The sequence below is a fragment of the Patescibacteria group bacterium genome, from assembly GCA_041650995.1.
In the GTDB taxonomy this organism is placed as follows: domain Bacteria; phylum Patescibacteriota; class Patescibacteriia; order XYB2-FULL-38-15; family XYB2-FULL-38-15; genus JAHIRI01.
On record JBAZJZ010000001.1, the window covers coordinates 57672 to 173014 of the forward strand.

Sequence of the window (115343 nt, forward strand, 5' to 3'; positions counted from 1 at the left end):
GTCGATGAAAAAACCGGCGTGGTGAAAGTTAAACTTGTTGGTGCTTGTCATCATTGCCCAATGGCGGCGATGACCCTTGAGCAGGGAATCGCGAGAGTCTTGAAAGCAAAAATTAAAGAAGTGAAAGAAGTGCAAGCGGTGTAAATTTATGAAGCGAATATATTTTGATCATTCGGCTACGACGTCAGTTGACCCGCAAGTTTTGCGGGCGATGTTGCCGTATCTAAAAAATAATTTTGGCAACGCGTCGTCGCTTCATTTTTTTGGTCAAAAAGCGCGAATCGGGGTCGAAAAAGCGCGGGAGCAAGTGGCAAAATTTTTGTCTTGCAAATCTAAGGAAATTATTTTTACTTCTGGAGGGACAGAAAGTAATAATCTGGCGATAGTTGGTTTTGTCCGTCGGGCGCGCGCGCTTGATCCGAAAAGAAAAATTCACGTAATCACTTCGGCGATTGAACATCCGGCGGTTTTTGAGGTTTGTCGCGAATTAAAAAAAGAAGAAGTTGAAGTTACATATTTGCCTGTCAGTCGCAAGGGAATAGTAAAATTGGAAGATTTCAAAAAGGCAATTCAGCCAGAAACGATTTTAGTTTCCATAATGTATGTTAATAATGAAGTCGGCACAATCCAGCCGATACAAGAAATTAGCCGGATTGTCAAAGAGGTAAACGCCGGTCGCGGTAATGAAGACAAAATTTATTTTCATACCGACGCGGTTCAGGCGGTAAATTTTTGTAATTGCCGAGTTGATTTTTTGGGAGTTGATATGTTATCTTTTTCGGCACACAAAATTTACGGACCAAAGGGAACGGGTATTCTTTTTGTGCGAGAAGGCACGCCACTTTTCCCAATTATTTTTGGTGGCCATCAGGAACGGGGGATCCGCTCCGGGACGGAAAATGTCGCGGGGATAGTTGGGCTTGGCAAGGCAGTGGAACGATTGAGTGAAAAGTTAAAAGTTAAAAGTGAAAATTTAAGGATAAAAAAATTGCGTGATAAATTGGTAAAGGGAGTTTTACAAAAGATTCCCGGCGTAATTTTTAACGGTGATTTAAAACAGCGTGTACCGGGAAATATTAATTTCTGTTTCAAAAATGTAGAGGGTGAGAGTATTTTATTGATGCTTGACATGGAAGGCATCGCCATCTCTACTGGTTCAGCTTGCTCTTCCGGATCGCTTGAGCCGTCGCACGTCCTTTCCGCCATGGGAATTTCTCCAGAGATTTCTCACGGAAGCGTGCGCATCACTTTAGGAAAAAACAATACCGAAGAAGAAGTGCGCCGCTTAATTAAAGTATTGCCTGGCATTGTGGCGAAATTACGCGAGATGTCGCCCATCAAAAACTAGATTGCCTTTCAAATGATTTTTTTCATCGCCATTAAAAATTTTTTCAGACTTTTCACCGTCCTTATTTTTAAAGACGGATTTTTTAGATTACTATTTTTTTTCTCGCTGGCGGTGAATTTATTTATTTGGGGTTTTCTTTATTTAAAATTTTCTCCACTTCGGGCGCTGGGAGAAAATTTTCCCCTGCATTATAATATTTATTTTGGAGTTGATTTTATTGGCAGGTGGTACGAAATATTTATTATGCCGCTTATCGGTACTTTTTTTATCGCCATCAATTTTATTTTGGCGGATATAATTTATTTAAGAGATAAAATCACAAGTTATTTCTTGACGGGAGCCGGCGCTTTTATTCAAATTTTACTTCTTTTAGCCGCTTATTCGGTCGTTATGATTAATCAATGAAATATGGACAATTTTTCAATCATTAAAATTTTTATTCTCACGACTTTTTCGTTTATCATGGCTATGTCCTGGACACCGGCTCTGACTTATTTTTTGTTTAAATATAAATTGGGCAAGCAAATCAGGGATGAAAAATCGGCGCCGATAATGTCGGCGCTCCATAAAGCGAAATCCGGCACGCCGACCATGGGCGGAGTTTTAATTTGGGTTACAGTTTTAGTTTTAGCTTTGTTGGTTTTTTATCTTGGGGAGTGGACGGGCTCGGAGTTGCTAAAAAAATTTAATTTTTTAACGCGTTCTCAAACGCTTTTACCTTTGGGGGCGCTCGTCGCTTCGGCAATAGTTGGTTTAGTTGATGACTATTTAAACGCGCGGAGAATTGGACCGAACGGCGGGGGTTTTAGAATGCGCCACAGGCTTTTGATGTATACCTTGATCGCAGCGGTTGGCGCGTGGTGGTTTTATTTTAAACTTGATTGGGATTTTATCCACGTTCCTTTTTTAGGAAGTTTTTCTATCGGATGGTGGTATATTCCTATTTTTATTTTTATAATTGTCGCGACATCTTTTTCAGTAAACGAAAGCGACGGTCTGGATGGTCTGGCCGGGGGACTGCTTTTAGCCGCTTTTGCCGCATATGGCGCGATTGCTTTTTCTCAGGGGAAAATGGATTTAGCTGCTTTTTGCGGCGTGATTGCCGGGTCTCTCCTGGCTTTTCTTTGGTTTAACATCAACCCCGCTAGATTTTTTATGGGTGATACAGGGGCGATGTCGCTCGGCGTGACGCTTGGCATCGTGGCTATGCTTACGAATTCAGTTTTACTTTTACCAATCATCGGATTTTTGTTCGCAGTAGAATCAATTTCCGTGATTATTCAAATTATTTCCAAAAAAATTAGAAGAAAAAAGGTTTTTCTTTCAACCCCCCTCCATCATCACCTCGAGGCTATTGGTTGGCCCGAGCCCAAAATTGTTATGCGCTTCTGGGTCATTGCCGGAGTGATGGCAGTCGTGGGTTTTATTATTTCGCTCATGGATGTTGGCTTGGGATAAAAAGTGATTTATGTTTTTTAAAGTATGAAAAAACCGGATTACGTTTTTATTGGGATTATTGGTGCGCTTTTAGTTTTCGGTTTGATGATGCTTTCGTCGGCGAGTTCGCCGGCAGCTTATGAAAAGTTCGATGATAATTATTGGTATTTGAAACACCAAGTTTTTTTTGGTTTGTTGCCTGGCCTTGGCGCATTTTTTTTAATGTCGCGTTTGGATTACAGAAAATGGAAAAAGTACGCATTGCCCTTTTTGGTTATTTCTGTCGTGCTCCTGCTTTTAGTTTTTATTCCAGGCCTCGGCGCCGGCTATGGAAAAGCTAAAAGTTGGATAAATATTTTGGGCATGTCGCTCCAGCCGTCGGAAATAGTTAAATTAACTTTTTTAATTTATCTCGCGGCTTGGCTTGGTCCAAAACGCGGCGGGCGGGATATGCAAGAAGCGGGCGCGAGTTTTATTCCTTTTATAGTGGTTTTTGGCATCATAGCTATTTTAATGATTTTACAGCCGGACATCGGCACTCTTTCCGTTATCGCGATAATTTCGGTAATTGTTTATTTTTCCGCCGGAGCGCCTCTTTTACACCTTGCCTGGATTTCCGGAGCGGGGGCGTTTTTATTTTTTCTTTTGGTAAAACTTGCTCCATATCGAACTGCGCGTTTAACGACTTTTTTACATCCAGAACTTGATCCGCAGGGAGTCGGTTATCATATCAATCAGGCATTGCTCGCGATTGGCTCGGGCGGGTTTTTCGGATTGGGTTTGGGTCTTTCGCGACAAAAATTTCAATATCTTCCCGAAGTGGCCGGTGATTCCATTTTTGCCGTCATGGCCGAAGAGTTGGGTTTTATTTTTATGATTTTATTTGTCGCGGCGTTGGTGGGTTTGGCGATTCGCGGATTTAAAATTGCCAAAAACGCTCCGGATGGTTTTGGCCGGTTGCTCGCGATTGGTATTACGAGTTGGTTTGTTTTACAATCATTTATAAATATTGGGGCAATGCTTGGAATTTTGCCCTTGACCGGAATTCCTTTGCCTTTTGTAAGTTATGGCGGCACGGCGCTTACGGTTTGTCTTGCCGCAGCGGGAATTATGGCAAATATTTCAAAATATTCTAGGGAATAATTTTATGAAAATAATTTTGGCTGGTGGAGGGACAATGGGGTCGGTAACGCCGCTACTGGCTGTGGCCGAAGAATTGCAAAAACGCACACCCGACGCGGAATTTTTGTGGATTGGAACAAAGAATGGTCCGGAGAAAAAAGTTGTTGAGGTTTATAACATTAAATTCATAAGTGTGCCGGCGGGAAAATTACGCCGATATTTTTCCGGTTGGAATTTTTTAATGCCATTTTTGATTGCGGCGGGATTTTTCAAATCTCTTCGGTTGATTTTAAAATTCAAGCCGCAGATGATTTTGTCGGCCGGCGGGTTTGTTGCCGTACCTGTTATTTGGGCCGGCTGGGTTTTGCGCGTGCCGAGTTTAGTTCATCAGCAAGATGTTCGGCCAGGTTTGGCAAATAAACTGACGGCGCGATTTGCAAAAATTATTACTGTAACATTTTCGGAATCTTTAAAATATTTTCCCCGCGCCATTGTGACGGGAAACCCGGTGCGTCCGGAAATTTTTTCCGGAAATAAAGATCGCGCCGCAGAAATTTTTAATTTAGAGAAAAATATTCCGGTAATTTTAATCTTAGGAGGTGGGACAGGTGCGTTTAGTTTGAATAAAATCGTCGTGGCTGCCGCGCTTCGTCTTGCCGAATTTTGTCAGGTTGTTCACATGACCGGAGGAAGAGTTGATGTGCCGCTGCAATCGAAAATAGAAACAATAAAAAGAGAAACTGCTCGCTATCATTCAGTGGAGTTTTTGATGAAAGATTATTCTGACACCCTTGCCGTAGCGGATCTCGTGATTTCCCGCGCAGGATTAGGAACATTATCTGAGCTTGCTATGCTCGGTAAACCAACAGTGCTTATCCCAATCCCTGGCAGTCACCAAGAAGATAACGCCTATTATTTTAAAAAACAAAATGCTGTTGTTATTTGGAACGAACGGAATATTACGCCGGAAAATTTTTCTGAAGCAATCCGCGAACTGTTAAACAATAAAGTAGAATTAGAAAGCTTGGGCAGAAATATTAAAAAGATAATGCCAATTGATGCGGCAAAGAAGATGGCTGACGAAATTTTAAGATAAAAAGTATTACTTTTTGTTATCCACGCTCGTTCGGAAATGAAATTAAAATTTCATTTCTCTCACTCGCTTGATAATAAAAAAACAAGGACAGAATTTTGTGAAACCTTTCCTCCCGGAGGGTTTTTCTGTCCTTGAGGTTCTTCTAGCGCTTGACGGCGACCACGCGGTTGCGGCCCCCACGCTTCGCGCGGTACATCATCATGTCGGCTGCGTGGATCAGGGGAGCCGAGAGTTCGGGGCGATACCATTCAGCCACGCCGATGCTGATTGTGACAGGGATCTCGTGTTCAGCGCAGTCGAAGGGTTTGTCGGCTACCGCCTTGCGTAGCCGTTCTGCCGCGATCGCGGCTTGTTCCAGAGTGTTGTTGCGGAGAACTCCGAGAAATTCTTCGCCGCCGTGCCTGCCGATGACATCGTAGTCTCGCAGGGTTTCGCGGAAACGTTTCGCCAGTTCGACGAGGACGGCGTCCCCGACTTCGTGGCCGAGTTCGTCGTTGACGGCCTTGAAGTGGTCAACGTCGACAAAGAGAACCGAGAGAGGCGTGCCGTAGCGCCGGGCGTAAGCTACTTCTGCTTCGACGGTTTCGTCGATGCGGTAGCGGTTGGGCAGGCCGGTCAGAGGGTCGGTCCCGACCATCTCTTGAAGGTCGGTATTTTTGGACCGAAGTGTTTCGTTCTCATCAAAGAGTCTTCCGTTTTCTGCCCGAAGACTCCGGATCAACGCCTCGTCCTCCGCGAGTGCTTCGTATGCCGCTGCAAGAGCGATCCACAGCTGCCGCGGCTTGAGTTTCCCGAATTGGTCAAAAACCCACTCAAGATTCATGATTACCTCCCTCTGCTGTTATCTATCGCAACTTTTTATTTTAGGATAAAGTATTGGTTTTGTCAAGATAAAATAAAACCTCTCAATCTAAGGTTTTATTGAATTTAAGGAAATAAAAAATGACCCGGCTGGGGCTCGAACCCAGGACCCTCTGCTTAAAAGGCAGATGCTCTACCAGCTGAGCTACCGGGTCATAATAAAATTTTAAAAAAAGAACGAGAAAGTCGTTAATAGCCGTTTTAGTCTTAATTTGATATAATAATACCAAGACATTTTATTTTTGGCAATAGTTTTATGAAAATTGCCATGATTGGCCAAAAAGGCATCCCTTTTATCAGGGATGGGGGAATAGAGCGCCATGTGGAAGAATTGTCAGTTCGGCTTGTCGCGAACGGCCACGAAGTTTACGCTTATGTCAGGCCTCGTTTTATTATAAATGGCCAAAAAAAATATAAAGGAGTTCAACTGATCTCTCTGCCGTCAATTGCTACAAAAAATCTGGACACAATCACCCATACTTTTTTAGCAACGATTCATGTTCTTTTTAAAAAAGTTGACATTATCCACTATCACGGAGTTGGCCCGTCAACTTTGGCTTGGATTCCTAGAATTTTTAAACCACACGCAAAAATTGTTGTTACTTTTCATAGTATTGATCGCTTCCATAAAAAATGGGGACGGTTCGCCAGAACCTATCTCGGGTGGGGAGAATGGACGGCTTGTCGTTTTGCGCACATAACCATCGCCGTTTCCCAGTCAATCCAAAAATATTGCAAGGAAAAATTTAAAAAAAATTTAGTTTATATACCAAACGGGGTTAGCGTAGAAAAAGTCAGCGGGACCGAAGAAATAAAAAAATTCGGGTTTAAAAAGGGGTCATACATTTTAACGGTAGCGCGGCTCATCAAACATAAGGGGATTCATTATTTGATTCAGGCCTATCGCAAAATGGAAAAAATTTTTGGTGATGATCCAAAAAATTGGCCTGGCGGAAAAATAAAAAAATTAGTAATTGTCGGCGCGCCGAGTTTTACCGATGATTACTACGCTTATTTGAATAAACTCGCCGAGCAGAGTCCCAATATTATTTTTACCGGATTTAAAACGGGCGAACCCTTGAAACAACTTTTTGCGAACGCCTATCTCTATGTCCATCCGTCCGAAGCCGAGGGGCTTTCCATCACGATCTTGGAAGCAATGTCTTATGGAACTTGCGTCTTAATCAGCAATATTCCGGAAAACATGGAAACAATTGATCATTCAGGATTTTCTTTTGAAACGAAAAATATTGACGATCTTTACGAAAAATTAATTTATCTTTTTAATGTCCCCGAAATCGTAGTGGGGAGGGGCGAACGGGGGAGGGAATTTATTAAGAAAAATTTTAATTGGGATAAAATTGTTGAAGAAACAGAAAAAGTTTACAAAACTAAATAAAGATTTTTAAATTAAAAATATTTATGCATAATTCTTTTTCATTGGGGAGAATTAAAAATATAGAAATAAAAATTCATTTTTCTTGGTTTTTAATTTTATTTCTTATTGTCTGGTCGCTGGCGGAATTTTATTTTCCCGCAAATTATCCCGGCTGGACGCAAACAGCTTATTGGCTTTCCGGCAGCATCGCCGCGTTTTTGCTTTTTGTGTCCGTTTTGCTTCATGAGCTTTCTCATTCATTCGTGGGTAAGAGAAAAAATATTATTGTAAAAAGCATAACTCTGTTTGTTTTTGGGGGCGTGGCGGAAATGGTGAGCGAGCCGAAGAAGCCGGCTGATGAATTTGATATGGCAATCGCTGGTCCGATTGCGAGCATTGTTTTGGCCGGATTTTTTTGGGGAATTACCGGTTTTGAAATCGGCGTTGCTGGCGTGGCTATTGCTCATTATCTTTTTTTGATAAATGGTATTTTGGCGGTATTCAATTTAATTCCCGCTTTTCCTCTGGATGGCGGCAGAATTTTTCGTTCGGCGCTTTGGGCAAAATATAAAGATATTGAAAGAGCAACTCGTCGGGCGGTCGGCGCAAGCCGTTTTATCGCGTTTCTTTTTACTCTTTGGGGAATTAAATTACTGCTTGAAAATAATTTTTTGAGCGGGGTATGGATAATTTTAATCAGTTGGTTTCTTCTCCAAGCCGCTGGATCAAGTTTAAAACAGCAAAGAATGGAAGAAGTGCTTTCGCGGTTTAATATTGGACGAATTATGGAAAAGGATTTTAAAAGTGTTCCGCCCGAGATGTTGCTTAAAGATTTGGCAAAGGCTTTTTTGGATTATAAACAAGGCGGATTCCCCGTTGAAGAAAATGATCAACTTATTGGTATTGTTACAATTGAAGATTTAAGGAGAACGCCGCGGACAAAATGGTCAAAAATTAAAGTGGGAGAAATAATGACCGGAGCGGAAAAGCTTTTAACGCTTCGAACGAACGATACGGCTTACGATGCTTTCTTGAAAATGGCCAATAATGAGTTTGGTCGTTTACCGGTTGTGGAGAATAATAAGGTTGTTGGCCTTGTGACCAGAAATTCCATCATTTTGCTTTTAGCCGTGAAGTGCGACAAGTGTGTTTAGATTTAATTTATAAATAAAAATTGACAACTGACAACTTACAACTTGAAGTTTTTAAATTCAACGCCAGTTGTTTGTCGTCAGTCGTCTGTCGTTAGTCAAAAACATGATTAATCAAAAATTATTTCAGAGTTTAAAAAAAGAGTTTGAATTTTACGGAGAAGAAAGAAGAAAATTGATTGGGGTTTCCAATGAAGCGTTGATGAGGGCAAAGCAGGCGATTTTTGCTTTTCACCGGAATGATTTAAAAGGTGGCAATGCATTGCTCGCCGAGGTGGAGAAGATTTTTTTAGATTTGGAAAAAAAGTTTAAACAAGAGCCGGAGTTGCGTTACGAGGGGGCGTATAGGGCGGCGCTTGAAGAATATGTGGAAGCGAAATTTTTTGGGAGATTTTTGGAAGATGGAAAAATAGATTTTATAAAAGGGACGGAAATTGATGCCGATACTTACTTGGGTGGGATTTGTGATTTTACCGGTGAACTTGTTCGGAAAGCGGTTCTCGCGGCCACGGAGAAAAAATTTAAAAAGGTTGAAGAATTTGTGGCGGGAGTCCGCGATGTGATCGGCGAGTTGATCAAAATTAATTTGACTGGATATTTGCGGACAAAATACGATCAGGCTAAACAAAATTTGCGGCGAGCGGAAGAAGTTTTGTATGATGTGAAGATGAGGGAGTAGGGGTTCATGATATAAAATTTAATTACTTAATTACTAGTTACCAATTACTCTATGGTTAGTATAATTTGGTAATTAGTAAATAGTAACTGGTAATTAATGTTTTTGTTTTTAGTAATTTATGCCAAAAGAAATTTCCGCCGGAGCAGTAATCTTTAAACGCAACGGCGAAATAAAATATTTGCTTTTGCGCTACGAATCCGGACATTGGGATTTTCCGCGGGGAGCGATTGAGATTGGGGAAAAAGAAGAAGACACGGTCGTGCGGGAAGCAAAAGAAGAAACGGGAATTTCCGATTTGGTTTTTTTTCCTTTATTCCGGGAGAAAATTTTTTGGTTTTATAAAAAGGAAGGAAGAACAATTTACAAAGAAGCGATTTTTTATTTAGCCGAAACAAAAATGGAAGAGGTGAAGCTTTCCGATGAGCACGTTGATTTTAAATGGCTGCCTTACGCGGAGGCGATGGAACAGATTACTTTTCCAAATGGGAAAAAGGTTTTAGAGAAGGCAAATGAATTTTTAAATAAATAAAATATTTTTTTTATGAAAATTGAGAAAATATACACGGGTAGTTGGTTCCCAAGAACAAAGTTGCACCTTCAAGAGTTTTTTAATTTTTTGAAGTATCAACGATCAGAACTCGATTTGGATAAAAAAAAGATTACTACCCTGCATGATTCATTAAAAATAAAAAAGGCCAACTACGCCGGAGGTACCTTTGATCAAATTTCGGTAAATTGCGAAGGCTGTGATTTTGAATATTTTGAGGATGGTCTTTTGGTTTTAGAAAAAAAATTTAAAAAAATTGAGGAAGATTTATCCTTTTTAGAAAATTTTTATCAGAAAAAATTAGCCGAAATTCTCACTTTTATTTATAGTAAAGGCGCCCCGCTTCCGCTTTTGACAATGCTTGCCCCGGTGCATCGAGTGAGGACAACTGTGATAGTAATGAGCCAGGCAAAGGAGTCTGAGATAAATAATTTATTGGAAGGCTTGGGAAGTAGCTTGCCGCACGCGAAAGTTATTGATAAAAATTATCAAATTTATTTTTCCTCTCAATATATTTGTATTGTTTCAAAGAAAATCAAAACTAAAGAATGTCTTAATCTCATCCGTCATTATATTTTTTTCAGAGAATACGAAGCGCAAATGCATAAATTTTTGAATATTAATCGTTATCTTTGGGATAATGTGGCTGACATTTTAAAAAAGGAAGTTATTAAATACAAAGAACTGCCAAACCTGAGAGAAAGATTATTGGATTATAAGGAAAAAAATACGTTAATTAAAAATAGGATAAAGCAAATGGATAATTATATATCTGCCAGACAGATTGAGGCAAAAGATTCTGGTTATCTTGAATTTTTAAATAGGTATAGAGCGGACAGGTTTGTAAAAACCATGAGCATACATAATTACATTATAAAGCTTTGGGAAATGACTGATGAATCCCTTAGTTCCGCGGCCGATTTGATAAATTCTCTTTATCAGGAAAATACACAAAAAGAATTGACTACGCTGCAAGCAATTTTTCTAATTGGCACAACCGCGAGTTTTTTGACTTTAGGAGCTATGCCGGGCGCTATGCTTAAATTTTTCAATCCTGATGGTAATTTAATCGCCGGCGGAGAATTTATCTCTTTTGATTTTATAACCATGATTAAGTTTGGCTTCACGGCGTTGGTGGTAAGTTTTGGTATTTATCTTTTGTGGGATGTATTTTTTAAAAATGTCAGAAAATTTAAAGTTATCAGCATTATAAAGGGTTTAAAAAAATAGAAAATGATTTTAATTCAGTAATTAATATTAATCAATGATTGATTACGTCGGCTGGTTTCAAAATTTTCCTCCTGAGGCAGCAGTAATGTTTATTGCCGCAATTCCGATTGCCGAACTGCGTGCGGCCTTGCCGGTCGCGCTTTTAGTTTACAAAATGCCTTTTTGGTCAGCTTTTTTTTGGTCGGTTTTGGGGAATATGCTTCCCATTTTTTTTATTGTTTATTTTATCAAACCGGCAGCGAATTTTTTGAAGAAACACTGGCGGGTGGCAGAGAGATTTTTCGATTGGTGGTTCGCTCGCGTGCGCCGTAAATTTGAAAAGGGTATTTTAAAATATGGAATTAACTTAGCGCTCATTATTTTTGTAGCGATTCCATTGCCCATCACCGGCGCTTGGTCCGGAGCCGTTGCTTCATTTCTTTTCGGAATTCCGCCGCGGCGCGCCTTGATTTTAATCGCGTTTGGCGTTATAATAGCGGGAATTATTGTTGGACTTTTAACCGGCGGAGGAGTGTATATTTTTAGATAAAATATGGAATTTAAAGATAAAAAAATAACTGTAATGGGGCTCGGCCTTTTGGGGCGGGGAGTTGGTGTTGTAAAATATTTAGCGGGAAAGGGTGCGAGAGTGACTGTAACTGATTTAAAGAGTGCGAAAGATTTGGCGTTGTCAGTTCGGGAAATTAAAAAATTTTTGAAAAATAAAAAGGGAGCGTATCCGGTTAAATTTATCTTAGGAAAACATCGACTGCAAGATTTTAAAAATGTTGATATGGTTTTTAAGGCCGCAGGCGCGCCGCTTAATTCGCCTTTTATTGCCGAAGCCAAGAAAAATGGAGTGCCAATTTTTATGGATGATGCATTATTTGCCCGCGAGACAGAAGGTAAAATTATTGGCATTACGGGAACGCGCGGAAAAACAACGACCTCAAATTTAATTTATGAAATTGCCAAAGCAACCGGTAAAAAAACGTATTTCGGCGGCAATGTCCGTGGCATGGCCACGCTTCCGCTTTTAGAGAAAGTTAAAAAAAATGATCTCGCGGTTTTGGAACTTTCAAGCTGGCAACTGCAGGGTTGGCGGGATTTAAAAATTAGTCCGGAAATTTCAGTCGTAACAAATATTTATCCCGACCACCAGAACTATTATAAAAATAGTATGGCAAAATATGTTTATGATAAAGAAGCAATTTTTGCCAATCAGAAAAAAAATGATTTTTTGGTGTTGAATAAAAATTGCGCATGGTGCAAGAAAATGGCGAAACGGGCGCCAAGCAAAGTGGTTTGGTTTTCCTTAAACGACGTTTCACGCAAATGGAAAATAAAAATTTTAGGAGAACATAATTTAGAAAATGTTGCCGCAGCCGTGGCAGTGGGAAAAATTTTAGATTTGCCCACAGTGAAAATAAAAAAGGCCGTGGAAAACTTTCGTGGAGTTCCTGGTCGGCTAGAATTTGTGCGTGAGATTCACGGCGTGAAATATTATAATGATACGACAGCTACGATGCCCGAGGCGACGATCGCGGCGTTGCGAGCGATTGGTGGAATAAATATTGTTTTGATCGCCGGCGGAGCGGACAAGAATTTGAATTTTAAAAATCTGGCGCCGGAAATTAAAAAATATACCAAGGCAGTCGTGCTTTTATCTGGCACCGCGACCCCCAAACTCCAAAAGCAATTACTAATTACCAATTACCGATTACCAATTATTGTCGTCCGCAGTATGTCTGACGCCGTCGAAACCGCGCAAAAATTTGCCACACGCGGCGACGTGGTCTTATTGTCTCTCGCCGCCGCCAGTTTTGGAATGTTTAAAAATGAGTTTGATAGAGGAGATCAATTTTTGAGAGAAGTTAAAAAAATAAAATGAATATAAAAGAATTAATAAAAAAAATTATTCCGGGATTTTTGCTCCGGTGGTATCATAAGACGCTCGCTCTCGCGGCGAATATTTTTTATGGTTTTCCATCAAATAAACTCGTAGTGATTGGTGTGACCGGCACGAACGGAAAATCCACGACCGTGCACTTAATCGCAAAAATGTTTGAGGGTGCCGGTTTTAAAGTCGGGTCAACTTCTACGGTTGGTTTTAAAGTGGCGGACAAAGAATGTTTGAATAAAAAAAAGATGACCATGCTCGGCCGATTTGCTTTGCAAAAATTATTGCGGCGAATGGTCGCGGCCGGATGTCGGTACGCGGTTATTGAGACGTCTTCGCAAGGCGTAGAGCAATTCAGGCATCTCGGCGTAAATTATGATGTCGCGGTTTTTACTAATTTAACACCAGAACATATTGAAGCACACGGGGGCTTTCTTAATTATAAAAAAGCCAAAGGGAAATTTTTCGCGCATCTGACGGCGAAGCCAAAAAAAATGATTGACGAGAAAACGGTGTCCAAAGTTAGTGTGGTAAATCTTGATGACGAGCATGCGGAATATTTTGCGGAATTTCCGGCGGATGAAAAATATGGTTATAAAATCCAAAATCCAAAATTACAAATTCCAAATAAATTTCAAAATCCAAATTTCAAAATTGTTGAAGCCGAAAATGTGGAAATGGGGCCAGGCGGTTCCATCTTTAAGCTTCAAACTTCCAACTTCATAATTCATTTGTTGGGCGAATTTAATGTTTATAATTCTTTGGCTGCGGCGGCAGTCGGTTTGTCGCAAGGATTAAGTCTGGAAATTATTTCAAAATCACTGGCAGAAGTTCGCGGTGTGCCAGGTCGGATGGAGTTTATTGATGGAGGACAGAATTTTAAAATTTTAGTTGATTACGCGCCAGAGCCGGCTTCAATGGAAAAACTTTATGAAACCGCGTGTGGTCCGCAATTTATGGTTTCTAGAGGAAAAATTATTCATGTCCTCGGTTCGGCTGGCGGCGGGAGAGATAAATCTCGTCGGCCGATTTTGGGACGAATCGCCGGAGAGAACGCCGACTATGTTATAATTACGAACGAAGATCCCTACGATGAAAATCCAATGGAAATTATAAATCAAGTGGCGGCCGGAGCGACGAGCAAAGAAGATGGTGTGAATTTATTTAAAATTTTGGACCGCGGCGAAGCTATTACTAAGGCATTAAGTCTTGCCCGTGAAAACGATTTGGTGATTATTACCGGCAAGGGATCGGAGCAGGCGATTTGCGTAGCCAATAATAAAAAAATTCCATGGGATGACCGGGGAAAAGTCAGGGAAATTTTAAGAAAAAAATAATGAAAGATTTAATCATCAAAAAAATAAGCCTCAAAGCTGGTGAGGAAATTATTGCCGTTGTTCGGCATTACGGTCTGACACTTTGGCCAAAAATTTTGGCCGTGATTTTACTTTTAGTTTTGCCATTCTTTTTTATTTTTCCACTTTTCAAATGGGGCTATTGGGGCGTGGCACTTTTTCTTTTTCCGATTTTACTTGGCGTAATTTTTGCCCTAAAAATTTTTATCGTTTGGTATTACAACGCTTTCATTATTACAAACCGGCGAGTTATCGATCTTGACCAGAGAGGATTTTTCGAACGGATTGTTTCCGAAGCGGCGCTAGAAACAATCCAAGATGTTTCCCACCGCCGCAAAGGAATTTGGCAGACGATTTTTCGCTATGGCGATGTTAGAATCCAAATTGCTGATACGGACACGGGTCTTGAAATAAAAAATGTCCGCGCCCCAGAAGTTACCCAGCAACTTATTTCCGACCTGCTCCATCCCACGCGGCGCAAGCCGGACGGAACTCCGGATTTGTCCATTGCTCCGCCGAATGATGAGGAATTTAAAATTATTAAAGAAAATATTGCTGACCTCGACGAAAGGCAACTTGAGGAAATTGATAATTTAATTAGAGATAAAATCCGTCAGGCAAAATTAAAAAGACTTGAAGAAATAAAAAATATTGGCCAGAAAGAAGAGAGCTCGACCCGCATTCCTAAAAATGATATACTTAGAGAGTAAATCCTTTTGAATTATGAAGAAAGAATTGAATGCCAAGCGAGTTATTTCCTCAAAACTCTTTTTATTTTTAGGTGTTATTGTTTTGGGATTTTTAATTTTTTCTTTTGGAAAGAAATTTTTAGAAAGCCGGGAAATTGACAGGGAAATAAAAGAGACAGGGGATGAAATAGCGCGGCTTGAGGCGAAAGATAACGAACTTGAAAGTTTTTTAAATTTCTTGAGTACAGACGATTTTTTGGAACAGGAAGCTCGGTTGAAATTTAATTTACAAAAACCAGGGGAATCGGTCGTGATTGTTCCCGGAACAGGTGTAGAAAGCGCAAATAGCGGGGATCAAAAAGAGTCAGCGGTCGGCAACCAGACATTTAGTAATCCCCAAAAGTGGTGGAATTATTTTTTTAAAAGTTAAATATTAAAGATTAAAAACATTTATGGATTTATCTTCAAACGAAAATCAGGAAAAGGAAGTGGGAATTTTGGAAAATAATCCCGAAACTGCTAAAACGGCGGAACTTCCACAAAATTTAAAAAAGGACGGATTGAAAAAGTTTTTTTTGGGCCTCGGACTTGGCGTGTTGAGCGTTGTAATTTTAGCTGCGGTTATTTTTGGCGTTGGAATCTATCGTTTCGGCTGGAGCGGCGAGATTGTCGCAAAAATTACCAAAGTGGCGCCGTACCCGGCGGTGTTTGTTAATTGGCGGATGATCGGGTATTACGATTATGCTGATGACGTGGAAACCTTGAAGACTTTTTTTGCTAGCCAGGGAGAAGATCTTGGCGCGGCCATTCCGGATGATAAGGAAATAAAAAAGCAGGTTTTGGACAGGCTTGTTAAAAATGAACTTTCATATCAGTTGGCAAAAAAATACGGCATAAAAATTTATGATGAAGATTTAGAGAAGGAAATTCAAAACATTGTTGATCAGAGCGAATCAAGGGAAAGTGTTGAGCAAACCTTGGAGGAGCAATACGGCTGGGGAATTGAAGAATTTAAAGAAAAAGTTTTGAAGCCATTTCTTGTGCAGCAAAAATTACAGGAGGCAATCTCAAAAGATGAAACTTTAAATCAGGAAGCGAAGAAAAAAGCAGAAGATGTTTTAGCTGAAATTAAAAAAGGAGAAAAAAGTTTTGAAGATTTAGCTAAAGAATACGGTGAAGACGCGACCGCGGAAGACGGAGGTGATTTGGGCTATTTTGGCAAAGGAACAATGGTTAAGGAATTTGAAACAGCGGCGTTTTCTTTAGGAGTCGGCGAGACAAGCAGTTTAGTTTTAACAGAATATGGTTATCATGTTATTAAAGTTACGGAGCAGATAAAAGATGAAGCAGGTGAAGTGAGCGAGGTGCGGGCCAGCCATATCTTGATTAGGACAAAAAGTTTAGATGATTTCTTGACTGAAGAACTAGAAAAGGCAAGGGTTTGGCAGTGCGTTAAATTATAGAAAAAGAAAAATTGATAATCAAAAAACAGCCTTCAAAAAATGAATTGCTGTTTTCTGGAGCCGACGGTGGGATTTGCACCCACGACCTCTGCTTTACGAAAGCATTGCTCTGCTGGCTGAGCTACGTCGGCAAAGCGGGATACCGGAATCGAACCGGCGCCTCAACCTTGGGAAGGTCGCATACTGCCACTATACTAATCCCGCGCTTTTTTGTAAATATTAATCTAATTCTAGGATATTTTAGAAGAAAAATCAAGTCCGAAGTTTTAAGGTTGGCATTTTAAAAAGAATCACGTATAATGATTTAATATGATTGAGTTTCGAGGCATAGAAAAAATTTATCCTCCAAATATAACCGCTCTGGATGGTGTTAATTTGAAAATTAACGCCGGAGAGTTTGTTTCTATTGTGGGTCAGTCAGGAACAGGCAAGACAACTCTTATAAAACTTTTGACTGCGGAGGAGCGTCCAACGCGAGGAAAAATAACTATTTCCGACTGGGATATCACAAAAATCAGGCGTTCTGAAATTCCGACGCTTCGCCGGCAGATCGGAGTTATTTTTCAGGATTTTAAATTATTGCCTAAAAAAACTATTTTTGAAAATGTTGCTTTTGCCCTGGAAGTTTGCGGCGCGTCATCCCACAGAATAAAAACGATTGTTCCGCAGGTTTTGCGCATTGTGGGTTTGGAAGAAAAATCTGGCCGCTATCCAAAACAGGTTTCTGGCGGTGAACAGCAGAGAGTAGCCATTGCCCGCGCTCTTATCCACCGGCCGAAAATTTTGGTTGCCGATGAGCCGACAGGAAATTTAGATTCCATTAACACAAGAGAGATTGCCGATTTACTTTTGAAAATAAATGAGTTTGGCACGACAGTTATTTTAGTTTCTCACAATCGGGAGCTGGTGAATTCCTTGCGGCGAAGAGTTGTGACACTCGAGCAGGGGACGGTTATCAGTGATCAGGAAGTTGGGAAATACGTTCTATAATTTTTCAATGTAATTACTCAATTACTAATTACCCAATTACTTCACTACAATCTGTAATTAGGTAATTAATGGTAATTAGGTAATTTTCTAATAATGTTCTCGGCGTTATTACGTATTCTAAAATTTTCTTCTCAGGATTTCTGGAGAAATTTTTGGCTTTCCACGGCCACGATAGTAGTTTTGGTTTTGACATTGGTTTCCATAAATTTTTTAATAACTTTGAATTTTTTGACGAAAACTGCGGTAGCCGAAGTGGAAAATAAAATTGATGTCAGTATTTATTTTAAGCAGGGAGTGGCGGAAAGCGAAATCGGAAATATAAAATCATATCTTCTAAGTTTATCTACAGTGAAGGGCGTGAAATATGTTTCGCCCGAAGAAGCACTCCGAGAATTTGAAAAAAAACATAAAAACGACGCGATAATTAAAGAATCGCTTGAAGAAGTCGGAGAAAATCCCCTGGGAGCGACGCTTGTAATCCGGGCGCATAACACGGCGGATTATCCGGAGATTTTGAAAGTTTTTGACGCCGCGCAATACGTCAATATTATTCAAGAGAAAAATTTTGAAGATCACGAAGTCGTAATTAAAAAAATTGATTCCATTTCGGAAAAAGCAAAGACAACAGGTGCGGGTCTCGCCGGACTTTTCGCCGTGATCGCGGTTTTGATCGGGTTTAACACGGTCCGTATGACGATCTACACGCATCGCGAAGAAATTGGGGTGATGAAATTAGTCGGCGCGGCCAACTGGTTTGTCCGGGCGCCTTATGTCGCGAGCGGAATTTTTTACGGAATTTTTGCCGTGCTTTTCACGGTTTTAATTACCTTTCCGGCAATCGGTTTTGCCGAGCCGTATTTGGCAGGATTTTTCGGCGGTTCAGAATTCAATTTACTCGGATATTTTTCAAATAATTTTCTGCAGATTTTTGGCTGGCAGTTTGTGGGCGTAGTTCTTCTGAATATGGTGACAAGCAGTCTGGCGGTCGGCCGGTACTTGAAAGTTTAAAAGAAAAAAGATAAAATACAGACAAGCTGAAATGTCTGTTTTTTTATTTCATTCCGGGATCGTCTAATGGCAGGACAGCAGCCTTTGAAGCTGTTTATCTTGGTTCGAATCCAAGTCCCGGAGCCAAGGGAAAGTTTGGGTATCGACCCAGACTTTCCCTTGATCTCGCGGACGGGCGATTCAACCGAGCCCCCGAACCGGCCGCTTTGTCCTTCCGGCACCGAGGAGCCTTCGAATCCAAGTCCCGGAGCCATTAAATATGAATAAAAACATAATTAGAATACTGTGTTTTGTTTTTGCTATACTGCTTGGTGTTTTTATGTTTGTATATGGGGAATTTGATGATAGCCCAGGAGGACAATTGCTCGGACTTATAGTAGTTGTCATTGGCATTGTGGGTATTATAAGAAGTAAGAAAAAAATTTCAAACTAACGAGGAGCCTTCGAATCCAAGTCCCGGAGCCAAAGAAAAGTACAGATTCTTGTTCTACACTTTTCCTTGGCTCGTGGTAGTTGTTTTTTAATATGGGTAATACTTTATTTGATAATTTTAATAGAACTTACGATGGCCCAGCTAACTATACGGAATCCGAGTTTGATTACTTAAATAAATCAGCACGTGAAGGTTGTGAAAATGCACGAAAATGTCTAGATTTGTGGTTTAGAGAATATTGCATTAGATACCCGTCTGCCATAAAAGATTTTAAAGGGCGATTCTGTTCTCAGAGTGATGAGCAGCATCTTGGAGCTATTACTGAACTTTATTTGCACAATTTTTTATTAAAAAGTGGTTATAATAAAATTGAGAATCATCCAGAGACAGAATCCGCCAAGCATCCAGAATTTTTAGTATTGGACGATGGTAAGCCCTTATTTTTTGCAGAAGCCGCTATGGTTTATGGTCGTAGAGATAGGGGTCGTGTAAAAAAATTCGAAGCAACCATACTTGATTCCATAAATACTATTGAATCACAAAATTTTTTAATCTTAGTTGAAATAGAATCAGTTGATTCTAATCGGCCGCCCTCCACGAAAAAAATAAAAGAGTGTATCGAGAAACAATTAAATTGCCTGGATTACTGCGAAGTTCTAGAAAAAGATGAAGAGCAATATCCAAAATGGGAGTATAGAGAAAATAATTGGAAATTAAACTTTATTGCTTCTCCCATTGAGGCGGAGGCTCGTCATTATCAAGATAGATTTCCTTCTAGGAATATTGGGAGCATTAATTACCCTATTAAACAAATTGAATTAGACGAAGAGATTAAGGAAACCGTTTCGAAAAAAAGCAAAAAGTATGGCAATTTAAGATTACCTTTTATTATTGTGTTAAATGTAATTAGCGACAGTATATTCTATAGCGATGAAGTGGCTATAAGCGCATTATTTGGTAAGCGGACGGTTCAATCTGTCACTGATGCTAATGGCACAAGGACAATTAAGCAGGGACGTACATTTGATGGAATTATTGTACATCCAGGAACAGGCATTCAAAACACCAAGATGTCGGGCTTGTTAATAATGAAAAATCTTACTAGTTTTACATTAGAAAACGTCAAACCAGTTTTGTGGCATCATCCAAAAGCTAAATATCCATTTGATGTCAATTTTTTAAAAGATATTGATCATAAAATTTATAATCCTAGCAGCGGCAAAATGGAAGATAAAATGTCATAATCAAATATGTCCGACTATATAATCCTAAAAACTAAACCCTCGGCTGATTACGAGCTAATTGATTCCGGAGAGGGAAAAAAATTGGAACGCTATGGGCGGTTTGTTTTTTCGCGCCCGGATCCGCAGGCCCTTTGGCCAAAATTAAATTTGGCCGCGTGGAAAAAAGTGGACGGCGAATTTAAGCGCAGCGCGGAATCGGCAGAATGGAAAATAAAGCGTGAAGTTCCCGGTCGTTGGCAGATAAATTTGGCGGGTTTGGATTTTTGGATAAAACCCACGACTTTTAAACATTTGGGAATTTTTCCGGAACAAGTCGGAAATTGGGAATGGATTAAAAATTTGGTCGGTAAGGCGAAAAGAAAAGTTTCAGTCTTAAATCTTTTTGGCTATACGGGCGGCGCGACGCTTGCCGCGGCCGCGGCTGGCGCGGAAGTATGCCACTTGGATGGATCAAAAGTTGCGATTACCTGGGCGCGAGATAACGCGGCTTTGTCAAAATTAGATAAAAAACCGATTCGCTGGATTTTGGAAGACGCGGTGAAATTCGTAAAACGGGAAATTAAACGCGGCCATCGCTATGAGGGAATTATTTTGGATCCGCCGGCGTTTGGTCACGGTCCAGGCGGTGAACTTTGGAAAATTGAAGATAATTTTTTAGAATTAATGGATTTGTGTTTTAAATTACTTTCCGAAAAGCCTCTATTTTTTCTGATAAATGGTTATGCTTCAGGATATTCGGCGACTGCTTATAAAAATAATTTGTTGCCGCTCGTTAAAAAATATGGCGGAACACTCGAGGCGGGAGAATTGACAATTGAAGAAAAAAGCGGCCGGCTCTTGCCTTGCGGAATTTTTGCGAGGTGGAATTCTTAAATATGAAGTTGAATGTTTTATATGAAGATAATCATTTGATCGTGGTGGAAAAACCAGCTGGGATGCTTGTGCAAGGAGATAAAACTGGTGATCCCTGTTTAATGGATGAAGTAAAAAAATATTTGAAAGAAAAATATAAAAAATCGGGCAATGTTTTTTTGGGACTTGTGCATCGGCTGGATCGTCCGGTCGGCGGTGTCGTGCTTTTTGCGAAGACGGGCAAAGGTGCCTCAAGGCTCTCTGCGCAGTTTCGCGAGCGAAGTGTGGAAAAATATTATTTTGCGGTTGTCGTCGGAAAAATGAAAGAGAAAAGCGGCAAGATTGTAAGTTTTTTGAAAAAAGATGAAAAGAAAAACGTTGCAGAAGTTTTTACGTGCGAAGTGCCCGGAACAAAACGCGCTGAGCTTTTTTGGGAACAAGTTTCTTCCGGCAAAGAAAATTCACTTTTAAAAATAAAATTGGGAACAGGCCGGACGCACCAGATTCGCGCTCAGCTTGCTTCGATTAATCATCCGATTTTGGGCGATGTAAAATATGGCGCGCCAAAACCTCTGCCCGATAAATTTATTGCTCTTTTTGCCGCTTCACTTTCTTTTAAATTGGCCACGCAAGATGAGGCCAAAACGATTGAACTTCCTTGGCCAAAAGTTTGGGAAAAATATTTAAATTAATCCGGCTTCGCGAAAAAAGATTTTTCCGACCGGTTTTTTGATTAAATTTTTAACATTACAAAGTATGGCAAATCTTCAAGAAGTTTGGCTCCGCATGCAAAAAACAAAAAAGAAACAAAAAGAAATAAGATCCGCGTATAAAGACGCGTTGGCCAATAGCGCTGATTATGGAAAAATCGTGGAAGATTTAAAAACCCTTCGCGAAAAAAAGAAAAAAATTGAAATGGATGTGCGAGGAGATTTTTCTTCCGAGTTTAATGAACTTGAAACTTTGAAAGCGGACACGGAAACCGACGCGGAAATGCTTTCGGATTTAGCTTTAAATACCTTCGTGAAAGGGGAGACGGTCCAAGTGACTGATGAATACGAAAATAAATACGAGCCGGTTTTTGTCGTGAAATTTAAACGGGTATATTAACGTTATAATGGAAATGGACGTTGATTTTTAAAAATGGTAAAATTTAATCAGCGTCCGGCTAAGTCATAATCTTAAAATTATGAAAAAACAAGTATTTTCCATTGTAGTTTTGGCCGCCTTAGTCGTTGGTTTTTGGCCAGCGGCGGAAGTTAGGGCCGGGGAATGTTGCGGCTGTGATCCGATTTACGACCGCGATTTGCGCGGCGAAGTTATTATTAGTGCTTATGTTAGAAATGAGCCATGCACGGTGAATTCCACGATTTTGAAAACCGTGGTCAAGGGGTCAGTCATTAAAGTTATCGGTGAAACCGACGGTTGGTATAAAGTGGAATTGGCTGACGGAACAGTTGGTTGGGTTGGGCAAGTTTTGATGCAAATTACAAGCAAGGCTCTGACAAACACCTCGGGAACAACAAGCGGAACTTCTGGCAGCTCGGCCTCTACGGCAAGTTTGGCGAAATATTTGGGATATATTTTCTTGGCCGTGGAAAAACATGGCGAGGCATACTACTATTATCCGGTAAATCAAAAAGGATATTACCTGGGGAGGCCGGCCGATGCGTTTAATGTGATGCGGACGTTGGGACTCGGCGCCACACACGAATTTATCCAGAACACAACTTATTTCCCATCGCACGTTGTCGGAAGAATTTTACTTGACGTCCAATCGCACGGCGAAGCTTACTACATTTATCCAAAAGACAGAAAAAAATATTATCTTGGCCGGCCGGATGACGCGTTTAGAATTATGAGAGAGTTAGGTTTAGGGATTAGCAATACGAACTTGACGGCGCTGCCGCTCGCGCAATAAAATTATACCCCGGATTAATTTCCGGGGTTTTGGTATAAATTTATCAAGAAGGGGGTGAATTTATGAATTGGAAAAAAGCCATTGGTTTTGGCGCTCTTCTTTGGGTGCTAATGTTTGTCATAGTTTGTATTTTTATTGGTTTTAAAGTTCCTGAATCAACTTGGCTAAACATTGGATACGCTATTATTGCCGGCATTATCTCTTTCATTTTGGCTGGTTACGTTAAGCCAAAAAGTTATGGTTTAGCTTTGGGTTACGGCATTTCATGGCTCGTGGTTGGCGTGATTTTGGATGCCATTGTCACGATGCGATTTAACCCGGCGATTTTTTCTTCCTGGACGCTTTGGCTCGGCTATGGTCTTGCTATCGTAGCGATTCTTTTGCGGGTTAAAAAAGTTCCGACAATGATCGCACCGCCTCCACCACCGCAAGTGTAAAATATATTTAGTCGCGACTAAATACTCGCCCAAAGGCGGGTATTTTGTTTGCGGAAATTTTTTATTTATGATAGGACAGATTAAAGCCCTGGGCGAATAGGCGCCTAGCGGTTACAAGAGGGAGGGCGTGATGGAGGAGAGGAAAGTCGGCTGGGGAGACCGGGTATTAAAACCGATCGTCAAGCGAATCCCATCCTGGATCAAGCCCAATCACTTGACCTACGTTCGCGCTGCGATGGTTGCGCCCGTGGTCGCCTGCCTTTGGTATGGCTTGAACATTCTAGCGGTGGTTTTTCTTTCTGTAGCCGTGTTGCTGGACGCGTTGGACGGCGCCATGGCACGAATCCGAAATCACCAGACTTCAAATGGCGAGTGGCTCGACGCTTACGCTGACAAGCTGCTTATCGTTGGATTGCTTCTGAGCTATGGCTGGGATCACTTCCCGCCAGTGCTCATCTGGCTCGTCTTCACGGTTGAAATTGTCCTTTGCCTTGGCCGGCCAATTAAAATCCAGCTCGGCAAATCGGGCAAGGCCAACGTTTTCGGCAAGATCAAGATGTGGCTACAGAGCGCGGCTGTCATTGGACTTGCGGCGCATGCCGACTGGACGCTTGTCGTTGCCAACGTCGCTCTTTGGGCGGCGCTTGGTTTCGCCGCGTTGAGTCTCGCTGGCCACATTTGGGACATTGCCGCATGAAGTCAGTTAGCCGCTGGGCAAGGAGAACCTGGGCGGTTCATCCCGTATTTTGTCCTCGGACAGGGTACGGGATTTTTTTATTTATTAATCTGTGGTAAAATAACAATAAGAGAATTTAGCTAAATTCTATAATATTTAATTGAGAATTTTATGGGCAAAAACACATTCATGAAGGGTGCGCTCCTCGGGGCCCTTATTGGCACGGCTGTCGCACTTTTCACAACTAAAAAAACCGGTAAACAAAGGCAGGAAGAATTTAAAAAAGCGCACCCGGAACTTTCCGCTAAAATTTTAGAAGCGGTTGGAAAAATGAAAGTGATGAGTAAAGAAAAGTATGATGAAATTGTGGAAAAGGCGGTTATGGAATATGGCAAAAGAAAGAATTTGGCAAAGACCCAAGTTGCGGCAGTTATAAAAGATCTGAAGGCAAAGTGGAGCGACGTCAAAAAACAGTTGAAGTAATTTTAAAAAGTAAGTCTGGGATTTAACCGGGCTTATTTTTTTATTTTTTTAATATTTTTAGCGGAAACAAACTTCCCCCTTGACTTCAGCGGGGATTGACAAAAATGGTAAAAAGATATAAGCTTTAAACATAAATTAGGCTAAAACAAAGCTTCATTTTGAATTTTCGGGAAATTTATTTTATGAAGATAAAAGATAAGACAAAGTATAGAATATTGGAAATTATTCCAGGCGCACTCGTCTGGGTTACTTTTATTTTGGCAATTTTACTTTCTTTCTGGAAGCCGCTTTGGGTAATTTATTTTGTCATAGTTTTTTGTATTTATTGGCTTTTTCGCGTGCTTTATTTTGTTTTCTACATGGCGATTTCTTGGCGGCGTTTTAAAAAAGACGTGGGAACAAACTGGCGGGAAAAAGTTCAAAAATTGCCAGACTGGCAGAATTATTATCATCTAATAGTTTTACCGACGTCCAAAGAACCGATTGAGGTTTTGCGTTCCACTTTTGAAAATTTGGAAAACTCACATTATGCTTTGGATAAAATGATTGTGGTTTTTTCCGGAGAAGAAAGAAATAAAGAAATTTTTTCGCAGAATGCTGAAATAATTAAAAAAGAATTCGGCGATAAATTTTATCAGTTGCTTATTACCATGCACCCGGATAATTTGGTTGGAGAAATCAAGGGTAAGGGGGCAAACGCGCACTGGGCTGGATTTAAAGCCAAGGAATTGATTGATGAACTTAAAATTCCTTACGAAAAAATTGTTGTCTCTTATTTTGACAGCGATACCTGCGTACATCCAGAATACTTTGCTTGCTTGGCGTATAAATATATTACTCATCCTAAACGTGAGCACGCGGCTTTTCAGCCGGTGGCGCTTTATAATAACAATATTTGGGACTCAATGTCTCTGATGCGCGTCGCGGCCTTTGGTACAACCTTTTGGCTTTTAACTGAACTCGCGAAACCCGATAGACTTTTTACTTTTTCTTCGCACAGCATTGCCTTCAAGGCGCTTGTTGATGTTGATTTTTGGCAGAAAGATGTTGTGACCGACGACTCAAGAATTTTTTTGCAATGTTTCATCCGTTATGGCGGAGATTTTGAAGTGGTGCCGATGTATGTCCCTGTTTCCATGGATACGGTTATGGCAGAAACGCCTTGGCGGAGCTTAGTTAATCTTTATAAACAGCAGCGGCGTTGGGCTTGGGGAGTGGAGCATTTTCCTTACATGGTTTGGCATTTTTCCCGCGGAACTTTAAAAACCGACAAGGGAGAAATTTCGGTTCCTAGAATTCCTTTTTGGAAAAGAGTTAAATATCTCTGGAATTTAGGAGAGGGAATGTATTCCTGGGCAACCGCGCCGATCTTGATGTTTGTTTTAAGTAAATTACCGCTTTGGGTCGGAAAAGATGAAATTGGAACGACGGCATTTTTTCAAACCGCACCTCTTGTTTTAAAGTGGCTTTTGACCGCGGCAATGCTGGGCATGGTTGTTTCGGCAATTTTATTTTTATTTTTATTGCCGCCTCGACCAAAAAACCAAAGCCCGTTTAAATTTGTCATTATGCTTGTGCAGTGGGCATTGCTTCCGGTGTCTTTAATTTTGTTTGGCGCAATTCCGGCTGTTGAAGCGCAGACAAGATTGATGCTCGGAAAGTATTTGGGTTTTTGGGTAACGGAAAAAGCGAGAAAGTAATTATGAAAGTTTCTATAAATTTAGTAACCTGGAACGGGAAAAAGTATTTACCACATTGCCTGGATTCGATTGCTAAACAAACTTTCCGCGATTTTTCATTATTTATTTTGGACAATGGTTCAACTGACGGCACAGTAGAATATTTGAAAAATTCCTTATTGCCCGTTACCAACTGTCGACTGGAGTTTAATGAAGAAAATATCGGGTTTGCCGCCGGCCACAACCAGGCGATCCGCACGACAGAGGGTGATTATGTTTTAATGTTGAATCAGGATATAATTTTGGAGCCAAATTTTTTGGAAGAAATAATTAAATTTTTAGATAATAATAAAGAGGTGGCGGCTGTAACAGGAAAACTTTTGTATTGGGATTTTGCCAATAACCAAAAAACAGATTTGATTGATTCTGTCGGCATAAAAATTTTTAAAAATCATCGGGCGATTGAACTTGGGGCAGGGGAAATGGATTTGGAAGAATGGAGCGCGCCGCGGGAAGTGTTTGGTATATCTGGGGCAGCACCAGTTTATCGGAGGTCGGCTCTGAGCGAAGTGGCAATTAACGGTGAAATTTTTGATGAAGATTTTTTTAGTTATAAAGAAGATCTGGATCTTGCATATCGATTGCGGCTTGCCGGTTTTAAAGCGTGGTTAATACCCACGGCCAGAGGCTACCATGACAGATCCGCGAGGAGCATAGCTAAAACAGATTTTGCAGTAGTAAAAGCGCGAAAAAGTAAATCGTCTTTTGTTAATTATCACTCCTATAAAAATCATTTGTTTTTTCTTCTGAAAGATGTCCCGGTGGGAGTGTGGTGGCGCTACGGTTATCTAATAAAATGGTATGAATTTAAAAAATTTATTTATCTTTTAATTTTTGAAACGAGAACACTTGGGAGTTTGGGGGAGTTTTTCAAGAAATTTTCCAGGATGTGGAAAAAAAGAAAATGGATTATGAAAAATAAAAAGGCGGATATGGCGGAAATAAAAAAATGGTTTTCTTAAAATATGGACTTATCAATCATCATTTTAAATTACAAAGCGCGAGGACTCCTAAAGGAATGTCTAAAGGGCATTGAAATGGTTCAGCCGAAATTGGATTATGAAATTATTGTGGTTGATAATGCCTCGGGCGATGGAACAGCCGCGATGATGCGCGAAAATTTTCCGGATATTAATTTTATCTCTTCGGAAGAAAATTTGGGGTATGCCAAGGGAAATAATTTGGGAATACAAAAGGCAAGCGGTCGTTATGTGATGATTATGAATCCGGATATTATTGTTTTTTCCGGTGTTCTTGAAAAATTAATCCAGTTTTTAGACGAGAGGCAGGACGTGGGAATTGTCGGACCGAAACTCTTAAATCCAGACAAATCATTGCAATATTCTTGTTATCGTTTTCCAGATTTTTGGGAACCGGTTTACCGCCGAACGCCGCTCGGCCGGTTTAATTTTGCTAAAAAGAAACTGGATCAATATTTTATGAAAGATTTTGATCATAATTCCGCGAAAGAAGTTGATTGGCTTTTAGGCGGTTGTCTTTTAATCCGGCGCAAGGCTCTGGAAGATGTTGGTTTTTTGGATGAAAGATATTTTGCTTATTTTGATGATGTTGATTTATGCAGAAGTATGTGGGAGAAAAAATGGAAGGTGGTTTATGATCCAGAAATTTCCGTGATTCATTTCCATCGTCGCGAATCAGCCGAAGGAAATTGGTGGAGCGCAATTTTTAAAAAAGTTACAAGAATCCATTTGGCAAGCTGGCTGAAATATTTTAAAAAATGGGGGAGAAAAACAACAGCAACGGAAAGATAAAAAATAATTGTAAAATTTATGAATTTTAGGGGGACCAATTTTTTGGATATTGTTCGTCCGGCCAGGGCGGAGCGGCGGCGGGCAATTTTGTTTATTAAAATTTTACTTTACTCTTTTGTTGCGGTAGTGGCCGTGAGTTTAATTTTAGTTGGTATTTATTTTGGAACCGCTCGCAAAGTTTACAGCTTGTCGGATCAAGGAAAACAAAATTTAGAATTGGCTTCAAATGAAATTTCTGCGTTGAATTTAGCAAAAGCTGGGATGTATTTAGCGGAGGCGGAAAGTAATTTTAGCGAAGCCGCGGGAAGCTTTAATAAATTAAAATTTTTGAGTAAAATTCCTTGGGTTGGAAATCAGTATGATGCCGCTTCGGGTTTGCTTCAGTCGGGAATCCAGACCTCGTCAGCTCTTCGCGATCTTGTAGGTGTGGCAGAAGAAATTATAAGTGTCATGGGAGACGCGGAAGCGTTGGTGCAGGGAATTCCATCAATTTCCAGCGAAACAAGTTTCGCGGAAATTAGCCCGGAAAAAAAGCGCGAGCTTTTACAAAAACTCTTTGAGTCGCCGCCACGCCTTCAGGGAGCAAAAGCAAAAATAGATTTGGCGTTGCTCGCGCTCGACCAAATTAACGAAGATGATGTTGCGGGTCAGATTTTAAAAATTTTAGCGCCGGTGAGAGAAGCTTTGTTAAAAGTTCAAGGAATACTTGTTAAAGCAATTCCCGCGGCGGAAATTTTGCCAAAAATTGCCGGTTATCCGGAAGGTAAAACTTATCTTTTTCTTTTGCAAAATAGTGACGAACTCCGGCCGACAGGCGGATTTATTGGGACTTACGGAATTGTAAAGGTAAAAGACGGCAATGTGGAAATATTTGATACGGACAATGTTTATGCTCTAGACGGGGCAGCGGCAAGCTATTTGCGAATTACGCCTCCCGCTCCAATTATAAAATATTTAAGAGTTAATGCATGGTTTTTGCGCGACTCAAATTGGTCGCCGGATTTTCCGACCGCGGCGGCGCAAGCTGAATGGTTTTATAAGGCCGAAGGCGGCAGGGAGAAAAAAATTGATGCCGTGATTGCTGTTACGCCGACTTTTATTGAAAATATTTTGCGCCAGATCGGCAATATTGAAATGGACGGAGAAACTTTCACCCCGGAAAATTTGATGGATGTTCTTCAATATAAAGTGGAAAAAGAATATTATGAAAAAGGAATTCCGGAAATTCAAAGGAAAGACATCGTTGGTGATTTAGGAGAAAAGATTTTTGATCGTCTAACAAGTCTTCCGTCATCGCGTTGGTCAAGTCTTTTTAAAGTTGCCGACCAAGCCTTAATCGAAAAACATCTTCTTATTTGGAGTGAGGATCAAGAATTACAATCAATCATTGTCCGCGAAGGTTGGAGCGGAAAAATTTTGGAAACAAGCGGAGACTATCTCTCGGTTATTGATGCAAATTTAGCTGCCTACAAAACCGATGGTGTAATGGATAAAAAAATAAATTATTCTTTGTCAAATGATTCGTCGGGAAATCTTCGCGCTAAAGTAGAAATTAATTACAGAAACAACGGCTCATTCACTTGGAAAACTACGCGCTATAGAACTTACACTAGAATTTATGTTCCGGAAGGGAGTGTTTTAATTGGTGGCAGCGGCATGCTGGAGAATGATAAAATTTTTAATCCGTCTGGACGACCGGGAAAAATTGATGTTGGAGAGGAGGCGGGAAAAACTTATTTTGGCGCTTTCATTTCTATTGAACCGGGAAAAGAGGGAACACTAAGTTTTGAATACGCTTTGCCGGAAAAAATTAATGATCAAGTTAATCAGGGGCTGTATAAATTATTAGTTCAAAAACAATCCGGCACTATCGCTCATCCCTTGACTTTAAACCTTAATTTTGGTAAAAATATTAAACAAGCCAGTCCGGCGGAAGAGCAGAAAAATTGGGGAGATGCGGTATACAAATTACAGACTAATTTAAGAGAAGATAAAACAATTGAAGTCGGATTTTAAATAAGAGATTTATGCTTCGTAAGAAAATCGGCATTGACCTTGGAACAACAAACGTCCTGGTTCATGTTCCAAGAAGGGGAATTATTATTAACGAGCCGTCGGTTGTCGCGCTTTCTGTTTCTGATAGAAAAATTTTGGCTGTTGGCCATGAAGCAAAAGAAATGCTCGGTCGCACCCCAGAGACGATTGTCGCGCGCCGTCCGCTGAAAGACGGCGTGATTGCCGATTACAAAACAACGGAGACCATGCTTAGATATTTTATTAATAAAGCTTTGGGTGGCATGCGACTTTTCCGCCCGGAAGTAATGGTGGCTGTACCAGCGGGAATTACCTCCACGGAAAAAAGAGCGGTAATTGACGCGACGATTACGGCCGGAGCCAAGGCGGCATATGTTATTAAAGAGCCGGTGGTAGCCGCGATCGGCGCTAATATTCCAATCGGCAGCGCCTCGGGCCACATGATTATTGATATCGGCGGCGGCACGTCGGAAATGGCCGTGATTTCTCTCGGCGGGATTGTTTCTTCCGCGTCAGTTCGAATTGGCGGAAATAAATTGGATATGGCTCTAGCTGAGTTTGTCCGCCGAAAATACGGTTTGGCCATTGGCGAGAGAACGGCCGAGCAAATTAAAATAGAAATTGGTTCAGCTCTGTATCTTGAAGATAAATTAAGAATGGAAGTGCGCGGCAGAGATATGATTACGGGTTTGCCGCGAACGATTATTGTTACTTCCGATGACGTGACTGATGCTTTGGGAAACGAGCTAGAAGGCATTATTGCCGCGGTTAAAGAAGTTTTATATAACACTCCGCCAGAACTTTCTGCCGACGTGATTGACAAGGGGATTGTTCTTTCCGGCGGGACAGCGCTTCTTAGAAATCTTGATCAATTAATTTCCCAGGCGACTGGAATTCCTACTTACGTGGCAAATGATCCTTTGCTTTGCGTGGCAAAAGGAACAGGTATTGCCTTGGAAAATTTGGAATCTTACAAGAAGAGTATTTTGGCGACGAAGTAAAAATAATATTTACACATGACGATTGGTATCGACGCCTCGCGCGCCAATAAAATCGAAAAAACCGGTACTGAGTGGTATTCTTATCATTTAATCCAGGAATTAAAAAAAATTACTGATCAAAAAGATCAGTTTATTTTGTATTCGCGGGAAAAATTGAGAAGTGAGTTGGGAGAATTGCCATCAAACTGGCAGAACCGTGTTTTAAATTGGTCGCCCCAAAAATTATGGACGCAGGTGCGATTTTCCGCTGAAATGTGGCAGAGGCCGCCGGAGCTGCTTTTTGTTCCCGCCCACATTCTTCCAACGATTCGTCCGGAAAAAGTTGTGACAACTTGCCATGATGTCGCATTTCTCCGGTTGCCGCAAGTTTACGATTGGGCGGCTTTAAAATATCAGAAGTTAGCCGTGAAGTTTGCTATTCGCCACGCGACAAAAATTATTGCCGTTTCGGAATTTACAAAAAGTGAACTTGTAGAATTTTTTAAAATTTCTCCGGAGCGGATCGTAGTCGTGTCGAACGGTTACGACAGCGAACGGTATAAAATAATTGAGGATAGGGGAGAAGTGGAAAAAGTTTTAATAAAATATAATATTCGTGGCTCATACGTTTTATATACTGGCCGTTTGGAATTGAAAAAAAATATTCCAGGATTGATTGAGGCATTTAAAATTTTGAAAAAAAATTACAAACAGCCATTGAAATTAGTTTTGGTCGGCCAGCCGGGTTTTGGTTTTGAAAAAGTTACAAAAGCGATAATAGAAAATAATTTGTCCGATGAAATAATTATACCCGGCTGGGTGGGAAAAGACGATTTGCCATACTTAATGAACGGCGCGACAGCTTTTGTTTTTCCATCTCTTTACGAGGGTTTTGGCATTCCGGTTTTGGAAGCTATGGCTTGTGGTACGCCGGTTGTTGCTTCTGGAATTCCCGCGCTTCGCGAGGTAGCGGGCGAGGCGGCGTATTTGGTTGACCCGTATTCCGTAGAAAATATTGCCGAGGGGATGAATCGCGTTTTAACTGATGAACATTTACGAGAAGGTTTAAAAATCCGCGGGCTTCGGCGGGTAAAAGATTTTAGTTGGGAAAGGTGTGCGCGGGAAACGTGGAAAGTTTTAGAAAGTATAAAATAAAAAAAGAGAGGCCCGTCCGCAATTAGGATTTAGAGTCCTATTCGCAGGCAGACCTCAATGGGTGGGATAGAAGAGTCCCGAGAATCGAGACTCAGGCGGGAACGAACTAGTAGAGATCGTCGGCGGGATCCTCGAGCTGCCCGCCGGTGGCGAGCAGTCGGATGTGGTCATCATCGCTGGCCCAGGCGATCGCGCGGTCGCGGTCGCGGGTCTGGCGCCAGACACCGTCGGGGTCCCTCTCCAGGTCGGCGGGGTCGTCCTCGCCGTCCTCACCACGCAGATCGGGCGGAAGCAGTTCGCGCAGTTCCTCGGACAGTTCGCCGCGGTTCAAGTCGCACTCCGCGAAACGTCGGCAAGCCATTCTTCCCACTCCTCCTTCCCAACTCCGCTCGGATGAGCGAAGTGATGACCTCCTCCTGATAGCCATCCAGTTGCGTAGAAATTTTTTTCTAACCAACTGGATAATTATCAGGTTTATCCGCCGAAAAGGCGGGATTTTTAAAAAAAGTAGGGGCTTCAAGACTCGCGTCCATCCACCCCCTTGTCATCGCATTGCGCGATATCTTCCCGTTACGGGAAGGGCATTCGGCTTTCCTCCCTCTGCTTGATGCGGGTGTCTGCCGCTGAATGTGGTCCAGAACACCCTGGTAGTGGCCTTGGCGGCTGCCAGCAGCGATAGCGTAATTTCGCCATCACCGTGGTCAGCGCCTTGGCCGTTTGCAATGCCTCATCGCCGTGACAGAGCTTCCCCACGTTCGGTGCCTTTACTTTAACATATTTTAATAATTTTGTCAAGAGTTGTTGACAAAATATACAAAAAGCCCTAAGTTTATAGGGCTTTTCTTTATTCTTTATTTATGTTATGATAGGTGAATAATTAAATAAAAATTGTTAATATTTATGTTGGAAAAAGAATTACAAAAATTAGGCTTATCAGATAAAGAAGCCAAGGTTTATTTATCTTCAATGGAACTTGGCCCATCGCCGGTGCAAAGCATCTCGAGTAAAGCTGGCGTAAATCGTGCTACAACTTATGTGATGATTGAATCGCTAATCGGTCGCGGTTTGATGAGCTCTTTTGAAAAAGGAAAAAAGAGATTTTTTACGGCCGAGTCTCCAGATCAACTCCTCGCTATTCTTCACAAAGAGGAATTGGAGGCAAAAGAAAAAACGCGGCAATTTGAAGGAATTTTGCCGGAGTTAAAAATTCTTTTTTCTGCCGCAGAAGAAAAACCCCGTTTGAGATTTTTTGAGGGCATTGAAGGTCTTAAGGCTATTCAGGAGGATATATTGAAATCAAAATTTGAAAGTTTTGAAGAGGTCGTTGCTCTAGATGAATTTTATAAAATTTTTCCTCCTGATGATAAGGATCATAGAAAAAAGTTAGCCGTTAAGACAGAAAAGATGTTAGTGAGGATTATTTATACTGGAGCTAAAGGAAAAGTTTTAGCAGCAAAAGAAGGGTTGAAAGAAAGAAGATATATTCCACCGGAAAAATTTCCGTTTTCTACAGATATTGTGATTTATGGGACTAAAGTTGCAATCGGAGTTTGTAGAGGTAAAATTATAGGAGTAATTATTGAAAGTAAAGAGGTCAGTGAGGCTTTGCGCGCGATTTTTAATTTGGCCTGGGAGGGTGCAGAAAAATATCAAAAGTAAAATTAAATAAAAAAAGCCCGAGATTGGTGCGCTCTTTCGCTTTGTCGCGATGGCGTTGCCACCAAATTCCCGGGCTGTGCGCCGTGGGAAAATCAGCAGTTTGCATGGTCTCCCAAGCGCGAAGATCGTCAGGATCACGTTGTTGAGTTTGTTGAGCCGTTGCCGTTGAGCGTCGTCACCCACCTTCTCCGCAGTTCGCGGTTCGTCGCTTCTGCAACCACTTCTTGCCTGTGGATTTGCCACCCCAAAACATGATCGAACCTCCTTTCGGAGGACAATATCTGAAGCAGCAAGCCAAGACCCGAAGGCCTCAAAGCTAAGCCGCGCATTTCGGCAATTGTTGTTTGCCTCGCGGCAGTCGCTCGCTGACCTAGAAGAGTCAAGTACCCACTACAACAGAAAAGCCTCCAGTTCGCGGACGGGGAAGCCCCGTCACTTCTGCTTTTAATTTAACATAATCGCAGGGATTTGTCAAGTCAAATTGACAAATTATAAATAAGAGACAATGTTTTCTAATATTATCGGCCATAGAAATATCACAAGTTTTCTGGAAAAAAGCTTGAAAAATTGGGAAATTTCCCATGCGTATTTGTTTTATGGTCCGGCGCATTTAGGCAAAAAAACTGTGACTAGTTGTTTTGCTGAAAGCCTGCTCGGCCAGCCGATTTTAAATCATCCTGATGTTTATGAAGTTCGCCGCGAGCGCAAGGAAAAAGAAGAAAAATTAGCTAAAAATATTAGTATTGAGCAGGTTAGAGAATTTCAACAAAAATTATCTTTAACCTCCTTTTTAAATTCATATAAAATTGGTATTATAGAAGAGGCGGAAACCCTGAGCACTGAGGCGGCCAACAGTTTATTGAAGACCCTGGAAGAGCCGACGCCGAAAACCGTGATTATTCTTCTTTCCGCGACTATTTCTGCCTTGCCGGCGACGATTGTTTCCCGTTGCCAGACTTTGAAATTTTTGCCGGTCGCGAAAGAAAAAATTTATGATCAGCTTTTGAATCTTGGGGCAAGTCGTGATGAGGCAAGAGATTTGGCGGGAATTTCTTGGGGAAAACCAGGGCTTGCGTTTGATTTTTGGAAAGCTAAAAAAGAAGAGGGTAAGGATTCGGCCATGGCAGATTATGAAGAACAGGTGCAAAACATTTTGGATTTAATGAAGGCAGAAACAATGCGCGATAAAATGAAGATTTTTGACGAGGTTTTGGGAAAAGATTCGGGCACGGAAGATTTGTTTGGTTCGTTAAATCAGATTTTAGCTCTCTGGACTTCAGTTTTACGCGACGCGGTAATGCTTCGCCACGGATGTCCGGAACTCGTGGCTAACGCCAAATTTTCTGAAGAGATAAAAAAAGTTTCCAGCCGTTTTAGCGTAGATTTTTTTCCGCGGCTTTGTCGGGAAATCCGGCGCACGGGAAAATATTTTGGAGAAAATTTAAATCCGCGTTTGGTTTTAGAAAATTTATTATTATCATTTTAAAAATGTCATTGCGGGGAGTCCCGACTTTGCTCGGGCAACGCGGCAATCCCATTGCTTGAGATTGCTTCACTTCGTTCGCAATGACAATGTGATTATGAAAAAAATCTATTTTGTTTTTTTTCTTTTGGCTGGTTTGGTTTTGACAGGCGCGGGTTGCATAAGTTTTACCGGCGGTGACCAAAGCGGGACGGACGGCGGGATTTTTAAATCAGTTGATAAGGCGGAAAATTGGTTACAAAAAACGGCGGTGGCGGCAGTGAAGCCGGGAAGTTTGGCAAACGTGAATGTTGTGTCTTTGGTTTTTGATCCGCAAGATTCAAAAACAATGTATTTGGCCACAGCCGAGAATGGCCTTTTTTATACGATTGATGGCGCGGAATCATGGTTTATTGCCGGCTCGCTTTCCGGCGGTAGAATTAATGCCGTGGCGCCGGACGCGAAAGACAAATGCAACCTTTACGCCGCCGCGGGAAATAAAATTTTTAAAACAACAGATTGTACAAGAAGCTGGCAAAATATTTATGTTGATACCAGAGCAGACCAGGTTGTAACCGCGCTCGCGACAGATTCTTACACCCCGAACATAATTTATGCCGGGCTTTCAGGCGGCGATCTTTTGAAATCCACAGATTCCGGAGCGAGTTGGACTGTAATTAAACGTTTTGAAAATGAGGTCAAGAAAATTTTGGTGAATTTTTATGACACAAGAATAATTTATGTGGGCACCCAGGGGCGGGGAGTTTGGAAAACAACCGATGGCGGGGCAAACTGGACGGACTTGAGTGAAAAATTAAATGAGTTTGATGGAGCGCGGGATTTCAAGAACTTGATTTTGGATTTTTCCAAACATGATTCTTTGATTTTGGCGTCTCGCTACGGTTTGCTCCGGACGGCAGACGGCGGAGCGAACTGGCAGGCAATTCAGCTTTTGACGCCGCCGGGCAGCGTGGATATTTTTTCCTTGGCTGTGAATCCGCAAAATGGAAATGAAATTTATTATGGAACAAGTTCCACACTTTACAAAACAGTGGACGGCGGAGCAAGATGGGTAACAAAAAAATTGCCAACCACTCGCGCCGCGACATATCTCCTGGTTGATCCGGGAAATGGCAACATAGTATACCTCGGCACAACAAGATTTCAAAAGTAATTTATAAACAAATAATTTTATGACAGAAAAATTTCGAGGTGAGGGGGAGTCAACGTCAGAAAGTTTGCGCGCGGCGTATCGTGAGGCGAGGAAAGAGGGAGGTGCAATAGTGGCAGAACTACTTCAAGCGGTTAGAGAGATCGCGGCGAGCATGCCAGGCAAGGAAGAGTCAGTAATACAAGGCGAGTTACGCAAAAATATCCGGGTAAGGGAGATCTATACCCGATGGGACAAGGCAATAGCGAGAAGACAGAAAGCTTACGGAGAGTGGAGAAGATTTAGAGATACTGAGGGGGACCAGGCGGTGTACGAAGAAGATGAAGAAGAAGATTGGGAAAACTGGTGAAGATTTTTGATAAGTAATATTTTATAAGTTCAAAAATATGAATAATTTTTTAGAAACACACAAAGAAGATTTTACAAAAGTCGTGGAGCATTTGAAGGGCGAGCTTTCATCGCTCCGAACCGGACGGGCGAACGCCTCGCTTGTGGAAAATATCACAGTTGAAGCGTACGGCGTCAAAACCCCGATCCGCGGTTTGGCTAATATTACCGTTCCTGATCCGAGAACCTTAGTTATTGAACCTTGGGATAAAAGTGTTATTAAAGATATGGAAAAAGCGATTCAGATGGCGAACACGGGTATTAATCCGGTAAATGAAGGAACAAAAATTCGGCTTTCTATGCCACAGATGACCGAAGAAAATAGAAAAGAGATGATAAAAATTCTTGGCCAAAAGCTGGAGCAGGCGAGGATAAGTTTACGAAACGTCCGCGAAACGGTGAAAGATGAAATTGCGAAAGCGGAAAAAGATAAAGAAATTGGTGAAGATGAAAAATTCAGGTTTCAGGAGGAATTGGAAGAATTTGTTAAAGAAAAAAATGAGGAAGTAAAAGAGATTGGGGAGAAGAAGGAGAAGGAGTTGATGACGATTTGATTGAAGTAACGAGTAACGGGTAACGAGTAAATTTATTTTTTTATGAAAAAAGAAAAAAATAATGGCGTCGAGTTGATGGATAAAATCGTTTCGCTCTGTAAGCGGCGCGGTTTTATTTTTCCCGGTTCGGAAATTTATGGCGGCATGGCAAATTCTTGGGATTACGGGCCGCTCGGAGTGGAATTGAAAAATAATATTAAACAGGCTTGGTGGAAAAAATTTGTTCATTCTCGGACAGATATGGTTGGGATTGACGCGGCGCTGATTATGAATCCGAAAGTTTGGGAAGCGTCGGGGCATTTGAAAAATTTTACCGATCCACTCGTGGAATGTAAAAAATGCCACGAGAGATTTCGCGCGGATAAGCTGATCAGTGATAATCAAAAAGTTGTTCTATTGCAAAAAGAGTTATCAGATTTTATAGAAAAATATTTGAAGGATAACCTCGGCGAGGCGGAAGGTAAGGCAAACCAAGTTGAATATCTTACCTTGGGGTTTGATGGTGAGATTAAAGATTCTGATTATTCAGGGAGAGAACAGGAAAAAATTATAAAGTATTTTAAAAAAGCTGCCCAACAAGCATTTGATTTAATACATTACGACGTAGACGTTAATGAGGAAGGTCACTATGAAGGTGGGTGGGATTTTAGGGAAGCATTTCTGCGACGATTTTCCCCAGTAGACATAAAAGATTTAGCTGAAGAATTATATCTTGATCGCGAAATAAAGTGCCCGGCTTGTGACGGGAGGGATTGGGGCGCTACACGTCAATTTAATTTGATGTTTAAAACTTTCATCGGTCCGGCTGAAGAGTCGGCGAATGTGGCGTATTTCCGGCCCGAAACGGCGCAGGCAATGTTTGTGGATTTTAAACAAGTGGCGGAAACTTCAAGAAAAAGAATTCCCTTTGGCATTGCCCAAATTGGCAAGGCTTTCAGAAATGAAATTACACCGGGAAATTTTATTTTTCGCACCCGCGAGTTTGAACAAATGGAAATAGAATATTTTATCCGGGAAAAAGATTGGGAAAAGACTTTTGAATATTGGCATGAGGAAATGTATAAATGGATGGGGGAGTTGGGTTTGAAAAAAGAGCATCTGCACGATTTGGAAGTTCCGGAAAAAGAACGGGCGCATTATTCCAAACGGACAATTGATATTGAATATGATTTTCCTTTTGGCACGGATGAACTTTACGGCCTGGCTTATCGCACAGATTTTGATTTAGAAAATCACGCGAAAGCGAGCGGCCAGAGTTTAGAATATTTGGATCCGGAAACGCAGGAAAAATTTATTCCGCACGTGATTGAACCGACTTTTGGAGTGGATCGTTCTGTTCTCGCTGTGCTTTGCGAATCATATAATGAAGAAGAAGCGCCGACGGCGGAAGAAGGAAAAACAGAGCCACGGGTGGTTTTAAAATTTCCGAAATGGCTCGCGCCGATTAAAGTCGCGATTTTGCCGCTTTCCAAAAAAGAGGAATTGGCAAAAGTGGCTCGGCCGATTTACGAAGACTTGGTCAAATATTTCATTTGCGAATACGACGAAACGCAATCCATCGGCAAACGCTACCGTCGCCAGGATGAAATCGGCACGCCGTATTGTGTGACAGTTGATTTTGAAACTTTGGAAGATAAATCCGTGACGGTGCGCGACCGCGACACAATGAAACAAGAAAGAATAAAGATTGAGGAATTGGTTGATTATTTAAAAATTAAATTGGAGGAGTAAAATTATGCCAATCAACAATCCATCAGGAGAACAACACGCAGAACAACTTAGGATGCACGGCGAAGAACTTAGAGATCAATTCGAAAAAATAACGCAAAAACTTAACGCGGTTTTTGGCGCGGATGGTTATAGTATTGATACAGATGGTTTTGTTGTTCTTACTAATCCAGAAAATTCATTAACAGAAGCCGAACAGAAAACTTTGGTTGAAGGAGACACGGAAGTCCACAGGATTTATGATGAATCTAAAAAATTAGGTTTGGATATTTTTAGAAGACCTTCGGATAAGATTCATTAATTTTGAGATGTATCTGTAAAAATCGTCTAATTATTTTTATGTTTGAAAAAAAAGTATTAAAGAGCGGATTGCGTTTGATTACTTCGCCAATTTCCGGCACGGAAGCGGCGACGATTTTGGTTTTGTGTAAAGTCGGTTCGCGTTATGAAGAGTTGGCGCAAAATGGCGTTTCCCATTTTATTGAACACATGATGTTTAAGGGAACAAAAAAACGGCCAGAGACGATTGATATTTCCCGCGATTTGGACAGCGTGGGGGCCGAGTATAATGCTTTTACTTCGCGCGACAACACTGGTTATTATATAAAAATTGAGCAAGATAAAATTGAGTTGGCGCTGGACATGCTTTCCGATATGCTTTGGAATTCTAAATTCGATGAAAAAGAAATTAAGAGCGAATCGGGAGTAATTTCTGAAGAAATCAGGATGTATGAAGATAATCCAATGATGTTTATTGAAGATCTTTTGGAGCAGACAATGTTTGGCGATCATCCGCTCGGACGGAAAATCAGCGGTGATGTGGCGACCGTGAAAAGTTTCAATAGAAAAATGATGTTGGAATACAGAGATAAATTTTATCAGCCAAATAATACGGTTCTGGCTTTGGCCGGAAAATTTGATAATAAGGCCGTGGTGCTCGCGGAAAAATATTTTGGCGCGGGCGGAGTTAAAGTAAAACCAGCTTTTAAAAAATTTGATTTTTCCGTAAAAGAAGCTAAGCCGAAATTAAAAGTTCAATTTAAAGAAACCGAGCAGGTTCAGCTCGCTATCGGCTTCCCTGGTTTTTCCCATTCCGATTCGAAACTTTACGCGCTTCAATTGATGAGTATAATTTTGGGCGGCTATATGAGTTCACGCCTTTTTATTTCCATTCGCGAGAAGCGAGGATTGTGTTATTTTATCAGATCATACACGAATGTTTATGAAGACACAGGAAATTTAGTAATCCAGTCCGGACTTGATAAAACAAGAATTACCTCGGCAATCGGCGCGATTTTTGAAGAGCTGGATAAAATTGCCCGAAACGGCGTGACCGAGGAAGAATTAGAACGGGCGAAGGAGTGCGTTAAAGGGCGCCTCGTTTTGGCGCTTGAAGATTCAAGCCAGGTGGCTGATTGGTATGCCAAGCAGGATCTTTTGACTGGAGAAATTTTGACACCGGAAGAAAAAGTGAAAAAAGTTTTTGCCGTGGCAGCGGGCGATATCAAAAAAATTGCCGAAGAGGTAATGCAGAAAAAAAATATGACAGTTGCTCTGATCGGGCCGTTCAAAGATGAAACGCCGTTCGCGAAATTTTTAAAGTTATAAAAATTTTAATATGAAAAAAAAGATTTTTGTCGCCAACTGGAAGATGAACCTGACTGTCGCCGAAACAGAAAATCTTACGGAAAAATTGAGCCAAGAATTACGGACTCTCGCGGATAAAAAAACAGAAATAATTCTTTGTCCGGCTTTTCCCGCCCTGGACAATCTTTCAGCTATTTTAAAAAAAGAAAATCCCGCGGATTTTAAAATTGGGGCGCAAGATGTTTTTTGGGAAGAGAAGGGCGCGTTTACCGGAGAAGTTTCAGTGAAAATGTTAAAAGAAGCCGATTGCCAATATGTGATTGTCGGTCATTCGGAGCGGCGGAAAAATTTGGGAGAGACAGACGAGATGGTAAACAAAAAAGTAAAAATTTTATTAGAAAACGATCTTACTCCGATTGTTTGTGTTGGAGAAACTTTTGAAGAAAGACAAAAAGGAATTCGCGACGTCGTCGTGGCGCGAGAAACTGCGGCGGCGATGGATGGCGTAAATCTTTTTGGAAATAAAAAAATTATTATTGCTTACGAACCGGTCTGGGTTATCGGCACGGGCCAGGCAGTGGAGCCTGAAGACGCGGAACATTCTCATCGGATGATCCGCGAGGCGCTGTTTGAAATTTTTCCGGTAGACATCGTGGAAAAACATTTCCAAATTATTTATGGCGGCAGCATTGACGACAAAAATATAAAAGATTTTTTGGAGCGGGAAAATATAGAGGGAGTTTTGGTCGGCGGCGCTTCGCTTAAAACCGAAGAATTTGTTAAAATGATAAAAGCGATAGCATAATTTTTATGCCACTTGTCCACATCAAAAATTTATTGAAAGATGCGAGCCGCGGGGAATACGCCCTCGGCGCGTTTAACACGCAGAATCTGGAAACTACTTTGGCGATAATGCGCGCAGCCGAAGAAAATCGCGCGTCGCTTGTGATTCAAGTCAGCGAGGCGACGATTGATTACGCTGGTTTGGAATCAATCACGGAAATTATGAAAACCGCGGCGAAGAAGGAAATGAAACTCGGACGGGCGGCCCTGCATCTTGATCACGGGAAAAAATTTGAATCAATAGTAAATTGCATTAAGGCCGGGTTTTCTTCAATTATGATGGACGCATCGCATTTGCCCTTTCGAGAAAATATCGCGATAACGCGACGGGCGGCGCAATACGCGCATAAACACGGAGTTTTTGCTCAAGGAGAATTGGGGCGTCTCGCGGGCGTGGAAGATGTTGTTCGCGTTGCCGGACACGAAGCTTTTATGACGCATCCGGATGAGGCGGCGGAATTTGTTAAAAAAACCGGCATTGACACGCTCGCGGTTTCCGTTGGCAATGTTCACGGCATAATGAAAATAAGAAAAGGCGTGCCAAAATTAGACCTCGCGCGCTTGAAAGAAATCGGAAAAAAAGTTAAGGTCCCATTAGTGTTGCATGGCGCTTCAGGCATTCCAAAGGAAGAAATAAAAAAAGCGATAAAATTAGGTATCAGAATTATTAATATTGATACAGAAATCAGGTTGGCTTTTACGGATTCTCTTCGAACAACACTTTCAGGAGATAAAAGTATTTTTGATCCAAGGAAAGTTTTGACGCCCGCGATGACGGCGATGGAAAAAGTTGTGGCAGAGAAGATAAAGATTTTTGGCAGCGCGAGGAAATAATTTTAATTTTAAAGTATGTCTCCTTACGATATTATTCCATTAGGAATTATAGCACTTTCTTTGGCCGGAATTATTTTTATTATTGTTAAGAAATTTCCCATTTTGGCGTCCATTAATATTGAAACTATAAAGAGTGAGCAGGAGGCTGTTAAAAAAGAAAAAATAGTCGCGGAAAGACTTAGCCGAAAAATTTCCAGCATGGGAAAGTTTCTGTACGCGCTTCTTTTGCCGATCGGCCGAGTCCTAAAGTTATTCTTTTCAAAAATTTACGAGAAAGTTTTGGATTGGGAAAAAAAATATGGCAAGAAAAAGAAAAAGCCTATTTCGCTTCCTGATTCAGAGGAAGAAATTAAAACTCTTTTTTTTGAAGCGGAGGAATGTTCAAGAACAGGAAAGTTGGAAGAAGCAGAGCAAAAATGTATAGGTATTATTTCTCTCGATCATAAAAATATAGACGCGTATAAAAAATTGGGCGCGATTTACGTTGAACAAAAAAATTATGAGAATGCTTTTGAAACTTTCAGGCATATTCTCAAATTAAATCCCAATGACGTAGAGACGATTTTTGATTTGGCTTCACTTCATCGAGAGCGGGGAGAAAATGAGGAGGCACTCGCAAATTTCAAGCGAGCAGTTGAACTTGAACCGACAAGTCCTAAAAACCTTGATTTTTTAATTGATATAAGTATAATAGTAAAGAATAAAGATTTGGCCGAAGAAACACTTAAGAAGCTAAAAGAGGTTAATCCTGAAAATCAGAAGCTCGCGGAATTTGAAGAAAGAATAAAAGCAATGTAGGGCGATTTAAAAAAATTGAAGACCGCGCATAAACTTTTTTATTTTTAGCTATTTTAGGCCGTTGTAGCTCAGTCGGTAGAGCAACTCCATGGTAAGGAGTAGGTCGCCGGTTCAATTCCGGCCAACGGCTCCATTCTTTTTAAAACGGAGCCCCCAAACGAAGTTTGGGGAAACGCAGGGCGGCGAGCGTAGGGCAAGTCCCGGCCAGTTGGACGCAGCCGAAAGCTCGCAAGCCCAAGTAAGGGCAGGTACCGAAGTAGTCAAACGGGGCAGACTGTAAATCTGCTGGCTCACGCCTTCCAAGGTGCAAATCCTTGCCTGCCCATTGGGTTTGCCGATGTAGCTCAGCTGGTAGAGCAACGGTTTTGTAAACCGTAGGTCGCCGGTTCGAACCCGGCCATCGGCTTTGAAATAAAAATCTAAAATCATAAATCTAAAATAAATTTATGTCACAGGAAAATTTAATCAAAATGGAGTGTTCAGTCTGTAAGCACGTCAATTATTTTTCCCATAAAAATAAAAAGACATTGAAGAACAGACTGGAGCTCAAAAAATACTGCAAGTGGTGCAAAAAACACACTGCTCACAAAGAAACGAAATAAAAACCCGTCCGCCGTGGAGGCGGGCGCGTAATTTTTTCTTTATGCCCGAAGAGCGAAAGCAGGAAGTTCTAAAACTCCCGAGCCTCATTGTTTTCGTGAGCAGTTTTTGTCTCATGGTCTTGGAACTCGTGGCCGGAAGACTTATGGCGCCATACCTCGGCGTCTCTCTTTATACTTGGACAAGTATTATTGGTATAATTTTAGCCGGCATCAGTTTGGGGAATTATTTGGGCGGCCGCCTTGCCGACCAGAAACTTTCTAGGCAAATTTTAGGATCAACTTTTTTTCTCGCGGGAATTTCTTCCGCCGCCGTGCTTTATCTTGTCCCAACGCTCGGAACGGTTTTTGGGAAAATGAATTTGCCGCTCGCTCTTTCAACTTCTCTCTTTTCTTTAGTTATTTTTTTTCCGGCAAGTATGTTTTTAGGATGCATTACGCCGATGGTTATAAAGTTTGATTTAAAAAATTTGGAGAAAACCGGGCGGACGGTCGGAAAAATTTCCGCCATGGCCACACTTGGAAGTATTTTGGGAACTTTTGCCACGGGATTTTTTCTAATTTCTTTTTTTTCCACAAAGTTCGTGGTGATTGGCATTTCAGCAGTTTTAATTTTTTTGGGAATTTTGGTTTTTGGCCAAGGCCAAGGAAAAGGGTTATTAAAAGATAAGGCTAATATAATTTTCAGTTTGATTTTTGTCGGGAGTTTTTTTCTGCCACAAACCTGCGATAAAGAAACAAATTATTATTGCATCAAAGCGTCGGTGACAGAGAGTGAAAGCGAAGCGGCTCAGGGCTACATTTTAAAACTTGACCACTTAATCCATAGTTTTGTCTATCCGGGCCGCGAGGAAATTCTGACTTACGATTACGAAAAACTTTATAAATTTCTGACTGATTATTGGATAAACGATAACGGCAAATCAAATTTTTCAGCGCTTTTTTTAGGCGGCGGGGGATACACCCTGCCCAGATATTTTGAAAAAAATTATTTAAGCGGCAATCTTCTGGTGGCGGAAATTGATCCGGGCGTGACAAATTTCAATTATCAAAAATTAAGTTTAAACCCGGAAACGAAAATCAAGACCATAAATCAAGACGCGCGGATATATCTCCAGCGGTTGCCGGCCGACCAAAAATATGATTTAATCCTTGGAGACGCTTTCAATGATTTTTCCGTGCCGTATCACCTCACAACTCTGGAATTTGGGAAAGTGGTGAAGGAACATTTGGCGCCCGGCGGATTTTACGCCGTGAATGTGATTGATGATTACCAGCATGGAAAGTTTGTCAGTTCTTTTGTAAAAACCTTAGAAGAAATTTTTCCGTATGTATATCTTGCCCCACTCACCACAGATTGGCAAAAAGCGCACCGCAATACCTTCGTTGTTTTAGCGAATGAAAAACCAATAAATGAGGACCAATGGGCCGCGGTGCTTCGAGTATTGGAGCAAGGCGGGCAATATAGCAATATGGATAAAGCGAGTTATCTTGTGGGCAAAGATGAAACGCAGAAATTTTTGGAAGAAAAGGGAGCGATTGTTTTGACCGACGATTATGTTCCGACCGACAATCTCTTAGCGCCGGTTTTCAATTACGCGTATTAAAAAAATATCATAATTTTCCATGGGGGTGTAGTTCAGTGGTAGAACACTGGTCTCCAAAACCAGGGATGAGGGTTCGATTCCTTCCGCCCCCGCTTGGATAAATAAATCACATTTGTGATTTGTTTATCCATATGAGCGGAGTTGGAGAGAAACCTCGCACTGTAAGTCCGTTGCGGCCGTTTCTGCACCGAGGAGCCTCCGATTCCTTCCGCCCCCGTGGAAAATTATGATCTTAAAGTAGGAAAATAATTTAACTTAAAAATATGAACAACGAAAACAAAGAATGTTGCCCAAAATTTAATCCAGAAAAATGGGACGAAAAAACGTATACCTGGGATAACAAGCCGTTCATAAAAGAAACTATTCCCACATTTTTTCACATACCGCTTTCCTCAATGATTGGTAAAAAAGTTACTAAAATGTGCAAGATGATGGAAGATTCAAAAAAGGCAGAGGCTAATAGTGAAGATGTTTTATTATTATTTCACGATCCCAGCGCCTTTAAATCAGAAATATTTTTATCGGTTACCGGTCTGGTGGAAAACGCGAATAATGTAAATCTTTCCGGCACATTTGTTGCTAAAGTTTTTTCCGGCCCATATAATTCCATCCCAAAATTCGTAAAACAAATTGATGAATATTTGGCGGCGCAAGGAAAGAAAGCTAAAGATTATTATGTTCATTACGCCTACTGCCCCAAGTGCGCGAAAAAATACGGCGATAACTACATGATTTTATTTGCCCAGATTTAAATTTTGCCCCCAATAGAAAGTTTTGATTTAAAAAACAGGAATGTGAGTTCGCCAGAACCTGCTCCGAATCGGCCAAAAGCCGATTTTTAGTTTCCCTCCTTGACAGAGTTTCTTTTCCGTGTTATACTAAGTAATCTTAACTAATGTCGCGACTAATTTTTGTCCCGACAAGACTCGAACCTCTTTTGTGTCATGCATTAAATTATGTGGCCCCTATCGGAGAAATCGGGTCACTAATTTTTTTATGACAACAAAAACACAAACGGCTGTTCGCTTTAGCGATCTTGGTCTCTCGGGAAAAATGCTTTCCATTCTGGAACGGCAAAATTTTTCCGTTCCAACTCCTATTCAGCATAAATGTATTCCCTCGGCCTTGGAAGGGCGGGATATTGTGGGTATTGCTCAGACAGGCACGGGCAAGACCCTGGCTTTTGGTTTACCGATGATTGAGCGGTTGGCAAGAAACAGGGGACAGGCTTTGATTTTAATGCCGACAAGAGAACTTGCTCTTCAGGTTGATGAGGTTTTGCAGAAAATCGGACGCCAAATCGGCCTTAAAACCGCGGTCGTGATCGGCGGCGCGTCTTCATATCAGCAATTACAAATGTTACGTCGCAGACCGCACGTCGTGGTTTCAACACCTGGCCGTTTGATTGATCATCTTCAGCAAAAAAATTATTCGTTGCGAAACGTAAAAATTATTATTTTGGATGAAGCCGACCGTATGCTGGATATTGGTTTCGCGCCGCAACTCAAACAGATTTTATCTATGGCGCCGACCGAGCGGCAAACTATGCTTTTTTCCGCGACAATGCCAGGAGCGATCGCCCAAATCGCCGCGGGGCATATGAAAACCCCTATGCGGATTGAAGTTGCGCCGTCTGGCACTCCGGCTGAAAATATTGACCAAAAAATATTTATTATCAGTAAGGAACGAAAAATGCAGTTGTTGGATAAAACGTTGACTGATAATTTTGGGACAGCGTTGATTTTTGCCCGCACAAAATTCGGCGCTAAAAAAATCGCGGCAAATTTGAGCGCGTCAGGATATCGGGCGGCGGAAATTCATTCCAATCGGTCTCTCGCCCAGCGCAAAGAGGCACTCAACGGATTTAAGTCCGGAAAATATCGCGTGCTAGTTGCTACGGATATTGCTGCTCGCGGCATTGATGTTAATGACATTGCTATGGTTATAAATTTTGATTTGCCTGATAATCCGGAAGATTATGTCCATCGCATCGGACGCACCGGCCGAGCCGGAAATTCCGGCCAGGCAATATCGTTTGCCACTCCGGCGGAAACATATGACATTCGGCAGATTGAGCGGTTGATCAGACGAGCAATTCCTGTGGTGGGATTGCCGGTTTTGCCCGAGCGTCGCGTTAGTTTTCAAGAAACCGACCGAGGCCATAGTCGCGGAAGTGGCAACTTTGCCCGAAGCAAAAATCATAATTTTGGCGGCCGAAGCGGCAATTCAAAAAGAAGAAATCCGGGGAGACAGTGGAGAGGCCGTTCTTGATTTGACTTTTTATTAGGTTTAGTTCATACTTATATTATAAAAATTAAGTAGAAATATCGTCGAATTTCTACAGAGACTTTATTTATTTTGTCGTCGTTTATTATGAAAGGTACAATCAAAACCTTGGTAGCGGAAAAGAATTTCGGTTTTATCACCCCAGAAGACGGATCAAAGGATGTCTTTTTCCATGCCACAAGCCTTCAGGGCGTTGAATTCGGACAATTGCAATCAGGCGATGCTGTGACGTTTGACGTCGAGCAGTCGGAAAAAGGTCCGAGAGCCGTGAATGTTGCAAAAGAGTAAAAAATTCGAAAACAGAGCCAAGTAAAACGGCTCTGTTTTTGTTTTGTATTTAAACTATTTTCCCTTGTTATTTTCGGCAGTTTTTGCTATGATAAAGGAATAAATACGGAGAGGAATAGTCGTCGATTAATCATTAATTAATAAAATTTATGCCCAAAAAATTATTAGTTTTAGCCGCGATTTTTGCTTTGGCTCTTTCTGGCGCGGGTTGCGGAGAAAAAGAAGAAACGCCGGCGGCGGAAAATGAAAATAAAAACGCAAATGTCATCACGGCAAATGTTAACGGCACGGTTATTGAATTAGTTGAACCGTCGGAGCCGGGAGAAGAGGAAGTCGGCGGAGTGGAGTTTGTGGAGTATATTAATAAATCATTTGGTTACAAAATTGTCCGGCCTAACAAATGGTATTGGCAGCATCTTATCCAGAGAGAAATCGGCGAGGCCATGCCTGAGGTAGACGATTTGTTTGTTACCGATCCAAACCCGCTGCCAGCGCTTGGCACAGAATATCTCGGGAGAATTGTGATTGAAGTTTCAAGGAGAAGTTTAATAGACTTAGAAAGAAATTATTCTGATTTAACTTCTTCGGCCGTGACAGTCGGCGGAATTTCCGCGACAAAGTATGAGGGAGTGCGTTCAAACGAAATGGTGGAAAATCAGAAAATCATTGTTTATCTTTTCCAAAAAGACGGAAAGACTTACAGAATTGTTTACACGAAATTTAATAGCGTCGCAGAAGAAGAGGCAGTGTTTCAAAGAGTGGTAGAAAGCCTAAGTTTCTAAAATATAAATTAAAAGTTCCGCCGGGAGGAGGCGGAATTTTTATAGATCGCGAATGTTTAACGTTGTTCTTTTAGCTGTAGGAAAAGTTAAAGAAAAACATTGGCAGACGGCAGTGAAAGAATATTTGGCGCGGTTAAAGCCGTACGCCAGAGTTATTATTGAAGAAGTGGAGCCTGAACCATTTAAACGGGAATCGGACAAGGAAAAAGCAAAACAAAAGGAAGGGGAAAGGTTGCTCACGGCGTTATCCAAATATTCAGACAGCGAAATCATTATTCTTGATGAACGCGGTCGGGAATTAACTTCGCTGGAATTTTCTGAATTTTTTAGTCGTGAGCCGCGGCGTGTGGTTTTTGTTATCGGGGGCGCCTTAGGTTTCAGTGAAAATTTTTCCAAAAGAACTTTTACTAAAATAGCTCTGTCAAAAATGACTTTGCCGCACGAATTCGCGAGAGTGGTTTTGTTGGAACAAATTTATCGGGCGGCGACGATTGTTTCAGGAAAGAGTTATCATTATTGAGAATAATTTAGGATATGACTTTTTTTCACGCGATAATTTTGGGAATAGTTGAGGGTGTTACAGAATTTCTCCCGGTTTCTTCGACCGGGCATTTGATTTTGACTTCAAAACTTTTTCAACTTCCCTCAACAGAATTTTTAAAAAGTTTTGAAATCGCCATCCAGCTCGGAGCGATTTTAGCAGTAGTTGTTCTTTATTGGAAATCTTTCTTTGTTAAGTTTGAAATTTTGAAAAAAATAATTGTCGCTTTTCTGCCAACGGCGGCGCTCGGATTAATTTTTTACAAAATCGTCAAGCAATTTTTGTTGGGAAGCGAGGAAGTTGTTTTATGGGCGCTGTTTTTAGGCGGTGTTTTTTTGATTATATTTGAATGGAAATATAGTGAAAAACCGGACGCCGTGGATGGCGTGGAAAAAATAACTTGGCGGCAAGCGATAGTAATTGGTCTTTTTCAGTCGGTGGCGATTATTCCCGGGGTTTCCCGCGCCGCCGCGACAATTGTCGGCGGTTTAATTCTTGGTTTAAAAAGAAAAACAATTGTTGAATTTTCTTTTCTGCTTGCCGTGCCAATCATGGTTGCAGCTACCGGACTTGATCTTTTAAAAAGCGGCGGAAATTTTTCTTTGAGGGAGTTTGGCCTTATTGCCATCGGCTTTGCTTTTTCCTTTTTCACGGCGCTAGCGGCGATTAAATTTTTCTTGAATTTCATCAAAAATCATTCTTTTATTTTTTTCGGAGTTTATCGAGTTCTTTTGGCGCTTGTTTGGTGGGTTGGCGCGCTGTTTATCTTGCGGGTTTAAAATGATATAATGTATGAAGGTTTGTTTGTATCTTGAATTTAAGCGATTTTTAAAAGGTTATTTTTATAAAAACGCGGGAACAGGATTTTTATCATCCTTTAAAAATTATTTAAAAGCGCTGAGTTTGACCGAAGTGGAAGTCACGGAAAATTTAAAAGATAAATACGACGTTTTGCACGTTAACGTTCCATTTCTAAGATCTCTTTGGGCAGTTTGGCGAGCGAGGCGAAGAGGAATAAAAATTGTGATGTCGGCCCACGCTACGGCGGAAGATTTTAGGGGTGTCTGGCGGGCCAGTAATTTATTAATGCCACTCGCGCGCCGTTATTACAGGTTTGCTTACAACCAGGCGGATGTGGTGATTACTCCGACAATTTACACAAAAAGTTTGCTTCAAAAATATCCTTTGAAAAGAAGAATTGAGGTTACCTCTTGCGGCGTTGATTTTATAAAATTTTTTGTCGGAGGAGAGGGGAGAAATTATCAAAAATCGGAAAAGGAAATAGTTGTTTTTAATGTTGCGAATGCGATCCCAAGAAAAGGCATAGAGAGTTTTATTGGTCTGGCCCGGAATTTTCCCGATAATAAATTTTTTTGGTACGGAAAAATTTTTAAATCTTTTTTATATAAAAGGTTGCCAAAAAATTTACCGTCTAACCTAGAATTTAAGGGATTTGTGTCAGACATCATCGCGGCTTACCGAGACGGAGATATTTTTGTTTTTCCGTCACACGAAGAAAACCAAGGGATGGTTATTTTGGAAGCCGCGGCTGCCGGGTTGCCGATTTTAGTGAGAGATCTTCCGGCTTACCGAGAGTGGCTTGTTCATAATAAAAATTGTTTAGTGGCTAAAAACGAAGAAGAATTTCGAAAGTATTTAAATGAATTGATTTCCAACTCCGGACTTAGGGAGCGGTTGGGTGCGGCGGCAAAAAAATTAGCCGAATCGGAAGATTTAAAAATTATTGGAAAACGTTTGCAAGAAGTTTACCAAAGCTTAATATGAAAATATCGATAATTATTCCAGCCTACAACGAAGAAAAATTATTGCCGCGATGCTTAAAATCAATTTTTTCAGCTCATCATTCGGAAGAGCACGAAGTGATTGTCGTAAACAACGCTTCAACCGACCGGACAGAAGAAATTGCCAGAAGTTTCGCTGGCGTTAAGGTTGTCGCAGAATTAAATAAAGGAATCACAAGAGCTCGGCAGGCGGGATTTCTTGCTGCGAGCGGTGATATTTTGGTTTTCTTTGACGCGGACACAATTATTCCTCCAGATTGGTTTTGTGTTGCTGTGACAAAATTTAAATCTAATCCCAAACTAATGGGCGTTTCCGGTCCGTATCATTTTGAAGCAATATCTTGGTGGGCGAGGGGATTGGAATGGTTTTATAATTATGTTGTTATGCCGACCGGAGAATTTGTTTGGAAATTTATTCTGCGCCAGGGAGGGATAATGCTTCTGGGAGGAAATTTTGCCGTGAGGCGTGAAGCGCTTACGGCCGTGAACGGTTTTAACACAGAAATAGATTTTTACGGTGAAGATACAAATCTTACCCGACGAATGGCGAAAATTGGAAAAATTGATTACACGAATAAATTATTTGTTTATTCTTCTCCACGCCGCTTTGAGGGAGAGGGCGGGTTAAAGCTCGCGTTTAAATACGTTATAAATTTTTTAGGGGAATGGATTTTTAAAAAGCCGATAAATAAATCTTACGAAGATTTTAGATAAAATTTACTGGTGAATAAATTATTGAAATGAAGAACGGAAAAAATCATAATAATCATAATCACGGCTATCAGAAAGCGTGGGTTGTTACGGTGGATATGGGCTACGGGCATCAGCGCGCCGCTTTTCCGTTGAAGGGTTTGGCCTACGGCGGAAAAATTATTAATGCTTCCAATTATCCCGGGATGCCGCGTGTTGATAGAAATACCTGGAGAGAAAGCAAGAGATTTTATGAATTTATGTCGCGTTTCAAGCGGATTCCCGTGGTAGGAGAGGCGGCTTTTAATATTTACGACAAGCTGCAGGAAATACCTTCATTTTATCCCAAACGGGATCTTTCCGATCCGAGTGTGCAAATTGAACAAACTGTGGCTTTGATTAAAAAAAGAGAATGGGGCAAACATTTAATTCATACCTTGAATAAGAAAAAAATTCCTTTGATCACAACATTTTTTATTCCGGCTTTTATGGCTGAGGCCTGGGAATATGAAGGAGATATTTATTGCGTAATTTGCGATGCGGATATTTCGAGGGCCTGGGCGCCGCCCGATCCGACGCAAAGTAAAATAAAATATTTCGCTCCCAATTATAGGGTTGTTGAACGCTTGAAGTGTTACGGCGTGCGGGCGGAAAACATTTTTTTGACCGGCTTTCCGTTGCCTGAAGAAAACACGGGCGGGAGGTATCTTGGAAATTTACATCATGACTTGGGAATAAGACTTACTCATCTTGATCCTAAAAAAATTTATACTTCAAAATACGCGCTTACGATAGATGAATATTTAGGAACAAAATGGCCGCCGCCAAAGACAAACGGTTCGCCGACATTGATGTTTGCGGTTGGTGGCGCTGGCGCGCAACGGGAATTGGGAGTGGAAATAGTGAAAAATTTGGCGCATAAAATTAAGGCAAAAAAAATAAAAGTGATTCTTGTTGCCGGCATCAGGAACGAAGTAAACCAGTATTTTAAAAAGCACGTTAGACAATTGGGGCTCGGGGGACATCTTGATAAAAATATTAAAATAATTTTTGGCGAAAGCACTGAAGATTATTTCAAAAAATTTAATCGAGCGCTGAGAAAGGTTGATGTTTTATGGACCAAACCTTCTGAACTTTCTTTTTATACTGCTTTGGGTTTGCCTGTTATTATTTCTTCACCCATCGGTTCACAGGAAGAATTTAACAGAAAGTGGCTTATTGCGATTGGTTCTGGCATTGATCCTGAAGACGTAAAATACGTTGATCAGTGGTTTTTTGACTGGATTGATTCGGGCTGGTTTGCCCGGGCAGCAATGCAAGGATTTATGGAGGGAGGAAAATACGGGGCTTATAACATTGAGAAATTTATCAAACATAAACTAACTGAGGTAAAAGCAGTGAAGATGACTTTACAGTATTAATTTCTTGTTAATGTATTCATTTTTTAAAAAAATATTTATTGCCATTAGCGCGATCATAGTCACCGCGGTTTTGTTTATTGCCATTTTATGGCTGCCGTTTTTTAACTCACCGAAAGAAATTAAATTTGGAGTGAGTTTTAGCAAAACATACGCCGCGGATTATTTGGAATTGGATTGGAAAGAAATGTATCTCGCGATTTTAGATGAATTAAACCCGCCGCTTTTGCGCCTTCAATCAGATTGGGATAAAACAGAGTTGTCGGAAGGAAATTTTGATTTTTCCGATCTTGATTGGCAAATGACCGAAGCGGAAAAACGGGGCATTAAAGTATTGCTCGTGGTTGGGCGCCGTCAGCCACACTGGCCAGAGTGCCATATTCCAGAGTGGTTAGCGGATGTGCCAGAAGCAGAAGTTCAAGACAGAGCCCTTGAATTTGTAAAAACAACGGTTTTAAGATATAAAGACTCTCCGGTGCTTATGATGTGGCAGGTGGAAAACGAGCCGCTTTTGAATGCTTTTGGAGAATGTCCTCCGGCAGACATAAATTTTTTGAAACGGGAAATTACTCTCGTGGAATCTTTAGATGATCATCCTATATTGGTTACTGACAGCGGGGAATTATCAACTTGGAGAAAAACAGCGCACCTTGGCGATTATTTTGGCACAACAATTTATCGTCGTGTTTATAGCAATTATTGCGGATATTTCCGCCATTTCTTTGCCCCGGCGTTTTATCGGCTAAAAGCTAAATTAGTCGGCTTGTCCTCGGATAAAATTATTATTTCTGAATTGCAAGCAGAGCCGTGGATGCCGGATGGGAAAGAGGGCAGAGGAAGCCTTGAGGATCAAAAAAGTGTAATGGATAATGAATTTATAAAAAAACAGATCGAATTTGCCCGTAAAACAGGTTTTTCAGAAGCTTATATTTGGGGGGTGGAATGGTGGTATTGGATAAAACTTCAGGGAGATGATTCCATTTGGAATATAGGCAAGGACATCTGGCAGCCTTGATTCCCTTTACTTTTACTTAAAAAGTGCTATAATTAGATAAAAGTTATACACAGGGCTAATTTTTAACTTTTTAGGACTATGGCCAACGAACCAGTGATAGCTTATTGCGTAAAATGCAAGGCTAAAAAAGAAATGAAAGACCCCCAAGAGGTGGAAATGAAGGGAAAGGGCGGCGTGACACGAAGAGCCATGACCGGCACCTGCCCAACTTGCGGCACAAAGATGTTTAGAATCATGGGTAAAAAATAGTAGATTTTGATAGTTTTGACTAAAAAATGCTGAAATTAATTTTTTTCGGCATTTTTTTGGTTTTAGGAAGCGATGGCTGGGTCGCGATTTAATCTTTTTTTAATTTTTGTAGGTTATAGTTTAGATGAGGGGCAATCGATTGCGAGAGGTTCGTCTTTGGCGAATCTGCAAATCAAAATTTGCATGCAAAGCAGTGGATTGTCTCTCGCCAAAAGATTCTCTGTTATTAGGGGATTTTTTGTTTTTATGATAAAATAAAGCAAAAGATAAATTTTATCCCATTTTTGCTTATGCGCTTATGCCATTTTTTAAAATAAAAAAATTAGACTTTGAAACCGGCGGGCGGTGGATTATTGTTTTGCGTGAAAAAGAGGCTCAAGCTTACGGTATTAGAATGGGCGATAAATTAAAGTTGAAATGGGATAGTCGCGAAACGGTGGTGACAGCTAATTTTACCCATGCAAAAGTTGATGAGGGCGAAATCGGGCTTTTTAAGGAAATTTGGAAGCACTATACTTACAAACCCGGAGAAATGGTGGAATTATCCCTGCTTGAACGGCCGGCCTCAATTGAATCAATTAAGAAAAAACTTTTGGGAGGAGAATTGAATTATAAAGAAATGCGCGCGGTCGTGAAAGACATCGCCGACTATGTTTTGGGCGATCTTGAAATAACTTATTTTGTCGCTTCCGGTTTTGCCAGAAAATTTTCCAATCGCGAACTTTATTATCTTACAAAGTCTGTCGCGGAAACAGGCGATACGCTTCGCCTTCCGGGTCAGGTGGTAGATAAACATTCAGTCGGCGGTTTACCCGGGAACAGAACAACGATGCTTGTGATTCCAATTATCGCGAGTTTAGGTTTAAAAATTCCCAAGACTTCTTCGCGAGCGATCACTTCGGCTGCCGGGACAGCCGACACAATGGAGGTTTTGGCGCCCGTGACTTTTCCAATGAAAAAAATAAAAGAGATTGTGAAAAAAACTAACGCTTGCATTGCTTGGGGCGGAGGAACGCGGATTGCTCCGGCTGATGATAGAATCATTAAAGTTTCTTATCCGCTGTCTCTTGAGCCATATACAAAAATGATTGTTTCCGTGATGGCGAAAAAAGTGGCCATGGGAGTGAAACATTTAGTGATTGATTTGCCGGTTGGCCCGACAGCCAAAATTCACCGTGTCTCCGATGCCAAAAAAATTGAACGAATAATGAAATATTTGGCCAAAAGATTTGGCATTAAAATAAAAGTTGATATTAATGAAGCCTTGAAGCCGATTGGTCGCGGCGTTGGGCCGGCGCTTGAAGCGCGAGATGTTTTGCGCGTGCTACAGAGAAAAGAACATCGGCCGCTCGACTTGGAAGAAAAAGCATTGGAACTTGCGGGTGAACTTTTGGATTTGGTGGGATTTACGAAAAAAGGAGAGGGTTACGACGCTGCCGCGGGAGCGCTTCGAAGCGGTAAGGCCTGGAAAAAAATGCAGGAAATAATTCTGGCCCAGGGAGGAAAGGCAAATATCGATGCGGAAGAAGTTGTTTTAAGCGATAAAATTTTAAAAATTAAAGCAAAAACCGACGGTCAGATTGCCAGTTTTGACAATAAGGCCATTGTGGCGATTTGCCGAATTTTGGGAGCGCCCTCTTGCAAAATTGCGGGAATTTACTTAAATAAGGTGATGGGAGACCGGGTAAGAAGAGGAGATGTGCTTTTTACGATGTACGGAGAAAGCGAAGATAGGCTTGTCTTAGCGGAAAAGGCTCTTGGAAAAAACGAGGTTTTAAAAATAAAATAATAGCTAACTAAAACGGCAAAAATCATTAAATTTTTTTAGTTTATGAGTATATTTAAGAAAATTTTTAAGGGCAATACCTTGTATTATCCGGGATGCCTTTCCAAATTTGTGGCAAAAGAATTGGTGGAAAATTATCGCCGGATTTTGCGCGAGGCTGGAGTTGATTTTATTGAACTTTCCGACCTTGAGGTTTGTTGCGGTTCGCCAGCGCTTAAAGCCGGCTATACCGACGATTTTAGAAAATTGGCGGAAAAGAATTTACAAATTTTCAAAGATCATTCGGTTGATAAAATTGTTACCCATTGCCCGGCGTGTTTTATGATTTTTAAAAAAGAATATCCCAAAGTTTTGGGGGAGAAGTGGGATATTGAAGTAGCGCACGCGACGGAAATTTTAAATCAGAAAACAAAAAAATCAGAAAGCATAAAAGGCGCGGTTACGTATCACGACCCATGCCACCTTGGCCGACAGATGGGAGTTTACGAGCCGCCGCGAGAGATTATTAAATCTTTGGGTTATGAAATAAAAGAAATGGAATTAGCTGGTAAGGAAAGTTTTTGCTGCGGCGGGGGCGGGGGAGTCCAAGCAAACGAATCGGAGTTGGCCGATAAAATTGCCAAAGACAGAATCGCTATGGCGAAAAAAATCGGCGCGAATATTTTGGTTACGCCCTGCCCGCTTTGCTATATGCATTTGAAGAAAAATTCAGAAGGAGAAGATATTGATGTTAAAGAATTATCCCATTTGATGTAAATATGCAAAAAGAATTTTTATCAAAAGAAACAAAAGAAAATATTTGGAAAGTTGTTTTTGAGTACAAAGCCAAGCGAGAAAAAACTTTGGCTGATTTAGGATTGGATCCGGAAAAATTCCGCGATGAATTTAGAAAAATGAAAGAGGATGCTTTTCGTGATATGGAAAATTTGCGGCGTCGAGCCATAGCCAATTTAGAAAAAAATGGAATAAAAGTTTTTGAGACAAAGGGCCCTGCCGAGGCGCAGAAGATTTTAAGAGATCTGACTGCTGGCGAAGAGATGATCATCAAATCAAAAACTTCCGCGGCCGACGAAATTGACGTAGATAAAATTTTGGGAGAAAAGCTTGTGAGTACCGATCTTGGAGACTTTATTATGAGTGTGGCAAAAGTTCGCGATATGCATCCTGTTTTCCCGGCCTATCATTTATCTCCAAAACAAATTTCAGAAATTATAAAAAACAAATTCGGCGTTGACGTCACTCCTGACGCCAAAAGCATCGCCGTTTTTGCGAGAAAATATCTGCGGGAAAAAATGGTTTCGGCTGGAGCAGGCATCACGGGCGCAAATGTCATAACTGCTGATGGTCGAATTGTAGTTTTGGAAAACGAAGGAAATATTTCTTTGGTTTCTCGTTTGCCGGCGAAGCACATTATAATTTCCGGTTGGGAAAAGATTGTGCCGACCATGGAGGACGCCATGAAAGTCGTTCGGGCCGCTGCCGTCTGGGGAACCGGGCAAGACTGGCCGGTTTATGTTTCCATAATTTCCGGGCCATCCAAAACCGCTGATATTCAAAATGAACTCGTGGTTGGAGCGCAAGGTGCCAAAGAAGTCTATTTAATTTTATTGGATAACGGCCGAGAAAAAATAATGGAAGATGGTTTTGAAGAATTACTGTATTGCATTAACTGCGGCGCTTGTTTGAATTTTTGTCCGGCATATCACGAACTTGGGACAAAATACGGCGATAAATATTTAGGAAGTAAGGGGATTATTTTATCGGCGTTTATGGCCGAACTTTTACGTGCTAAAGAATCGGGTTGTTATTCCTGCACGCTTTGCTCAGCTTGCCAAGAAAATTGTCCCGTAAAAATTGATTTGCCCGGTATGATGAAAAAAATCAGGACCAAGTTGAACGCGGAAAATTTAGAAACCGGCGAAAATAAAAAAATGATTGGAAACACGCGCGAGTTTGGCAATCCATTTGGCGAACTCTCTGAGGACGGTACGCCGAAGGAACTTTATTGTTGCTAAAAGGTTAATACGTTTTTTAAAAAAACACGGCCGTTGAGCCGTGTTTTAAATTTATTTTTTTAATTTTTTCAAGATAGATAATTTAAGAAAATTGTGGCGATCAAAAAGTAAATAAGAAGACTTGAAATGTCTCTGACAATTGTGGCGAAAGGACCGCTTGTTATTGCCGGATCAAGTTTTATTTTTAAAAACAAAGAGGGGAGAAGGATAGCGACAATAATAGCGATAATAATGGTTGTAAAAAAGGAAAGGGCCAGGACAAGGCCGACAAGCAATAATTTATACCAAAGCAAACCGACCACACCCATTATAAGGGCCAGAACTAGAGCCAGGGAAAGGCCGACTTTTATTTCTCTTAAAATGTATTTTTTAAAATTTAATTTGTGATCAATCGCTAAACTCCTGATGTAAAGAGTCTGGGTTTGGGCACCAACGGCGTCGGCAATATAAACAATTGATGGTATAAAAGCTGCGAAAATTAATTGAATTTTTAAAATTTCAGTAAAAGAATTTACAATAAAAGCGGCGATGGTCCCACCAGCAAGACCGAGAATTAGCCATGGCAACCTTTTTTTAAAATGCAGGAGAGCTGGTGCTTGAATTATACTTACGGCCGGATCCTTGAATTTGTGGATACCAGCTGAAAGTAGAGCATCTTCAACATTTTCATTATGCAAAATCCCCAAAATCATATCAGATGGTACGACTCCAAGAAAATTATTTTCTTTATCAACGATGGGAATAGCTTTTAAATTGTTTTTTAGAGCTAAAAGAGCAACCCTTTCCGGTTTAGTGTGGAGATGGGCCTTAATAACATCACTAGTTAAAATATCTGAAATTTTTGTTTCGCAAGATTTTTGGAAAATTTTTTTTATAGAAAAAACGCCCACAAGTTTATTTGTGGCGTCCATTACATAAATATAATTTATTGTTTGAAATTGCCCCATTTTTTCTTGAAGCAATTTTAAAGCATCGTCTAAAGTTTGACTGGGGCGGATAATGGGCACTAGTTGTTTATCTATCATTTTTCCACCTGCTGAATTTTTTGGATAAATTTCAGGCATAACTTTAGAAAAGTTAGATCGAAGTCGGGGTGGAGGGATTCGCACCCTCGATCTCACGGTCCCGAACCGTGCGCCTTAGACTACTGGGCCACACCCCGTTAGAAATAAAAGACCGCGAAAGGTCTTAAAATTATTATACAAGATAATTTTTTTTTCGTAAACCCCAGTCACTTCACTAAAATATAAATAAAGAGTAAAATATATATACCTAAAATAACTTTATGCAAGACCTATTTGACGGAAAATTAAATCAAGATTTAGCCAAAAACGCGCCACTCGCGGATCGCCTTAGGCCCGAGTTGCTTGATGAGTTTGAGGGACAGGAGGACTTGGTTGGCCCGGACAAAATGCTCCGCAATTTGATTCAAAACGACGAAATTCCTTCAATGATTTTTTGGGGTCCGCCTGGTTCTGGTAAAACAACTCTCGCCCGGATTATTGCAAAAATGACAAAATCCGAATTTATTCAGATGTCGGCGACGGCTTCGGGGCTGGCTGATCTGCGGAAAATTGTTTCCGCGGCGCAAAGCGGGCGAAAGTTTAATAACCGCCGGACAATTTTATTTATTGATGAAATCCACCGCTGGAATAAATCGCAACAAGATTCGCTTTTGCCGTACGTGGAAAACGGAACAATTACTTTAATCGGCGCGACCACGGAAAATCCATCATTTGAAGTTAACTCCGCCCTACTTTCCCGCTCGCGGGTTTTTGTTTTAAAATCTTTAGCCACAGAAAATATAAAAAATATTTTGAAGCGGGCGATTTCCGACAAGGTTCGCGGTTATGGAACACTTGACGTGCAGATTCTTGACAAGACTCTCGACTATTTGGCTGGAGTAGCCAATGGTGACGCGCGGATTGCCTTGAATGCCTTGGAGTTTGCAGTGAAGGCTTCTCGAAAAGTAGATCAAAAAATGATACAATTAAATCAGGAAATGATTCGCGAAGCGTTGCAAAAAACTCATTTACTTTACGACCGGGCCGGCGAAGAACATTTCAATATTATTTCCGCGCTTCATAAATCAATGCGAGGTTCGGATGCCGACGCGGCTCTTTATTGGCTTGGCCGGATGGTTGAGGCAGGGGAAGATCCGCTCTATATTGCCCGCCGTTTAGTTCGTTTCGCTTCGGAGGATATTGGCCTGGCTGATCCGCAGGCCTTGGTGCAAGCGACGACGGCTTACACCGCTTGCCATTATTTGGGTATGCCGGAATGCAACGTGATTTTGGCGCAAGCCGTGGCATATCTTTCTCGCGCTCCGAAGTCAAATGAACTTTATACTGCTTACGGCGAAGTCCAGCGTGATATCCGGGAAACGGAAAACGAACCAGTGCCGCTACATTTGCGGAATGCTCCGACAGACTTGATGAAAGATTTGGGATATGGAAAAGGATATAAATATAATCCAAATTTTAAAGAGCCGGTGCAGCAAGATTATTTTCCACTAAAATTAAAAGGAAGAAAATATTTAAAATAATAAATTGAAGTCTATGACTGATGAAAAATGGCTGGATACAGTTTCCATATTAAAAGATAAATTTCCGATCTTGGAGGAGGGGAAAGAAGATCTGCCCGAGGAAGTTGGCCGGGGCTTTCGCGAATTTGTGATTTTCAACGGACCGTTCGGCAAAATGAAAATTGAGCGGACGACCAAGGCTATTGTCACCGGCAAAAAAACTTTAGGCTCGAAAAGAATGGGAAGTCAGGCGGCGGTGGAATACGTTTATTCCGATACGGAAAAAAGCCAGAAATTTAAAGCTTATAAATGGGATGATGGGCAAAATGATTGGACGGAGATTACTTTAGAAGGAAGTTTATGAGTAGATTCAGAAAGAGAAAAAAATTTCGCGAAAGGGCGAGCGAGGGAGATCGCCGTTTAAAAATTATCAAGATAGTTATTTTTTTATTCGCGGGAGTGATTGCTCTTCGCCTTTTTAGTTTACAGGTTTTGAATAATGATTTTTATTCCGCTCTCGCCGCCGGACAGCACGATATTTACAAAGCGATTTTTCCCGAGCGCGGAAGAATTTTGATGCAGGAAACCGGTGGCAGCAACACGTCGCAAGATGAAAAACTGTATCCCTTGGCCACGAATCAATCATTATACCTTATCTATGTTGATCCTCGTAAAATAGAAAATGCCGAAGAATTATCAAAAAAATTAGTTGATATCTTGTACGTGAGAGAGAAAAAAGAAGGCGAAAGGTTGACGGCGGAAGAAATTGAAGCAGTGGAAAAATCGGAAAAAGAAAAGTTGGGAGAAGAATTTTTGGCAAAATTAAAAAAAGAAAATGATCCATACGAACCCCTGCGCCATGGGGTGGCAGAGGTGACGCTTGAAAAAATCAAGGAACTTGGGGCAGGGGGAGTCGGCTATATTGAAGAGGAGGCGCGTTATTATCCGGAAAATAATTTGGGCAGTCATTTTTTGGGATTTGTTGGGACAAAAGATAATAAAAAAATTGGGCAATACGGACTTGAAGGTTATTTTGAAGAAGAGCTTGGCGGCGTTCAAGGTTTTCTTTCATCGGAAAAAGACGTGGGCGGCCGATGGATTCCGGTTTCCGGGCGGGAATGGCAAAAGGCCGAGGACGGCGCGGATATTGTTATTACCATCGATAGAAATATTGAATATTTCGCCTGCGGAAAATTGAAAGAAGCTGTGGAGCGTCATGGCGCGGACGGCGGTTCGGTGATAATTATGGATCCGAAAACTGGGGCGATTCTCGCGATGTGTTCTTATCCGGATTTTAACCCAAATGAATATGCCAAAGTAGAAGACATTAATATTTATAACAATCCAACGATTTTTTCTCAGTACGAACCAGGATCAATTTTCAAAGCCATAACTATTGCCGCGGCGTTGGACGTGGGAAAAATTACGCCGACGACCACTTATGTTGACGAGGGAGAAATAAAAGTTGATGATCGCACGATTAAAAATTCCGATTTGAAAGCGCATGGGGTGCAAACAATGACGCAGGTTTTAGATGAATCATTAAATACCGGCGCGGTTTTTGCTGTTAATACAATTGGTCCAGAGGTTTTTAAAAAATACGTAGAAGATTTCGGATTTGGAACGCGGACAGGGATTGAGTTGGATTTTGAAAATCCTGGTAGTATTAGTTCTTTGGGTAAAAAGGGAAAAATTTGGAGCGCCACAGGATCGTTTGGCCAAGGGATTTCCGTCACGCCGATTCAGGTTGTAACCGCTTTTTCAGCGATCGCGAACGGCGGAAAATTGGTTAAGCCATACATTGTTGACCGAATTATAAAAAGTGATGGTGCAATAATAAAAACCGAGCCGAAAATTATCCATCAGGCGATCTCTGGGAGAACATCAGCTCTTTTGGGAGGAATGCTTGTTTCCGTGGTGGAAAACGGCCATGGCAAGCGGGCTGGCGTTTCCGGATACTACGTGGCGGGAAAAACCGGTACGGCCCAAGTCGCGAAAAGAGATGGAAGCGGCTATGAAAAAGATGTCACCATCGGCTCATTTGTCGGCTTCGCGCCAGTGGAAGATCCGAAATTTGTTATGTTGACAAAGATAGATCATCCTCGCACCACTATCTGGGCCGAAGCTACGGCCGCGCCGCTATTTGGCGAAATTGCTAAATTTGTGCTAAACTATATGAAAGTACCTCCAAGCAGGTAATTTTGAATTATTAGCGATGTAAGGTGAGAGAAAAAATGTTTACATTTTTTCCGAGCCGAGGAGCTAATCTGTGTTTACATATAAATTCATTTATGAAAAAAATAGTTCAGAAGATTTTATACTTTTTGGCTAAAAGAGTTTTGAAAAAATACGAGCCAGAAGTGATAGGGATCACGGGAAGCATGGGTAAAACTTCAACTAAAGAGGCTATTTTTGCCGTATTATCTTCTAAATTCCGCGCGCGCCAGAATTTAAAAAATTATAATAATGAACTTGGCGTGCCGCTTTCCATTTTAGGATCTGAATCAGGCAGTAAATCTGTTCTAAAGTGGCTCGGCATATTCTTCCACGGCATAAAATTAATTTTGGTTCGTGATGCCGACTATCCGCAAATTTTAGTTTTGGAAATGGGAGCCGACCATCCGGGCGATATAAAATATCTGACAGAGCTCGCGCCATGCAAGGTGGGCGTTGTGACAGGTATCGGGCCAGCTCATTTGGAATTTTTTGAAAGTATTGAAAAAATAATTAAAGAAAAAAGAATAGTGGTAAGCAATCTCAAGCCCGAAGGTTTCGCGGTCCTAAATCGTGATGACGAAAAAGTTTATGAGATCCGGGAAAAAACACGAGGCAAAATTTTAACTTACGGTTTTAGTTCTGACGCCGAGGTTCGCGCGCAAGAAGAGGGGATGATTGGAGAAGGAGTGGAAATTTCCGGAATGAATTTTAAATTGAGTTATGCCGGCGCAATGGTGCCGATTTTTCTGCCGGGCGTTTTGGGCCGTCAGCATATTTACGCGGCGCTTGCCGGAGCGGCCGTCGGGATTACTTATGGGATGAATCTTGTGGAAGTCGCCGAGAGTTTAAAAAGATACCAGGCGCCAAAAGGCCGGATGAATTTGATTCTAGGAATTAAGAGAACTTTAATTATTGATGATACCTATAACGCTTCGCCAATCCCAACAGAAGTAGCGCTTGAAGTGATGAAATCAATAAAATTACCGGCGGAAGATGATAAAAAATTCGCGGTGCTAGGAGATATGTTGGAACTTGGAAGTTTTAGCGAGGAAGGACATAAACAAGTTGGCCGGGCCGTGGCAGCGAGCGGCGTTGATTATTTGGTGACAGTCGGCGAGCGTTCGCGCGATATTGCGAGGGCGGCGAAAGAAGCTGGGATGAGCGAAGATAAAATTTCAAATTTTCCGACGCCGGAAGAAGCAGGGCTTTTTGTTCAAGGAAAAATGAAACAAGGCGATGTGGTACTCGTCAAAGGTTCGCAGGGAATGAGAATGGAAAAAGTTGTTAAAGAACTTATGGCTGAACCACTGCGGGCGTATGAACTCTTAGTAAGACAAGATTTGTCCTGGGCGCGCAAAAGAGAATAAATCTATAATTCAAGAAGGCGAGTCAAAAGGCTCGCTTTTCTCTTAGTTTTAGTTAGTGACAAATTTTTATAATTCTGATATACTGGAAATCAGTTAAAAATTTACGGCCTCATCGTCTAGCCTGATCTAGGACGCCTCCCTCTCACGGAGGAAACTCGGGTTTAAATCCCGATGGGGCTACCAAAAATAAATTGGGAATTAAATATAAACTAGCAAAAAGAAATTACTGCGAATTTGTCTCGAGGGATTTAAACCAGGGAAGGGTCGGAAACCGTCAGGTTTCCGTTCGCGGAAATATTAAAACCGCAGGGTTTTAAAGAGCGAAGCGACGTTTAATTTCCCGATGGGGCTACCAAAAATAAATTAGGAATTAAATATAAAATGTATGATTACAAAAATTTCCGAAATTATTTTTTTGGTGGGTGTTTTGGCACTCGTGGGTGCTGGCTGTGGCAATAAAAATTCTGCTGATAACAGAGAACCAGCTGAAAGCGGTTTAACTAGTCTTTGCGACTCGGCCAAAGAAATGGAGGCACCCAGTGATTTAGCAAAAGAATTAAAAAAAATTTTTGAAGAAGCCGGCGGCAAGGTAAAAATAACCGATAGTGTTGAGCAAGATTTGGCAAATGGAGAAACCTTTACTTTTGTTTGGGAAAACACTCCTACAGCCAAGGATTTAGAAGATGCTTTTAAAAAGCACGGTTACAAAATAGAAGTGCCGGGTACAGCCATGGTGGTTTCAAAAAATGATATTGTTCTTGAAATTAATTTAACGGAAGAAGTTGAATGTTCGCAAATTATTGTTAAAAAAACAGAGGGGCCGTTTGATCGAGCCAGCAGAGTGACAATTAATGAATGCGCGGAAATGAAGGCGCTAGCTCTCCATGCTGATATAAGAAATCATGATTTTGCTACCGCTATGATTTGGGGCAAAAAATTGTACGATAGAATGATTGTGCTTGCGGCAAAATATGGTATCTCGGTGGAAAAACTCGAGACGACTTGCGAGGCGAAAGTTAATGAACCAGGGTTTGACAACGCGGTGGATGAATGGGTGCGGTTATTAAAATAAGTAAGCAGGGTTTATAAATTTTTATTTATGCTTCACGTTTTTTGGCACGATTTTCTCTACACCCCACTTCTGAATTTTTTGATTTGGCTTTACAATGGCCCGGCTTTTGGAAATTTAGGCGTGGCGATTATTTATTTAACAATCATTATTCGTATTGTTCTTTTGCCTTTCACCGTTGTTTCGGAACGCAGTAAAATTTTGTATGGAAAACTCAGCCAAAAAATAGATAAGATTGGCCAGGATTTTAAAAACGATCCGATTCAAAAAAAGGAGATGATCCGCAAAGTGATGAGAGAACACAGAGTCAGTCCCTGGGCAAAAGTTATGGTGCTCGGCGTGCAGGCTTTGATCTTGGTTCTCTTGTATCAAGTTTTTATCGGAGGAATTAATGGAAAACTTGGTGATCTTTATTTTTGGGTGACGCGCCCTGATTTTATTAATACTGATTTTTTTGGTTTTGATTTGGGTGAAACAAAAAATTTATTCTGGAGCGGCCTTGTTGGAGCGATTCTTTTTTTAGAAATTTTTATTGACTATCGCAGCAAGTCAACCGGCCTGACTAAATCAGAAGTAGCCTATATGATATTTTTTCCAGCGGCTTGTTTTTTTATCCTTTGGGTTTTGCCAATAGCCAAATCAATTTTTATTTTAACATCGTTGTGTTTTTCTTTTCTCGTGATATTTTTCAGACAGATATTTAAAAATAAATTTAAAATTGGAGAAGCGGTGGACGTTAAGGCAAAATAAAAAGTAATTAGTAAATAGTAATTGATAATTGATAATTGAGTTTTGGAGCCAACTGAAAAGTTGGTTTTTGTATTTTCCCCTCTTAAGATAAGAGGGGATTAAGAGGAGGGAACTTGACAAAATTTTATAGTTATGTTATAAAAGATACGATACGGTGAAATGCCGTAAGCGGCTGGGTCCAAGAGGACGCCTTGGCTCTATCTGGCTCTTCATGCCACTGCGCAATGGATTGCGTGGTGGAATAATCTCCGCCCGTAAGGGAAAAATTAAAAAGCGAAGAAAGGGAGAAAAAGCGTCAATACCGGGCGCAAACAATCCGGTCTTGGCGCCATGAAGATTCAGGAGATCTAAGGAGAGAGGGTTTGATTCCCTCCAGCCGCACTGGGTCTTGGTGGTAGCCGAGCAGCGGATTTCTGCATTGCTCACTGCGATGTGGAAGGCCGACGGCAGCCATTGTGGGGTACGCGCTGCGAACCCCGCCATCAAGGCCAAAGATGGCGACTGACCTTGAATGGCAGTCGTCGATTCCTCGCTGACCTTCAAGAGTTGGCGAGCAGGGACTCTCTCTGCCAAGGGAGGGTCCGCCTGAAGCTTCCGCGAGCCTCGGCTCGCGTTGGCACAAAGTTGCGATCGCACAGCTCTGGTCATGGCTACCATGGGGATTTCCCCGAAAGCCTAAGTGCGATCGCGGCTCGCGACGTTCCATAGGGAGACGCTCGCGTTTCCTGAAGTTTCCCAGTCTCGTGCTGGGCGGAACGGCGCGGAATTTCAGCCCCCGGCGGACTTGCCCGCGCGATGGCGCTCGCATGCGTGAGCACGCGAAAAAGGCAAGTGTGGGTACCCCGGCTCTTCTGCGCCGCCCAGAAGAGCCACTTCAAAAGATCCTCTAAGCGCAGTTCGCTGCGCGGAGAGGTCTGCGATACGCGCCGTGATGATTCATTCGTCACGGCGTTCTTTTTTATCTCTAATCTTGACAAAAAATAGAAAAGGACTATGATTAACCATAGAAACTTAAATATTAAATTTAAGATACAAAATCAAATATGGCTGATTCCTTAGACAAAATAATGTATTCGTTTGTCGTGGAGGACGTCTTAAAGGGTTTTTTCATCACTGTCCCGCCGGGTTATGTTGCCTGCGTTTACGATTTGGGCAGGGGAGTCCTGAAAAAAGTTTTGCATCCGGGTTTGCATCTCAAAATCCCATTTTGGCAGAGAGCCAAACTATTTAATACTCAAACCCTGGAATATAATATCAGCAAGGATTTTAATATTGATAATATCCGAGCTTTGGGCGACACGCCGATCGGTTCGGTAACTTTGGATAGTAAAAGTATAGCGATTGAAGGAACAATTCTTTTGCGGCTGGATATGGAACAGATTCCATATATTTGGCAAAATATTGGCGAAGATTTTGTGGAAAAAATTATTCGGCCGACAATTAGAAGTCGGCTCCGCATGATCGCTTCGCTTTATTCCGCCCAGGATATTGTTTCGCTTCAGAGAAATCAAATCGAAATGGCGATTACCAATGAACTGGACAGAATTTTCCATCCGCGGGGAATTCACGTTGAAAACGTTCTTCTCTCGGAAATTGGACACCAGTTTGGTAAAAGTAACGGGTAACGAGTAACGGGTAATGAGTAATTAATATAAAAAATATGCAATCAAAACAGTGGACAGCAATTCTTATCGTGGTAATTGTTACGGCGATTGTGGTTGGCGGCGGAGTTTATCTTTGGCAAAGACAGCAAACGCCCACCCAGGAATCCATTGAATTGAGTAATTTGGAAAACACGCCGCCTGTTTCCGGGGAAAATCAAGTGGGCCCGGAGTATGTTAATCAGAATTTAAAATTTTCTCTTCAAATTCCAGACGGCTACATTGTCGATAAAACAAGTGAAAACACATTTCAGATTGTAAGTAAGCCGACACCGCAAAATGAAACACCCTTACCGGAAGTTAATATCAAGGTAGGGAATTTGGATGATATAAAATCAGATATAATTATTAAAGAAGAAAATGTTCTAGTCGGCGGCATTGCCGGGAAAAAATTTACTGTCTCTTTTGGAGAAGGGCAATGTCCGATTTACAGATTTGATTCGCAAGGTAAGATTTACGAATTTAGTTTATATGAATGTTTAGAGTCAAATATTTTTGAAGACGTGGTAAAAAGCTTCAAGATCATTTCAGAATAAATATAAAATAAAAACACGAATCTCTTGACCGGGGTTCGTGTTTTGTTATAATGAAACTAGCAGTCCTTGACGTCGATTGCTAATCGTTGTAAAATAGTTTAATATGGAAAAACGAAAGGAAAAATTGCTCTTGTCAGTCATTCACGAATATATAAAAAAAGCCACGCCGGTCGCTTCAAAAATGTTGGCCGGGCGGGGCGGTTTTAAAATAAGTTCGGCAACATTACGAAATGAAATGGCAGATTTGGAAGAAGAAGGATATTTGGTCCAGCCGCATACTTCAGCCGGCCGGATTCCAACCGAAGCAGGTTTCAATTTTTATCTCGCCAATCTGCCGGAAGGAAAACTGGAAGCCGCGGGAAAAGAAAAAAAAGAACTGGAACGGGCGGCGCGGGCAACAGAATTCCCGGAAAAAAATCTGGCTAAAGTTTTGGCCGAACTTTCCAAAGAGGCCGTGATCCTCGCTTTCGGGAAAAATGATGTTTATTACACCGGGCTTTCCAATCTTTTCGCCAAACCGGAATTCCACGACCAGGATTTGGTTTACCGGATCGGCGAAGTGGTTGATCATCTGGACGAAATTATCAGTGAAATTTTTGAAGAGACAAAAGAGGAAATAAAAGTTTTAATCGGAAAGAAAAATCCTTTCAGCGCGGATTGCGGCGCCGTGGTTTCAAGATATTGCGGAAAAAATAAGAAAGTTGGACTTGTCGCCGTCTTGGGACCGATCAGAATGGATTATGGAAAAAATATCGCGCTTGTCCGCGAAGTCAAAGATTTGTTAAATAAAATATAATTATGGCAGACGATAAACAAAAACCAGAAGAAAAAAAAGACGCGGCGCTCTCGGAATTGGAAGCGTGTAAAAAACAAGCTGAAGAATATTTAAATGGTTGGAAGCGGGCCAAGGCGGATTATTTGAATTTGAAAAAAGAAAATGAAACAGCCAGCGCGGAATTGGCGCAATTTATCGCGGGCGGAATGTTAATGAAATTTTTGCCGGTTTATGATGGTTTGAAGCGCGCATGTCAGATTATGCCTTCGACAAGCTCAGGCAATAACTCTTTATCCCCTGAGCGAGCGGAGCGAGTCGAAGGGTGGGCCGAGGGAATTTTAAACATTAAAAAACAATTTGAAGAAGTTTTTAAAAGTTTTGGCGTGGAAGAAATAAAAACCATCGGAGAAAAATTCAATCCGGAATTTCACGAAGCGATCAGCCGGCAGAAAAAAGATGGGGTTGAATCCGATATAATTATTGAAGAAGTCGGCGGCGGGTATATGATGAACGGAAAAACGATTATTCCGGCGAAAGTAATTGTCAGCGAATAAAAAATTATTAATTTATAAAATTATGCCAATTATCAAATGGAATCCTTGGGAACAATTTGGAGAGTTAGACAGATTTTTTGAAGAAGGCGCGGGAGGTTTTGTCCCGGCGTTGGATATTTATCAAACCAAAGACGCGGTCGTTGTTGAAACTCCGCTTGCCGGCATTGATCCGGAAGATGTGGAAATTTCCATTGAAAACGATATCTTGTCCGTCAACGGAAAAACCGAACGGCAAAGTGAAGTTGATGAAAAGAATTTTTACCGCAAAGAAGTCCGCTACGGAAGTTTTCACCGCTCGGTCCGTTTGCCGGTCGCTGTCCTTGGCGGCAAAGCCGAAGCCAAATCGGAAAATGGAATGTTGAAAATCACAATCCCCAAAGCGCCGGAAGCGAAGAGCAGGGCGATTAGGGTGAAAGTGGTGAAGGGGAAGAAATAACATTTATTTTTTAATAACTTATAAAATATGAACTTGCCAGAGCCTCTGCATAAACAATTTTCTAATCTCATGGATGATATCCAAACGGGGAGGTTGAAGATACCTCAGTTTCAAAGAGAATTTGTTTGGGATATAAAAAAATCAGCAAGCCTACTCGATAGTATAATTAAAGGATATCCAGTTGGTACTTTTATTTTTTGGAAAACAAAAGATAGATTAAGATCTGTTAAAGATATAGGCAATCTGAATCTTCCAGAGCCGGCCGTCGGTGATTATGTTAATTTTGTCTTAGATGGTCAGCAACGAATTACCAGTCTTTTCGCTGCATTTAAGGGAGAAAAAATATTGAGAAGCGATGGAAAAACAGAGGATTTTTCAGAAATATATATTGATTTAGACGCGAAGGAAGACGAAAAAATAGTTACTTCAGAGGTTGACGACGGGAATTCAAAAAATTTAATAAAATTAAAGGATTTGCTATATGGGGGAATTACATTTCTCGCCAAATATCCAGAAAACTACCTGCATAAACTTGAAGAATACAAAAAGAGAATTGAATCTTATAATTATTCCGTGATACAGGTTAATGAAGTACCCATAGATGTTGCTACTGAAATTTTTACAAGAATCAATGTTGGTGGTAAGCCACTGTCGTTATTTGAAATTATGGTTGCAAAGACATATGACTATGACAAAAATTTTGAACTTTCTGAAAAATTTGATGCCCTAGTTGAAAATTTAAAAAATGTTAATTACGAAACTATTTCTGATGCAACGGTATTACAGATTATTTCTTTAATATTAACAAAAGAATGCAAGAGAAAAATTATTTTAAAATTGAAGAAAGATGAATTTATTGACAAGTGGGACGAAGTTGTAAACGCAATCGAAAGCGCGGTGGATTACTTTAGAAGTTTCTACAGAATTCCTGTTTCGCAGATACTGCCGTATAATGCTTTGCTTGTGCCATTTTCATATTTTTTCTACTACCATAAGGACAAACCGACCGGAGACAAACAAAAATACCTTCAAGATTTTTTTTGGCGAGTATCTTTATCCGGTAGATATTCATCGTCGGTTGAAAGTAAATTAGCGCAGGACATTAAGAGAATAGATAAAATTTTAGAAGATAAATTACCGGATTATGACTGGCCAATTAATTTATCGCCCGAATTCATAAAAAATAATGGCTGGTTTAGCGCCGGCAGAAGTTATATAAAAGCAATATTATGTATCTATGCCTATCACCAGCCAAAATCTTTTAACGACAACTCACTTGTAAATATTAGTAATTACTGGTTAAAACAAGCGAATAGCAAAAATTATCATCATTTTTTTCCACGTGCCTATTTAAGTAGATTGAATAAAGATGAAAAAATGATAAATCATATAGCTAACATAACTATTGTCGACGATTTTCTTAATAAAAGAGAAATTAAAGATAAGCCGCCATCCAAGTACATGGAAAAATTTAAAAAAGAAAACCCTCATCTTTCAGAAACAATGAAAACCCACCTGATTAATGATATTGATAATATGGGAATTTGGGAAGATAATTATGAATTGTTTTTTGAAAAAAGAATTGAATCGATTAGTAAGGATATTGAAAAAAGAATAATCCCACAAGAAATTGATGGGAAACCACAGGCTGATTTATCGGATGATGACTCCGTAGAAAGTTCAGAACAAGAATAGAAACGTGATATTTATAAAAAAATAAAAATAATTAAGGATAAAAAATATGCCAGAAGTAGATAAAGAGACAATGAAAGAGTTAGATGATTGTATAAAGGAGGCAAACACTTGTCGCACGGAATGTTTTAACACAATTCTCGGATACAAATTTTTTATTGAAGGTATTTTTATAGGAATTTTAGGAAATATACTCGCTAATTATATCTTCAATGTCTTTGATACGGGAAGTTTATTCTACTATCTATTTATCTACACAGTTACATTTTTTTTCAGCATTTTTCTTTTTAAACATTTTAAGAAAGAAAAATTATTTTCAAAAATGTATTGGGAGTTTGAGAGAAAACAAAATGATTTGGGAAATCTTAAAAAACGTATTGTTGTAGAAGATAATAAAGAATAAAAAATAAATAATCATAAAAAATATGCCAAAGATTTTAGGTATAGATCTCGGAACTACAAATTCCTGCATGGCCGTCATTGAAGGTGGCGAGCCGAAAGTGTTGGAAAATAAAGAGGGCGCGAGAACCACGCCTTCGGTTGTCGCTGTAACAAAAAGCGGCGAGAGAATGGTTGGGCAAATTGCCAAGCGCCAATCGGTGACAAATCCGGAAAACACGCTTTATTCCATTAAGCGTTTAATCGGCCGGAGGTTTGACGACACGGAAGTTCAGCGCGACATGAAAGTTTCACCTTTTAAAATTGTTCAGTCCGGAGTCGGCGTGAAAATAAAAATGTCTGACAAAGAATATTCTCCGCAGGAAATTTCCGCCATGGTTTTGCAAAAAATGAAAAGCGACGCGGAAGAAAAATTAGGAGAAAAAATAGAGGAAGCGGTAATTACCGTGCCGGCTTATTTTGACGACGCGCAGCGCCAGGCGACGAAAGAAGCCGGAGAAATCGCGGGCTTGAAAGTGCGCCGAATTATTAACGAACCGACTGCCGCGGCCTTGGCATATGGATTGGATAAAAAGAAAGGCCAGCAGATTGTGGTTTATGATTTGGGCGGCGGAACTTTTGATGTTTCTGTTTTGGATATTGGCCAGGACACGGTGGAAGTAAAATCCACAAACGGCGACACGCATTTGGGCGGCGATGATTTTGACCAGAGAATTATTCAGTGGATTTTGGATGAATTCAGAAAAGATCAGGGAATTGATTTATCAAAAGATAATTTGGCGTTGCAGAGAATTAAAGAAGCGGCGGAAAAAGCAAAAATAGAATTATCAACCGCCATGGAAACAGAAATCAATCAGCCGTTTATTACTTCCGACGCGGCCGGCCCGAAACACTTGGTAATGAAAATGACGCGAGCAAAATTGGAAGAGCTGGTCGGCGATTTGGTTCAAGCGACTTTGGAGCCGTGCAAAAAAGCATTAGAGGACGCGAAGATGGATATTAAAGATATTGAAGAAGTGGTAATGGTCGGCGGAATGACGAGAATGCCTTTGGTTCTCCAGACCGTGGAAAACTTTTTTAGAAAAAAACCAAACTTGTCGGTGAATCCGGATGAAGTCGTGGCGATTGGCGCGGCAGTTCAAGCCGGAGTTTTGCAGGGAGAAGTCCGCGATATTTTATTGCTTGATGTCACGCCATTAACTTTGGGTCTTGAAACCTTGGGCGGAGTGTTGACTCCATTGATAAATAGAAATACTACAATCCCGACTTCCAAATCGCAAGTATTTTCTACGGCGGCTGATGGACAGACATCAGTTGAAATTCATGTTTTGCAAGGCGAACGGCCAATGGCCTCCGACAACAAAACTTTGGGAAGATTTATGCTTTCGGGAATTCCTCCTGCGCCGCGCGGCGTGCCGCAGGTGGAAGTTACTTTTGACATTGACGCCAACGGCATTTTAAATGTGAAAGCCAAGGACAAAGCGACCGGCGTTGAGCAATCAATTACCATTACCGCGTCAACCGGTTTATCAAAAGATGAAATTGAGCGAATGAAAAAAGAAGCCGAGGCGCACGCGGCCGACGATTTGAAGAAAAAAGAATTAATTGATTTGCGAAACACCGCTGAGACAATAATTTACACCACGGAAAAAATGTTAAAAGACGCGGGCGATAAAGTTAAGCCCGAAGATAAAAAAGCGATTGAAGAAAAAATGGAAGCGTTGAAAAAAGTGAAGGATAGTGAAGATAAAGAAGCTATTAAAAAAGCGGCTGATGATTTAGCGCAAACAGCGCAGAAAGTCGGCGCGGCCATGTATCAGCAGCAACAGCCGCCGCAAGGTGGTCCAGCAGCCGGCGGCCCTTCGACAGGCTCAGGGAATAATGATGAAAAAAGAGATGAGAAGAAGGATAATAAAAAAGATAAAACAGTAGAAGGGGAATATGAAGAGGTGAAATAAATGGCAAAAGATTATTACAAAATTTTAGGCGTTTCGAAAAGCGCGTCCGCGGAAGAAATTAAAAAAGCCTTCCGCGAGTTGGCGCACAAATATCATCCGGATAAAAACGGCGGCAACGCTGATCAGTTTAAAGAAATAAACGAAGCCTACCAAGTTCTTGGCAATCCGGAGAAACGCCAGCAATACGATCAATTCGGAACCACCTTTGAAAACGCGCAAGGCCAGGGTGGATTTTCTGGTTTTGACGGCTTCCGGGATTTTTCTGGATTTGCCAATGGTTTTGATATGGGAGATTTGGGAGAGATGTTTGGTTTTGGCGATATTTTTGGCGGCGGGCGGAAGAGGGGGCGAGCAAGCCGCGGCCGGGATATTGAAGTTGAAATGCGCGTTGATTTTCGCGAAGCGATTTTTGGCGCGGAGAAAATTTTAGAAATGTATAAGCCATCTGTTTGCAAGAATTGCGGCGGGAGCGGCGCTGATCCAAAAAGTAAAATTACCACTTGTCCAAATTGTGGCGGCGCGGGCCGGGTGCAAGTTGTCCAGCGGACATTTTTAGGAAACATTCAAACCGTCACAACATGTGATAAATGTGGAGGAGTCGGAAAAATTCCGGAAAAAGAATGTAGTATCTGCCGTGGCAAGGGCATAGTTCGTGACAGCCAGAAATTAAAAATAAAAATCCCGGCCGGGATTGATGATGGCGAAACAATAAAAATTTCCGGCGAAGGAGAGGCAGCCGAACACGGCGGAAAATCCGGAGATCTTTTCGTGACGATGCGAGTCGTGCCGGACAAAGAATTCAAAAGAAAGAAAGATGATATTTTAAGTAGAGTGGAGATAAATTTTTCGCAGGCGGCGCTTGGCGATAAAATTGAAATAGAAACTTTAGACGGAAAAATTAAATTAACTATTCCAGCCGGAACGCAGTCGGGGCAGATTTTTCGTTTGAAAGGGAAAGGCGTGCCGCATTTGAATAGTTACGGTCGCGGAGACCAATTGGTAGAAATTGTGGTGGTCACACCGACTAATTTAAACAAGCGACAGAAGGAATTATTGGAAGAATTCGCTGCTAGGTAAATTTTATCATTTTAATTGTAAAAATCGTTGCTAAATATCGGCGGCGGTTTTTTTATTTAAAACTCTTGACAAAACAGAGAAAAAACATTTAAGTATAGTGAGGTTTGCCCAATAGCGGGTAGGCTCGCCTTGCCGTCTAGGCAGGCTTCGTTCCTTTGAAATTCGCTTCTTGGCCATTGGGCCAAAGGAGAGAAACAATGAAAAAGGTGGTTGTCCTTTTCGTTCTGGTATTCGGGCTCATCCGAACGGCTTCCGCTTCGGCGGATCAGCCTGCCGATGAGACAGGGGAATCCCAGACCTACCTTGTCCAATGGGGAGATCGGCTGCCTCGGGTGGCAGCGCAATTCGGTTTGACCCAGGAAGAGCTTTTGGCAGCCAATCCGCGCTCGGCCTATGGGATGAGCTGCGGTAATCCGCACACAGTCACGTTGCGTAATGGCGAACGCCAAGCTCTCTGCGGTCGGCCAAGGCCATACCTCATTGCCGGCAAGACGCTTGTCATTCCCGTGCCCCGCGCCACGCTCCAGACTGAGAGTGTTCGGCTGAACGCCGAAGTTGTGGCGCTCCGCGCGGAGATGGCTCAATTGCGGAAGGCGCGCGAGACGGAGAAGTCCGAGCTTGCGGCCCTCGCGCAGGAACGCGACAATCTCCAGAGCGAGAACGAATCGCTCGTTGCCGCGAAGGCTGAGCTTCAAGGCAAGTACAGCGAATCCCAGGCGGACTTCCGGGCGGTGTTTTCCCGACAGCCGAAGCAGATTGAAGTTCAGAAGACGAATTTCAACCACATCGTTTTGGCAGTTGCCGTCACCGCTTTCGTGTTTGTGCTCATCATTCTCGCCATCTTGTCCCGCAAGGGCAAGAACGAGAAGAAGTTTGATCGCCTTGTCCGGCTTGTCCAGCCGAGCGTTTTGGAACAGGCCGAGAAGAACAAGCAGCGCGGCGCAGAGCTTGACCAACTAGCGAAGGAACTCGATCAACAGAAGCGAGAGGCAGACGACCTGCAAGCCAAACTGCAAGAGCAGAAGAGCGAGCAGGAGCGTTTGGGCAATGATCTTGCGACGCGCGAGGCAACCCTGAAGCGGGAGCAAGAAGAACTTGCCACGGCGAAGCGAGCCGTGGAAGAAAGGGAAGCTTTCTGCACCCGCCGTGATGACGAAATTCATGAAGCCGAGCGCGGACTCCTGGAACGCAGCGAAGCTTTCCGCGGGCATGTCCGGGCCGAAGAAGAACGCCTGAGAACAGAGAGCGTTGCTGTCGCGCGCGGCAAGGAAGAATTCCTTGCTGCACAGCGCGATCTGGAAGAGAAGAGAGCGCAGGTTGAAGCTGGATTGCGGACTCTTGAAGAAGATAGTCCCGCGATCCAGAGAGACAGGGAAGAAGCTGATCGGCGCGTCAGAGAAGCCGAGACTCGCGAGGAGAGTGCGAAGCGCGCCGCGGAAGACGCGGCGCAACGCGTCAGAGAAGCCGAGACTCGCGAAGCTGCGGCCACGAGACAGACAGAAGAAGCAGAAAGTCGAAAGGGCGCCGCAGACGAAGCAGAGAGGATTCTCGCTCGCCGCGAAGAGGAAGTTGGGGGCAGGGAAGAAGAACTGCACCGGCTTCAAGATCAACTGAGACAGGAACGAACCGACTTCGAAGGGCAGCTTGGAGCGGCAGAACATACGCTTGAAGCTGCTGGCGGACTTGAGAAGGCAAAACGCATCATCAGCCGCGCCAAGCGCAAGGAAGAAATTGTTGCGGCTCTTGATAAGCGGGAGGTAGCTATTGCCGACCGCGAAGAAGTGTGCGCCCACCGCGAACACGAACTCGCCCTTTGGGCAGCGCAACTCGGAGCTCTGGAGGACGACACTTCAGACGGGGAGGAAACCGTTCAGCGGCTTACCTTGGGAGCGGATGACACTTTTCAGGACGCCGCTGGGAGCATCACTTGCGCGGCTTGCGGCGGGAAATTTCCCGATCGCGGCGCGTTCGACGCGCACAAGGCGAGTTGCCCCAAAGCCGCGCCACACACACCGACTATTGTCGGGGCTCCGGCAGGAGGGCGGGCATCGGTTGTAGCGCCTCCTCCCAAACCGGTCCCGGGTGAGACTGTTCATGACTCTTCGTCGTCTGAACCCGTAGTCTACTGCCAACACTGCAAGGAGGGGTTTTCTCCCGAGGTCTACGCAGCAGAACACGCAACACACGACGAGGGATTGGCAGGAAAGAAGGGCTAAAATAATGGAGGTTACGCCGGACAAGCGAGCATATCGCGAGTCCGGCGGTTTTTTTATTTGTTTTTTTATGCTATACTTAATAAAGTTAATAAAGTTTATAAATTATGCGCCAAAGACTTTTTTTCATTTCATTGGTCCTTATTATTTTTAGCATAGCTAGTGGTCTTGGTTTACGTTATGCGCAAGCAATTGCATGGACCGAGCCGTCGGCCCTGCCGCCGGGTGATAATGTTCCAGCTCCAATTAATGTTGGCGCGGGGGCGCAAATTAAAACAGGCGATTTAACTATCGGCGGGAATTTTGTTGTTGGAAGCGGAGCAGTTATCGGCGCCCCAGCTGGCGGAAACATGGGCGCGGGAACTTTGAACGCTGTGCAGCTTTGTATTCAAGGAAATTGCCGTAACAATTGGCCGGAAGCAGTGAGTGCTTTTGTTGATGAAGGGAATGTTGGTTTCGGTCCAACCGCGGTTTTGGGAACAAATGATAATGTGCCTTTATCTTTGGAAACGAATGGAGTTGGACGAATACAGATTGGTGCCGCTGGTAATGTGGGAATTGGGACAACAAATACAGCGTTTAATTTAATGGTTGGCGGAGTGGCTCCGAGAATTTATCTTTTGCCAGCGCCGGGCAGTAATCCAGAATTTGATTTTGGCAGTCCGGCCATAGATACTCACTGGGCAATTTATCGCGATGTGGCGACAGACCAACTTCGTTTTTGGAGAACTGATAATAGATTAATTTTAACAAGTGACGGTAATGTCGGCATTGGAACAGATCCTGCTTACAAACTGGACGTAGCCGGACAAATAAACGCAAACACAAATTTAACGCCGGCGATCAGGGGAGTAAGTACAGCAGGTAATGGCAAGGGAATTTATGGTGAAGCGGCTGCTGCTGCAGGAATTAATTACGGTGTTCATGGAAAGACTTCTAGTGCGACTAATTTCGCTCGTGGTGTTTATGGCGAAGCAACCGGCGCTGGAAATGTAATGGCTGTTTATGGCGAAGCAACAAGCAACGGTGCGGTGGCAAATGTTGGCGGTTATTTTACGGCGGCGGGCAGTTTGGGGATTGGAGTTAAAGGAAGCGGCGCAAGTTATGGCGGATTTTTCCAAGCAAGCGGTCCAGGCAGTAGCGCGGTTTATGGAGAATCTGGCGCAGCTGACGGTTGGGGAGGATATTTTTTGGGAGGCAAGGGAGTTTATGCCTCGGCCGAAGTAGTTGGTGCGCCAGCGGGAGGATATAAGGGGAATGGAGTGTTAAATGCGGAGCAGCTTTGTATCCAAGGAAATTGTTTAGGTGCTTGGCCCGCGGGCGTCGCGCCCGGCGGCGGAGACGGGCAGCTTCAATTCAACGACGGCGGAGTTTTTACGGGTGATGCTGGGTTGACCTTTGATAAAGCTACGGACATCCTTACGGTCGGCGGAAATTTAAAAGTTGGGATGGGCGCGGCGGACAACGATGATTATATTTATTTTGATGATGGTTCAAAATATATAAAGTGGGTGGACGCCCAAGCTATGTTTAATTTTAGTAATGGTATTTTGAGCGATTCTTTCGTTTCTGGTACTCAACTCACGGCGCGAAGCGGAGGCTATATTCACGCAGTTGACGTAACTAATGCCAAGTCTATGGGTATGCGTCACTTGGGAACTCATGGCCTTTTACAGGTTGATTCAGCTAATCCCGGAGTTGATGCGGGAAATTTAGTTTTAAGAGCTGATATTGATTATCCTGCTAATTATGTCGAGATTGCAGATGAGTTGAGAGTTAACAGTACCTTGACGGTTGTTGGTGATGCAACTGTTTTGGGCAAAAACGTTTGTTTGCAAGATGGAACAAATTGTCCGGCAGCAGCAGCGGCAGTGCAGTTGCAGGCCGCGACCCCCGGCGTGGCGCAAGTTGGACATTTAAATATTTCTGGCACAGGAATATTTGGAAGCCTGAAGATAGGTGCGTTAAATGGCGTTTTAAAAGCGGCGGGCGGAGTGGTGAGCGCTGACGCGGTTCTCGGAACTGCTAGCGGAGGCACGGGCGGTTCGGCTGCGCCCACCGCGGGCGGCGTAGCTTATGGCACTGGCGCGGCTTATGCTTTCACAGCGGCGGGAGTTAACGGGCAATTTTTAAAAAGTCAGGGCGCAGGCGCTCCGGTTTGGACAGATATTCCTTCAGGAGTCGGCGGTAGCGGAACAGCGAATTATTTAGCAAAATTTACGGGTGCGAGTACGGTTGGTAATTCGCAAATTTATGATAATGGTACTAATGTCGGCATTGGGACCGCGGCGCCGTCTTATAAAATGGACGTCGTAGGAACGATGCGAACTACTGGTGATTTTTTAGCTGACAATAATGTAAGGGGGACATGTAGCTGGCATTCGGTTAGCGGTTTAGTTGCCTCTTATTATGATTTGTTATGCCCTGATAACAAATTTATTGCGGGTTTAAGTTTTAGTGCTGCAAGCGGTGGTTATATTGATGAAATATATTGTTGTAAGTTATAGTTTTTGACAAATCAAAATAAAAATATTTCATGTCATGTTAAAACTTTATAATTCTCTTACAAAACAAAAAGAAATTTTTCAGTCTTTATCTGAAGAAAAAAATAAAAAGAAATTGGTAACAATGTATACTTGCGGACCGACGGTTTATGATTATGTTCATATTGGAAACCTTCGGTCTTTTTTGATTGCTGATTTGCTTCGGCGATTTTTGGAATTTAAAGGCTATAAAGTTAAGCAAGTGATGAATATTACTGACGTTGGACACATGACATCCGACGCGGAAGCTGGAGAAGATAAAATGGAAGCCGCGGCGCGGCGCGAGAAAAAAGATCCTTGGCAGATTGCAAAATTTTTTGCTAAAGCGTTTTTCGCGGACGCGAAGAAAATGAATTTTTTGAAAGCCTGGAAATATCCAAAGGCAACGGACCATATTAAGGAAATGATAAAAATTATAGAGAAGTTAATTAAAAATGGTTATGCCTACGAGGTTAATGGCTCAGTTTATTTTGATTTATCAAAATTTTCTGATTGGGGGAAGTTGTCCGGAAACAAGCTGGAAGATCTTATCGCTGGCGCGCGGGTGGAAGTAAACCTAGAAAAAAAGCACCCGTATGATTTTGCTTTATGGATAAAAAATCCGTCACACATAATGCAATGGAATTCGCCCTGGGGAAAGGGTTATCCGGGTTGGCATATTGAATGTTCAGCTATGGCAATGAAATATTTGGGAGAAACAATAGACATTCATACCGGTGGTGAGGATAATAAATTTCCGCATCATGAATCAGAAATCGCCCAATCCGAAGGCGCGACAGGAAAACAGTTTGTCCGTTATTGGCTGCACGTAAAACATCTGATGGTGGACGGAGAAAAAATGAGCAAATCAAAAGGAAATTTTTATACCCTGAATCAAATTTTGGAAAAAGGATTTTCCCCGCGGGCGCTTCGTTATCTTTTACTTTCCACACATTATCGCGATTCATTGAATTTTACTTTTGAAAGTTTAGGGGCGGCGGAAAAAAATATCACAAAAATTGATGAAACGTGGACAAGATTAAATGGTGTAGATTATAAAGCAGACGGAGATGATAAACTCTTCGGGGTAGCAGAGAAAAATTTTGTTGATTTTGAAGCGGCGCTTAGTGATGATTTAAATATTTCCGGAGGGCTGGCGGCTTTGTTAAATTTTGTAAAAGAAATTAATGTGGCCATCTCTCGGGGAATTTCTAAAGATGAGGTCAATATTGCCGAAAGGACACTTCTTGCAATGGATGGAGTTTTGGGTTTTGGCTTGGAAATATTGAAAGAAGAAAAAATTTCTGAAAAAATAAAAAACCTGCTTTCGGAACGCGAGCAGGCGAGAAAAAATAAAGATTGGGAAAAGTCGGATGAGCTGCGCGCGGAAATTGAGAAACAGGGTTATGTGGTAGAAGATACGACTGAAGGGCAAAAGGTTAAAAAGTTTCGCGGTTAAATGGCCGATAAATTTACAGCCATTTTTTCTTTTCAAAAAAGAAGAGGAGCCCCAAGGCGCCGAACATCATTCCTCCGAGAATTATCCAAAAACCGTAAGGGTGGTCGGTGAGAGGCATACCAGGCGTATTCATCCCAAAGAGTGCGGCCAAAAGCGTTAACGGAAAAACAATCACGGAAAAGATAGTCAGAGTTTTCATTATTTCGTTAATGCGAAAATCAATCAGGGAGGCATTGGTTCCGTGCAATGCGTCGATTGTGTCTTTATAATTATCCAGAAGATCCCAAATTTCTTTAGTGTTGTTTACCAAGTTTTCAAAATAAATTTTCATTTTCTGAGTCGGGAAAAATTTCGGAGCTTCGGCGACGAGAGCCCTGATGACCTGCTTGTGCGGCTGCATTGCTTTACGGAAATTAACAATGTTGGTTTTGATGCGGAGGATTTCCGTAATTGTTCCCTTTTCAAATTCAGACCGCAATTTTGTTTCCACATTATCAATATCGGTTGAAATGTGGACGAGCATGGGAAAACAAGATATCAGGAGCTCGTGAAGAATTTTGTGTAGCAGATCGGTCGGATTCGCGCATTTTTCTTTTTCATTTTGGCATCCGGAAAAAATTTCCCGGAGAGGGATGAGCTCATTATTATTTACCGTGACGAGCGTTTTTTTGGTAATAAAAAAATCCACTTCCGAAGCGTGGAGAATCCTGGTTTTTTTGTCAAAAACCGGGAAAAGCAAAATCATAAACAAATACTCCGGACGGACTACCAATTTTGGCCGTTGAAGCGGCGGCAGGCAATCTTTTAAATCAAGTTCGTGAAAACCAAATTTTTTCCGCAGGTATTCAGTCTCTTTTTCGCTATTTTTTGTAACATTTACCCAAGAAAATTTTGCGTTCCGAAATTCCAGGACGTTTTTTATCATATTCCCCCTAAAAGTTTTTATAAAAAATATTTTATAAAAGTTATCAACAACTTAATTTTAGCATAAATTTTGGAAATGTGATACAATTTTTAAATAAAACGTAAAACAAACAGATGGATATTAAAGATAAAATAGAAAAAATAGGGGGATTAGAGGAGGCGATTCCCGAGCATGAGATTTCTGCAATCCCCGAGAAAAAAGTTGAAGGGGAAAAGGCGCCCAGGCCGGAGTGGGAGAAAGTTGCTCCAGTTGAAGAGAAGAATGGGAAAAAGCCGCTCGTCGCCGCCGTGGTTCATCCTGTCACGGAAAAGCCCGCGAAGAGTGAAACTTTAGTTAAAATTGAAAAAATACTAGAGGAAGATCTTGAATCTTTTTATTTTTCCATGCCGCCGGAAAAACAAGCGGTGTTCAAGGAAAAAGGTGAGGAAACGGCTTCAAAAATAGAAAAAATGGTGGAGGCGGGTAAAGTCGTCGCCCGGAAAATTTTAAAATTAATCCGCGCGTGGTTAAAAATTATTCCCGGAGTTAATAAATTTTTTCTGGAACAGGAAGCAAAAATAAAAACGGATAAAGTGGTAGTGATGTCAGAGAAAAAAATGGAATAGAATTTTTATGGAGGATTTAGAAAAAAAAACTTGGCATAAAATAAAAGGATGGTTTCCGAGGACAGCGCTCGCCGCGATTTTTATTTTTTCCGTTTATCAGATTGCCATTCCGACCGCGGAAATACCGCCGGAAGTTGGGGGATTTATTGAAAGTCCACTCGGAATAATGGTTTTCACGCTTGCCGCGATTTTTTTGGGATCGTGGTTTTTTATTTACTTACTTAGAAGATTTTTGCATCATCGGACAAAAATGTCCACTTCTTTCCGGAATATTGTTTTACTTGTGACTGTGCCAAAAGAATCAGCGGAAAGAGCTCAGGCGCAAGAAAAGAGAGAAATTACTGTTCAAACAATCCAAGAAGGAATCGCCACGGCCGAATCGCTCTTCGCGTCGATCGGCGGATTAAAGGCACAAAAAGGAATTGGTGCTTGGTTCACTGGTCGCACCGATTATCTTGCTTTTGAGATTGTTGCCGATAAAGGATTTATTTCTTTTTACGTAGCCATGCCAAAATATTTGCAGGAATACGTTGAACAACAAATCAGGGCGAATTATCACGAAGCTTTTATTGAAGAAGTTAAAGATTATAATATTTTTACGCCGACGGGCGATATCCGTGGCGCTTATTTAACTTTCAAGCGCCCGCATTTTTTTCCGATAAAAACTTATAAAAAGATGGAGACTGATCCGATGAACAGCTTGACGAATGTTTTGTCAAAATTGGAAAAAGATGAGGGAGCGGCGATTCAATTTGTCCTGCGTAGCGCGCGCAAAGAGTGGCGGCAGCCGGGCATAAAAATCGCCCAAGAAATGCAGCAAGGCAAAAAATTTAGCGAAGCGATGTCATCGATCAGCGGGAATATTTTCATGAAAATTTTGGGTGAACTTGGTAGAGCGTTCTCTGGAGGAGGGAAAAAGAAACCAGAAGACCAGATGAAACCTCAACCGGAGATTTATCGCCTTTCGCCAATGGAAGAGGAAATGGTCAAGGGTCTTGAAGAAAAAGCCAGCAAGGCTGGAGTTGATGTTAATATCAGAATTGTTTCGTCGTCGCCGAACTCCGCGCGGGCGAAAATGAATTTGGACAACATCACTAACGCTTTTTCTCAATATAATATTTATCAATATGGCAATAGTTTTGTGCGCACGGCGCCAGGCGGGCGGGCGTTAAAAAGAGTGATTAATAATTTTATTCATCGTAGTTTTTACGAAAAGAGAAAAGTTGTTTTGAACTCGGAAGAAATGGCCAGTCTTTTCCACTTTCCGTCGCCTTGGACCGAAGCGCCGAATATTCAGTGGCTTTTGGCGAAAAAAGCCGCGCCACCGGTTAATATGCCAAAAGAAGGTTTGACTCTTGGCAAGTCGACTTATCGAGGAGTGGAGGCAATGGTGAAAATCAAACGGGAAGATCGCCGCCGCCACGTTTATATTATTGGTAAATCCGGCGTTGGTAAATCCGTGCTTTTGTCCAACATGGCTAAACAAGATATTCAAAACGGCGAAGGCGTGGCCGTGGTTGATCCGCATGGCGATTTGATTGAAGATATTTTAACCGGCGTGCCGAAAGAACGGCTGGACGACGTGATTATTTTTGATCCGTCGGACGCGGATCGGCCGATCGGTTTGAATATGCTTGAAGCTAGAGATGAATCACAAAAGGATTTTGCTGTTCAGGAAATGATCGCGATTTTTTACAAACTTTTCCCGCCGGAAATGATTGGTCCGATGTTTGAACACAACATGAGAAATGTTATGCTGACGTTGATGTCGGATCTAGCAAATCCCGGGACGATCGCGGAGATTCCGAGAATGTTTTCCGATAATGATTTTCAGAAATCCTGGGTGGCGAAAGTTAAAGATCCCGTCGTCCGCGCGTTTTGGGAAAAAGAAATGGCCAAGACTTCGGATTTTCATAAATCAGAAATGCTTGGATATTTGATTTCTAAGGTCGGCCGTTTTGTGGAAAATGAAATGATGAGAAATATTATTGGCCAGTCCCATTCCGGATTTGATTTTCGGGAAATAATGGACAAGAAAAAGATTTTGCTCGTTAATTTGGCAAAAGGCAGAACCGGCGAAGTGAACAGTGAACTTTTGGGTTTGATTATCGTTTCCAAACTCCAGATGGCGGCGATGGGTCGAGCAGAACTTCCGGAAGCCGAGCGCCATGATTTTTATCTTTACATTGATGAGTTCCAGAATTTCATCACCGACAGCATCGCCACGATTTTATCCGAGGCGAGAAAATATCGGCTGTGCCTTACGATTGCTCATCAATATGTCGGACAACTGGTAAAAGATAATGACACAAAAATTCGTGACGCGGTTTTTGGCAATGCCGGCACAATGATATCTTTCCGAATCGGTGTGGATGACGTGGAAACAATTGCTAAAGAATTTGCGCCAACAGTCAATGAATACGATTTGTTGAATGTGGAAAAATACACGGCTTACATAAAACTTTTGATTGATAACACCGCCTCAAAGGCTTTTAATATGCAAACCCTTGCGCCGCAAAAAGGCGACGCGGAATTAGCGCAGGCCTTGAAGCAACTTGCCAGATTAAAATACGGTCGCGATAAAACAATTGTGGAAGCCGAGATCTCCGAGCGGACGCAGCTCGGAACTCCGGCGAGTGTTGCCGGGCCAATGGCAGGGGAACGGAGTTTATAAAAAATAATAAATAATTAAAATAAAAAAGAAAAGTTATGTTGGGACAAAATCAAAACGATTTTTTTGGTTCATCAAATGATGTTAGTGAAAATAAAAATGAAACATTCGGCGAAGCAATGCCGGCAGTTGTGCCGATAGAGGGAATGCCAACAGAAGCAATGCCAAAAATTTATGACGCGCCGGCCAAAACCGAACTTAAAGATTTAGAAATTTCGTTCAATTTTGAAAAAATAGAATTGATTAAAAAAATCGTCAAAGAAACGCAGGATAATTTGCGGAGAATAAATTGTCTTTTGGGCGAGGACGCGCCAAAGTTTGAAGAAAAAATTAAACAAAGTTTTCTGGATTCCGATATTGCTGCCGCGCCTTCCGCCGTGCCGATGTTTGCTGGATTAAAAACCGTTTCCCAGCCGGATGTGGCTTACGGCGAATCGGGCGAGCGAATTATGGAAGGAGTTTTCAACGGTCAAAATATGATTGGCGCCGACGGGAAAGAATATCTTGTGCCGTCGAACTATGCTTCAAAATCAAAATTGGTAGAAGGTGATATTTTAAAATTAACTATCAATGCCCGCGGAAATTTTCTTTTCAAACAAATCGGGCCGATTGAGCGGAATCGTGTAGTCGGAATGCTCGAAGAATCAGAATCTGGCGGCTGGACAGTTGCCTCCGGCGGAAAAAAGTGGCGAGTGCTCACAGCGCCTGTAACTTTCTTTAGGGGTGAATCGGGCGACGAGGCAGTTATTCTGATTCCTAAAAACACGCCGTCAAAATGGGCGGCGGTGGAGAATGTGATTAAGCGTGTGGCGGAGTAAATTTTTAGAAAATTATATTTTTAAAAGGTTGTTCTTCTATAAAAGAACAACCTTTTTGTCATCCTCGGGTTTGACCCGGGGATCCAGCTTATAATTCTGGATTCCCGCTTTCGCGGGAAGGACATTGTGCGGGTTGACAAAACTGTTAAATTATTTTATAATATCTTGTTGGCTGGGAATGTCTCCCGGCCAGAAGAAGCAACAGGGTTCAGCCGAACCAGTTGCAAAGAAGGAGAACATGTCATGAGCGACGAGTTCAAAATGACGACCGGGCAGGCGCACGAATTGGCGATGGCCTTCGGCCGCAACGGCTGGACCAACGCCGACGTCAAGAAGATGTCCGAGGGCAATCTGCTCACTCAAATGTTGCTGGTCGTCCGGGGGCAGGCCGAGGTGAAGATGCCCTCGTCCGCCGTCGCCGCCGAGTTCGGCTACACGGTGGTCGAGGACGTCGAACCGACTCTGAAGTCGGTCGGCGACCTCGAGTTCCTCTCCTTCCTCCGGGAAGGTGAGTTCGCCGTCGACGGCAAGACGATGCGGAGGCGCGCCGTCGAGGCGAAGGCGAACCTCGGCCTCGCCGATCTGAAGCTCGTCCTCGCACACCGGGCCGAGATTCCGGAAGAGATGCGTAAGTTCTACCTCGTCTTCCCCGGCACGGTCCTGCGCTACATGGTGAATACCGCCCTGAACGTCGCCGGCCTCCGCTGGCACGGCGGCCTCTGGGTCGTGAGCTTCCGCTGGCTCGACGACGAATGGCGCGACCGCGACCGTCTGGTCCGTCGCAAGTAGTGTCCTCGGATCCCGGGTAACTCGGCCCTTAAAACCGGCCGGGTCACTCGGACCCTTGGACTCTCGATCTTCTTTGACCCCTGGATTTTGTGCTTCGGCATGGAATTCGGGGGTCTTTTATTTTTTAATAAATCGGACTGACAGCCTTTAGGCGGTTATGATTGTATTTGGATAACACCCTAAAGGGTGTCAGTCCGTAATTAAGTAGGGTGGGTTTTCCATTTGCCAAATTCAGAAAAAAGGTATAAGATAGGGCAAGTAATTAGTTATGGCCTGAGCCTGTCGAAGGCCCTTCGACTCCGCTGCGCTCCGCTCAGGGAATAATATTTTTTTATGTCCACAACATTATATAGAAAATATCGGCCGCAACTTTGGAAGGAAATGACAAACCAGAACCATATTAAGATTGCCATACAAAATGAAATTGAAACCGACAAAGTTGCCCACGCCTATCTTTTTTGCGGACCGCGCGGTATTGGCAAAACCACAGCCGCCAGGCTTTTGGCGAAAGCCATAAACTGCGAAAAGCGGAAAGAGGGCGAGTCAGAGCCGTGCAATAAATGCAGTTCGTGCGAGGAAATTACTTCCGGTCGGGATTTGGATATTGTGGAAATTGACGCCGCAAGCCACACCGGAGTTGATAACGTTCGCGACAATATTGTCCAGAACGCCAAGTTTTCGCCATCACGCCGGAAATACAAAGTTTTCATCATTGATGAAGTGCACATGCTTTCCACTTCGGCCTTCAACGCGCTTTTGAAAACTATTGAAGAGCCACCGCCCCGAGTAATTTTTATCATGGCCACGACCGAGATTCATAAAGTTCCGGCGACAATAATTTCCCGCTGTCAGCGATTTGATTTTAAAAAAATTTCCCGTCGGGAAATTGTGGAGCGTTTGAAATATGTTTTGAGTATGGAAAGGGTGGAAGTCGATGAGAGTATTTTGGAAAGTATTGCTCGCGCCTCTGAAGGATGCGTTCGCGATTCTGAAAGTTTGCTCGGTCAAGTACTCGCGCTTCGCGACGCGAAAAATAAAATCAGCCGCGAACAGGCAGAACTTGTTATTCCAAAATCTGATTTTAATTTGGTTGGTGATTTTGTCGGACATCTTGCCACGCGCGATGCGGAAAAAGCGTTGCGGCTCGTTAATAAACTTGTGGAAGAGGGGATTGACCTCTCGCAATTCACCGCCGACCTCGTGGAATTTTTGAGAAAAATTTTGCTTGCCGGAGTGAGTGGAAGCTTGGCAGAATTTGCTTTTGATCTCGACGAAGATTCGGAGAAAAAAATTCTTCAATTTGCCAAAGATATTGAACCGCACAAACTGATTAACTGGCTGGAACTTTTTATAGAAAAAAAACAAGAATTAAAATTTTCAGATATTGCCCAGCTGCCTCTTGAAATGGCGGTAGTAGAAATTGTCGGAGGATTTTCCGCGGTAAAAGAAACCGCTGTATTCATTGCGCCGTCGTCAAAACCTTCAGCTCCGGTTTCAGAAATACATCCAAAAATTAAACCTTTGCCCGGAAAAGAAAGCGTAAAAAAAAATAATGAAATTTTGGCAGAAACGAATTCAGGTGAAACGACTTTAACTTTAGAACAAGTGAAGGAAAAGTGGTTTGATCTTTTGCGAGTTGTGGCAGATCGGAGTCCGGCATTAGTTTTTATTTTGCGCATCGGCCAGCCGATTGGAATTGAAAATGGAACATTGCAGATCGGTTTTAAATATCGTTTTCATAAAGAAAGAATTAATGAAAGTAAAAATAATTTGGTTTTGAGAAATTTAATCAAAGAAGTGACGGGTGGCGATGTTAGAGTAGCGGGCGTCGTGGCTGATTTGCCCGAGCCGTCCGGGCCGCCACCACTTGAGGTGGGAAAAGTTTTGGAAGAATTTGGCGGGACGGTGGTGAGTTAAAAATAATTATTCGGGGATCGTCTAATGGCAGGACGCCAGGTTCTGGCCCTGGTAATCTTGGTTCGAATCCAAGTCCCCGAGCCAAGGAAAAGTACAGATGCAAAATCTGTACTTTTCCTTGTTTGTGAGCGAAGGTTCAACTAAGCCCCCGAACCGGTCGCTTTGTCCTTTCGGCACCGAGGAGCCTTCGAATCCAAGTCCCCGAGAAGCGAAGCTTATTTTTATATAAAAAAATCCCGCCGGTTATGTCCCGTCGGGAGTTTGAATTTTTCTCCTTGTTATTTCTTAGCCAGCTTCTCCACGGCTTCGCGAAGTACGGCCAAGAAGAGCACGCGCTGACGTAGCAGACGGCCTCGGGTTTCGTTGCAAACCACGACGTACTCCTGGCCGTTGTGAGTGAACGTTGAAGTTACGGGCAGGTTTGATTCACGGAAAATTACGAGGACGCCATCTTTCCCGGCGCAAGCTCCGGAAATTGGCTTTGGTGGTTCTGGTGAAACGCCATCAGAAAGACCCTTGAAGTAGATGGCAAATCCCGCGGTACCGTACCATTGGATTTGGCCGAAGCGCAATTCCCCAGTGCAGAGGATTTCATGCCCGCCGAACAGTTCCACAAAGCGCTTGAGTTTTTCGCCTAATTCGTAGTGTTTGTTCAAAACAGAAAGAACAGGAGCTAGTAATTCCTCCACCCGCTTCCTCCTTTTTCTCCCCAGTTGGGACTATAGTTATGTTATCGGCGGATATAATTTTTGTCAATTTTGTTATTTTTTAAGCACTTCCTTCTTTATCGTTTTTATGATAAGTTTAAGGAATAAAAACGCTTGAAAATTAATTTAAAACTATGTCTCAATATTATAACGCTCGCCGAACGAGAAATGTTTTTGATCCAAAGTCGCGGGAACCGTTTAGACTAAGCCGTTCAAGATTGGAATTATTTACCGAATGCCCCAGATGTTTTTATCTTGATCGTCGGATGGGGATTGATCGCCCGCCGGGATTTCCTTTTACTTTAAATTCCGCGGTTGATGCGCTGCTCAAAAAAGAATTTGATATTCATCGAGCAAAACACGAAGCGCACCCATTGATGAAAAAATATAAAATTTCCGCGATCCCTTTCGCGCATGAAAAAATGGACGCCTGGCGCGATTCGCTTCGGGGCGGAGTTACATATCTCCACGAGCCAACAAATTTTTTAGTAACGGGCGGAGTTGATGATATCTGGGTGAATGGAGATGAGGAATTAATAGTGGTGGATTATAAAGCAACAAGCACGACGAAAGAAATTACTTTAGATGAAGAATATCGTGCGGGTTACAAACGGCAGATGGAAATTTACCAGTGGCTTTTGAGGCGAAATGGATTTAAAGTTTCAGACACGGGTTATTTTGTTTACGTAAATGGAAAAACCGATCGAGCGGCTTTTGATGGAAAATTGGAATTTGATGTGGATATTTTGGCATACAAGGGGAACGACGATTGGGTTGAAGGAAAATTAATTGAGGCGCATAAATGTTTGAAATCAGAAGAAATTCCCGAGGCGGCGGTCGATTGCGACTATTGCAATTATCGGCGGGAGGCGCAGAGCGTGGAAAAATAAAATTTTTAATTTTTTAATTTATGAATTCTGAAAGAAAATTTGCGCAGGTAAGAGACGACGAAAAGCGCATGGCCGAAAGAAGGCAGGCGGAACGCGAGAGGGTTTTTAAATCTTACGTTAAAAATTTAGGTTTAAAGGAAGAAGATTTTGCCGTTGGTAAAATTATTTTAGATGTAGGCGCCGGAAGATTTGCGAATTTTGCCGATAAAACAAGGCAGATGAATTTGGGTTGTCAGGTAGTATCTTTGGATAGGGGGGAATTCGCAGACACGAGCTTTGACGGTATTGATCAAAAACAAAATTTAAAAATTGGTGGAACGGATTTTGAGAATTTAAATTTAAAGGAAAAACTCGGCTTGAAGCAGGAACCTCAATTTGATTTGATTGTATCGCACAGCAGCGCGCCATACACGATTGCGAATGAAGAAGACCAAGTTTTTATTGATGAGCGAGGTGTCGCACGAGAAAATCTTGAACTTTTGCGGCAAAAAGTCGGGGCAACCGTTGAATCAGCTTTGAGGCATCTTAAGCCCGGCGGCCGAGCAGTATTTTATCCAGTTTTTAAAAGTGAAGTAGTCGATTTCGGAAATAAAAATGGAGGAAGAAGAGATTTTCGCGCTTGGCGGAAAGCTTTAGAGACGGCACTTAAAGAGTTAATTCAAGCCGCGGATAACGATTATATTTTTTATTTTGAAGATATAAAAACAGAAAATAAACATATTTATCAGAGGCTTACAATTATAAGAAAGACTTAGGTTTTATGAAAAAAGTCGCGATTTTCGACATTGACGGAACAATTTTTCGCTCCAGTTTATTAATTGAACTTGTTGAGGCAATGATTGCTGAAGGTTTATTTTCTGCGCGTTTAAGAAAAATTTACGCGCGGGATTATAAAAATTGGTTGGATCGAAAAGATATTTATGATAAATATATCGGCGGAGTAGTTTTGGCTTACAATAAAAGTATTAAAGGCGTTAGCCGAGAGAAATTTTTAAAAGTGGCGAAAAAAGTTATTGCTTTTCATCATAATCGTGTTTATCGTTTTACTCGCGACTTGGTTCGCGATTTAAAAAAGAAAAATTATTATTTGCTTGCTATTTCACATTCGCCCCGGGAAATTGTGGAAGCGTTTTGTAAGAAACTTGGTTTTAGTAAAGTTTACGGGCGGATTTATAAAACAGACAAACGAGGAAAATTTACTGACGAAGTTCTTTATTTAGATTTGATTTCTGATAAATCAAAAGTTTTGCGGCGAGCCATAGAAAAAGAGGGGCTGACGCTTCATGGTTCGGTTGGGGTTGGCGACACGGAAAGCGACATCAGGTTTTTGAAAATGGTTGACCGGCCGATTTGTTTTAATCCGAATAAAAAATTATACGACCATGCACGCCGTACTGGTTGGGAGATTGTGGTGGAAAGGAAAGATGTAATTTATAAATTTTAAAAATAGTTAATTTTAAAAAATTATGAACAAAACAATTCTAGTTATTTTAGTAGTTATGATTGTTGCCGCAGCAGCAATTTTTGGTGTGAGATTTTTTAGTGAAGAAGACAGCTGGATTTGCGAAAATGGCGAATGGGTAAAGCACGGAAATCCGAGCGCGGCAAAACCAAATGAAGGTTGCGGTATTCTGCTGGTAAATCAGCCGGCAAACACGAACGCAGAAGAAACGATGACTGTGAAAGTATTTTTTGGGAACAGCATTTTTGACCCGGAAGTTTTGGATTGCCAGAAAAATTTCGCGGTAGAAAGAACAATTCCGAAAACTGAAGCTGTGGCGCGCGCCGCATTAGAGCAACTTTTATCCGGGCCAACTGACGCCGAAAAAGCAGAAGGATATTTTACGAGCATTAATCCGGGAGTGAAGATCCAGAGTTTGGTTGTGGCGAACGGCATCGCCAATGTTGATTTTGATGAGCAATTGGAATTTCAGGTCGGCGGATCATGCCGGGTTGCGGCTATCGCGTCGCAAATCAGGGAAACTTTAAAACAATTTCCGACCGTGACGGACGTGGTGATTTCCATTAATGGACGAACTGAAGATATTTTGCAACCATAAAAATGGAAAAAAAAATAAAAAATGGAATCATTGCCGTCCGAAAGCCAAAAGGCCCGACATCTTTTGATGTAATCCATAAGTTGCGGAAGATTTCCGGTATTAAAAAAATCGGTCACGCCGGAACTCTAGATACTCTGGCTAGCGGAGTTTTGGTAGTTGGTATTGGCCGTGAGGCGACGAGAAAATTACATGAAATTGTGGAATTGGAAAAAGAATATATGGCGACGATTCGGTTTGGCGAGGAAAGCACGACAGACGATGAGGCTGGAGAAAAATCAGTCGTGGAGTTTGTAAAAAAACCATCGCGAGCTGACGTGGAAAAAGCATTAGCCAAGTTTAGTGGAAAAATTATGCAATTACCACCGAATTTCAGCGCGATAAAAATCGGCGGCGTGCGAGCTTATAAAATGGCGAGGCGGGGACAATCGCCGAAATTAATAAAACGTCCGGTGGAAGTTAAAAAAATAAAAATTATAAAATATAAATGGCCGTTGCTCAAAATTAAAATTATCTCCGGCTCGGGATTTTATGTCAGGGCGCTGGCCCGCGATTTGGGAAGAAAATTAAAAGTCGGCGGATATTTGGCGGCACTCGAGCGGACGCGCGTCGGGCAGTTTAAAAAAAATATGGCCATTAAAATATGAACTTAGAAAAATTAGAGAAAATTTTTGCGGATGAACCGACCTATCGCGTAAAACAGGCGCGAGAGGCGGTTTTTTCTAAATTGATTGAAAATTGGGATGAAGCAACTAATTTGCCGGCGGCGTTACGTGAAAAATTAAATGAAGAATGTCCGCTTAAAATTGATTTTAAAAAAATTATTTCCGATGACGGCGCGACAATAAAATTTTTAATTACGCTCACGGATGATTTTAAAATTGAATCGGTTTTAATGCGCCATGAAGATCGAAATACTGTTTGCGTTTCCTCCGAAGTTGGCTGTCCATTGAATTGTGCTTTTTGCGCCACAGGGAAGATGGGGTTTAAAAGAAATCTTTTGCCCGGAGAAATTATTGAACAGGTTCTGTGTTCGGCGAGATTATTAAAAAAAGAAAAACAAAAAGTGGACAGCGTGGTTTTTATGGGAATGGGCGAACCGTTTTTAAATTATGAAAACGTATTGGCCGCTATCAAAATTTTAAATGATAAAGAAGGATTGGGTATTGGCGCCCGCCATATTTCCATTTCCACTGCTGGAGTTGTGGAAGGAATAAGAAAACTTTCTAAAGAATCAATGCAAATTAATTTGGCAATTTCGCTTCACGCGCCGAATGATAAGCTGCGAAACGAAATTATGCCTGCTGGGAAAAAATATAGTATCAAGAAAATTATGGCGGCGGTTGGAGAATATCTTGAGGCGACAAGTAGAAAAATAATGTTTGAATATCTAATGATTAAAAATTTTAATGATCGGCCGGAACACGCGAGAGAATTGGCCGCGCTTTTGAGTCAGCTTCCGCGACAGCTAATTTTTGTAAATTTAATTTTATATAATCCGACAGGCGATTTTTTGCCGTCGAAAAAAGAGGCGGTCCAAAAATTTAAGGAAATTTTGCGGCGCGCCGGTGTTTCCACGACCGAGCGTTATCGTTTTGGCCGCGGAGTGAAAGGCGCCTGCGGGCAGTTGGCCGGTAAAAATTATTAAATTTGAAAATATGAGAATGAAGATGAGTTTTATTTTTATTCCGATTGCAGTTTTTGCCGTGGCCGCGCTCGGCTCTTGGCTCACGGGCGGAGGAATGGATTGGTACAAAACAATTAACTTGCCGAGCTTCACGCCGCCGGGTTCAGTGATTGGCACGGTCTGGACAATAATTTTTATTTTGACAGCAATTTCCGCAATTATTTTCTGGCAAAAAGCGCCTCGTGATGGAAGGTTTTGGTGGGTTTTAGGATTTTTTATTTTAAATGGTTTATTAAATGTTTTTTGGAGTTTTTTATTTTTCAATCGTCATTGGCTTTACGCCGCAGTTTGGGAAGCGGGAATTCTTGATCTTAGTGTTGTAGTTTTGATTATTTTAATCTGGCCCGTTTCGCGTCTGGCTTCAACGCTTTTTATGCCGTACGCCGCCTGGACAACTTTCGCAACTTATTTAACTTATGTGATTTGGAGCTTGAATAAATAATTTTATTTTTATGTGTTTTGGGGAGAAGAAAAATAAAAAATACAAAGTCGGTTTAGCATTGGGGAGCGGAGGAGCTAGGGGTCTGGCGCACATCGGAGTGATTAAGGTTCTTTTGGAAAATAATATTCCAATTCATTGTATTGTGGGCTCAAGTATCGGAGCACTGATCGGCGGAATTTACGCCACAACCGGCGATGTTAGTGAAGTAGAAAAAATAGCTAGAGGAAATAATTGGCGGCAGCTTCTTGATTTAATGTGGGATCCTACATTAAAGGGAGGGCTGAACGGCGGTAAAAAAATTGAGATGTTTATAAGAAAACAAATTAATGGCGTAAACTTTTCCGACCTGAAAATGCGCTTTGCTGCCGTAGCAACAAATTTTGAAACGGGGGAGCCTGTAGTAATGAAGACTGGTGATGTCACATTAGCTATCAAAAGCAGTTTGTCGGTGCCGATTATTTTTAATCCGGTTGAGTTTAACGGAAAAATTTTAGTTGATGGCGGGCTTTCGGAACCAGTGCCAGTCGACGCGGTAAGAAAATTAGGCGCGGATTTTGTGATCGCCGTTAATTTGGATAATTGCCATTTGGTCAAAAAGAAAAAAATCGGATTTTTTGAGGCGGTCGAAGACTCTTTGAGTATTTTACGCCACCATTTATCTAAAGAAAAAGTTAAAGCTGCTGATATTTTGGTTGAACCGAAAGTTTTTCCACAATCTCTTATTGGTTGGCGCCAATTTATGGAAAGCGACAAATTCATTGCCGAGGGAGAAAGGGCCATGAGAGCGGCTTTGCCGAAATTAAAAAAGTTGATCGGCATGTAATTATGATTGTGATTTTACATAATATCAGAAGCACGCATAATGTCGGTTCGATTTTTCGGACAGCCGACGCGGCAGGGTGCCAAAAAATTTATTTGTGTGGAATTACGTCGGCGCCGGTTGATCGGTTTGGCCGCGTGAATGAAAAAATCAGTAAAGTGGCCTTGGGCGCGGAAAAGTGGATCGCCTGGGAAAAAGTTGGCCAAACGACAAGGTTAATTGATAAAATAAAGAAGGACGGTTATAAAATTTTGGCGATTGAACAATCGCGTCGTTCAATCCCATATCAAAAAATAAAATTATCAAAAAAAGATTTGGCAAAAACGGCGCTTATCGTCGGTAATGAAATATGGGGTTTGCCGCCGGCAATTTTGCGCCGGACTGATAAAATTTTAGAAATTCCGATGCGCGGCAAAAAGGAATCGCTAAACGTCGCCGTAGCTTTTGGAGTCGTAGCCTTTAATTTAATCAATAAATAATTATGAAAGTGCACAGATTTATCAGTAATTTTAATTTTGATAAAAAAATTACATCAATTACAAATAAAGAAATTTATAATCAAATAAAAAATGTTTTGCATCTCCGGCCGGGCGAAGAAATTATTTTGGGCGATGGGGAGGGGAGAGAGGCGCGCGCGGGAATTATGGATTTTGGAAAGCAGAGCGTGGGGATAAAGATTTTTAAAGTGGAAGCAAACGAGACCGAGCCGGAAATGAAACCAATTCTTTACGCGGCGATTTTAAAAAAAGAAAATTTTGAGTTGGTGGCGGAAAAAGCGGTGGAAGCTGGTGTGGCGGAAATCATTCCGGTTATAACTGCGAAAACTATAAAAACAAATTTGCGAATGGACAGATTGGAAAAAATTGTCCGTGAGGCGGCGGAGCAGTCTGGCCGGGGAATTTTGCCAGCAGTGGGAAAGATTTTGAAATTTAAAGAAGCTTTGGCTCATGCCGAAGAAAATGATTCAAATTTATTTTTTGAAGTTCGCGCGCCGCGTTTTGAACAAAGAAAATTAGCGGTTGATGTTGGCCGGCGAGTGGGGGTTTGGATTGGGCCAGAAGGCGGCTGGGATGAAGAGGAAATAAAAGCGGTTCAGGAGAAAAATTTTCAACTTGTCAGTTTAGGAAAATTAACTTTGCGGGCCGAGACCGCGGCAATTGTTGCCAGCTATCTCGTTGCTTCGGCAAAAAATTAAAATGAAGATTTTTGTAAAAGCAAAACCGAGAGCGCACGAAGAAAAAGTGGAAAAAATTGACGACGCTCATTTTGAAGTGTCGGTTACGGCGCCGCCGGTCAAAGGTTTAGCAAATCAAGCGATTATCAAAACCATCGCCGAATATTTCAAAATCGCGCCGTCGCGCGTCAGAATTGTTTCAGGATTTACTTCACGACAAAAAATTTTAGAAATAATTTAAAAAACTATGAAAACAAGAATCGCAATTTTATTAATCGTTCTTATTTTTCTTTCGGGCGGAGTATTTTATTACTACAATTTTTACAAAGAAACTCCACTAGTCGGAAATGAAAATCAAAACGTTCCAGTCGTTACGGTTACAAATTTTGAAGAATGCGTTGCCACCGGAAATCCGGTTATGGAATCTTATCCGCGCCAATGCCGGGCGGGCAACCAAAATTTTATAGAATATATCGGCAATGAATTGGAAAAAACAGATTTAATAAAAATTGATTCACCGCGGCCAAACACAGTTGTCACAAGTCCGCTTGAAGTGACGGGTCAAGCCCGCGGAACATGGTATTTTGAAGCCAGTTTTCCGGTGAAACTTTTGGATGCGAACGGCGTGCAACTTGCCGTTATTCCGGCTCAGGCGCAAGGCGAATGGATGACTGAAGAATTTGTGTCGTTCAAAGCGACTTTAGAATTTACCGCGCCGACTACCGACACTGGTACTTTAGTTTTGGAAAAAGACAATCCCTCCGGCCTTCCGGAAAACGACGACTCGCTTATCGTACCAGTGAGGTTTAGATAAATTAATTTAAATTTTATGCGTGAAAAAATTGGTGCCGCTCCAGAGGGAAAAACCTCAAATTTAAAAACACCGGAAGGTTTTAGCGAGGCGGTAATACGAAAACCGAGCTCGGAAGAAATTTCACGGATTTCAGTGGAAGACACGGCGGAATTGATGAGAAAATTTTTAGGTTTGGCTTGGTTTTTGCCGCATTTAGAAACATACGGCGAAACTCCTGAAGCCGAGCGGGAATTAAAATCAGTAGTTGATAATACTCTTAAAACAATGAGAGAGCTCGATTTGGTACGGGACAGATTGGCTGCAAATAAATTAGACAAGAAATTAGTAGAAAAGAGCCGCGAGGCATTTATTAATCATTTATTTGATTATTTACAATTTGTCAAGGCAAGAATTGAAAGGTTTTTATTGCCATCAGCAAAATATAAAAAACAAGTAGCCGCTGGCGCTTCAGCAGTGCCAGTAAGTTTTAGAGAACTTCTTGAGGCGTATTTGAGAATGGTCCATTAAATGTTTTGAAATAAAAAAAGAGAGCTTGTCGAAGGCTCTCGGTCGGTTCGCGTGTTTGCAAACCGTTTTACGACTTCCGCTGTCGCGTCTCGCGGTAATGTAGAATTATTCCCACGACCGTGATGATGAAGAAGAGTATTTGTACGGCACCAATGCGCCAGGCTCCAGACATGAATGCATCAATTCCGATGCCAAGTTGGCCGAGGAGCGAGAAGATCATGAAGAGTAAAAACTCCCGATCGTAAGTGAGCTTTGTGCCCTTGAGTGAAAGTCGCACCCATGCGATCGCTTGGAGGGTTATCAAGAAATACAGAACGAGTCGAAGTCCGTCCATTAGTTCCTCCTTCTTTACCACAACTTTGTGGTCGTTTAATATTAATGGATATTAGAAAATTGTCAACATAAATTCAGTTTCGTCTTTTAGTGATTTTGTGCTATAATTTGATAATTAATCATTAATATTTTCCATATGCAAATTGACTATTTTTTCAAAAATTTAACCCCGAATGAAAAGAAGTGGTGTGAGGAATATGTTGAGACGAAAATTCCGCAGTTAGAAAAATTAATTCATCGGCAGGCGGAAGATTCAGTCTCGCTCCGAATAAAGGCGGAAAAGTTCAGCACCAATAGCGCTTACAAAATTACTTTCGATTTAAAACTGCCAAAACAAAGTTTTCTCGTGAGCGAGGATGACCATACGATTGTTGAGGCGATTGATTTGGCTAAAGATAAATTGATCGCGCAATTAAAGAAATTAAAAAGATAACTATGGCAAAAAATTTTGACGTCGTGACGATTGGTGGCGCGGCGCGGGATATTACTTTTTATACCAAAGAAGGAAGATTAGTTGCCCAAATGAAAGATCCGTTGCGGCAGAAGCTTTTAGGATTTGAGTACGGCGCGAAAATCAATATTGAAAAATCATTTCAAACTTTTGGCGGAGGAGCGGCGAACGCGGCTGTGGCTTTGGCGCGCTTAGGTTTGAAGACCGCGGCGATCGCGCGAGTCGGAAAAGATGAAGACGGCCGGGCAGTCATCACAAATTTAGTGAAAAATAAAATTGACACAAAATTTATTCAAATTGATCCGGCCGCTAAAACCGGTTTTTCTTTTATTGTAACTTTTGGTCCGGAAGTTGAGCATACGGCGTTTCTATTCCGCGGGGCGAATAATAATTTAAAACTCGCGGCTCGCGATTTAAAATTAAAAACGGACTGGTTTTATGTCGCGTCGCTCTCTGGCGAGGGATGGCGCGGCGTGCTCGATTCCGTGGTCGCAAAAAAAGAAACGCGGCTTGCCTGGAATCCGGGAAACACGCAGCTTGCGGCAGGTCTTTCGGGTTTAAAAAAATACATGGCAAAAACGGCGATATTTTTTGTAAATAAAGATGAGGCAATTCAACTTGTTGTCTCTCTTCCAAAATATAAAAAAGCGAGCACGACTTGGCTAAATCAGCCGAAAAATCTTTTCGGGGTTTTGGCGGAATTTTGTCCGGGAATTTTGGTAATTACCGACGGTGCGAAAGGCGCATATGTTTTTTTTCGCGGGAAAATACATCACCAAATTTCTTTAAGTAAAAAAATTGTGGACACGACCGGGGCTGGCGACACATTTTGCTCAAGCTTTCTCGCCGGCTACATTAATTATTGCGGAGATATTTTAAAAGCCGCCAAACTCGGTGCTATAAACAGCGCTTACAATTTAACTGGCATCGGAGCGCAAGAACCTCTTTTAACTTGGCGCGAGGCCGAAAAATTAATGGGAAAATAATATGAAAACAATAAAAGTAAAAGTGGAAATTTCCGCGCGCCACATTCATCTTAATCAAACTGATTTGGAAAAACTTTTTGGCGCGGGATATGAATTAAAAAAAATAAAAGATTTGTCGCAAGAAGGGGAGTTTGCCGCGGAAGAAACCGTGGCGCTCGTCGGACCAAAAAGAAAATTAGAAAATTTGCGAGTAGTCGGGCCGGTACGCCCAGCGACGCAAATTGAGCTTGCTTACACTGATGCTTTTTCGATTGGCCTTGATGTGCCGCTCCGGATTTCCGGAGATGTGGTCGGTTCGGCCGGGGCGAAAATTATTGGTCCAGCTGGTGAAGTTGATTTAGTTGAAGGTGTAATTGTCGCTAAACGCCATTTACACATTAATCAAAAAGAAGCTGATGAAATTGGCCTTAAAAATGATGATTTGGTAAAAGTTAAAGTCGCGGGTGAGCGGGGATTAGTTTTTGAAAATGTGGTTGTTCGCGTCAAACCTAATTTCCATACTTCAATCCACATTGATACCGACGAAGCCAACGCTTGCGGTTGCGGAAAAGTTTGTAGTTTTGGCGAATTGATTTTGGAATAATTTATGAAATATATTTTAGTTATCAATTCTGGTAGCGCGACGCTGAAGTTTGCACTTTTTGAAAAAGAAACGCTTAAAAAGATTGCTTCAGGAATTGTTGAGCGCATCAATCTGCCTGGGAGTTTTTTAGAATGTAAAATTGGACGCCAAGAATTGAAAATCAATCGCCAAGCTTCTAATCATGAAGCAGCTTTTAAGTTAGTGTTAGAAAAAATTTCTAGCCAATATTCAAAGGAGAATATTCTAATTGTCGGCCATCGCGTTGTTCACGGCGGAGAGGAGTTTACCAAGCCGACGGTTATTACGCCAACGGTATTGAAAAATTTAGCAAAATATGATAAGTTATCGCCGTTGCATAATCCGGCGAATTTGATGGGAATTCGGGCATGCTTGAAGCTTTTGCCTCGCGCTAAAAATGTCGCGGTTTTTGACACGGCATTTTATAAAACTTTACCCGACTACGCCTACACTTACGCTCTTCCGATAGATTTTTATAAGAAGCATGCAATTCGGCGTTATGGTTTTCATGGAATTTCACACGAATTTGTTGCGCACGAGGCGGCAAGAATTTTTAAAAAACCGTTAGCAAAATTAAATTTGATAACATGCCACCTGGGAAGTGGCGCGAGTATTACAGCAATCCGCAACGGCCGGGCGGTGGATACAAGCATGGGCTTTACGCCGCTCGAAGGGCTCGTGATGTCAACGCGTTCCGGCGACCTTGATCCAGCTATTTTGCTTTATTTAATTCGAGAATTAAAATTAAGCCCGCAGGAAGTTGATAATATTTTAAATAAAAAATCGGGTCTTCTCGGTCTTTCGGGGATGGCCGACATGCGTGATGTGCTCACGGCTGCGGGTTATAAAGTAGCGGGATTTAAGGGTAAAAAAGTCGATGCGAAAAAAAGAAAATTAGCTAAACTCGCACTTCAAGTTTTTGTTTATCGGGTACAAAAATATATTGCTGCTTACGCCGGGATTTTAGGAAAAATTGATGCCATAATTTTTACGGCCGGCATTGGAGAGAGAAATAAAACAGTCAGGGATCTAATAATGAAAAATTTAAAAATTTCCGGCCAGCCGAAAATTTTAGCCATTCCGACGAACGAAGAATTGATGATTGTTCGAAAATTAAAAATTTAAGATAAAACCATGGAAGATCAAAAAACATCAATGAAATTAGAAGTGATTGAAAAAATTTCTGGGTTGGCTACAGCTAGTTTGGGTTTGGTGGCGGCTTTGGCTTGGAACGAAGCGATTTTAGAATTATTTAAAAAGATTTTTGGTGAGCAAGGTACGTTAATAGCAAAATTTATTTACGCAGTAGCGGTTACGATTTTAGTCATCTTAATTACAATTCAGTTTGGTAGGGTAATTAATAAATTGAAGGGAAAAACGGAAAAAAAGAATGACATTGCGTAATATTTTTAACGGCGAATCAAAAACTATCACCGGAGCTGCTCTTCTTTTGGGGGCAGCTTCTTTGGCATCCCGTTTTTTGGGAGTTCTTCGTGATAGAGTTTTAGCCGGCGAGTTCGGAGCGGGAGATATGTTGGATATTTATTACGCCGCATTCCGAATTCCGGATTTGATTTTTAATTTATTAATTTTGGGCGCTCTTTCCGCCGGATTTATTCCAATTTTTACTGCCGCGATATGTTCAGCAAAAGAAAAAAATGAACACCCAAAAGAAGCTTGGGAAATAGTAAACAGCGTGATGAATATTATGGGCGTGGCGCTCGCCGTGCTTTGTGGTTTGTTTATGGCATTTGCTCCCTGGATTATTCCCTTGATCACCCCGGGATTTGGATCGGAAAAAATGGCCATGACCATCACAATGACGCAGATAATGATGCTCTCGTCGATTTTTTTGGGTTTTTCCAATATTTTAGGAAGTGTTCTGCAGTCGTTTAAAAGATTTTTTATCTATGCCCTAGCACCGATTTTTTATAATATCGGGATAATTGTTGGCGCGCTGTTTTTTACAAAATGGTGGAATATTTATGGTTTGGCGTGGGGTGTCGTTTTGGGAGCTGCGGCTCATATGTTAATTCAGGCACCTGCTGCCTGGCAGCTGGGATTTCGTTATCGTTTGTTTTTTGATTTAGCTAATAAAAAGATTCGGGCGATTGGAAAAATGATGATTCCAAGAACTCTTGGTCTTGCTGTATCGCAAATAAATTTAGTGGTAATGACAATAATTGCTTCAACTCTGGTTCCGGGGAGTTTAGCTGTTTTTAATTTAGCAAATAATTTACAATATTTTCCGGTGGGAATTATCGGAATTTCTTTTGCCGTGGCTGCTTTTCCGCTTTTGGGAGAATTCGCCGCCGCCGGGAAAAAAGAGGAAATGGTTAAAAGTTTTTCCCACACCACGCGGCAAATTGTTTTTTTTATTGTTCCCGCTTCGGTTTTGCTTTTGGTTCTTCGCGCCCAGATTGTTCGCGTTATTTTCGGCGCCGGATATTTTGATTGGGAAGACACGATTTTGACAGCTGATACGCTCGCGTATTTTGTTTTAAGTTTGTTTGCTCAAGCTTTAATCCCGCTTTTGGCTAGATTCTTTTACGCCCTTCAGGACACTAAGACGCCGTTTTTTATCGGTTTGGTTTCGGCAGTAATAAATATTTTAGCTGCGGTTTTTTTGGTAAAACCTTGGGGTGTCGCGGGTTTGGCCATGGCTTTTTCAATTGCCTCAATTTTAAATTTTTGTTTACTTTGGATAATGCTTCGGATAAAATTCGGGCCGCTTGATGAAGGGAATATTTTAAAATCAACTTTTAAAATTTCCGCTGCGGCTTCGCTTATGGCTTTTGCCGCGCAAACGATGAAATCCATTCTCGCGCCTTACGTTGATATGCAGACATTTTTGGGTGTGCTTGGGCAAGGGTTTGGCGCGGGAACTGTGGGAATTTTTATTTTTTCTGTTGTCGCTTTAGTTCTCGGCTCCCGTGAGATGGCTGCCCTCCGCGACGCCATAAAATATAAATTATTTAGAATAAAACGGCCGATTGTTAATATTGAGGAAGGCCCGAGATAATTATGCAGCAAGATAAGATTAGGAATTTTTGTATCATCGCTCATATTGATCACGGAAAGTCGACGCTCGCCGACCGTCTTTTGGAATTTACCGGAACCGTGTCGCGGCGGGAAATGAAAAATCAACTGCTTGATATGATGGATTTGGAACGAGAGCGGGGGATTACGATAAAATTGCAGCCGGTTAGAATGAATTACAAAGATTTTATTTTAAATTTGATTGATACTCCCGGTCATGTTGATTTTAATTATGAAGTTTCTCGTTCGCTTGCCGCAGTGGAAGGCGCTCTGCTTTTGGTTGACGCGACTCAAGGAGTTCAGGCACAAACCCTGGGAAATTTATATTTGGCCTTAGAACAGAATTTAGCGATTATTCCGGTTGTCAATAAAGTTGATTTAAAAAACGCTGAAGTAGAAAAAACAGTTCAGGAAATTGTGGCTCTTGTCGGCTGTAAAAAAGAAGAAGTGATTTTGGCGTCTGGAAAAACCGGTGTTGGGGTGCCGGAAATTTTGGAAGCGGTTGTTAAAAAAGTTCCGCCGCCGGTTGGTGAAATTAATAATCCTCTCCGAGCTCTTATTTTTGATTCCAAATACGATGATTATAAAGGCGTGGTGGCTTACGTCCGAGCTGTTGATGGCGAAGTAAAACGTGGCGACAAGATGTTTTTAATGGCTACAAAAACTGAAAGTGAAGTTTTGGAAGTAGGGTATTTTAAACCAAAGTTTCAGCCAGCCGAAAAATTATCGGTCGGGGAAATTGGTTATATTGTTACGGGTTTGAAAGAAATTGAAAAGTGTAGAGTTGGCGATACGGTTACTGCTCGTGGTTCAGAGTTAATGGTTCAAAGTTTGCCCGGCTACAAAGAAGTTAAGCCCATGGTTTTCGCGGGAATTTTTTGCAAAGAAGGGGATGATTTTCCGAAACTCAGAGAGGCGATTTTAAAATTAAAACTAAACGACGCATCGCTTACTTTTGAAACAGAACAATCCAAGGCTTTGGGATTTGGTTTTCGGTGCGGTCTTTTGGGACTTCTCCACCTTGAAATAGTGGAAGAGCGACTGCGACGGGAACATAATCTTGATGTTATTGTTACGGTGCCGTCCGTGGCTTACCGTATTACTACGGCAAAAAATGAAGTGATAATTGTAAAAAGTCCGATGGAGTTGCCCGATCCGTCACACGTAAAATTGATTGAAGAGCCATGGATTAAAATTGATGTTGTTTCCCCCGGAAATTTTATTGGTGGAATTATGCAGATGGTTCAGGAAAAGAGAGGGGTGTATCAGAACACGGAATATCTTGACGCTGATCGGGTAATTTTACATTATGAAATTCCTCTCTCGGCAATTCTTGTGGATTTTTATGACAAATTAAAAAGTGTAAGTTCTGGTTATGCATCCTTGAATTATGAATTTTTTGGATATAAAAAAGCCGACGTTGTAAAAATGGATATTTTGGTCGCGAGCGAACCAGTTGAAGCGTTGGCCACAATTGTTTACCGCGATACGGCTCAGGACGTTGGTCGGAGGATTGTTCAGTCTTTGAAAAAAGTTTTGCCGCGGCAGATGTTTGAAGTTAAAATCCAGGCGGCACTTGGCGGAAAAATTGTTGCTTCAGAACATTTGCCAGCGATGAAAAAAGACGTGACTGCTAAACTTTACGGGGGAGATGTAACACGCAAGAACAAACTTTTGGAAAAACAGAAAAAAGGTAAGAAAAAAATGAAAGCTTTGGGCAAGGTTGATATTCCACCAGAGGCATTTTTAGCGGTTTTGAAAAAATAGCGAACGAGATGGAGTGGCACCGCCTTGCGGTGCCAAAAAGTAACAGCGCAAGGCGCTGTCATTCCGGAATCCACGCGAAAAGCGTGGATTTTTATATTGGCGTGGAGTTGTTTGAATTAGTATATATTAGCAATAATTATGACAATTTATTTTGGCTAATTTAAGCTAAAATAATGAATTTTTTGGGAAATAGTGTCAGAAACCCTTGACAAAATACGGAATATATGTTATACTTACTTGTTAAGCTGAAATAGGCTTAAAGATTAAAAAAAGTGCTTGTCGTGCTGGAACAGATGCGCTTCGCGCGCTGTTCTCCTACGAATTACGAATCTATTACGAATATACGAATAGATTACGCACATTGAAAAAAGTGCCAGAGAAACTTGGAGGAGGAAAGTCTTCGTGAACCATTAATTGGTAACCACGAGACCCGGCATGAGGTTCAATTAAATTTCGGTGTCCGTCCTGCGGATTACTAAAAGTTAATTGACCAAAATGCCACCGGCCAGTCCTGTGTTATCAGGACAGGCCAACTCACCTCCAAATTCCTCTGGCACACTCCGTAGAATCGGAGAGCCAAAGGTCAGATCGTGGATGGTTCCCGGTCTGATTTTTCATAACTGCCAAGAGAAGAAGGAGATTGGATATGGCGGAAGCGACGAAGATCGTCCCGGTGCCGGCAGGCACCCTGACCGACGAGGATTACGAGGAAATGATCGTCGCCGCCATGCCGTCTCCCGTGGAGACGCAGGTGGCGCCGACCCTGGTCGTGACCGAGCCGGAGAAGCCGGCCGAGCCCAAGAAGCGGCGGGTTTGCAGCAAGTGCGGCCACCACGACGGGAACAGCGTCGGCAGGATCAGGCGTGGTCGACTGGCCGAGAAGTGGGACAAGGAGCGGGGCATCAGGGTGTACTACGTCGATTGGTTCTGCCAGCCCTGCCTCGACCGCGAGTCCGAATTGCTCGAGCTCGAATGCGATCCGCGTCCGGTCGGCAAGGGCGGATACCTCATCGCCCTTTGCGGCCTCCGGAACAAGGAGGAGGCCGAGCGCTACGCCGCTCGGACCGCCAGGGAGCGGTACCAGGTGGCGAAGGCCACATGGCTCGCCATCCTGGCGGGCGAGAAGCCCTTCCTCGAGAACGTCGAGAGGGAGACGGGGTGCTGCGAGTTCGGCGGCTGCGACACCGAAGTGGACGCCGAGGTGTTCGCTGTCGTGAACGGCCAGCTTCGCCGCTTCTGTCGCCTCCACGCCGAGACGCTGCGGGAGATCAAGGTGAAGGGGCGGAACAAAGACCCGCGCCTCATGGCCTGGCGAGGTCCGGAAGCTGAGGCCAAGTGCCAGCGGCACTTGGCCTGGCTCAGGCACCAGGCCAAGGAAGCCGAGCGCCGCGCGACCCCGGCGAGCCCCGAGTTCGTCGATCGTCTGAAGGGCGTCTTCGACCGTCGCTCCAACGATGAGCGCAAGGCCGACAGGAGCGAGGCGTCTCGGACCGCCAAGGAGCGGCAGGCGGCCTACGCCGCGGCGCTTCGGAACGGCGGGAGCCTCGCTGACGTCGTGTCCGTGTCCGAAGAGACGGTCGAGACCAGGGACGACGGCTCGGATCCGGTCTGGGCCGAGATCGTCGCCCACAACCACGCGGTCGACGCCCGCTGCGCCGGCAAGCGCAAGAAGGGTGGCGGCAAGAAGGACGGCAAGGACAAGGGCGGCAAGAACAAGCGCCGCTAGCCGTCCCCTCGGTTCGTTCCTTTCAATATTTTCTTGGAGCAAGTAGTCTGTGCAATGCAGACACTGTTTGCAAATCGAGAAATCGAGGCGTGACAGGATCTTGCTCCAAGTCCCTTTCCTCTGAATCAGTATAAGTTGGTTTGGAGGAAAGGGATTAATAACAAAAACAAAATTTTAGTCATTTTTGACTATATTTAAATCCCATACAAGAACACTGCCGCTTGGCGGTGTTTTTGTTTTAAAAGATGTGCTATAATAGTCCAATATTTATTTCTTAATTTATTTATGAAAAAAAGAAATTTATTGAAAATCGTTTGGATAATTTTAAGCGCCATGATTGTTTTTTCAATGGTTATTTGGACGGTAGCCCCGATGTTTTAAATTGAGTTTATGAAGTGGAAAATTGCTGAACAAATCAATGGGGAGTTTAAAAATAAATTTCCGGAGATTGATCCGGTGATTTTGCAATTACTGGCAAATCGGGGAATTAAAACTCAGGAGCAGATTGACGAATTTTTATATCCTGATTACAGCCAGGATATTCATGATCCATATCTTTTTTTAGATATGGAAAAAGCAGTGGAAAGAATTTTTTTGGCTTTAGAAAAAAAAGAAAAAATAATAGTACACGGCGATTACGACGCTGACGGAGTTTGTTCGGCGTTAGTTGTGGTTTCTACTCTTTTAGCTATGGGAGCTGATGTTCAGGTTTATTTGCCTCATCGCGAACTTGAGGGTTATGGATTGAATATGCAGACTGTGGAAGAACTTGGAAAAAATGGAGTGAATTTAATTATCACAACAGATTGTGGCATTAGCAATCGTCTGGAAATAAAAAGAGCTGCGGAACTTGGGATAGACGTAATTATTACCGACCATCACGCCGAGCCCCCGAATTTGCCGGAAGCGGCGTTTGCGATTATTGATCCGCACCTTTCTCGTGAGAAATATCCATTTCGCGACTTGGCTGGGGCGGGAGTTGCTTTTAAATTAGTTCAGGCGATTTTAAAAAGTCCACAGTTTAAATTCGGCGGTTTGCAGTTTGACCCTGAGGCTTTTGAAAAATGGTTATTGGATTTAGTAGCAATTGCTACGATTACTGATATAATGCCTCTTTTGGGAGAAAACCGGACTTTGGTAAAACATGGGCTTTTGGTTTTAAATAAAACTCAGCGCATTGGTTTAAAAAAATTAGTTGAATCGTTGGGATTAAATAAAAATAAAGATCTTGATGCGAAAAATGTTGCTTTTCAAATTGGACCGCGCCTTAACGCCGCTGGCAGAATAGATCATGCTAATCAAGCGTATGAACTTTTAAAAATCGATGATGTGGTTGAAGTCCAAAATTTGGTTGACGCCCTAAATAAAACAAATGAAGGCAGGCAAGGTTTAAGCGAGCGCGTGATGGCCGAAGCCAAGGCGCAAATTGGGGAAGATATTGGCGAGCAAAAAGTTTTATTTGCAAAAGGCGACGGGTGGCCGGTTGGGATTGTTGGTTTGGTTGCAGGGAAAATCGCTGAAAATTTTTGGCGACCGACTTTTATTATGACAGAGAGAGAGGAGGATATAATGGGTTCTGGCAGAAGTATTCCAGAGTTTGATATTACAGAAGGGCTTCACGAGGCAAAAGATTTTTTATCTCATTATGGCGGACACGCCGGCGCTTGCGGCTTTACTTTAAAAAATAAAAAAGATTTAAAAAAATTTGAAAAAATATTGAAAAAATTTGTGGAGCAAAAATTATCTGGATTAGAGCTTGTGCCGACATTGAATATTGATGCAGAAGTGCGTTTGGAAAAAATAAACTGGGAATTGTTTGAACTTTTGGAAAAATTTGCGCCATTTGGCAAGGCAAATGAGCGGCCGCGGTATTTAGGACGAGAATTTACAGTGGAAAGTTTTGAAAGTGTGGGGACAAATGGGAATCATCTTAGAACAAATTTGAGCCAGGGGAATGGTGTCCGAAAAAAATTTATCGGGTTTTGTTTTGGTGAGTGGTGTCGGAAATTAAAAGTTGGGGATAAGATTGATGTGGTTTTTGAGGTTGATGTTAATGAGTGGAATGGAAATAGGGAACTGCAGATGAAAATTATTGATTTAAAATTGAGTGAATAATTTATGATTTATAACAAACTTCAAATTTTTACCGACGGCGGCGCGCGAGGTAATCCCGGACCGTCGGCGCTTCGCGCCTCTTTAAAACCCCTCGGTTTTAATATTTCCGCTACGGGAAAACTGCGCTTTCCCGACCCCTTTCCCTCGGTCCGGGCGTTATTTTATTTAACATTATGATTTATAATAAACTTCAAATTTTTACCGACGGCGGCGCGCGAGGTAATCCCGGACCGTCCGGCATCGGCGTTGTGATTTGGTCTGGAAATGAATTAGTTGGTCAGTATAAAAAATATATTGGCGAGGCGACTAATAATCAGGCCGAATATAAGGCGGTAATTTTGGCTCTTGAAGAAGCCAAAAAATTGAGCCCGACTGAGCTGGAATTTTTTCTTGATAGTGAATTGGTTGTGAAACAATTAAATCGTGAATATAAAGTAAAGGATAAAGAGCTGGCGCCGCTTTTTGTTCAGGTTTGGAATTTAAGTATGGGATTTAAAAAGGTGACTTTTACGCACGTGCCGCGAGAGAAAAATAAGGAAGCGGATAAATTAGTTAATGAAGCGATGGATGAGGCGACGCGAAAGTGATTTTGTGCTATAATTAAAGCATGAAACAGGCAAGAAAAATTCTTGGCGGAAAAATTTTTAAATTAGCGCTGATTTTTGTTTTTATTTTTTTAGTCGGCGCTTTTTTGTTAGTAAAAGAAAAAATTAAAGAAGTGCGGGCGGGCGAGGATGATAATGTAGCTGGCTGGGCGTGGTCGTCAGATAATTTTGGCTGGTTTTCGGCTAATTGTTCAAATTTGGGATTATGTCCTGATGTTGGGAGAATTGATTATGGAATGAATGTGGAAGATGACGGAACGGTTAGTGGTTATCTTTGGTCAGAAAACATTGGTTGGGTACGTTTCAGCAATCCTGAAGGAGAACTTGCGCCCGGCGGGGCAATAGCCAGAGCAATTTATGATAGAGTTCTTGGCAGAATTACCGGTTGGGCAAAAGTTTTGGCATTAGGTGATGGAGGGTGGTTGAAGCTTCGCGGGCCTGACGCTGGAATGCCAGGCGGGCCGTATCGCGCGTGCGCTGATTGCCAGGATGTGGAAATTCCCGGCGATCCGCCGACAATTGATTATCAATGCAATGTTTGTTTTACTGATAAATTTCCCGATCCGTCAGAAACGGGAGTTGGGAATATTTGCGGCCAGTGTTCTAATTGTGTTCGGGGAGCGCTGGAAGATACTTGCGCGGCTTGCACCTTTTGTGATAAATACGGCGTATCGGTTGATCGGCAAAACGGCAGAATTATCGGCTGGGCATGGAATGGAAATAATGATCCGGCGGTCGGAGTTGGATGGATCAATTTTTCACCGACTCCGGGCGGTCTTGGTTTGTCTTCGCCCTGGCTTGAAACAAAATATGGAGAAATTTATGGAAAACTTTCGGTTGAATCACCTAGCGCTTTTGTGGAATTAATTAATAAATACAACGCGACTTATTGCATTTTATCCACGGGCGCCATTACGAATTTTAGAAGTGGCGAGGGGTGTATTAGAACACCGTTTGAAAATTTTGATTTTCCCAAGGCAGGCAATCTTTACACCAACATTTTCGGTAAAATTGACTTAGCGGGAATTTCAGCGGGAAAGTATGGGTTGGTAAAAAATATTGCGGGCGAGGCAGACATCCCGGATTTACTCGCCGGCAAGGTTTATTATAAAAATGGTGATTTAACAATTGGTGCTAAAACTTTTAGTAATGGTTCGGGACGGCAAGATGGATCGGGCCTAATAGTCGTTAAAGGAAATTTAACGATTACCGGTAATCTTTCATATCAAGCCGGGGCGGTTATGAATTTAAAAAATTTAGCTTCAGTCGGCTGGCTCGTGCTTGACGACGGTTCTAAAACAAAAGGAAAAATAATTATTAATCCGTCAGTGGAAAAATTAGTGGGGGCGTTTTACGCGGAACAAGAAATCAGCACCGGAACAACTAATAATCGTCGGACTGACCTATCCCTCACGGTTCGCGGGTTAATGTTAGCCAAAAAATTAAATTTTGAGCGGCTTTGGCAGTCGGCGGAGCGCGGTTCGGAACAGGTTATTTATGATGGCCGGGTGCTTGCCAATACACCACCCGGAATGGCCGATTTAATGAGAGCTTTGCCTATTTGGCGAGAAGCAGCGCCGTAAATTGGTTATTGGTTTATTTTTGTGTTATAATAAATTAATTGTTAAGCGTTAACTGTTTTAAAATATGACCAAAAGTTTTTTGGGTGTTGATTTGGGCGCGACGAGCATTAAAATTGTTGAATTAAAAGAAGAAGCAGGGAGGCCGAGGCTTTTAACTTACGGTTATACGGAACAAAGCGTTGGTTATCCGGAAAAAGAATTTACAGAAACCCCCGAGCGGGCGATTGATTTAATTAAAAAAATTTCCATTAAAGCAAGAACCGTTTCCAAACAAGCAGTGGCGGCGTTGCCCTCTGCCTCGGTTTTTAGTTCGGTAATCAATATCCCAGCCGCGCCGGGCAAAGATTTGGCTGAAGCGGTGCGTTGGGAGGCGAAGAAGATCATTCCGTTGCCTTTAGAAGAGATGATTTTAGATTGGAAAGTTTTGACTCCAGAAGCTGCGGTTGGCGCCACCGTGCCGGTCATGCCGCAAAAGACGACCAGAGTTTTACTTACGGCAGCAGCAAAAAATTTAGTTAAAAAATATTTGGATATTTTTAAGGGCGCCGGTTTAAATTTAATAAGTTTGGAGACGGAAACTTTTGCCTTGGTCAGAGCTCTGGTTGGCGTTGATAAATCCACAGTGATTGTCGTGGATATGGGCGCGGCAAGCACAGCCATTTCCATTATCGAAAATGGTGTGCCTTTTTTAAACCGCTCTTTAAATGTCGGAGGAATAAATATTACCAAAGAAATCGCGGCGAGCCTTGGAACTGATTTTAATCAGGCTGAACAGATGAAATACGATGTTGGAATGACGTCGGGCGCGGGCGGAGGAGTCTCGAAAATTGTAGAAAGAGCGTTATCAATGCTTTTGAATGAAATTAAATATTGCGCGAACATTTATCAAAATCAGGAAGGTGGAGCAGGGAAGAAAATTGAAAAAGTAATTTTAACCGGCGGCGGAGCGCTTCTTCCAAATTTTGTTGAATATCTTTCGGGCGCGCTAAATATGAGAGTTTACGCAGGCAATCCTTGGGCAAGAATAATTTATCCCGAGGAACTCCGTCCTATTTTAGATCAGATTGGACCAAAATTTTCCGTAGCAATCGGTCTCGCGATGCGCGAATTGGAATAAACTAAAAATAAAAGATATATTGTTTTTTGCGTTGGTATTATTTCGAAGTTATGCCCCGCTAGAAATCGTCGGCAGAAAATTTTTATCAAAATTTTTTATTTGTGCAAAACGGGGCGGGCAGAATATTTTGTTATAGGGCAGACACTAAATAATTTTATTCAGATTTTTAACGGGGTATGCCCAACGGAAATAAAAATAGCGGGAATGATGACATAGAACTTTTGCCGGTTGAACTCCGGAGGCCGGAAGAGAAAAAGAAAAAGGAAGAAAAACAAGAAGTAAAATTATTCGTTCCCGAAACGGAAGAAAAATCCCAAAAATCAACTTTCATGGGAAAATTTTTTGGTTTGAAATCTGCTCCAAAACCCATGGGTTCGCCAAAACCAGCCGCACCTCCACCGGAATCAGCCACAGAATCAGATCTGTCGGTTTTTAAAATGCAAAAAGAAGTTCCTAATGTCACTCCGCCGACATCAGTTTTTTCTAGGTCAACACCCCCGCAACCGCGAGAAATTGTTCCTCCGCCAGCAAAACCGCCCGCGGAACAAAGACCCGCGCCACCGCAAAAAATTGAACCAAAGCGCTCGCAAAATGGTGCGTCAAAAGGGAAATTATCAAAACCGTCAGGAGAAAAAATATCGCTTAGTCAGAAGCTCGGCATCACTTTGATTCCAGAGGAAGAATCGGCGGTTAAAGAAAAAAGAAAAACGTCAAGGAAGGCGATCCTCCTGATTGTCGTGGCAATTATTTTAGTGTTAATCGGCGGGGGGTCATATTGGGCGTTAAAATGGTATCAGGGACAGGTTGATTTAGATTTACAAAAAGTTGAGGCAGATTTGAGCGTGATTAACGAAAAAAATAAAGCGTTGGATTCAGAAAAAACTCAGGCTCAATTTTTTCAGAAAAAATTAAAAACTGCTGATAAACTTTTGGAAAATCATATTTATTGGACAAACTTTTTTTCTTTTTTAGAAAAAAATACCGTAGCGGATGTTTATTTTGTTAATTTAATCGGTGGGAGCGACGGACAGATTGTTATGTCGGGGGTGGCGAAAAGTTACAGAGCGATGGCAAGGCAGATTGTCGCCCTTAAGGCAGATGACAGGGTTTCTAAGGTTTCCGTTCTTTCCGCTTCAGCAAGCGTGGATACGGAAGGGAATGTGACGGAAATTGATTTTGACGCGAAGCTGCAGATTAATTCGGAAATTTTTCTGAAATAAAAAGATATGGAAAAAGTAGAAGAAAAAAAATCGAAAGAAGAGCAGAAAGAAGAGTCGAAGAAAAAAACATCTTCTTCTCTTTTGATATTTTTATTGATTGCGATTTTCGCAGTTGCGGGCTATCTTTTAATTTGGCCGGAATATAGCCGTCTGTTCGACGCTCGGGCAAAAATAGTTTTACAAAAACAAGCGTTGGAAAATGCATCTAAAGCTTTTGGGGAAATCAATAAATTGTTGGAAAACTACGCTGATATTTCTTCGGAAGAGAAAGAAAAAATTGACGCGATGTTGCCAGATGAAGTTGATGAAGCGGGACTCTTTACTTTATTTGAAACTTTAGCACAAAAAAATAAAATTATTGTCTTGGCGGTTGATATCAGCGAAAAAGAGTCAGCGGAAAATCTAAAAAATTTAGGGATTGTCGAAGTTCAGTCTTCCCTTAATCTTACCGCGGGTCCGGATTCGGAAGATTCATACGGTGATTTTAAAAAATTTTTAGTTGACGTAGAGGCAAGTTTAAGATTGGCAGACATCACTTCAATAAATTATACGCCGGAAACAGCCACCTACACATTAAATCTAAAAACTTATCGCATGGCGCAGGCGCAAAGTTCCTTAGGACAACCTGCTCCGTAAATTTATGAAAAAAAGAGCACTGATTTTAATAGTTGTATTATTGCTTATCGCGGCAGGCGGATATTTTTTATATTATAAATTGATGAGCGAAGAAGTAGGCGGTACGCTTGGCATTACAAAAACTATTGATACGAATTTTGACACAAAAATTTTTTCTAACAGTAAGTTTGACGGATTAAAAACATATGTAGTTTTGCCGGTTGAAGTCGGTCAGAAGGGAAAAATCAATCCCTTTATGAAGTTTTAATATGGATAATAGTCCCTTACTTAGTATTTTGCTCCAGGAAAAATTGATTGACGGAGAAAAAGCAGGTGTATTGATGGAGGAAAGTCAAAAAACAGGAAAAAGTATTGAAGCCCTTATTGACGAATCGGGCCAGATTGAAGAAGAAAAACTGGCCGAAGTAAAGGGCAAAGTTTTTAATTTGCCGTATGTTAATTTAGTCGGCCGTGAAATAAAATATGAAGATTTAAATATCATTCCAAAAGACGTGGCGGAAAATAATCATGTCGTTTCTTTTGAAAAACTTGATGGTGCGGTTAACGTTGGCATTATCAATCCGGGGAATATCGCAGCCATGGAGGCGATTGATTTTTTAGCTAAGGAGAAGAAATTTTCCGTTAAATATTTTATAATTTCTCCGGCCAGTTTCAGGGATGCCGCGAAAAAATATGAGATTTTGAAAAAAGAAGTGGAAAAAGTTTTGGAAATCGCCGAGGAGAGATTTAAAGAAGAAGAAAAGGAAATTGAAGAGATTCCGGTGGGTGAGGTGGCAGAAGCGATTAAAAAAGCTCCAGTTTCCAAAATGGTTGCGATGATCATGAAATACTCCGTTGATAATAAAGCTTCGGATATTCACATTGAACCCGCGTTTAAAGAATCCCGAGTTCGTTATCGCATAGACGGCGTCCTCCGTCCGAGACTCGCCCTTCCAGCCTATATTCACGCAGCTGTAGTCGCAAGAATTAAGGTTTTAGCCAATTTAAAATTAGACGAGACGAGAATCCCTCAGGATGGAAGAATTAGACAGGTTATCAACGGAAGAAACGTTGATTTTCGTATTTCCACGTT

Annotated in this window: 119 protein-coding genes and 11 tRNA genes (2 of these 130 cut by a window edge); 121 read left to right on the forward strand and 9 right to left on the reverse strand. The window is 41.9% G+C overall.

Annotated features, from left to right (window positions below; genetic code table 11):
- From WC445_00260 to murG, 6 genes are all read left to right on the forward strand, one after another.
- Nucleotides 1-144, forward strand: partial view of a NifU family protein gene (locus WC445_00260; protein MFA5128386.1) — the 3' portion only. It extends 81 nt beyond the left edge of the window; 144 of the gene's 225 nt are visible here — the last part of the coding sequence; the start codon falls outside the window, past its left edge; its stop codon occupies nt 142-144.
- A gap of 4 nt (nt 145-148) precedes the next feature.
- Complete coding sequence (locus WC445_00265) at nt 149-1348, forward strand: cysteine desulfurase family protein (GenBank protein MFA5128387.1); 1200 nt, start codon at nt 149-151, stop codon at nt 1346-1348.
- Between the two features lie 111 nt (nt 1349-1459).
- A complete protein-coding gene (locus tag WC445_00270; GenBank protein ID MFA5128388.1) occupies nt 1460-1753 on the forward strand; it encodes a hypothetical protein in 294 nt (97 codons plus the stop codon).
- A 3-nt stretch (nt 1754-1756) separates the two neighbouring features.
- Nucleotides 1757-2806: a phospho-N-acetylmuramoyl-pentapeptide-transferase gene (mraY, locus tag WC445_00275; GenBank protein MFA5128389.1), complete on the forward strand. Its 1050-nt coding sequence runs from the start codon at nt 1757-1759 to the stop codon at nt 2804-2806.
- 24 nt (nt 2807-2830) lie between these two features.
- Nucleotides 2831-3928, forward strand: a complete 1098-nt coding sequence (ftsW, locus tag WC445_00280; protein MFA5128390.1) for a putative lipid II flippase FtsW — start codon at nt 2831-2833, stop codon at nt 3926-3928.
- A 4-nt stretch (nt 3929-3932) separates the two neighbouring features.
- Entirely contained in the window at nt 3933-5003 is a 1071-nt protein-coding gene (gene murG, locus WC445_00285; GenBank protein MFA5128391.1) for an undecaprenyldiphospho-muramoylpentapeptide beta-N-acetylglucosaminyltransferase, read from the forward strand.
- A 142-nt stretch (nt 5004-5145) separates the two neighbouring features.
- Here the strand turns inward: murG and WC445_00290 are convergent, their stop codons facing one another.
- Together WC445_00290 and WC445_00295 are read right to left on the reverse strand one after the other, a co-directional pair.
- Nucleotides 5146-5826 (reverse strand): GGDEF domain-containing protein, encoded by a 681-nt coding sequence (locus WC445_00290; GenBank protein ID MFA5128392.1) that lies wholly within the window; start codon nt 5824-5826, stop codon nt 5146-5148.
- Nucleotides 5827-5946: 120 nt separating this feature from the next.
- A tRNA-Lys gene (locus WC445_00295) sits at nt 5947-6019 on the reverse strand.
- A gap of 113 nt (nt 6020-6132) precedes the next feature.
- Here WC445_00295 and WC445_00300 point away from each other — a divergent pair.
- From WC445_00300 to WC445_00350, 11 genes are all read left to right on the forward strand, one after another.
- Entirely contained in the window at nt 6133-7263 is a 1131-nt protein-coding gene (locus tag WC445_00300) for a glycosyltransferase family 4 protein (protein MFA5128393.1), read from the forward strand.
- A gap of 23 nt (nt 7264-7286) precedes the next feature.
- Nucleotides 7287-8396 carry a site-2 protease family protein gene (locus WC445_00305; protein ID MFA5128394.1) on the forward strand — a complete coding sequence of 370 codons (1110 nt, stop codon included), beginning with the start codon at nt 7287-7289 and terminating at the stop codon, nt 8394-8396.
- 103 nt (nt 8397-8499) lie between these two features.
- Complete coding sequence (locus WC445_00310; protein MFA5128395.1) at nt 8500-9072, forward strand: hypothetical protein; 573 nt, start codon at nt 8500-8502, stop codon at nt 9070-9072.
- Between the two features lie 118 nt (nt 9073-9190).
- Nucleotides 9191-9601 carry an NUDIX domain-containing protein gene (locus WC445_00315; GenBank protein ID MFA5128396.1) on the forward strand — a complete coding sequence of 137 codons (411 nt, stop codon included), beginning with the start codon at nt 9191-9193 and terminating at the stop codon, nt 9599-9601.
- An 87-nt stretch (nt 9602-9688) separates the two neighbouring features.
- A complete protein-coding gene (locus WC445_00320) occupies nt 9689-10849 on the forward strand; it encodes a hypothetical protein (GenBank protein ID MFA5128397.1) in 1161 nt (386 codons plus the stop codon).
- Between the two features lie 34 nt (nt 10850-10883).
- Nucleotides 10884-11378, forward strand: a complete 495-nt coding sequence (locus WC445_00325) for a small multi-drug export protein (protein MFA5128398.1) — start codon at nt 10884-10886, stop codon at nt 11376-11378.
- Between the two features lie 3 nt (nt 11379-11381).
- A complete protein-coding gene (gene murD / locus WC445_00330; GenBank protein ID MFA5128399.1) occupies nt 11382-12719 on the forward strand; it encodes a UDP-N-acetylmuramoyl-L-alanine--D-glutamate ligase in 1338 nt (445 codons plus the stop codon).
- The gene (locus WC445_00335) at nt 12716-14065 is read left to right on the forward strand and encodes a UDP-N-acetylmuramoyl-L-alanyl-D-glutamate--2,6-diaminopimelate ligase (GenBank protein MFA5128400.1); all 1350 of its coding nucleotides are present in this window, start codon (nt 12716-12718) and stop codon (nt 14063-14065) included. The genes murD and WC445_00335 overlap by 4 nt, the downstream gene beginning before the upstream one ends.
- Nucleotides 14065-14793 carry a PH domain-containing protein gene (locus tag WC445_00340; protein MFA5128401.1) on the forward strand — a complete coding sequence of 243 codons (729 nt, stop codon included), beginning with the start codon at nt 14065-14067 and terminating at the stop codon, nt 14791-14793. Before WC445_00335 ends, WC445_00340 begins: the two co-directional genes overlap by 1 nt.
- A 13-nt stretch (nt 14794-14806) precedes the next feature.
- The gene (locus tag WC445_00345; GenBank protein ID MFA5128402.1) at nt 14807-15202 is read left to right on the forward strand and encodes a septum formation initiator family protein; all 396 of its coding nucleotides are present in this window, start codon (nt 14807-14809) and stop codon (nt 15200-15202) included.
- 22 nt (nt 15203-15224) lie between these two features.
- Nucleotides 15225-16235, forward strand: a complete 1011-nt coding sequence (locus tag WC445_00350; GenBank protein MFA5128403.1) for a peptidylprolyl isomerase — start codon at nt 15225-15227, stop codon at nt 16233-16235.
- 55 nt (nt 16236-16290) lie between these two features.
- On the opposite strand, the gene WC445_00355 is transcribed toward WC445_00350, so the two are convergent.
- A tRNA-Thr gene (locus tag WC445_00355) sits at nt 16291-16366 on the reverse strand.
- A gap of 2 nt (nt 16367-16368) precedes the next feature.
- Nucleotides 16369-16439: transfer RNA gene (locus WC445_00360), tRNA-Gly, on the reverse strand.
- Nucleotides 16440-16544: 105 nt separating this feature from the next.
- Between WC445_00360 and ftsE the strand changes: the two genes are divergently transcribed.
- From ftsE to WC445_00450, 18 genes are all read left to right on the forward strand, one after another.
- Entirely contained in the window at nt 16545-17225 is a 681-nt protein-coding gene (gene ftsE, locus WC445_00365; protein ID MFA5128404.1) for a cell division ATP-binding protein FtsE, read from the forward strand.
- A 93-nt stretch (nt 17226-17318) separates the two neighbouring features.
- Nucleotides 17319-18233 carry an ABC transporter permease gene (locus tag WC445_00370; protein ID MFA5128405.1) on the forward strand — a complete coding sequence of 305 codons (915 nt, stop codon included), beginning with the start codon at nt 17319-17321 and terminating at the stop codon, nt 18231-18233.
- 52 nt (nt 18234-18285) lie between these two features.
- Nucleotides 18286-18359 (forward strand) — tRNA-Gln (locus WC445_00375).
- A gap of 133 nt (nt 18360-18492) precedes the next feature.
- Complete coding sequence (locus tag WC445_00380) at nt 18493-18666, forward strand: hypothetical protein (protein MFA5128406.1); 174 nt, start codon at nt 18493-18495, stop codon at nt 18664-18666.
- Between the two features lie 92 nt (nt 18667-18758).
- Entirely contained in the window at nt 18759-19910 is a 1152-nt protein-coding gene (locus WC445_00385; protein MFA5128407.1) for a hypothetical protein, read from the forward strand.
- Between the two features lie 6 nt (nt 19911-19916).
- Complete coding sequence (locus WC445_00390; protein ID MFA5128408.1) at nt 19917-20783, forward strand: class I SAM-dependent methyltransferase; 867 nt, start codon at nt 19917-19919, stop codon at nt 20781-20783.
- A gap of 2 nt (nt 20784-20785) precedes the next feature.
- Nucleotides 20786-21454, forward strand: coding sequence for an RNA pseudouridine synthase (locus tag WC445_00395; protein ID MFA5128409.1), 669 nt, complete (start codon nt 20786-20788; stop codon nt 21452-21454).
- Nucleotides 21455-21518: 64 nt separating this feature from the next.
- Entirely contained in the window at nt 21519-21872 is a 354-nt protein-coding gene (locus WC445_00400; GenBank protein MFA5128410.1) for a hypothetical protein, read from the forward strand.
- A 79-nt stretch (nt 21873-21951) separates the two neighbouring features.
- Nucleotides 21952-22683, forward strand: a complete 732-nt coding sequence (locus WC445_00405) for an SH3 domain-containing protein (GenBank protein MFA5128411.1) — start codon at nt 21952-21954, stop codon at nt 22681-22683.
- Nucleotides 22684-22745: 62 nt separating this feature from the next.
- Complete coding sequence (locus tag WC445_00410) at nt 22746-23120, forward strand: hypothetical protein (GenBank protein MFA5128412.1); 375 nt, start codon at nt 22746-22748, stop codon at nt 23118-23120.
- A gap of 235 nt (nt 23121-23355) precedes the next feature.
- Nucleotides 23356-23817, forward strand: coding sequence for a CDP-alcohol phosphatidyltransferase family protein (locus WC445_00415; protein ID MFA5128413.1), 462 nt, complete (start codon nt 23356-23358; stop codon nt 23815-23817).
- Between the two features lie 150 nt (nt 23818-23967).
- Nucleotides 23968-24279, forward strand: a complete 312-nt coding sequence (locus WC445_00420; GenBank protein ID MFA5128414.1) for a YtxH domain-containing protein — start codon at nt 23968-23970, stop codon at nt 24277-24279.
- A gap of 182 nt (nt 24280-24461) precedes the next feature.
- Nucleotides 24462-25979: a glycosyltransferase family 2 protein gene (locus WC445_00425; protein ID MFA5128415.1), complete on the forward strand. Its 1518-nt coding sequence runs from the start codon at nt 24462-24464 to the stop codon at nt 25977-25979.
- Between the two features lie 2 nt (nt 25980-25981).
- A complete protein-coding gene (locus tag WC445_00430) occupies nt 25982-26980 on the forward strand; it encodes a glycosyltransferase family 2 protein (GenBank protein MFA5128416.1) in 999 nt (332 codons plus the stop codon).
- A 3-nt stretch (nt 26981-26983) separates the two neighbouring features.
- The gene (locus WC445_00435; protein MFA5128417.1) at nt 26984-27790 is read left to right on the forward strand and encodes a glycosyltransferase family 2 protein; all 807 of its coding nucleotides are present in this window, start codon (nt 26984-26986) and stop codon (nt 27788-27790) included.
- Between the two features lie 18 nt (nt 27791-27808).
- Nucleotides 27809-29806, forward strand: a complete 1998-nt coding sequence (locus WC445_00440) for a DUF4012 domain-containing protein (GenBank protein MFA5128418.1) — start codon at nt 27809-27811, stop codon at nt 29804-29806.
- A gap of 11 nt (nt 29807-29817) precedes the next feature.
- Nucleotides 29818-30825, forward strand: a complete 1008-nt coding sequence (locus tag WC445_00445; GenBank protein MFA5128419.1) for a rod shape-determining protein — start codon at nt 29818-29820, stop codon at nt 30823-30825.
- 15 nt (nt 30826-30840) lie between these two features.
- On the forward strand, nt 30841-31959 hold the full coding sequence (locus WC445_00450) for a glycosyltransferase family 1 protein (protein ID MFA5128420.1): 1119 nt from the start codon (nt 30841-30843) through the stop codon (nt 31957-31959).
- Nucleotides 31960-32065: 106 nt separating this feature from the next.
- Here WC445_00450 and WC445_00455 read toward each other — a convergent pair whose 3' ends face one another.
- Nucleotides 32066-32320 (reverse strand): hypothetical protein, encoded by a 255-nt coding sequence (locus tag WC445_00455; GenBank protein ID MFA5128421.1) that lies wholly within the window; start codon nt 32318-32320, stop codon nt 32066-32068.
- Nucleotides 32321-32859: 539 nt separating this feature from the next.
- Between WC445_00455 and WC445_00460 the strand changes: the two genes are divergently transcribed.
- The 31 genes from WC445_00460 to WC445_00610 all read left to right on the forward strand — a co-directional run bounded on the left by WC445_00460 (nt 32860) and on the right by WC445_00610 (nt 58060).
- The gene (locus tag WC445_00460; protein MFA5128422.1) at nt 32860-33618 is read left to right on the forward strand and encodes a helix-turn-helix domain-containing protein; all 759 of its coding nucleotides are present in this window, start codon (nt 32860-32862) and stop codon (nt 33616-33618) included.
- Nucleotides 33619-34123: 505 nt separating this feature from the next.
- Nucleotides 34124-35104 carry a hypothetical protein gene (locus WC445_00465; protein MFA5128423.1) on the forward strand — a complete coding sequence of 327 codons (981 nt, stop codon included), beginning with the start codon at nt 34124-34126 and terminating at the stop codon, nt 35102-35104.
- A 94-nt stretch (nt 35105-35198) separates the two neighbouring features.
- Nucleotides 35199-36254: a YCF48-related protein gene (locus WC445_00470; GenBank protein MFA5128424.1), complete on the forward strand. Its 1056-nt coding sequence runs from the start codon at nt 35199-35201 to the stop codon at nt 36252-36254.
- A 19-nt stretch (nt 36255-36273) separates the two neighbouring features.
- On the forward strand, nt 36274-36600 hold the full coding sequence (locus tag WC445_00475; protein MFA5128425.1) for a hypothetical protein: 327 nt from the start codon (nt 36274-36276) through the stop codon (nt 36598-36600).
- A gap of 37 nt (nt 36601-36637) precedes the next feature.
- On the forward strand, nt 36638-37192 hold the full coding sequence (frr, locus tag WC445_00480; GenBank protein ID MFA5128426.1) for a ribosome recycling factor: 555 nt from the start codon (nt 36638-36640) through the stop codon (nt 37190-37192).
- 42 nt (nt 37193-37234) lie between these two features.
- The gene (locus tag WC445_00485; protein ID MFA5128427.1) at nt 37235-38923 is read left to right on the forward strand and encodes a glycine--tRNA ligase; all 1689 of its coding nucleotides are present in this window, start codon (nt 37235-37237) and stop codon (nt 38921-38923) included.
- 4 nt (nt 38924-38927) lie between these two features.
- The gene (locus WC445_00490; protein MFA5128428.1) at nt 38928-39221 is read left to right on the forward strand and encodes a hypothetical protein; all 294 of its coding nucleotides are present in this window, start codon (nt 38928-38930) and stop codon (nt 39219-39221) included.
- 38 nt (nt 39222-39259) lie between these two features.
- A complete protein-coding gene (locus tag WC445_00495) occupies nt 39260-40528 on the forward strand; it encodes a pitrilysin family protein (GenBank protein MFA5128429.1) in 1269 nt (422 codons plus the stop codon).
- Between the two features lie 10 nt (nt 40529-40538).
- Nucleotides 40539-41312 (forward strand): triose-phosphate isomerase, encoded by a 774-nt coding sequence (tpiA, locus tag WC445_00500; GenBank protein ID MFA5128430.1) that lies wholly within the window; start codon nt 40539-40541, stop codon nt 41310-41312.
- 5 nt (nt 41313-41317) lie between these two features.
- Complete coding sequence (locus tag WC445_00505) at nt 41318-42184, forward strand: ketose-bisphosphate aldolase (GenBank protein MFA5128431.1); 867 nt, start codon at nt 41318-41320, stop codon at nt 42182-42184.
- 15 nt (nt 42185-42199) lie between these two features.
- Entirely contained in the window at nt 42200-42982 is a 783-nt protein-coding gene (locus tag WC445_00510) for a tetratricopeptide repeat protein (protein MFA5128432.1), read from the forward strand.
- Between the two features lie 57 nt (nt 42983-43039).
- Nucleotides 43040-43115, forward strand: a tRNA-Thr gene (locus WC445_00515).
- Between the two features lie 109 nt (nt 43116-43224).
- Nucleotides 43225-43307, forward strand: a tRNA-Tyr gene (locus WC445_00520).
- 8 nt (nt 43308-43315) lie between these two features.
- Nucleotides 43316-43388: transfer RNA gene (locus tag WC445_00525), tRNA-Thr, on the forward strand.
- A 40-nt stretch (nt 43389-43428) separates the two neighbouring features.
- Nucleotides 43429-43584, forward strand: a complete 156-nt coding sequence (gene rpmG, locus WC445_00530; protein MFA5128433.1) for a 50S ribosomal protein L33 — start codon at nt 43429-43431, stop codon at nt 43582-43584.
- 41 nt (nt 43585-43625) lie between these two features.
- On the forward strand, nt 43626-45188 hold the full coding sequence (locus tag WC445_00535) for a fused MFS/spermidine synthase (protein MFA5128434.1): 1563 nt from the start codon (nt 43626-43628) through the stop codon (nt 45186-45188).
- Between the two features lie 21 nt (nt 45189-45209).
- Nucleotides 45210-45280, forward strand: a tRNA-Trp gene (locus tag WC445_00540).
- Nucleotides 45281-45451: 171 nt separating this feature from the next.
- Entirely contained in the window at nt 45452-45940 is a 489-nt protein-coding gene (locus WC445_00545) for a hydrolase (GenBank protein MFA5128435.1), read from the forward strand.
- Between the two features lie 244 nt (nt 45941-46184).
- Nucleotides 46185-47459 carry a DEAD/DEAH box helicase gene (locus tag WC445_00550; GenBank protein ID MFA5128436.1) on the forward strand — a complete coding sequence of 425 codons (1275 nt, stop codon included), beginning with the start codon at nt 46185-46187 and terminating at the stop codon, nt 47457-47459.
- A 99-nt stretch (nt 47460-47558) separates the two neighbouring features.
- Complete coding sequence (locus WC445_00555; GenBank protein ID MFA5128437.1) at nt 47559-47762, forward strand: cold shock domain-containing protein; 204 nt, start codon at nt 47559-47561, stop codon at nt 47760-47762.
- A 149-nt stretch (nt 47763-47911) separates the two neighbouring features.
- Nucleotides 47912-48544, forward strand: a complete 633-nt coding sequence (locus WC445_00560) for a hypothetical protein (protein ID MFA5128438.1) — start codon at nt 47912-47914, stop codon at nt 48542-48544.
- Between the two features lie 52 nt (nt 48545-48596).
- Nucleotides 48597-49064, forward strand: coding sequence for a 23S rRNA (pseudouridine(1915)-N(3))-methyltransferase RlmH (locus WC445_00565; GenBank protein MFA5128439.1), 468 nt, complete (start codon nt 48597-48599; stop codon nt 49062-49064).
- Between the two features lie 14 nt (nt 49065-49078).
- The gene (locus WC445_00570) at nt 49079-49864 is read left to right on the forward strand and encodes an undecaprenyl-diphosphate phosphatase (protein MFA5128440.1); all 786 of its coding nucleotides are present in this window, start codon (nt 49079-49081) and stop codon (nt 49862-49864) included.
- Between the two features lie 13 nt (nt 49865-49877).
- The gene (locus WC445_00575) at nt 49878-50870 is read left to right on the forward strand and encodes a glycosyltransferase family 4 protein (protein ID MFA5128441.1); all 993 of its coding nucleotides are present in this window, start codon (nt 49878-49880) and stop codon (nt 50868-50870) included.
- Nucleotides 50867-51601: a glycosyltransferase gene (locus tag WC445_00580; GenBank protein ID MFA5128442.1), complete on the forward strand. Its 735-nt coding sequence runs from the start codon at nt 50867-50869 to the stop codon at nt 51599-51601. Before WC445_00575 ends, WC445_00580 begins: the two co-directional genes overlap by 4 nt.
- A 26-nt stretch (nt 51602-51627) precedes the next feature.
- Nucleotides 51628-52998, forward strand: a complete 1371-nt coding sequence (locus tag WC445_00585; GenBank protein MFA5128443.1) for a hypothetical protein — start codon at nt 51628-51630, stop codon at nt 52996-52998.
- A gap of 10 nt (nt 52999-53008) precedes the next feature.
- Nucleotides 53009-54010 carry a hypothetical protein gene (locus tag WC445_00590; GenBank protein MFA5128444.1) on the forward strand — a complete coding sequence of 334 codons (1002 nt, stop codon included), beginning with the start codon at nt 53009-53011 and terminating at the stop codon, nt 54008-54010.
- A 78-nt stretch (nt 54011-54088) separates the two neighbouring features.
- A complete protein-coding gene (locus tag WC445_00595) occupies nt 54089-54259 on the forward strand; it encodes a DUF5679 domain-containing protein (GenBank protein ID MFA5128445.1) in 171 nt (56 codons plus the stop codon).
- 298 nt (nt 54260-54557) lie between these two features.
- Nucleotides 54558-56048, forward strand: a complete 1491-nt coding sequence (locus tag WC445_00600) for a thymidine phosphorylase (GenBank protein MFA5128446.1) — start codon at nt 54558-54560, stop codon at nt 56046-56048.
- A 42-nt stretch (nt 56049-56090) separates the two neighbouring features.
- A complete protein-coding gene (locus WC445_00605; GenBank protein ID MFA5128447.1) occupies nt 56091-56801 on the forward strand; it encodes a (Fe-S)-binding protein in 711 nt (236 codons plus the stop codon).
- Between the two features lie 2 nt (nt 56802-56803).
- Nucleotides 56804-58060 (forward strand): LUD domain-containing protein, encoded by a 1257-nt coding sequence (locus WC445_00610; protein MFA5128448.1) that lies wholly within the window; start codon nt 56804-56806, stop codon nt 58058-58060.
- Nucleotides 58061-58128: 68 nt separating this feature from the next.
- On the opposite strand, the gene WC445_00615 is transcribed toward WC445_00610, so the two are convergent.
- Complete coding sequence (locus WC445_00615; protein ID MFA5128449.1) at nt 58129-59124, reverse strand: magnesium transporter; 996 nt, start codon at nt 59122-59124, stop codon at nt 58129-58131.
- 24 nt (nt 59125-59148) lie between these two features.
- A tRNA-Pro gene (locus tag WC445_00620) sits at nt 59149-59222 on the reverse strand.
- A 123-nt stretch (nt 59223-59345) separates the two neighbouring features.
- On the opposite strand from WC445_00620, the gene WC445_00625 reads away from it, so the two are divergent.
- The 19 genes from WC445_00625 (at nt 59346) to cysS (ending at nt 81269) form a co-directional block, all read left to right on the forward strand.
- On the forward strand, nt 59346-60605 hold the full coding sequence (locus tag WC445_00625; GenBank protein ID MFA5128450.1) for a replication-associated recombination protein A: 1260 nt from the start codon (nt 59346-59348) through the stop codon (nt 60603-60605).
- Nucleotides 60606-60618: 13 nt separating this feature from the next.
- Nucleotides 60619-60948 carry a hypothetical protein gene (locus WC445_00630; GenBank protein ID MFA5128451.1) on the forward strand — a complete coding sequence of 110 codons (330 nt, stop codon included), beginning with the start codon at nt 60619-60621 and terminating at the stop codon, nt 60946-60948.
- The gene (locus tag WC445_00635) at nt 60945-62783 is read left to right on the forward strand and encodes a penicillin-binding protein 2 (protein ID MFA5128452.1); all 1839 of its coding nucleotides are present in this window, start codon (nt 60945-60947) and stop codon (nt 62781-62783) included. The genes WC445_00630 and WC445_00635 overlap by 4 nt, the downstream gene beginning before the upstream one ends.
- A gap of 92 nt (nt 62784-62875) precedes the next feature.
- Nucleotides 62876-64168, forward strand: a complete 1293-nt coding sequence (gene murF, locus WC445_00640) for a UDP-N-acetylmuramoyl-tripeptide--D-alanyl-D-alanine ligase (GenBank protein ID MFA5128453.1) — start codon at nt 62876-62878, stop codon at nt 64166-64168.
- Between the two features lie 105 nt (nt 64169-64273).
- Nucleotides 64274-64351 (forward strand) — tRNA-Glu (locus WC445_00645).
- Nucleotides 64352-64553: 202 nt separating this feature from the next.
- On the forward strand, nt 64554-65240 hold the full coding sequence (locus WC445_00650; GenBank protein ID MFA5128454.1) for a hypothetical protein: 687 nt from the start codon (nt 64554-64556) through the stop codon (nt 65238-65240).
- Between the two features lie 27 nt (nt 65241-65267).
- Nucleotides 65268-65987, forward strand: a complete 720-nt coding sequence (locus tag WC445_00655) for a YidC/Oxa1 family membrane protein insertase (protein MFA5128455.1) — start codon at nt 65268-65270, stop codon at nt 65985-65987.
- Between the two features lie 1043 nt (nt 65988-67030).
- The gene (locus WC445_00660) at nt 67031-67612 is read left to right on the forward strand and encodes a prohibitin family protein (protein ID MFA5128456.1); all 582 of its coding nucleotides are present in this window, start codon (nt 67031-67033) and stop codon (nt 67610-67612) included.
- A 35-nt stretch (nt 67613-67647) separates the two neighbouring features.
- Entirely contained in the window at nt 67648-68184 is a 537-nt protein-coding gene (locus WC445_00665) for a hypothetical protein (GenBank protein MFA5128457.1), read from the forward strand.
- Between the two features lie 103 nt (nt 68185-68287).
- Nucleotides 68288-68980 (forward strand): hypothetical protein, encoded by a 693-nt coding sequence (locus tag WC445_00670; protein ID MFA5128458.1) that lies wholly within the window; start codon nt 68288-68290, stop codon nt 68978-68980.
- Between the two features lie 2 nt (nt 68981-68982).
- Nucleotides 68983-69513, forward strand: a complete 531-nt coding sequence (locus WC445_00675; protein MFA5128459.1) for a nucleotide exchange factor GrpE — start codon at nt 68983-68985, stop codon at nt 69511-69513.
- 22 nt (nt 69514-69535) lie between these two features.
- On the forward strand, nt 69536-69949 hold the full coding sequence (locus WC445_00680) for an Hsp20/alpha crystallin family protein (GenBank protein ID MFA5128460.1): 414 nt from the start codon (nt 69536-69538) through the stop codon (nt 69947-69949).
- A 27-nt stretch (nt 69950-69976) separates the two neighbouring features.
- Complete coding sequence (locus WC445_00685) at nt 69977-71644, forward strand: DUF262 domain-containing protein (protein MFA5128461.1); 1668 nt, start codon at nt 69977-69979, stop codon at nt 71642-71644.
- 46 nt (nt 71645-71690) lie between these two features.
- Complete coding sequence (locus WC445_00690; GenBank protein ID MFA5128462.1) at nt 71691-72044, forward strand: hypothetical protein; 354 nt, start codon at nt 71691-71693, stop codon at nt 72042-72044.
- A 22-nt stretch (nt 72045-72066) separates the two neighbouring features.
- Nucleotides 72067-73998, forward strand: a complete 1932-nt coding sequence (gene dnaK / locus WC445_00695; protein ID MFA5128463.1) for a molecular chaperone DnaK — start codon at nt 72067-72069, stop codon at nt 73996-73998.
- Nucleotides 73999-75075 carry a molecular chaperone DnaJ gene (gene dnaJ / locus WC445_00700; GenBank protein MFA5128464.1) on the forward strand — a complete coding sequence of 359 codons (1077 nt, stop codon included), beginning with the start codon at nt 73999-74001 and terminating at the stop codon, nt 75073-75075.
- Nucleotides 75076-75251: 176 nt separating this feature from the next.
- Complete coding sequence (locus WC445_00705; GenBank protein MFA5128465.1) at nt 75252-77291, forward strand: hypothetical protein; 2040 nt, start codon at nt 75252-75254, stop codon at nt 77289-77291.
- Between the two features lie 104 nt (nt 77292-77395).
- Entirely contained in the window at nt 77396-79795 is a 2400-nt protein-coding gene (locus tag WC445_00710; GenBank protein MFA5128466.1) for a hypothetical protein, read from the forward strand.
- A 34-nt stretch (nt 79796-79829) separates the two neighbouring features.
- Nucleotides 79830-81269 carry a cysteine--tRNA ligase gene (cysS, locus tag WC445_00715; GenBank protein ID MFA5128467.1) on the forward strand — a complete coding sequence of 480 codons (1440 nt, stop codon included), beginning with the start codon at nt 79830-79832 and terminating at the stop codon, nt 81267-81269.
- A gap of 13 nt (nt 81270-81282) precedes the next feature.
- On the opposite strand, the gene WC445_00720 is transcribed toward cysS, so the two are convergent.
- Nucleotides 81283-82194: a magnesium transporter CorA family protein gene (locus WC445_00720; protein MFA5128468.1), complete on the reverse strand. Its 912-nt coding sequence runs from the start codon at nt 82192-82194 to the stop codon at nt 81283-81285.
- 113 nt (nt 82195-82307) lie between these two features.
- Here WC445_00720 and WC445_00725 point away from each other — a divergent pair, with 113 nt between their 5' ends.
- From WC445_00725 to WC445_00750, 6 genes are all read left to right on the forward strand, one after another.
- The gene (locus WC445_00725; GenBank protein MFA5128469.1) at nt 82308-82799 is read left to right on the forward strand and encodes a hypothetical protein; all 492 of its coding nucleotides are present in this window, start codon (nt 82308-82310) and stop codon (nt 82797-82799) included.
- A 7-nt stretch (nt 82800-82806) separates the two neighbouring features.
- The gene (locus tag WC445_00730) at nt 82807-85473 is read left to right on the forward strand and encodes a type IV secretion system DNA-binding domain-containing protein (protein ID MFA5128470.1); all 2667 of its coding nucleotides are present in this window, start codon (nt 82807-82809) and stop codon (nt 85471-85473) included.
- Nucleotides 85474-85508: 35 nt separating this feature from the next.
- Nucleotides 85509-86288 carry a hypothetical protein gene (locus WC445_00735; GenBank protein ID MFA5128471.1) on the forward strand — a complete coding sequence of 260 codons (780 nt, stop codon included), beginning with the start codon at nt 85509-85511 and terminating at the stop codon, nt 86286-86288.
- Between the two features lie 243 nt (nt 86289-86531).
- A complete protein-coding gene (locus WC445_00740) occupies nt 86532-87077 on the forward strand; it encodes a hypothetical protein (protein MFA5128472.1) in 546 nt (181 codons plus the stop codon).
- Nucleotides 87078-87410: 333 nt separating this feature from the next.
- Nucleotides 87411-88994: a DNA polymerase III subunit gamma/tau gene (gene dnaX / locus WC445_00745; GenBank protein ID MFA5128473.1), complete on the forward strand. Its 1584-nt coding sequence runs from the start codon at nt 87411-87413 to the stop codon at nt 88992-88994.
- Nucleotides 88995-89004: 10 nt separating this feature from the next.
- A tRNA-Gln gene (locus WC445_00750) sits at nt 89005-89078 on the forward strand.
- Between the two features lie 194 nt (nt 89079-89272).
- Here the strand turns inward: WC445_00750 and WC445_00755 are convergent.
- Entirely contained in the window at nt 89273-89683 is a 411-nt protein-coding gene (locus WC445_00755) for a hypothetical protein (protein ID MFA5128474.1), read from the reverse strand.
- A 152-nt stretch (nt 89684-89835) separates the two neighbouring features.
- Here WC445_00755 and WC445_00760 point away from each other — a divergent pair, with 152 nt between their 5' ends.
- The 30 genes from WC445_00760 to WC445_00905 form a co-directional block, all read left to right on the forward strand.
- Nucleotides 89836-90591: a PD-(D/E)XK nuclease family protein gene (locus WC445_00760; protein ID MFA5128475.1), complete on the forward strand. Its 756-nt coding sequence runs from the start codon at nt 89836-89838 to the stop codon at nt 90589-90591.
- A gap of 20 nt (nt 90592-90611) precedes the next feature.
- The gene (locus WC445_00765) at nt 90612-91346 is read left to right on the forward strand and encodes a hypothetical protein (GenBank protein MFA5128476.1); all 735 of its coding nucleotides are present in this window, start codon (nt 90612-90614) and stop codon (nt 91344-91346) included.
- 5 nt (nt 91347-91351) lie between these two features.
- Nucleotides 91352-92035, forward strand: coding sequence for an HAD-IB family phosphatase (locus WC445_00770; GenBank protein ID MFA5128477.1), 684 nt, complete (start codon nt 91352-91354; stop codon nt 92033-92035).
- A gap of 22 nt (nt 92036-92057) precedes the next feature.
- Nucleotides 92058-92651: a GerMN domain-containing protein gene (locus WC445_00775; protein ID MFA5128478.1), complete on the forward strand. Its 594-nt coding sequence runs from the start codon at nt 92058-92060 to the stop codon at nt 92649-92651.
- Between the two features lie 2 nt (nt 92652-92653).
- On the forward strand, nt 92654-93295 hold the full coding sequence (gene truB, locus WC445_00780; GenBank protein MFA5128479.1) for a tRNA pseudouridine(55) synthase TruB: 642 nt from the start codon (nt 92654-92656) through the stop codon (nt 93293-93295).
- Nucleotides 93292-94296 carry a 23S rRNA (adenine(2503)-C(2))-methyltransferase RlmN gene (rlmN, locus tag WC445_00785; protein MFA5128480.1) on the forward strand — a complete coding sequence of 335 codons (1005 nt, stop codon included), beginning with the start codon at nt 93292-93294 and terminating at the stop codon, nt 94294-94296. The genes truB and rlmN overlap by 4 nt, the downstream gene beginning before the upstream one ends.
- 10 nt (nt 94297-94306) lie before the next feature.
- Complete coding sequence (locus WC445_00790) at nt 94307-94777, forward strand: TspO/MBR family protein (protein ID MFA5128481.1); 471 nt, start codon at nt 94307-94309, stop codon at nt 94775-94777.
- Between the two features lie 10 nt (nt 94778-94787).
- Nucleotides 94788-95600, forward strand: a complete 813-nt coding sequence (locus WC445_00795; protein MFA5128482.1) for a patatin-like phospholipase family protein — start codon at nt 94788-94790, stop codon at nt 95598-95600.
- A gap of 2 nt (nt 95601-95602) precedes the next feature.
- Nucleotides 95603-96076, forward strand: coding sequence for a TrmH family RNA methyltransferase (locus WC445_00800; protein ID MFA5128483.1), 474 nt, complete (start codon nt 95603-95605; stop codon nt 96074-96076).
- Nucleotides 96077-96078: 2 nt separating this feature from the next.
- Nucleotides 96079-96792 (forward strand): RsmE family RNA methyltransferase, encoded by a 714-nt coding sequence (locus WC445_00805; protein ID MFA5128484.1) that lies wholly within the window; start codon nt 96079-96081, stop codon nt 96790-96792.
- Nucleotide 96793: 1 nt separating this feature from the next.
- Nucleotides 96794-97012, forward strand: a complete 219-nt coding sequence (locus WC445_00810; GenBank protein ID MFA5128485.1) for a DUF167 domain-containing protein — start codon at nt 96794-96796, stop codon at nt 97010-97012.
- Between the two features lie 6 nt (nt 97013-97018).
- Nucleotides 97019-97585 (forward strand): Gmad2 immunoglobulin-like domain-containing protein, encoded by a 567-nt coding sequence (locus WC445_00815; GenBank protein MFA5128486.1) that lies wholly within the window; start codon nt 97019-97021, stop codon nt 97583-97585.
- A 15-nt stretch (nt 97586-97600) separates the two neighbouring features.
- Entirely contained in the window at nt 97601-98092 is a 492-nt protein-coding gene (locus tag WC445_00820) for a hypothetical protein (protein MFA5128487.1), read from the forward strand.
- A 469-nt stretch (nt 98093-98561) separates the two neighbouring features.
- Nucleotides 98562-98858, forward strand: a complete 297-nt coding sequence (locus WC445_00825) for an HPF/RaiA family ribosome-associated protein (protein ID MFA5128488.1) — start codon at nt 98562-98564, stop codon at nt 98856-98858.
- A 2-nt stretch (nt 98859-98860) separates the two neighbouring features.
- Nucleotides 98861-99862, forward strand: a complete 1002-nt coding sequence (locus tag WC445_00830) for a carbohydrate kinase family protein (GenBank protein MFA5128489.1) — start codon at nt 98861-98863, stop codon at nt 99860-99862.
- A 1-nt stretch (nt 99863) separates the two neighbouring features.
- On the forward strand, nt 99864-100445 hold the full coding sequence (pduL, locus tag WC445_00835; protein MFA5128490.1) for a phosphate propanoyltransferase: 582 nt from the start codon (nt 99864-99866) through the stop codon (nt 100443-100445).
- A 3-nt stretch (nt 100446-100448) separates the two neighbouring features.
- On the forward strand, nt 100449-101588 hold the full coding sequence (locus tag WC445_00840; protein ID MFA5128491.1) for an acetate kinase: 1140 nt from the start codon (nt 100449-100451) through the stop codon (nt 101586-101588).
- A gap of 9 nt (nt 101589-101597) precedes the next feature.
- Nucleotides 101598-101867 carry a DUF5654 family protein gene (locus WC445_00845; protein ID MFA5128492.1) on the forward strand — a complete coding sequence of 90 codons (270 nt, stop codon included), beginning with the start codon at nt 101598-101600 and terminating at the stop codon, nt 101865-101867.
- Complete coding sequence (gene murJ, locus WC445_00850) at nt 101854-103485, forward strand: murein biosynthesis integral membrane protein MurJ (GenBank protein ID MFA5128493.1); 1632 nt, start codon at nt 101854-101856, stop codon at nt 103483-103485. The genes WC445_00845 and murJ overlap by 14 nt, the downstream gene beginning before the upstream one ends.
- 2 nt (nt 103486-103487) lie before the next feature.
- On the forward strand, nt 103488-105269 hold the full coding sequence (gene lepA / locus WC445_00855) for a translation elongation factor 4 (GenBank protein ID MFA5128494.1): 1782 nt from the start codon (nt 103488-103490) through the stop codon (nt 105267-105269).
- Nucleotides 105270-105915: 646 nt separating this feature from the next.
- The gene (locus tag WC445_00860; GenBank protein MFA5128495.1) at nt 105916-106995 is read left to right on the forward strand and encodes a hypothetical protein; all 1080 of its coding nucleotides are present in this window, start codon (nt 105916-105918) and stop codon (nt 106993-106995) included.
- Between the two features lie 390 nt (nt 106996-107385).
- Nucleotides 107386-109110 (forward strand): single-stranded-DNA-specific exonuclease RecJ, encoded by a 1725-nt coding sequence (gene recJ / locus WC445_00865; GenBank protein MFA5128496.1) that lies wholly within the window; start codon nt 107386-107388, stop codon nt 109108-109110.
- A 3-nt stretch (nt 109111-109113) separates the two neighbouring features.
- Nucleotides 109114-109287 (forward strand): hypothetical protein, encoded by a 174-nt coding sequence (locus WC445_00870; GenBank protein MFA5128497.1) that lies wholly within the window; start codon nt 109114-109116, stop codon nt 109285-109287.
- On the forward strand, nt 109284-109697 hold the full coding sequence (locus WC445_00875) for a ribonuclease HI family protein (protein ID MFA5128498.1): 414 nt from the start codon (nt 109284-109286) through the stop codon (nt 109695-109697). The genes WC445_00870 and WC445_00875 overlap by 4 nt, the downstream gene beginning before the upstream one ends.
- A 20-nt stretch (nt 109698-109717) precedes the next feature.
- On the forward strand, nt 109718-111298 hold the full coding sequence (locus WC445_00880) for a hypothetical protein (GenBank protein ID MFA5128499.1): 1581 nt from the start codon (nt 109718-109720) through the stop codon (nt 111296-111298).
- 64 nt (nt 111299-111362) lie between these two features.
- Nucleotides 111363-112415: a type IV pilus assembly protein PilM gene (pilM, locus tag WC445_00885; GenBank protein MFA5128500.1), complete on the forward strand. Its 1053-nt coding sequence runs from the start codon at nt 111363-111365 to the stop codon at nt 112413-112415.
- Between the two features lie 176 nt (nt 112416-112591).
- Nucleotides 112592-113635 (forward strand): hypothetical protein, encoded by a 1044-nt coding sequence (locus WC445_00890; protein MFA5128501.1) that lies wholly within the window; start codon nt 112592-112594, stop codon nt 113633-113635.
- A 6-nt stretch (nt 113636-113641) separates the two neighbouring features.
- Complete coding sequence (locus WC445_00895; GenBank protein ID MFA5128502.1) at nt 113642-114271, forward strand: hypothetical protein; 630 nt, start codon at nt 113642-113644, stop codon at nt 114269-114271.
- A gap of 4 nt (nt 114272-114275) precedes the next feature.
- Nucleotides 114276-114518 (forward strand): hypothetical protein, encoded by a 243-nt coding sequence (locus tag WC445_00900; GenBank protein MFA5128503.1) that lies wholly within the window; start codon nt 114276-114278, stop codon nt 114516-114518.
- A 1-nt stretch (nt 114519) separates the two neighbouring features.
- Nucleotides 114520-115343, forward strand: partial view of a GspE/PulE family protein gene (locus WC445_00905; GenBank protein MFA5128504.1) — the start only. The gene runs 913 nt beyond the window's last position; the window shows 824 of its 1737 coding nt (coding positions 1-824); the start codon lies at nt 114520-114522; its stop codon lies beyond the right edge, outside the window.

What these genes read in the sequence shown, in the direction of transcription:
- WC445_00265 (MFA5128387.1), top strand. Translation starts at nt 149, where the DNA reads ATGAAGCGAATATATTTTGATCATTCGGCTACGACGTCAGTTGACCCG.
- mraY (MFA5128389.1), top strand. Translation starts at nt 1,757, where the DNA reads ATGGACAATTTTTCAATCATTAAAATTTTTATTCTCACGACTTTTTCG.
- ftsW (MFA5128390.1), top strand. Translation starts at nt 2,831, where the DNA reads ATGAAAAAACCGGATTACGTTTTTATTGGGATTATTGGTGCGCTTTTA.
- murG (MFA5128391.1), top strand. Translation starts at nt 3,933, where the DNA reads ATGAAAATAATTTTGGCTGGTGGAGGGACAATGGGGTCGGTAACGCCG.
- WC445_00290 (MFA5128392.1), bottom strand. Translation starts at nt 5,826, where the DNA reads ATGAATCTTGAGTGGGTTTTTGACCAATTCGGGAAACTCAAGCCGCGG.
- WC445_00300 (MFA5128393.1), top strand. Translation starts at nt 6,133, where the DNA reads ATGATTGGCCAAAAAGGCATCCCTTTTATCAGGGATGGGGGAATAGAG.
- WC445_00305 (MFA5128394.1), top strand. Translation starts at nt 7,287, where the DNA reads ATGCATAATTCTTTTTCATTGGGGAGAATTAAAAATATAGAAATAAAA.
- WC445_00310 (MFA5128395.1), top strand. Translation starts at nt 8,500, where the DNA reads ATGATTAATCAAAAATTATTTCAGAGTTTAAAAAAAGAGTTTGAATTT.
- WC445_00315 (MFA5128396.1), top strand. Translation starts at nt 9,191, where the DNA reads ATGCCAAAAGAAATTTCCGCCGGAGCAGTAATCTTTAAACGCAACGGC.
- WC445_00325 (MFA5128398.1), top strand. Translation starts at nt 10,884, where the DNA reads ATGATTGATTACGTCGGCTGGTTTCAAAATTTTCCTCCTGAGGCAGCA.
- murD (MFA5128399.1), top strand. Translation starts at nt 11,382, where the DNA reads ATGGAATTTAAAGATAAAAAAATAACTGTAATGGGGCTCGGCCTTTTG.
- WC445_00335 (MFA5128400.1), top strand. Translation starts at nt 12,716, where the DNA reads ATGAATATAAAAGAATTAATAAAAAAAATTATTCCGGGATTTTTGCTC.
- WC445_00340 (MFA5128401.1), top strand. Translation starts at nt 14,065, where the DNA reads ATGAAAGATTTAATCATCAAAAAAATAAGCCTCAAAGCTGGTGAGGAA.
- WC445_00345 (MFA5128402.1), top strand. Translation starts at nt 14,807, where the DNA reads ATGAAGAAAGAATTGAATGCCAAGCGAGTTATTTCCTCAAAACTCTTT.
- WC445_00350 (MFA5128403.1), top strand. Translation starts at nt 15,225, where the DNA reads ATGGATTTATCTTCAAACGAAAATCAGGAAAAGGAAGTGGGAATTTTG.
- ftsE (MFA5128404.1), top strand. Translation starts at nt 16,545, where the DNA reads ATGATTGAGTTTCGAGGCATAGAAAAAATTTATCCTCCAAATATAACC.
- WC445_00370 (MFA5128405.1), top strand. Translation starts at nt 17,319, where the DNA reads ATGTTCTCGGCGTTATTACGTATTCTAAAATTTTCTTCTCAGGATTTC.
- WC445_00380 (MFA5128406.1), top strand. Translation starts at nt 18,493, where the DNA reads ATGAATAAAAACATAATTAGAATACTGTGTTTTGTTTTTGCTATACTG.
- WC445_00385 (MFA5128407.1), top strand. Translation starts at nt 18,759, where the DNA reads ATGGGTAATACTTTATTTGATAATTTTAATAGAACTTACGATGGCCCA.
- WC445_00390 (MFA5128408.1), top strand. Translation starts at nt 19,917, where the DNA reads ATGTCCGACTATATAATCCTAAAAACTAAACCCTCGGCTGATTACGAG.
- WC445_00395 (MFA5128409.1), top strand. Translation starts at nt 20,786, where the DNA reads ATGAAGTTGAATGTTTTATATGAAGATAATCATTTGATCGTGGTGGAA.
- WC445_00400 (MFA5128410.1), top strand. Translation starts at nt 21,519, where the DNA reads ATGGCAAATCTTCAAGAAGTTTGGCTCCGCATGCAAAAAACAAAAAAG.
- WC445_00405 (MFA5128411.1), top strand. Translation starts at nt 21,952, where the DNA reads ATGAAAAAACAAGTATTTTCCATTGTAGTTTTGGCCGCCTTAGTCGTT.
- WC445_00410 (MFA5128412.1), top strand. Translation starts at nt 22,746, where the DNA reads ATGAATTGGAAAAAAGCCATTGGTTTTGGCGCTCTTCTTTGGGTGCTA.
- WC445_00415 (MFA5128413.1), top strand. Translation starts at nt 23,356, where the DNA reads ATGGTTGCGCCCGTGGTCGCCTGCCTTTGGTATGGCTTGAACATTCTA.
- WC445_00420 (MFA5128414.1), top strand. Translation starts at nt 23,968, where the DNA reads ATGGGCAAAAACACATTCATGAAGGGTGCGCTCCTCGGGGCCCTTATT.
- WC445_00425 (MFA5128415.1), top strand. Translation starts at nt 24,462, where the DNA reads ATGAAGATAAAAGATAAGACAAAGTATAGAATATTGGAAATTATTCCA.
- WC445_00430 (MFA5128416.1), top strand. Translation starts at nt 25,982, where the DNA reads ATGAAAGTTTCTATAAATTTAGTAACCTGGAACGGGAAAAAGTATTTA.
- WC445_00435 (MFA5128417.1), top strand. Translation starts at nt 26,984, where the DNA reads ATGGACTTATCAATCATCATTTTAAATTACAAAGCGCGAGGACTCCTA.
- WC445_00440 (MFA5128418.1), top strand. Translation starts at nt 27,809, where the DNA reads ATGAATTTTAGGGGGACCAATTTTTTGGATATTGTTCGTCCGGCCAGG.
- WC445_00445 (MFA5128419.1), top strand. Translation starts at nt 29,818, where the DNA reads ATGCTTCGTAAGAAAATCGGCATTGACCTTGGAACAACAAACGTCCTG.
- WC445_00450 (MFA5128420.1), top strand. Translation starts at nt 30,841, where the DNA reads ATGACGATTGGTATCGACGCCTCGCGCGCCAATAAAATCGAAAAAACC.
- WC445_00455 (MFA5128421.1), bottom strand. Translation starts at nt 32,320, where the DNA reads ATGGCTTGCCGACGTTTCGCGGAGTGCGACTTGAACCGCGGCGAACTG.
- WC445_00460 (MFA5128422.1), top strand. Translation starts at nt 32,860, where the DNA reads ATGTTGGAAAAAGAATTACAAAAATTAGGCTTATCAGATAAAGAAGCC.
- WC445_00465 (MFA5128423.1), top strand. Translation starts at nt 34,124, where the DNA reads ATGTTTTCTAATATTATCGGCCATAGAAATATCACAAGTTTTCTGGAA.
- WC445_00470 (MFA5128424.1), top strand. Translation starts at nt 35,199, where the DNA reads ATGAAAAAAATCTATTTTGTTTTTTTTCTTTTGGCTGGTTTGGTTTTG.
- WC445_00475 (MFA5128425.1), top strand. Translation starts at nt 36,274, where the DNA reads ATGACAGAAAAATTTCGAGGTGAGGGGGAGTCAACGTCAGAAAGTTTG.
- frr (MFA5128426.1), top strand. Translation starts at nt 36,638, where the DNA reads ATGAATAATTTTTTAGAAACACACAAAGAAGATTTTACAAAAGTCGTG.
- WC445_00485 (MFA5128427.1), top strand. Translation starts at nt 37,235, where the DNA reads ATGAAAAAAGAAAAAAATAATGGCGTCGAGTTGATGGATAAAATCGTT.
- WC445_00490 (MFA5128428.1), top strand. Translation starts at nt 38,928, where the DNA reads ATGCCAATCAACAATCCATCAGGAGAACAACACGCAGAACAACTTAGG.
- WC445_00495 (MFA5128429.1), top strand. Translation starts at nt 39,260, where the DNA reads ATGTTTGAAAAAAAAGTATTAAAGAGCGGATTGCGTTTGATTACTTCG.
- tpiA (MFA5128430.1), top strand. Translation starts at nt 40,539, where the DNA reads ATGAAAAAAAAGATTTTTGTCGCCAACTGGAAGATGAACCTGACTGTC.
- WC445_00505 (MFA5128431.1), top strand. Translation starts at nt 41,318, where the DNA reads ATGCCACTTGTCCACATCAAAAATTTATTGAAAGATGCGAGCCGCGGG.
- WC445_00510 (MFA5128432.1), top strand. Translation starts at nt 42,200, where the DNA reads ATGTCTCCTTACGATATTATTCCATTAGGAATTATAGCACTTTCTTTG.
- rpmG (MFA5128433.1), top strand. Translation starts at nt 43,429, where the DNA reads ATGTCACAGGAAAATTTAATCAAAATGGAGTGTTCAGTCTGTAAGCAC.
- WC445_00535 (MFA5128434.1), top strand. Translation starts at nt 43,626, where the DNA reads ATGCCCGAAGAGCGAAAGCAGGAAGTTCTAAAACTCCCGAGCCTCATT.
- WC445_00545 (MFA5128435.1), top strand. Translation starts at nt 45,452, where the DNA reads ATGAACAACGAAAACAAAGAATGTTGCCCAAAATTTAATCCAGAAAAA.
- WC445_00550 (MFA5128436.1), top strand. Translation starts at nt 46,185, where the DNA reads ATGACAACAAAAACACAAACGGCTGTTCGCTTTAGCGATCTTGGTCTC.
- WC445_00560 (MFA5128438.1), top strand. Translation starts at nt 47,912, where the DNA reads ATGCCCAAAAAATTATTAGTTTTAGCCGCGATTTTTGCTTTGGCTCTT.
- WC445_00565 (MFA5128439.1), top strand. Translation starts at nt 48,597, where the DNA reads ATGTTTAACGTTGTTCTTTTAGCTGTAGGAAAAGTTAAAGAAAAACAT.
- WC445_00570 (MFA5128440.1), top strand. Translation starts at nt 49,079, where the DNA reads ATGACTTTTTTTCACGCGATAATTTTGGGAATAGTTGAGGGTGTTACA.
- WC445_00575 (MFA5128441.1), top strand. Translation starts at nt 49,878, where the DNA reads ATGAAGGTTTGTTTGTATCTTGAATTTAAGCGATTTTTAAAAGGTTAT.
- WC445_00580 (MFA5128442.1), top strand. Translation starts at nt 50,867, where the DNA reads ATGAAAATATCGATAATTATTCCAGCCTACAACGAAGAAAAATTATTG.
- WC445_00585 (MFA5128443.1), top strand. Translation starts at nt 51,628, where the DNA reads ATGAAGAACGGAAAAAATCATAATAATCATAATCACGGCTATCAGAAA.
- WC445_00590 (MFA5128444.1), top strand. Translation starts at nt 53,009, where the DNA reads ATGTATTCATTTTTTAAAAAAATATTTATTGCCATTAGCGCGATCATA.
- WC445_00595 (MFA5128445.1), top strand. Translation starts at nt 54,089, where the DNA reads ATGGCCAACGAACCAGTGATAGCTTATTGCGTAAAATGCAAGGCTAAA.
- WC445_00600 (MFA5128446.1), top strand. Translation starts at nt 54,558, where the DNA reads ATGCCATTTTTTAAAATAAAAAAATTAGACTTTGAAACCGGCGGGCGG.
- WC445_00605 (MFA5128447.1), top strand. Translation starts at nt 56,091, where the DNA reads ATGAGTATATTTAAGAAAATTTTTAAGGGCAATACCTTGTATTATCCG.
- WC445_00610 (MFA5128448.1), top strand. Translation starts at nt 56,804, where the DNA reads ATGCAAAAAGAATTTTTATCAAAAGAAACAAAAGAAAATATTTGGAAA.
- WC445_00615 (MFA5128449.1), bottom strand. Translation starts at nt 59,124, where the DNA reads ATGCCTGAAATTTATCCAAAAAATTCAGCAGGTGGAAAAATGATAGAT.
- WC445_00625 (MFA5128450.1), top strand. Translation starts at nt 59,346, where the DNA reads ATGCAAGACCTATTTGACGGAAAATTAAATCAAGATTTAGCCAAAAAC.
- WC445_00630 (MFA5128451.1), top strand. Translation starts at nt 60,619, where the DNA reads ATGACTGATGAAAAATGGCTGGATACAGTTTCCATATTAAAAGATAAA.
- WC445_00635 (MFA5128452.1), top strand. Translation starts at nt 60,945, where the DNA reads ATGAGTAGATTCAGAAAGAGAAAAAAATTTCGCGAAAGGGCGAGCGAG.
- murF (MFA5128453.1), top strand. Translation starts at nt 62,876, where the DNA reads ATGAAAAAAATAGTTCAGAAGATTTTATACTTTTTGGCTAAAAGAGTT.
- WC445_00650 (MFA5128454.1), top strand. Translation starts at nt 64,554, where the DNA reads ATGATTACAAAAATTTCCGAAATTATTTTTTTGGTGGGTGTTTTGGCA.
- WC445_00655 (MFA5128455.1), top strand. Translation starts at nt 65,268, where the DNA reads ATGCTTCACGTTTTTTGGCACGATTTTCTCTACACCCCACTTCTGAAT.
- WC445_00660 (MFA5128456.1), top strand. Translation starts at nt 67,031, where the DNA reads ATGGCTGATTCCTTAGACAAAATAATGTATTCGTTTGTCGTGGAGGAC.
- WC445_00665 (MFA5128457.1), top strand. Translation starts at nt 67,648, where the DNA reads ATGCAATCAAAACAGTGGACAGCAATTCTTATCGTGGTAATTGTTACG.
- WC445_00670 (MFA5128458.1), top strand. Translation starts at nt 68,288, where the DNA reads ATGGAAAAACGAAAGGAAAAATTGCTCTTGTCAGTCATTCACGAATAT.
- WC445_00675 (MFA5128459.1), top strand. Translation starts at nt 68,983, where the DNA reads ATGGCAGACGATAAACAAAAACCAGAAGAAAAAAAAGACGCGGCGCTC.
- WC445_00680 (MFA5128460.1), top strand. Translation starts at nt 69,536, where the DNA reads ATGCCAATTATCAAATGGAATCCTTGGGAACAATTTGGAGAGTTAGAC.
- WC445_00685 (MFA5128461.1), top strand. Translation starts at nt 69,977, where the DNA reads ATGAACTTGCCAGAGCCTCTGCATAAACAATTTTCTAATCTCATGGAT.
- WC445_00690 (MFA5128462.1), top strand. Translation starts at nt 71,691, where the DNA reads ATGCCAGAAGTAGATAAAGAGACAATGAAAGAGTTAGATGATTGTATA.
- dnaK (MFA5128463.1), top strand. Translation starts at nt 72,067, where the DNA reads ATGCCAAAGATTTTAGGTATAGATCTCGGAACTACAAATTCCTGCATG.
- dnaJ (MFA5128464.1), top strand. Translation starts at nt 73,999, where the DNA reads ATGGCAAAAGATTATTACAAAATTTTAGGCGTTTCGAAAAGCGCGTCC.
- WC445_00710 (MFA5128466.1), top strand. Translation starts at nt 77,396, where the DNA reads ATGCGCCAAAGACTTTTTTTCATTTCATTGGTCCTTATTATTTTTAGC.
- cysS (MFA5128467.1), top strand. Translation starts at nt 79,830, where the DNA reads ATGTTAAAACTTTATAATTCTCTTACAAAACAAAAAGAAATTTTTCAG.
- WC445_00720 (MFA5128468.1), bottom strand. Translation starts at nt 82,194, where the DNA reads ATGATAAAAAACGTCCTGGAATTTCGGAACGCAAAATTTTCTTGGGTA.
- WC445_00725 (MFA5128469.1), top strand. Translation starts at nt 82,308, where the DNA reads ATGGATATTAAAGATAAAATAGAAAAAATAGGGGGATTAGAGGAGGCG.
- WC445_00730 (MFA5128470.1), top strand. Translation starts at nt 82,807, where the DNA reads ATGGAGGATTTAGAAAAAAAAACTTGGCATAAAATAAAAGGATGGTTT.
- WC445_00735 (MFA5128471.1), top strand. Translation starts at nt 85,509, where the DNA reads ATGTTGGGACAAAATCAAAACGATTTTTTTGGTTCATCAAATGATGTT.
- WC445_00740 (MFA5128472.1), top strand. Translation starts at nt 86,532, where the DNA reads ATGAGCGACGAGTTCAAAATGACGACCGGGCAGGCGCACGAATTGGCG.
- dnaX (MFA5128473.1), top strand. Translation starts at nt 87,411, where the DNA reads ATGTCCACAACATTATATAGAAAATATCGGCCGCAACTTTGGAAGGAA.
- WC445_00760 (MFA5128475.1), top strand. Translation starts at nt 89,836, where the DNA reads ATGTCTCAATATTATAACGCTCGCCGAACGAGAAATGTTTTTGATCCA.
- WC445_00765 (MFA5128476.1), top strand. Translation starts at nt 90,612, where the DNA reads ATGAATTCTGAAAGAAAATTTGCGCAGGTAAGAGACGACGAAAAGCGC.
- WC445_00770 (MFA5128477.1), top strand. Translation starts at nt 91,352, where the DNA reads ATGAAAAAAGTCGCGATTTTCGACATTGACGGAACAATTTTTCGCTCC.
- WC445_00775 (MFA5128478.1), top strand. Translation starts at nt 92,058, where the DNA reads ATGAACAAAACAATTCTAGTTATTTTAGTAGTTATGATTGTTGCCGCA.
- truB (MFA5128479.1), top strand. Translation starts at nt 92,654, where the DNA reads ATGGAAAAAAAAATAAAAAATGGAATCATTGCCGTCCGAAAGCCAAAA.
- rlmN (MFA5128480.1), top strand. Translation starts at nt 93,292, where the DNA reads ATGAACTTAGAAAAATTAGAGAAAATTTTTGCGGATGAACCGACCTAT.
- WC445_00790 (MFA5128481.1), top strand. Translation starts at nt 94,307, where the DNA reads ATGAGAATGAAGATGAGTTTTATTTTTATTCCGATTGCAGTTTTTGCC.
- WC445_00795 (MFA5128482.1), top strand. Translation starts at nt 94,788, where the DNA reads ATGTGTTTTGGGGAGAAGAAAAATAAAAAATACAAAGTCGGTTTAGCA.
- WC445_00800 (MFA5128483.1), top strand. Translation starts at nt 95,603, where the DNA reads ATGATTGTGATTTTACATAATATCAGAAGCACGCATAATGTCGGTTCG.
- WC445_00805 (MFA5128484.1), top strand. Translation starts at nt 96,079, where the DNA reads ATGAAAGTGCACAGATTTATCAGTAATTTTAATTTTGATAAAAAAATT.
- WC445_00810 (MFA5128485.1), top strand. Translation starts at nt 96,794, where the DNA reads ATGAAGATTTTTGTAAAAGCAAAACCGAGAGCGCACGAAGAAAAAGTG.
- WC445_00815 (MFA5128486.1), top strand. Translation starts at nt 97,019, where the DNA reads ATGAAAACAAGAATCGCAATTTTATTAATCGTTCTTATTTTTCTTTCG.
- WC445_00820 (MFA5128487.1), top strand. Translation starts at nt 97,601, where the DNA reads ATGCGTGAAAAAATTGGTGCCGCTCCAGAGGGAAAAACCTCAAATTTA.
- WC445_00825 (MFA5128488.1), top strand. Translation starts at nt 98,562, where the DNA reads ATGCAAATTGACTATTTTTTCAAAAATTTAACCCCGAATGAAAAGAAG.
- WC445_00830 (MFA5128489.1), top strand. Translation starts at nt 98,861, where the DNA reads ATGGCAAAAAATTTTGACGTCGTGACGATTGGTGGCGCGGCGCGGGAT.
- pduL (MFA5128490.1), top strand. Translation starts at nt 99,864, where the DNA reads ATGAAAACAATAAAAGTAAAAGTGGAAATTTCCGCGCGCCACATTCAT.
- WC445_00840 (MFA5128491.1), top strand. Translation starts at nt 100,449, where the DNA reads ATGAAATATATTTTAGTTATCAATTCTGGTAGCGCGACGCTGAAGTTT.
- WC445_00845 (MFA5128492.1), top strand. Translation starts at nt 101,598, where the DNA reads ATGGAAGATCAAAAAACATCAATGAAATTAGAAGTGATTGAAAAAATT.
- murJ (MFA5128493.1), top strand. Translation starts at nt 101,854, where the DNA reads ATGACATTGCGTAATATTTTTAACGGCGAATCAAAAACTATCACCGGA.
- lepA (MFA5128494.1), top strand. Translation starts at nt 103,488, where the DNA reads ATGCAGCAAGATAAGATTAGGAATTTTTGTATCATCGCTCATATTGAT.
- WC445_00860 (MFA5128495.1), top strand. Translation starts at nt 105,916, where the DNA reads ATGGCGGAAGCGACGAAGATCGTCCCGGTGCCGGCAGGCACCCTGACC.
- recJ (MFA5128496.1), top strand. Translation starts at nt 107,386, where the DNA reads ATGAAGTGGAAAATTGCTGAACAAATCAATGGGGAGTTTAAAAATAAA.
- WC445_00870 (MFA5128497.1), top strand. Translation starts at nt 109,114, where the DNA reads ATGATTTATAACAAACTTCAAATTTTTACCGACGGCGGCGCGCGAGGT.
- WC445_00875 (MFA5128498.1), top strand. Translation starts at nt 109,284, where the DNA reads ATGATTTATAATAAACTTCAAATTTTTACCGACGGCGGCGCGCGAGGT.
- WC445_00880 (MFA5128499.1), top strand. Translation starts at nt 109,718, where the DNA reads ATGAAACAGGCAAGAAAAATTCTTGGCGGAAAAATTTTTAAATTAGCG.
- pilM (MFA5128500.1), top strand. Translation starts at nt 111,363, where the DNA reads ATGACCAAAAGTTTTTTGGGTGTTGATTTGGGCGCGACGAGCATTAAA.
- WC445_00890 (MFA5128501.1), top strand. Translation starts at nt 112,592, where the DNA reads ATGCCCAACGGAAATAAAAATAGCGGGAATGATGACATAGAACTTTTG.
- WC445_00895 (MFA5128502.1), top strand. Translation starts at nt 113,642, where the DNA reads ATGGAAAAAGTAGAAGAAAAAAAATCGAAAGAAGAGCAGAAAGAAGAG.
- WC445_00900 (MFA5128503.1), top strand. Translation starts at nt 114,276, where the DNA reads ATGAAAAAAAGAGCACTGATTTTAATAGTTGTATTATTGCTTATCGCG.